Raw genomic sequence first — 113,873 nt, 5'->3', positions numbered from 1 at the left:
CGAGCCGCAGCGTCCCGGTGTCGAGGCGGCGCAGCCCGTCGAGCGCGCGGGCGGTGTCGGCGAGCCGGTCGAGGAGGCCGCGCGCGTGCGGCAGCAGGTACTCCCCGGCGGGGGTCGGGCGGACGCCGCGGGCGCCGCGCGCGAACAGTTCCACGCCGCAGACGTACTCCAGCGCCGCGATCTGCCGGGACACGGCGGACTGGGTGTAGCCCCCGGCGGCCGCGGCGGCGGTGAACGAGCCGAGGTCGGCGACGGCGACGAAGGTCCGCAGCAGGACGGGGTCGAGGGCTTCGGCGCGCACGTCCGAAGCATACGAGGGCCGCCCGATAGGCTCGCCGCATGCCGGACAGCCGCCCGTTCGTCAGCCTGGCGACCGACTTCGGCGCCGCCTACACGGCGATCTGCGCCGGGGTCGTCTACACGATCGCGCCGGCGGCGAACGTGCTGGTGCTCAGCGACGAGATCACCCCGTTCGGGGTCCGTGAGGGTGCGATGCTGCTTCGCCAGGCGCTCCCGTACCTTCCGGTCGGCGTCCACGTGGGGATCGTCGACCCGGGCGTCGGCACGGCGCGCCGCCCGGTCGCGATCGAGACGGGGCGCGGGGACGTGCTGGTCGGCCCGGACAACGGCCTGCTGGTCCCGGCCGCCGCGGAACTGGGCGGGATCGTCCGGGCGCACGCCCTGGAGAACCCCGCGTACCGGCTGCCCGCCGTGTCGGCCTCCTTCCACGGGCGCGACATCTTCTCCCCCGCCGCCGGGCACATCGCCGCCGGCGTCGGCGTGTCCGACCTCGGGTCCCCGGTCGGGCCGCTGCCGCTGGACGTCCCGTCCCCGGTGGTCGGCGACGGGGAGCTGACCGCCCCGGTGCTCTACACCGACCGGTTCGGGAGCCTGATCCTGGGCGCCGAGCCGGAGGACCTGACCGCCGCGTTCGGTCCCCTCCCGCACGGGACGCCGTTGGAGGTCGTGTGGACACTTCCGGCCCCCGGTTCCGCACGGGTCACGTTCGAGGAGACTTTCGGCGGCGTCGCCCCCGGCGAACCGCTTCTCTGGATCGACTCGTCCGGCCGGCTCGGCCTGGCGGTCAACCGGGGGTCGGCCGCCGAGGCGCTCGGCCTCGCGGGTGCGGAGACCGTCACGCTGCACCGCCTGTAGGAGACTGCTCACCGTGGAAGACCTCGATGTGGTGGCCTGGATCCAGGTGTCGGACGGGCGGATGCTGGCCGTCCGCTCGCGCGGCCGTGACCTCCTCTACCTCCCGGGCGGCAAGCGCGAGCCGGGCGAGGACGACTGGTCGGCCCTGTCGCGCGAGGTGCGGGAGGAACTGGAACTGGAGCTCGACCGGACGTCCTTCCGGGAGCTGGGCGTAGTCCGCGCGCCCGCCCATGACCAGCCCGACTTCGCCCACGTCCGCATGGCGTGCTTCACCGCCGCCTACCGGGGCGCGATGGCCCCGGCAGGGGAGGTGGACGAATACGTCTACATCGGCCGCGCGGAACGCCACCTCCTCGCCCCCGCCGCCCAGGCGGCGCTGGACCTCGCCGCCGAAAACGGTCTGCTGATCTGATCGGCAGGGACGTCCGGAACTTCGCTCCCGGAGTACCGGGCAGGCCGCCGGCTGAAATTCCATCCGGCATTAATTGGCCCTTTCGCCCCCCTCCCTCCTGTTTGTGCTGCTAGATCCACTAGGATGCCGCGGGCTAGTCAGAACTCACTTACGGGGGGACCGTAATGTCGGAGGTCCATCACTTCTCCTACGGGCTGGTCACGCCCGTGCCCGCCTACCTCATGTCGTTCATCGGCTCGCTCCTCGGCCTGCTGTGCACGACCCGCGCCCGGGCCTCCACCGGCCGCTCGCGCGCGTCCTGGCTGGCCCTCGCCGCGCTGGCCATCGGCGGCACCGGCATCTGGGTGATGCACTTCATCGCGATGCTCGGCTTCACCATCGAGGGCCACGAGATCCGCTACAACGTGCCGCTCACGCTGCTGAGCTGCGCGACCTCCATCGTGGTCGTCGCGATCGGGCTGTTCATCGTCGGCTTCGGCGGCCCCCGCGCGCCCGTGATCATCACCGGCGGCGTCATCATGGGCGCCGGCGTGGCGAGCATGCACTACACCGGCATGACCGCGATGAACATGTCCGGGCACATCGGCTACCGGCCCGCCGTCGTCGCGCTGTCGGTGCTGATCGCCCTGGTGGCGGCCACGGCGGCACTCTGGTTCAGCATCCGCGTCAAGGGCATGTGGGCGACCACCGGCGCCGCCGCGATCATGGGTGTCGCGGTGACCGGGATGCACTACACCGGCATGGCGGCCATGCAGATCACCATGCACGCGGGCATGCCCGAACCCACCGGCGCCCGTCCCGTCGACTTCCTGCTGCCGCTCATGGGCGGTGTCGGCGGCGTGTCGATCATCCTGCTGATCATCATCGCGATGGCGCCGAGCGAGGAGGAGATCCGGGTCGAGGCCGCGATGCAGGAACGCATCCGCTCGCGGCGGCAGGCGGAGGCCCGGAGCACGACGCCGCCGGCGGAGCCCGCGGTGCCTCCGCAGAGCCGGTCCGCGGGCGAGTGGTTCGACGGCGGTCCCGGCCGCTGACGCCGCCGATCGGCGCCGATCATCCTTACGTCCCTTAGACGGTCTCAGGGGCGTCCCCTACGCCCGAGGCGGTACGGGAGCAGGGAGGCCGTGAGCGGAGCGCCGTAGATCAGGTGTCTCTCAGCGGCCGATGCCCGGGCCCATGCCGTACACGCAGCATCATCGGCATGACGAACACGACGCAGACCCTCACCCGCCCCGAGTCCCCCGTCCACGCCGGCCCGCCGAAGCTGTCCCCGACGCAGCTGCGCGCCGCCCAGATCGAGACCCTCGAAAGCCCGCGCCTGAAGTACGGGCTGCCGGCCCGGATGCTGTTCAAGCAGATGGACCTCGTCTACGGCCGCGAAGGCACGTTCGTGAAGTTCGCGATGCTGGAGTTCATCGCCCGCGTCCCCTACCAGGCGTGGGAGCGGATGGGCTACTTCTCGCTGTCGCGGCACCGCCGCCGTTCCGCGCTCGCCAAGCGCGTGTACGAGCGGATCGTGGAGACCCGCGAGGAGCAGGACAACGAGCAGTGGCACCTGCTCATCCTCCAGGACCTCGTCCAGCGCGACGGGCTGAAGCAGTCCTTCGTGCTGCACCGGCTGGCGCCCTGGCTCGTGGCGTTCTTCTACTACCACGTGTCGTGGCTGCTGTTCCTGGTGCGGCCGGAGCTGAGCTACCGGCTCAACGCCGACTTCGAGGACCACGCCGAGCACGAGTACATGTCGTACGTGGCCGCGCACCCGGAGCTGGAGTACGTGCCCGCGCCCACGACGTACGCCGCCGAGTACGGCGAGTACGGCTCGGTCGCCGACCTGCTGCGCCAGATCGGGCACGACGAGCGGATCCACAAGCTCGACAGCCTGGTGAACATGCGGGCGCCCCGCTTCCAGGACGCGCCCGCCTCAAAGGTCGTCAGTTAATTGACTGCCGGAGCACAGCTGCCTAACGTCGGCCGCACCCTGCCCTGGAGAGCGAGGCCATCGTGACGAAGCTCGACCGTCCCGCCCTGCCGTCCGTCACCGTCCTGGACCAGCCGATCGAGATGCGCGACGGGACCGTCCTGCGCGCGGACGTGCACCGGCCGGCCGGCGACGGGCGGCACCGGACCGTCCTGGTCCGCAACCCGTACGGGGAGCCGGTGTTCCGCTCGGTGCCGGTGACGCCGTACCTGCGGGCCGGGATGGCGGTCGTGCTTCAGCACTGCCGGGGCAGGGGCGGCAGCGACGGCGAGTTCACGCCCTGGGCGGACGAGGGCCGCGACGGCGCCGACACCGTCGACTGGATCACCGCGCAGCCGTGGTCGAACGGCGAGGTCGCCGCCGCCGGCACCTCCTACCCGGCCGGATGCGCGCTCCAGCTCGCGTCCGAGCGGCCCGCGGCGCTGAAGGCCGTGGTCGCCACGATGACCCCGCACGACTTCTACGACGGGCTGAACTACCACGGAGGTGCGTTCGCGCTCGGTTCGGCGTTCTTCTGGGCCGCCACCCAAGGTCTCCTGGGGGCGCTGCACGACATGGCGGCCGGCGAGGACGCCGGGGCCCGCCTGGGCGCGCTGATGCGGGCACTGGCCGATCCGGGCGCCGCCATGTCGGCCGTCCCGCTGCGGGACGCGCCCGGTGTCGCGGACGCGTTCCCCTTCTGGCGCGACTGGGTCGACCACCCGGAACGCGATTCCTACTGGACGGCCGTGGCCGAGACCCTGCGCCACGACCGGATCGGCGTTCCCGTCCTGCACACCGCCGGATGGTTCGACGTCTTTCTGCGCGGAACCCTGGAGAACTACAGCCGCATCCCCGGCGGACGTCTCATCATCGGACCGTGGACGCACATGTCGCAGATGGCGGGCGTCGGCGAACTCCATTTCGGTCATGCCGCCTCCGCGCAGTCCGCGCTGCTGGAGCGTGCACAGCTGGAGTTCCTCAAGGGGAACACCGAAGGCCCCAAGGTCAGGTACTTCACGATGGGCGCCGACGTCTGGCGGGAGGCCGGGGCCTGGCCGCCGCCGGGCGCGGCCGACACCCGCTACTACCTGCACCCCGACGGTTCCCTGTCCCCCGACGTGCCCGACGGGGACGCGGCCCCCTCCCGGTTCGTGCACGACCCCGCCGACCCCGTCCCCACGCATGGCGGGCAACTGCTGCTGCACGACCCGGTCAACGTCGGCCCCCGCGATCAGCGGGCCGTCGAGGCGCGTCCCGACGTGCTCTGCTTCACCACGCCCGTCCTCGACCGGGACGTGGAGGTCACCGGCCCGGTCACGGCCGTCCTGCACGCCGCGACGTCCGCGACCGGCGCCGATTGGACGGCCAAGCTCGTCGACGTGTGGCCCGACGGCCGCGCGATGAACGTGCTGGACGGCATCGTCCGCTCTCCCGGCGGCCAGTCCCGGCACGAGATCGACCTGGTCGCCACCAGCCAGACGTTCAGGGCCGGGCACCGGATCAGGGTGCAGATCGCCTCGTCCAACTTCCCGCGCTTCGACCGGCACCCGGCGATGACCCGCGCCGAGCACACGGTCTTCCACGACGCCTCCCGCCCGTCCTGGATCACCCTCCCGGTCATCGGGAACCCGTCCACCTGAGCGCGGGGGTCAGGACGCGGCGAGCGCGATGCCGCTGCCGGCGCCCAGCGCCACGGAGAAGGCCGCGGCCACGACGGCGACCGCGGAGGCGCCGCGTGCCGGACGCGGCGGCGGGCCGTCCAGGCGTCCGAACATCGGGACGATCCACCGCAGGTAGTAGAAGACGCTCGCGACGGTGTTGACGGCGGCGACCACGGCGAGCCAGGCGTAACCGCCGTCGAGGGCGGCGCCGAACATCAGGACCTTCCCGACGAACACGGCGGTCGGCGGCGTCCCGATGAAGCCGAGCAGGCAGACGACCAGCGAGAGGCCCACGAGCGGCGAGCCGCGCAGGAGGCCGGTGTATCCCGCCAGGTCGTCGCGTCCGGTGGCGAGGACGACGGCGAACGCGCCCGCGTTCGTCACCGCGTACGCGGCGACGTAGAACAGCAGCGCGGGCTGCGCGAGATCAGTCCGTCCCGCCATGGCGACCGGGATCAGCAGGTAGCCCGCCTGGCTGACGGTCGAGTACGCCAGCAGCCGCCGGACGTTGTCCTGCCCGAACGCGGCGAGGTTGCCGAGCGTCATCGTGGCCGCGGCGATCACGGCGACGAGCGCGGGCCAGCCGGCGGCGTCCGGCGGGAGCGCGTCGGCGCCGATCCGGTAGAGGGCCGCGAAGGCGCCGATCTTGGGGACGGTCGTGACGAACGCGGCCACGGCCGGGGGCGCGCCCTCGGTCACGTCCGGGACCCAGAAGTGCCCGGGGACGGCGCCCGCCTTGAACAGCAGCCCGGCGAGCAGCGCGACGACGCCCGCCGCGACCGCCGCCCGCGGGGCGTCCGCGAGGCCCTCCCGCAGCACCGGGTACGCCGTGCCGCGCCCGACGCCGGACAGGAGCGTGACGCCGCCGAGCATCACGACGCCGAGCAGCGCGCCCATCAGGTAGTACTTCAGCGCGGCCTCGGTGCCGGGCGCGTCCTTGCCGAACCCGGCGAGCGCGTACGCGGGGATGCTCGCCAGCAGGTACGCGGCGACCAGGACGAGGAGGTCGGACGACGCGCCGAGCACCATCGTCCCGAGCGCCGAGAACATGATCAGGACGTAGTGCTCGCTCTCGCGCGGATGGCCGCGCATCCGCCCGGCGGCGAGGGCGATGACGAGCAGCGTCGAGCCGAGGACGGCGATCCGGGTGACGTGCGTGATCGGGTCGACGTCGAACGCGTCGAACGCCATCAGGTCGGGACGGGACGCGTCGACGCCGGCGACGGCCAGCCCGGCCACGAGCCCCGCCGCGCAGATCAACGCGACCCGCCACTGCCCCCGGCGGGGCAGGAACAGCCCGCTGACCAGGCCGAGCACGGCGGCGAGGAGGACGCACAGCTCGGGCGCGAGGTCGGCCGGGTTCTCGTTCATCACCGGCCCACCAGGCCGACGATCGCCGCCGACAGCGGCTCGATCGTGTCGAGCAGGGGGCGCGGCGCGACGCCGATGGCCAGCGACAGCGCCAGCAGCGGGACGAGCGCGCCGAGTTCTGGCCGCCGCACGTCCGTGACCTGGGAGGTCAGTGCGCCGGGCGGGCCGGTGACGACCTTGTGCAGGACGCGCAGGAACAGCCCGGCGGTGATGAGGATCCCGAGGACGGCGAGCGCACCGGCCACCGCCGTCGCCGTGGTGCCGCTGCCGATCGTCCCCGCGAAGATCTGGAACTCGGCGATGAACCCGGACAGGCCGGGCAGCCCCAGCGACGCGAACGCGGCGACCGCGATGAGGCCGGAGTAGACGGGCGCGGTGCGCGCGATGCCGCCGAACCGCCCGATGTCGTAGCTGCCCGCCCGGTCGTACAGGACCCCGCACAGCAGGAACAGCGCACCGGTCACCAGGCCGTGGCTGACCATCTGCGTGACCGCCCCCGTCACCGCGAGCCGCCGGGCGTCGGCGTCGCCGGCGGCGTATCCGGCGGCGCCAAGCGCCAGGACGATGTAGCCCATGTGGTTGACGGACGTGTACGCGACGAGCCGCTTGACGTTGTCCTGCGCGAGCGCGACGAGCGCCCCGTACAGGACGCTGACCAGCCCGACGATCAGCATGACGAGGGCGTAGCGGCGCCAGGCGTCCGGCAGCATCGGCATCGCGATGCGGACGAGCCCGTAGGTGCCCATCTTCAGCATGACCCCGGCGAGGATCGCCGACCCGGCGGCGGGCGCGTCGGTGTGCGCGGGCGGCAGCCAGGTGTGGAACGGGACGACCGGCGTTTTGATCCCCAGTCCGATCCCGACGGCCAGGAGCGTGAGCGCCGCCAGCCCCGGTGACCCCTCCAGCGGGGGCGTGCGGGTCAGTTCGACCATGTCGAACGTGTGGGGGTCGGCGCCCAGGTAGAGGCCGATGAACCCCAGCAGGAGGACCAGCGACCCCAGGAACGTGTAGAGGAAGAACTTCAGCGCCGACCGCGTCCTGTCGTCGTGCCCCCACACCAGGATCACGAAGTACATGCCGACGATCGACAGGTCGAAGAAGACGAAGAACAGCAGCAGGTCGAGGGAAGCGAACAGCCCGACGCAGACCGTCTCCAGGAACAGGAAGAGGGCCGCGAACGCCCGGACGCGGTCGGTGTGCCGCAGCGAGTACAGCGCGCACGCGGCGAACAGTACGGCCGTCAGGGTCAGAAGCGGCAGCGACAGCCCGTCCACGCCGACGTGGTAGCCGGCGCGGACGGACGGGATCCACCGCACGTTCGCCTCGAACGAGACCCCGCCGCCCGTGCCGTGCGCGATCCACATCGCCACGATCAGCGCCAGCTCGGCGACAGTGACGCCGATCCACGTCCACGGCACCGCGCGGCGCGGGACGGCCGGCAGCGCGAGCGCGGCCGCCAGCGGCAGGAAGATCACCAGTGTGAGCACGGATCACCCGGCCAGGACGGCGACGACGACGAGGACCACGAGCACCACGGCGGCCTGCGCGTAGTACGTGTGAAGCTGCCCGGTCTGCGGACGGCGGGCCAGCGCGGCGAGGCCCCGGGCGGCGCGTCCGACGACGGCGACCAGGCCGTCCACGCGGAACTCGACACGGCGTCCGGCCAGCCCGGCCGTCCACCGCCCGCCCCGCGCGACGCCCCGCACGGCGCCGTCCACGACCCGGTCGTCGAACCGGGCCAGCGCCCGCGCCAGCGCGAACACGGGATGCACCGTCCCGGCGACGACGGCCCGCTCCAGGTGGAGCCAGTTCACGGCCCAGGCCGGTTCCGGAACCCGCCGGACGGCCACGACGACCCCCACCGTGATCACCGCGAGGACCCCGGAGAGGACGGCTTCCCAGACATGGGGCCGCACTCCCGTCCGAAGACCCGCGACCCCGAGCACGCACGCGGCGGCGGCGAGCACGACCAGCGGAACCCGCTGCGGCCAAGGCACCCGCGCAACCGGGCCCTCGGCCGGACGCACCACCATGAGCAGCGCCTTCGCGGCATAGGCGGCCGAAAGCACGGAGGCGGCGAACCCCACGGCGAGAAGGCCCGCCGACCGGTCGCCGGCCACCGTCAGCACCTCGTCCTTCGTGACCCACAGAGACAGCGGCGGGACGCCCGCCAGCGCGAGCGCCCCTACCCCGAACGTGACCTTGACCAGCCGTCCCGTCCGCTGCGCGCTCAGCCATAGTCCCGCGCCCAGGAACAGCAGGCTCTTCACCGCGGCGTGCGCGACGAGATGCGCCGTCCCGGCGCCCACGGATCCGGCCCCGGCGCCAAGCACCATGAACCCGATCTGCGCACACGTCGATGCGGCGAGAACCTGCTTCAGCTCCCGTTGCGCGAGCGCGACCGCGCCCAGCACCAGCGCGGTCAGCGCACCCGCCCAGCACACCACCGTGTCGGCCCAGCCGGTGGCGTCGAGCAGGGGATGGAGGCGCATAAGCAGATAGGCGCCGGCGGCGACCATCGTCGCCGAGTGCAGCAGGGCCGACACCGGGGTCGGTCCCGCCATCGCCCGCGACAGCCAGAACGAGAACGGAAGCTGCGCCGACTTGCCCAGCGCCGACACCACGACACCGGCGGCGATCAGATCCCGCCAGGGCGCGCCGGCCTGCGCCAGCGCGTCGAACTCCAGCGAATGCGCCCCGGCGACCGCGAATCCCGCCGCCGCGTAGAGACCCATGTCGGCGGCCCGGGTGGTGAGGAACGCGACGTCCGCCGATTGCATCCGCTCGCTGTCCGACCACACGTAGCCGATGAGCGCGTACGACATCGCGCCCATGACCTCCCAGCCCATCAGCAGCAACAGGAGGTCGGTCGCGGTGACCGTGACCAGCATCGCCGCCGCGAACAGCAGCATCAGGACGTAGAACCGGGCGCCGTACCCTTCGCCCGCCGCGTACATGAGCACCGCGACCAGGACGGCGGCCAGGGTCGCGACGAGGACGGCGGACAGCCCGTCCACCGCCAGCCCGCCCGGCCACCCCGGCAACAGCGAGAAGCTCATCCCTTGAGATCACCCGCGTCATCGGTCAAGTCGACATCACGGGCCCTGAACAGCGCCGTGACGACGGCGAACCCCATCGCCATCTCCAGCGCCATCACGGTGATGGCGACGAGCACGAGGACCTGCCCGTCGGCGGAGCCCGGCGACACCCAGTACCAGAACCCGGCCCCGGCGACGACGATCCCGTTGATCATGAGTTCGAGGCCCATCATCAGCATCACGATCGACTGCTGCGACAGCGCGCCGAACAGCCCCACGCAGAACAGCGCTGCGGCGAGGAGAAGGAACGTCTCAAGCGTCATGACGCGCCGTCCCGGTCGTAGCGTCCCCGGTGCGCGGCCAGCACGACGGTCGCGATCATGGTGGCCAGGATGGCGATGCCGATCACCATCATGACCAGCATCTTCGACCCCATGATCGACTCGCCGAGCGCGAACGTCGGATCGCGGGGCGGGTTCCCCGCCCGCGCCGGCCACGGAACCGCGAAGATCCCCACGGCCAGGGCCGCGAACGCGGTGCCCGAGATGGCGAACGCGCCGCGCTCGTTGTGCAGCATCGTCATCGGCATCAGGCCCGCGGGATTCATCATGTACGCGACCATGAAGACGACCATCACCAGCATCTCCATGATCATCATCAGGATCACCAGCACGCCGAGGTAGTGCAGGCCGATCAGCAGCAGCTCCGCCCCGACGCACAGGAACGAGGCGAGCAGCGCGAACGTCGCCCGCGCCATCGAGCCGACGACGAACACCGCGACGCCGGACCCGACGGCGGCGAGGGCGAGCACCCAGAACGCGACGGCCTCCACGGTCCCCCTCCTCACACGACGACGAGCCCGACGACGAGCATCTGCAGCAGCGTGGCCGGGATCAGGACCGTCCACGCCACCGTCATGAACCGGTCCATCCGAAGCACCGGCAGCCGGTGCCGGGTCCACACCAGCAGGGCGAGCACCGCGGCGGTCTTCACCAGCGACCACGCCCACCCCGGCAGCAGCGGCCCCGACCCGCCCCCGAGGAACAGCGGGACGGCGACGGCCGCCGACACCGTGAGCAGCCCGTACCGTCCCGCCAGGAAGACGAGCCGGTCGGGCCCGGACAACTCCAGCGCCGCTCCCCCGGCGAGATCCCCGCCCAGGGGATGCCCGAACGGCCCCCAGAACGCCATCGCAAGGGCCGAGATCAGGTAGACGGCGAACGCGACCGGCATCCAGACCGCGAACCACAGTCCGTCCTGCGCCTCGCCGATGACCCGCAGGTCCAGCGAGTGCGCGGCCAGGGCCGCCGTGATGAGCGCGAACATGTGCGGCAGTTCGTACGCGAGGCCCTGCGCGATGAACCGGTACCCGCCGACCAGCGCGAACGCGGAGTTGACGCCCCAGCCGGCCAGCCACACCGACGCCCAGGCCACGACCTCCATCGCGTTGAACCAGACGAGGCCGACCGGCGCGTCGACGGCCACGTGTCCGCCGACCGGGACCACCAGGGCCGCGAGCGCCGCCGCGACCGGCAGCGAGATCACCCCGACCCCGGTCAGCAGCCGGTCGGCGCTCGCCGTGACGCGCCGCTGCATGGTCAGCAGCCGCGCCGCCTCGTGGAACGGCTCGGCGGGACGATGCCCGGCGAACGCCGCGTTCAGCGACGCCGCCGCCACCGCCACCGCACCGAGGACGAGCACCTCAACCACCGGCGGCCGTCCCGAGATCGGGGTCGAGGCTCGCCACGATCAGCCGCGCCTCGGCCAGCTCGGCCCCTTCGAGCAGCGACGGCAGCATCGCCAACGACTCGTCCCAAGGCTCACGCGGCCGCGTCGCCTTCCCGTCCAGAGCGGCCCCGATCTCCCGCAACCACCCGTCGAGACGGTGCTCCACATCGCCTCGCGTCATCCAGCGCAGGATCCGCGACCGTCCGACCCTCCGCGCGAACGGGGCGAACCTGCTCGCGAGCACATCGTCCGGGACCCCGCCCAGCGCCTCGTCCCTCAGCACGGCCGCGCGCTCGCCCGCCGCGTCCCAGCCCGCCACGCGGAGCAGCCGGGAGACGCTGTCGAGACGGGACGCCGCCCGCCGCCCCTCGTCCCAGAACGCGCCGTCCGCGGTGTCGACGGCGGTGACCTCCGCGGCCTGGACGACGTCGCCCTGCAACGTCAGGTCGACCCGTAATCCCGCAGGCCAGTTCGCCAGCACGGGGCCCAGCGGCACATGGAGGACGTCCAGCCGCAGCCCGTCCCGGTCGTCCCCCCGGTCGGCCATCCCGACGTCACCCAGGACCAACGCAGGCCGCGAGCCGCCGGCGACGCCCTCCAGGTCAGCCGATGCCCGAACGCGCGGCTCCGGCATGTCCCGCCACACGTTCTCGATGGCGTCCGCCAGCTCGGCCCCCGGCTTGCCGCAGACGACCATCATCCCCGTCTCCGCGGGCGAGAGCGCGGGACGCCATCCACGCGCACGCATCCCGGCCTCGGCCGCGAGCCGGTCGCGCGTCCCGTCCGCCGCCGACACCACGAACGGGCGGGGGGTCGCGAACCGCCTCAGGCCCACCGCAGCGCCCCTTCCCGCCACGCGTACAGGACGCCGACCAGGATCAACGCCAGGAAGAGGAACATCTCCACGACGGCCTTGACGCCCACGGACGCGACGACGAGCGCCCACGGATACATGAAGACCATCTCCATGTCGAAGGCGAGGAAGACCATCGAAACCGTGTACCAGCGCACGTGATACCGCGACAGCGCATGCTCGGCGGGACGCGCCCCGCCCAGGAACGGCCCGGCCTCGAACTCCCGGGGCGCCATCGCGAACGAGACCGCGTAGACACCGGCGATGATCGCCGCGACCAGCCCGATCACCGACGCGACGACGGCGTACGGCGGCATCGCCCCTCCCGGTACCGGCGATCTGGTCGATAGGTGTCTACCTGATCACCACCTCGGGAAACCTCGTCCACCGGCGTGCTCGCGAATCAGGACAATGACAACCACGAACCGGCCCCGTTCGAAGACGCGCGCTAGGCGCTCTGCCCGCCGGACTGCTCGTGCGCCGCGCCGCGCTCCTCGGCGTCGCGCCGCGGTGCTCGTCCGCCGTGCCCGCCGTGCTCACCGTCCCCGCCGTGCCGCTGCCGGTCGGCGGCCGCGGCGCCGAGGATCATCTCGTCCACGACCCAGCGGGCCTCCGGGGACAGGTCGACGAGGGCGCGCAGCACCTCGGGCCGGATGACGCCCTGCTCCACGTCCCGGCGCAGCGCCTTGAGCGTGAGGTCGTCGTCGATGGGGCCGGACTCGCTGGGGAAGCCGAAGAACCCGATCGGCACGCCGAAGAACGTGGCGAGTGCCGTGAGGGTCTTGAGCTGCGGGTTCTCCTGCCGTCCGGTGCGCAGCTTCCACACGGTGGTGGACGAGATGTCCGCACCGGTGGCGCGGGCGATGGCGCCGGCCGTCTCCACGTTGTTGCGCGGCGGCCCGGCGTCGGCCGGCCACAGGTTCCGGATCAGCCACTCGACCTTCTCGGCCAGCGTCGCCCCCGGCGACACCTCGTGCATGCGATCGCGCATCGTTCCCCTCCCGCCGACCTCAGTGACTTTAGTTGACCACCGCGGGGCTCGTCCGCCAATGACACACGCCCCTCCGAAAGTCGCGGGGCCTGCGACTTTGTGCTCTGCCGCACGTCCCGCCCGTCCGGTCGAATCGGAGACGACGGAAAGGGGCACGCACGTGACAGAGTTCGCCGCACGAGCCGAGGGCGTGTGCAAGACGTACGGGACGGGCGACGCCCGCGTGACCGCGCTGGACGACGTCACGGCCCGCATCCCCCGGGGGCGGTTCACGGCCGTGACGGGCCCGTCCGGCTCCGGCAAGTCGACGCTCATGCACGTGATGGCGGGGCTCGACTCCGCCGACGCCGGACGCGTCCACATCGGCGGCGCCGACCTCACCGGCCTGGACGACCGCGCCCTCACCCGGCTCCGCCGCAACCGCGTCGGCTTCGTGTTCCAGGCGTTCAACCTCGTCCCGACGCTGACCGCGCTGGAGAACGTCACGCTGCCCGCCGACATCGCCGGCCGCCGGCTCGACCCGGCCTGGCTGGACGAGGTGATCGGCGCCGTCGGCCTCGGCGACCGGCTCGCGCACCGCCCGTCCGAGCTGTCGGGCGGCCAGCAGCAGCGCGTGGCCTGCGCCCGCGCCCTCGCCGGACGCCCCGAGATCATCTTCGCGGACGAGCCGACCGGCAACCTCGACTCCCGCTCCGGCACCGAGATCCTCGCGTTCCTGCGCCGCTGCGTGGACGAGATGGGCCAGACGATCGTCATGGTCACCCACGACCCGGCCGCCGCCGCCCGCGCCGACGAGGTCATCACGCTCACCGACGGCCGCATCGTCGACCGCCGGAACCAGACGCCTCGTCCCTCTCAGGTCCTGGCCCCTCCTCCTCACCGGTGAACTTCGCCAAGAACCGTTGCAAAGGGTCTTTGTAACTTCTAGCGTGCTGGGCATGAAGGAACAGCCGCCGCCCCAGGCGATCACCGATCCGCAGCAGGTGCGGCAGCTCGCACACCCGCTCCGGCGGCGCATCGCCGAGATCATGCGGCGCGGTCCCGTCTCGTCCACGACCCTCGCCCGCGAGCTGGGGCAGAGCACCGGCTCGACGAGCTACCACCTGCGGCAGCTCGCCAAGTACGGATTCGTGGAGGAGGCGCCGGAGCTGGCTCGCGGCCGCGAGCGCTGGTGGCGGGCGGTGCCCGCCGACCGGCGCTTCCCCGTGTACAGCGAGCAGTCGCCGGAGATGCGCGACGCCGTGGAGGACGTGACCCGCATGGAACTCGCGAACGAACTGGACGCGCTCGCGCGCTTCCAGGAGAAACGTGACGAGATGGGCCCATGGGCGGACGCCCTGCTCTTCTCGTTCTCCACCGTCAAGCTGACGCCGGAGCAGGTGCGTCCCTTCTTCGAGGAGTACATCGCGCTCCTCTACCGCTACAAACACGACGACGACGCCCCGCCGCCGGACGCACGCACCTTCCACGCCAGGTTCCTGGCGTTCCCGGAGGTCTAGAGCCCGGGCCGCCGAGTTGCCGCTCGGCGGCCCGGACGGGTGGAAGCCCCGCATCACCACGCCGCGAAGGCGTGTTCGCACGCGACACGAAACCCCCACCGGAAAGGAGAGCACCTCATGCTGCTCTCACGCAAACGATCGCCCCGGCCCCTGAAGTGGGCGGTCCTCCTCGCCTGGATCGTGATCACAATCCTGGCCGTCCCGGCCGCGAGCCGCCTCCCGGACGTCGTCGAGGCCGAGTCGTCGGCCGAACTCCCCCGCGGCGCGCAGTCGACCCGGGTGGAGGAGCTGGCGCCCCGTTTCCCCGGCGGCGAACTCGCCCCGGGCATCATCGCCTACGTCCGTCCTTCGGGCATCACACCCGGCGACCGCGCGAAGGCCGAGGCCGACCGCCGCGCCCTCGCCCCGATCGCCGCCGGGACGATCGAGCCGCCGCGGCCGTCCCGCGACGGCAAGGCGCTCATGCTGAACGTCCCCCTCGCGGACGACGACACCCTCACCGACAAGGCCGGGAAACTCCGCGATACCTCCCGGGCAGGCGCACCACCCGGCCTGGAGGTCCGCCTGACCGGCCCAGCCGGTTCCGCACTCGACGTCGGCGACGCCTTCGAGAACCTCGAGAAGCCGGTCCTCGTCATCACGATCCTCGTCGTCACGGCCGTCCTTCTGCTCACCTATCGCAGCCCCGTCCTGTGGCTGCTGCCGATCGTGAACGCGGCGATCGGCCTCCGGGTCTCGGGCGCCGTCGTCTACCTCCTCGGCGAGCACGCCGGCCTCTATGTGGCGGACGGGATGTCCGCCATCCTGAACGCCCTGGTCTTCGGCATCTCGACCGACTACGCGCTGCTCCTGCTCGCCCGCTACCGCGAGGAACTGCGCCGCCACCCCGACCGCCACCACGCGATGGCGATCGCGCTCCGCCGCGCCGCCGCGCCCATCGTCGCGTCCGCCGCGACGGTGTCCCTCGGCCTCCTGTGCCTGCTCGCCGCCGACATGGGCTTCAACTACGCGCTCGGCCCGATCGGCGCCATCGGCGTCCTCGGCGGCCTGGTCGTCGTCATGTCCCTGCTGCCCGCACTCCTCGTCATCTCCGGACGCTGGATCTTCTGGCCCCGCATCCCCCGCTACGGCGACGCACCGCCCGCCCGCGGCGCCTGGGACCGCGTCGGCCACCGCATCGCCGCGCGTCCCCGCCTGATCTGGATCGGCGGCCTGGCCGTCCTCGGCGCGCTCTCGACCGCCGCCCTGGGCATCAACACGGGCCTGGACCGCGCCGACTTCCTCACCACCACGCCAAGTTCCACGATCGGCGAACGCCTCCTGGCCGAGCACTACCCGGGCGGCCAGGGACGCCCTCTCCAGGTCGTCACCGACCTGCGGGACACGGCCTCCGTGACCACCGCCCTCCGGAACTCCCCGGGAGTGGCCCGCGTCGGCGATCCCCTCCCCTCCACCGACGGGCGCCTGGCGAAACTCGACGTCGTCCTCACCGACCCACCCGACGGCGAAGCGGCCGAGGACACCGTCCGCGGCCTCCGCGAGACCGTCCCGGACGCCGCCTTCGGCGCGAGCACCGCCCTGGAGATCGACCTCGCCGACGCACAGTCCCACGACCGCCGCGTCGTGATCCCGCTGGTCCTCGGCGTCGTCCTCCTCATCCTGACGGCGCTCCTCCGCGCCCTGGTCGCCCCGCTCCTGGTGATCGCCACGGTCGCCGCGTCCTACTTCGCCGCCCTCGGCGCGTCCTGGCTGCTGTTCCGGTACGCCTTCGGCTTCCCCGCCGTCGACACCCAGGTCGCCCTCATGGGCTTCCTGTTCATGGTCGCGCTCGGCGTGGACTACAACCTGTTCCTCGTCTCCCGCGTCCGCGAAGAGGTCGGATGCAGCGACCACCGCACCGCCGTCCTGCGCGGCCTGGGCGTGACCGGCGGCGTCATCTCCAGCGCCGGCCTGGTCCTGGCCGCCACCTTCGGCACCCTCGGCGTCATGCCGGTCACGATGATGGTGCAGATCGGGGTCCTGGTGTCGGTCGGCGTCCTCATCGATACCTTCTTCGTCCGCTCCGTCATCGTCCCCGCCCTGGCCTTGGACGCCGGCGACCACTTCTGGTGGCCCGCACACCGCACCAAGGCCCCACCCGCGGCCCAAAGAAGCAGCGCATCAGTGACACGGGGATAGGCGAAGGCCGCCTTCTGCCGGGGAGACTCACGTCATATCCCGTTGAGGTCACAGATCGCCGAAGCGCTCAGTCTTATGTACGTGACCACCAGGAATGGAAGAGGAGCGGCGACTCAAAAGTCGCCGGGGATCGCCAGGAAATGGGGCTCGACCGGCGTCGTGCTGCTGAAGAGCGGGCTGGGCAGCGCCGACGACCGCAGCCTGATACGGCGGTACAGGTCCCGTGCCGACCACTGGACCTTCATGTTCGCGCAGATCACCGCCTACTCGTTCGCGGTGCTCCTGCTCACCGGCGTGTTCTTGACCTTCTACTTCGACCCGTCCATGGCCCGCGCCCCCTACGACGGGCCCTACCGCCCGCTCCAGGGCGTGCCAGTGTCACGTGCCTACGACTCGACGATGCAATTGTCGTTCGAGGTTCGCGGCGGACTGCTGATGCGCCAGATCCATCACTGGGCGGCGCTGATCTTCTGCGCGTCCATCGCGCTGCAATTGCTCCGGCTGTTCTTCACCGGCGGATTCCGCCGCCCGCGGCTGCTCAACTGGCTGATCTGGGTGGGCCTGTTCGTCCTCGGCATGGTCGCCTCACTGACCGGCACGATCCTGCCCGACGACATGCTCTCGGGCGGAAGCCTGCTGCTGACCAAGGGCGTCCTGGAGTCGATCCCGTTCGTCGGCACCCACCTGCAGCGACTGGTCTTCGACGGCGGCTTCCCCGGCGACGTCATCATCGAGCGGGTCTACTGGCTGCACATCCTCATCCTCCCCCTGATCATCGCCGGGGCCCTGGCACACCGCCGCCACCTGGTGAGCCGGCAGCACGGCCACACCCGCTTCACCCCCGGCACGGCCGCAACCCGCCTCGGCTCGCACCACATCACCCGCGCGCGGGCCGCGATCGTCGGCGCCCCCAAGCCCGCCGCGATCGCGATGTTCCTGTTCACCTGCGGGGTCCTCGTCCTGCTGGGCGGGTTCGTCCAGATCAACGCGATCTGGCAGTTCGGCCCGTTCGAACCCGGCGCGATCACCGCCGGTGCGGTCCCCGGCTGGTACATGGCCTTCCTGGACGGCGCCGTCCGGATCATGCCCGGCTGGGAACTCGACATCGCCGGGCACCCGCTCACCCTCGCCGTCCTGGTCCCCGCCGTCATCGTCCCGGGCGTCTTCTTCACCGCCCTGGCCCTGTGGCCGCTCGGCGAGGCGGTCATCACCGGTGACCGCGCCGAACACCACATCCTGGACCGCCCGCGCGACCGCCCCGCGCGCACCGCCGCCGGAGCCGCCGGGATGACCTTCTACGGGCTGCTGTGGCTCGCCGCCGCCAACGACCAGATCGCCCTCAACTTCCACCTCGACCTGTTCGCCGTCACCTGGTTCTTCCGCATCGCCGTCTTCGCCGGACCGATAACGGCGTTCATCCTCACCAACCGGATCTGCCATCACCTGACCCGGCAGGAACGCCGGGAGAAGGCACACGGCCGCGAGACCGGCCGGATCGTCATGGACGCGAAGGGCCGCTTCACCGAGGTCCACACCCGCCCCGACCACCCGGACAAGGCGACCAAAGAAGTAGCACATCGGTGACGCGGGGATGGCCGGAAGTCCGCCTTCCGCCAGATCAGCGGCTCCGGCCCCCGTGAACCGGGCGTCCGCCAGCATGAGGGGGACGCCCGGCTCACGAGAGGTCCACGCCCATGTATCTCAGTGACGACGACCCAGAATGGGACAGGCACAGCGGCGGCTCCGGCCACGCCGGCCTCGAATGGGCGAGCGGCGACGAGGACAGGGCGCTCGCCTACTGGGACGCGCTGGACGACAAAGCCCGCGCCGTCCTCCAGTACCTCTTCAGCCGTCGAGGGCATCAGATCCACAACGGCGAACTCGTGAGGGAGCTGGGCCTCGATCCCGAGGGAACCAAGAACCCGCCGAACGTCATATCGGGTGCCCTGAACCGAGTGGGCGAGGCGAACAGGGCGACGGGCCACCGCTACCCGTTCCGCTGGTGGGAAAGGGACGGCGGCGCCGACTACGCCGTCCGGACGAGCACCGCCGGCATCTTTGAGAGGGCGTTGTTCGCCGCGCAGACGCAGCAAGGACGAGGTGACGTGCTCGCCTTCAAGTTGTCCACCGACCAGATGCAGCCGTTCATCGGTCGCCTGGTGGACACCATGGACGACACGGACGTACGCATCGTGCTCGGCTCGGCGTGCACGACCGCCGCGAGAGCCGTCCAGCAGTTCGTGGCGGCCTTGCAACTCCCCTACAACGCCGCCGGCGGATGGCGGGAGTTCCTAGACCACCTCGGCGAGAGGCCCGCTTCGCTACGCGAATGCGTCGTCGTCACTGACGCGTGCCAGATGCTCAAGCACGAGGACGCCGACCTATGGCACGAGGCGGTCAAATCCCTGCACGGCGGCCCGCACCACCTCGGCGGCGGCTGGTCCACTCTCGTCCTGGCCGACGACGCGTTCGCATGGGACACGTGGGTCTTCAACGCCACCGACATCCGCCCTCGCCCCTGACACGCGGAGGGACGGTAAGGGGGCGTCCCTCCGCGTCGACCTCACGGGTTGAGTACAGCGAAGACGACCTTGCCGACGCCGCCGGCCAGCGGCCGCGCACCCCAGCATCGGGTGAACTGCTCCACGACGAACAGGCCCCGGCCCGACTCGCCGTTGATGTCCGCGCTCTCGATGCGCGGCATGGCGCAAGTGGAGTCCTGAACCTCCACCCACACCGCGCCATCGCCGGTGCGTCCGATGCGGAAGATCACCTCGTCGTCGGCGGTGGTCGCGTACCGGATCGCGTTGGTGACCAGCTCGCTCGCGATCAGGCACGGGATGAAGTCGTCCACGTCCCAGCCGCCCATCACGAGCCGCACGAACTGCCGCACCTCCGCTACGGCCTTGAGATCCCGCTTGACCGTCATCTCCCCATGCACCGCCTCGCCCACCAGCTTCTCCTCACCTTGTGTGGCGTACAGCACACATTGAGCCACCATTCGGGACTACGGTGGGTTTACCTGGCACAACTGGTGGTGACTGGGAAGCCACTGCCGAAGCCTGGTAATTGCCCCCCAAGAGGCAGGAGCCATGCCCCCAAAGCGCCAACGCCCCCGAGAGGCCCCCGCCCTCGTTGCCTTCGGACGCCAGATGCGCCGGATGCGGGAAGCCAAGGAGGTCAAGCAGGAGACCATCGCCCATCTGACGAAAATGAGCGGTGCACAGGTCAGCCGTATCGAGACCGGGAAGAGGCGTGCTTCACGATCCTTCGTGCAGATCGTGGACGATCACCTGGAGGCAGGGGGCACCCTCCTCACCCTGTGGGAGGACCTGAACAAGGACGGCCGTCCAGTGCCGATCTGGTTCGACTGGCCAGAGATCGAGGCCGACGCGGTGATGCTGATCACCTGGCAGCATTCCGTCATTCCCGGACTAGCCCAGACCCCGGCATACGCGCTCGCGATCCTGCAGAACAACCAGGCCGCTGCGAACGCTCGGATCGATCGTCAGGCCATCCTCACCAAGGCCCCCGAGGACGACGAGGCATCCGTACCCACGTACGTGATGCTGATCAACGAATACGTGCTCCGGAACCCGGTAGGCACCGCCGACACCATGAGGGAGCAACTCGAGCACCTCATCAAGATGAGCATGTTGCCCAATGTCACGGTTCAAGTAGTGTTGGGAAGTGGCGAGCATGACGGCAACATGGGTGCGTTCGTGGTCGCGACGATGGACGATCGAAGCGAGGTCGCGTACATCGAGACGGCCGTAAGCCCGATCACAACGGACGACCCCGCGGACTTGTCCGTCCTGGCGAAGACCCTGGTCGTCCTCCGCTCGCAGGCTCTTACGGAGCAGATGTCGCGCGAGTTCATTGGAAAGGTGGTCCAAGAGAAATGGACCTGAGGAACGCCAAGTGGCGCAAGAGCACCCACAGTGGCTCAAATGGCGGGGACTGCGTCGAACTGGCGAGACTCCCGGACGCTGTGGCCGTGCGGGATAGCAAGGACCCGGATGGGCCCGTCCTCCTGGTAACGGGCGCGACGCTCCGTGCGGCCGTCCGGGCGGCGGACTCCGCAAACGTCTGAGCCCCTCTCCGCCCGATCCACTCTGCCCTCTGCCCCTCACGGCCGAGGGAGAGGAGGCTTACTGCCGTCCGGCGGGCAACCGGCCAACGCGCCCACACCACACGGCCCCAACACACACCCAGCCCTGCGACACCCTCACCATGCCCCCTCAAGGCATCGCATCGGGGACGACCGGAGCAACTCCGTCCCCTGCCCATCCTCGCGCACCACTCAGGTCCGGCGGGACGGTGCCTACCAGCGCCACCACCCCACCTGCATGGGACCGATCTGACGCCGGTGATCGGGACGGACGGCGTCGGCGAGGCCGCCGGATGCGTTAGCCGGGCAGCCACTTGACGCCTGTGCCGTAGGCCCGCCACTCGTCGTTGCGACGGCGGGCGGAGAACAGCCGCTCGGAGCCCGCCGAGTAGATCGACACCGCGAGCACCGCGTCGCACCCGCGCTCCCGCGCGCCGCGCTGGAGGTTCCGAAGCGCCTGCGCCTCGTCCTGCGCCGGGTCACCCCACACGAGACCCATCTCGTCGAAGGGCCGCCGGCTCGTGCAAAGCGTGGAGAGCGTCACCTGCGCGGCCCACGCGTCCTCCTGGGTCTGAGCCATCGCACCCAGCCGCCGTTTCCCCCGAATGCCCATGGGACCGATGGTGCCAGTCGTTCGCGTCATCGAACACTCCGGACCGGCTGGGCCGGGACAGCGGCGAACGCGGCGATCGACCCGAGCAAGCACAGTCGAGCATTAACGGTACGCGACCATCCGATTACCGATAGCTTACTCGCCATGCCTACGTGTGAACACGAGCTGCCACTGGAGATGGTCCGCAACCGGCCGCAGCTCGTCCCGACGATCCTGCGGACCGTCTTCGGACTGGACCTGCCCGACGACGGGCTGGCCACGCTGACCTCCGAGTCCTACGCCGAACTGAACCCCGCCGAGCTGCGCTGCGACGCCACCGTCCTGCTGGACGACCCCGAGAAGCCCACCCACGGCGTCGTCGTGGAATCACAGCTCCGTTTCAAACCGGACAAACTATTCAGCTGGCCCGCTTACCTGGCCCTGCTGCGGCACCGCCGCAAATGCGACGTGACCCTCCTGGTCTTCTGCCGCGACCAGGCCGGCGCACGAGCCTGCGGCGCCCCGATCGACATGGGGCACCCCAGATGGGTCCTCGAACCCTTGACCGTCCACCCCGGGATGCTCCCGCCGATCACCGACCCCGACCAGGCCCGCCGACTCCCCGAACTCGCCATCCTCAGCACCCCCGCCCACGCCGAGGGGCCCCACGCCGAAGCCGTCCTGACCAGCGTGTCCGCCGCCCTAGAAGAGGTCCGCGAGCAGGGCCGTGACACCGGCGCGCTATACCATGACTTCCTGACGACGCAACTATCTGAAGCCGCCCGCAAGTTTCTGGAGGACACCGTGGCCATCAAGAACTACGAGTGGCAGTCAGACTTCGCCAAGACCCACCGCGCGGAGGGCCGCGCCGAAGGCGAAGTCAGGGGCGAGGCCAAGTCGTTGCTTCTCTTCCTGCGGGCCCGGGGCATCGACGTCCCCGACGACATCCGCGAGCGCATCACGGGCTGCACCGACACCGACCAGCTCGAACGCTGGGTCCAGCGCGCCGCCGTCATCGACAGCGCCGACCAGCTCCTCGACTGATCCTTCCGGCTCCCACTACCCCCTGGAGTCCTTCAAGGCGATCACGCTTCGTCAAGCACTGGGCCACGCGGCGGGCCTGGGCGAGCGCTCCCGGTCGGGCTGGACGGACACGGGAGCGGCGTCCCCGACTCGGTCGGCAAACTGCCGCTTCGCGGCTCCGGTCCGCCGTTGCCCGGCTTCACCGTCGAGATCACGGGACTCGCCACCGCCGGGGCCGTGTCGGTACTGTGGGCGCCCGGACGCGGGGACGGCGAAGCCCTGCCGCAGTGCCATGGACGTCAGTCCAGTGGGTGCTTCTGTCCGGCGCCGGCGGTGTTTCGCCGGAGGCGGCGATGAGCACGGCGGAACCTTCCACGTTCCTACGCTGAGCTGACGAAAGGAGCCGCGAAGGTGGTCGACCCCAGTCCCAAGCCGCGGCTGCGGGCACCGGAGCGGAGAGCTCTGATCATGGCGGCGGCGTTGAAGATCTTCGCCGAGAAGGGCTATCACGGTGTTTCGCTCGGTGAGATCGCCGCGGCCGCCGGGGTGGCGCGGACCGTGCTGTACGACCACTTTCCCTCCAAGCGGGTGCTGCTTCTGGCGGTCATGCAGGCAGAGAACGCGGCACTGGTCGAGCATGTGGGGTCCCGCATCACCGGAGCAGGGTCCGCCGAGGACCGGATGCGCTCCACGATCGACGCCTACTTCAGCTTCGCCCAGAGCCGCCCGGATGCCCGGCGCCTGCTGTTCGACCGGACCGACGAGAACGATGCGGAGATCCGCATCGTCCGGGAGGGCATCCGCGAGTCGCGCACACACGCGGTGACGGCCCTGCTGGCCGAGGACATCCGTGCGGTGGGCGTGACGCCGGGCGACCCGATCGCCGACGCGATGGTCGAGCTGATCATCAGCGGTCTCGACGGCGTCGCGCACTGGTGGGAGGACCAGCCCGACATGCCCAGGGCGACACTGGTCGAGGGAGCGATGCGCCTCCTGTGGGCGGGCCTCGGCAGCGGACGCTGAAGCAGGCGGGCCCGCGGGGTCAGCCCGAGGCCCAGCCACCGGTTCTCCTCGAGTTCGATCGGTTGCCGAGGCCGCGCGGTCGACACTGTCCGCCGCGGTCGCGGACCGTCTGATCGGGCAGGGGAAGCGATGCGCGCAGGTTCTCCCCCAGGCCGAGGTCACCGACCGTGTCCCCGCGCACCAACCGCAGCTGCGTGGCGAACAGATCCAGTCCGGCCAGCCGTTCGGTGACGAAGTGGCCGCTGTGCAGGCGCGGATCGATGCCGGTCAAGTAGAAGCGCCTGGTGGGCGTCAGCAGAAACGTCATCGTGCCCACGCCGCGGTAGGCGACCGCATCGGCTAAGCGCAGGGCCGCGTCGAGCAGCAGGAAGCGTGTGGAGGCGGGCAGTCCGCCGGCAGGTGCCAGCCATCCGGTTCTGTGCGTGCGGCGTGGGAACGGCTGCCGCTCCCACAGGTGCGCGACCTGCCGTCCGTCACCCGCGATCTGGACCTCCACGCGTCTGGCCCGCTCCACGAACTCCTCGATGTACACCTCCGTACTCGCCGGATGTGAGCCCGTTCCGGTCAGCCGGGCATGGATCCGCTCCAGATCGGCGTGGCCTGTGACCACGTGTCCGCCCTGTGGACCGCGGCTGGAGACCGGGCGGATCAGCGCCGCCCGTCCGCGAAGAGCGGCCAGGAACTCTTCGGCATCGTCCCAGGAGACGGGGCCCGACGGGCCGGGCGCGACCGGTACGCCCACCGCGTCGGCCAGGTGCCGGACGAGACCGCGATCATTGATGATCTTCAGAACGCCCGCGGGAGGCCCGATCACCGTCAGCCCGTGACGAGCGCAGCGGCGGGCGAACCCCGCGTCCAGGCTGAGCGCGCCTCGTCCCGGATGAACGAGGCCGGCATTCGCCCGCGCGGCCGCCCACAGGATTCGTTCGGCGGCGACATGCCGGTGGTTTCGCGGTCCGGCTTCGTGCCGCTCGACGCGACGTGCGTCTGGCGGACGTTCTTCGAAGAGCTCTCGCAGGGCGAACGGATGCCACCCTAGATCGGCGGCGGCCTGCGCTATGCGGATGGCGGTCTTGCCCTGGTCGGCGATCAGCAGCGTGCGGCTCATGACGACCTGCCCGTAGTCGATCTGGTTCGTGACCCGGCTCGTCGGCACGGAGGCGCGTCCGGCCGGGTGCTGCGGCTCGTGTGCGACCGTCACTCCAGCGGGTGCGGGCGATAGCGTTCGCCGCGCGTCTTGGCTCCGATGATCCTCATCGCCGTCAGCAGGGTCCATCGGTTGACGCGGCGCGGCAGCGGACGGAGCATCACGCGGATCGTCGTCGCCATCCGGTCGAACCGACGCTGCTCACCGGCGGACCATTCGATCCCGAACCGGTCCCTGACCGGCTCGGGAAGGCAGCCGATCGCGACGAGCGTGCCGAACGGCCGCAGGATCGGCCGGTTCATGCGGATGACGAACGCCGGCACGAACGGCACCGCGCCCACGCCCTCGGTGCGGGCGATCTGGATGCATCGTGCCGCGGGGGGCGTCAACTCCAGACGTTCGGCGCAGAAGGCCGCGAACGCGTCCTGGAACGAGCCGTAGTCGGGTGGTACCGGACGCGTCGTCACGCCGTAACGTTCGTACCAGGTGACAGTTTCGCGGTAGAGCCGCTCAAGGTCGGCCGGAGCCAGCATGCCGGGCGGGAAGAACAGCTCCGCGGTACGGAACATGTGCCAGGTGAAGGTGGCATGGGCCCACCAGAAGGTTTCGGGATCGAGGGCGTGGAATCTGTGGCCCGCCGAGTCCACGCCCTTGATGTTCAGATGCAGGTCGCGGATGCGGCGCGCTCGGTCCGCCCCGTCCGGCTCGAAGATGGTGGCCCAGATCTGCGGAACGGACCGCCAGATCCGGCCGAACGGGTCGTCGAAGAAGCCCGACTCCTCGGCGACGGCCGTCCCGAGCGGCGGATACATGAGCTGCAGCAGTCCGGTGGCGCCGCCCGGCACGGCGGCGCGCAGGTCGCCGGCGATCCGCCAGAGCAGCGACTCGGGGCCCAGCGGCATGCCGCCGGGCGAGGGGGCACCGGGCAGACCGGCGAAGGCTTCAGGTGTCGTCATCGACCTCCTCCTCCCCATTTCGCCCCGCAACAATGACACAAGAATGTCGCAAGCGTCCAGACCCGGGGTGACGGCATAATGACCGCCGTGAGCTTCCCGACCCCACCTGGCCTCGTCGAGCGCCTGCCTCCGCCACCGGACGAGAAGGTCCGGCCGTTCCTGGAAGCCGCCGCCACCTGCCTGACGCGGTACGGCCTGTCTCGTTGCTCGATGGCCGACATCGCCCGGGAGATGGGCGTGTCGCGCAGCACCGTCTACCGGCAGCTCGGTTCGGTCGAGAATGCCGCCTGGCTCCTTGCGTCGCGAGACCTGCACGCCTTCTACGACACGCTTCCGCAGATGTTCGCCGGCGCCCACGGCCCCGAGGTGATCCTCCGGCCGCTCGCCGCGCTGGTTCGCCAGGCGTGGTCCAACCCGGTACTGACCAAGGTCCTGCAGGACGAACCCGACTTCGTCGGCCGTGCGTTCACCTCCCACGCCGACGCCATGCTCGACCAGGGTGCGCGGATGCTGGCCCCGCTCTACGAGGCCCTGATGGACGCCGGCAGCATCCGCCGCCAGGACCCCCACGCTCTCGCGCACTGGATTCTGCGGGTCTTCGTGATGCTCACCATCGCGCCGCCCCCCACCGACCTCGACCGGCTCCTGGAGGACATGCTGCTCCCGGCTCTCACTCCCCGACCGGCATCAGAGCAGTCATGAGCCCTCACACGTCCGACACCACGCGCCGGACGGCCGGGCGCCGCCCCCGGCAGGGCATCGGCTGCGCCCAGAACATCCACCGCGCCTGCCCGGGCACGTCAAGGCCCAGGGCGCTCACCGTGGCTAGTCGGTGAGGAATTCCCTGTAGGAGATCTCGCCGTCGGCGTTCTTGTCGGCGGTGGCGATGTAGGCGTCGATCTCCTCGACGGAGCGAGGGTCGCCGGACGCGGCGAATGCGGCGATGAGTTCGTCCCGGCTGAGGTAGCCGGAGCCGTCGGTGTCGAGCGAGCGGAACTCGGCCATGTGGTCAGTGTGGGGGTTCTCATGCTTACCCATGGATTGGCTTCCAATCGTCGGTTTCTCGACAGGGTAGAGGGGGCTCTCAGCGATGCCGCAAGGCAGCCGGGCAGACGTTCCACCGCTCCCGTGCAGGGAAGGCACGAAACGTACCGCCACCGCGAGCGTGTGAGGCCCTCGGACGCGACCCATGGTCTGACGTCGAGGTCAGTGGCGATGAGCCTCTTCGAGGGACGCTCCGGCCAGGCGTGCCGCGACGATGTCGGCGAACTTGGGGCAGTCGAAGACGTCCTCGTGCGGGCAGTCCAAGGAATGGGCGATGGCGATCCGCGCCGCCTGCGCCTGGGCTATCCGCTGATCGAGTTCGGCGAGTTTGCGTTGGGCCAGCACCCGCCAACCGCCGGCCGCCGACGAACCGGAGTCGAGAAGCGCCTTGAGATCGCGCAGGGTGAAACCGACGTCACGCAAGCACAAGATCACGCCGACCTGCTCGACCGCCGACGGTGGATAACGCCGCTGGCCGGAGACTCGGGCCGGGGCCGGGAGCAGGCCGAGCTCCTCCCAGTAGCGCAGGGCGGAAGTGGCGACACCGGTACGGCTCGCCACTTCACCGATCGTCAACCGCTCGTCCGCCATCTTGACTTCAAGCCTACTTGAAGCCGTTCCCTGGCGACCGTGAGGAAATCAGCCGCGGAGTTCAAGCGAAATGCGATCACCAGACTGGTGCGCCAGTTCGGCCACCCCCGGGGCATCCCGGGACGGGTTGCCGGACAGGTCATGGCTCACCGCCGATCCAACCGGCAGCGCAACCGCTGGGCTGCGTCGCTGCTGAACGTCGGGCCCACCGACCGGGTGCTCGAGATCGGCTTCGGCCCCGGCATCGCCATCGCCGAACTCGCCCGCCAGGCCGGCCGGGTGTACGGCATCGACCACTCCAAGCTCATGATGCGGCAGGCCGCCCGGCGCAACGCCGCCGCCGTTCGCGCCGACCGCGTCCGCCTCATGCACACCTCCGTGGACGACCTTCCGAGCTTCGACCACCCACTCGACGCCATCCTCGCAGTCAATTCCGTGGGGTTCTGGCCTGACCCGGTAGGACGACTACGCCAACTCCGCCGCGCCCTACGCCCAGGAGGGCGAATTGCCCTCGCCTCCCAGCCCCGCTGCCCCGGCGTCACCACGACCGGAGCGGCCGAACAACTCCATTATCTGCTCACCCAGGCAGGCTTCACTCACATCCAGGTCGAAACCATGGACCTCACCCCAGCCGTCGTCTGCGTCCTCGCCACAAACCCGACCGACGGACAGCCCTGACGAGCCGACAAGCGTCGCGAAGAGGCGCCCGCCGAAACGGAGAATGCATGAGTGACCCGTCCCAGAATCCGCGTCGCCGCCTACGTGATCAGGAATCTCGCTGTACCTGAACTCCTGGTCTTCGACCACGTGGGCATGCCGGAGGCCGGCACCCAGATCCCCGCAGGCGGCGTCCATCCCGACGAGGAGCTTGAGCAAGCCGTCCTACGGGAGGTCGCCGAAGAAACCGGCCTGCTCACCGCCGCGGTGGTCCGCCGACTCATCGTGGAGAACAAGCCCCACCCCCACACCCGCCAGCCGCGCAGAACCACCTATTTCCATCTCCAGGCACCTGCAACTACGCCCACTACGTGGAACCACACCGTGCACGGCGACGGAGCCGACAAGGGCCTGACGTTCACCTGCCGCTTCTCGCCCCTACCCCTCCAGCACCCGCTCGCAGACAACCAGGACGCCTGGCTGACCCACATCAACCCACCCTGGCCGCCCCCGCCATAACCTCACCGGCCCTGACACCCTGGACGATTCGCGCCCCATGTCCATCGAGCCGTCCCAAGGCCGCACACCAACCCCCGGGGAAGCCACCATCATTCTCCGGACGCCCGCTCCCCCAGCTGCGCTTCCTGCTTTTCCCGTACCCAGCGCTGCGCGAGTTCGGTGGCCTCCTGGACGTACTCCTCCACCAACTCGCCGTCGGCGGATTCCTCTTCCGTCAGGAACACGTCGAACAACACGAACGTCTGAGCGGTTATCAGGTGCTGAACGCCGCGGACATCCTCGATGGCCTGGGGATAATCGCCCTTTTGGAGACTCTGATCTCCGAGGCCGGCACGGATGGCGTTCTCAGCTATACGCGGACTGAAATCTGAATCATCGTTCTCCCGGAATTCAATCCGCAGTCTCGCAACGTATTGCACGATCTGGTGGATCGTATACGCCCGCCCGAACTTCCGGCGTACCGCGATGGTGAAGGCAGCGTAGAACATTTGCATGTAACCGGCCGCAGCCTCGTCCGTCGCCATCTTCTCTTTGTGTAACCGCTCCCAGGCCTCGGGCCCCTCCTTCAGGAGGAGACGCAACGCCGCAACATGATCGTCCCCGATCTCCACGGCCGACCAGGCGATCACTGAAGCGACTCCACTGTCAGCCCCCTTACCTTGGCCATGAACGCATCCAGTTCGGATTCACTGAAGTCCTCGTCCGCGACCATGATCGCCACCAGGAGACTCTTCGTTCTGAACCCCACATTATCGTCTACGGCTTTGTATGCGTCCAGCGGAAGCTTGCCGAGAACGAAATTGATCGCAATCTCCGCCACCTCGGGATCGATGATGTCAACGGCGTCTGCCGTTCTGCCGCGCGCCTCAGCGACGAACTCAATGATCTCATCGTCGCCGGCGGGCTTCCCGTCCCGGATGAAGCGTCGCCTCGTGATCTCGAAGAACGCCGCCGATATCACCGCCGCATAACCCACGTTCAGCTCCTCGGAGCTCAACTGGCTCAGCAGCCTTCGATTCTCTTCAAAACGGCCGGAAAAGAGAGCGTGCAGCGCGGACAGTTGCTTATCAATGGTCACCATCATCTCCCCTTCTATGTTCCTTGATCTTCTCGCCTATGACATCTTTTGCTTTCAGCGCCATCATGGCGACAACCGCAGCCCCGACCAGGGCGCTGGCGCCCTTCACATCTGATTGCGGCCCATCATGGAACCGATCCCCACGATTGCTGACGTCCTGGCCGCTGATTGGCCTGCCGGCCGGTGGCGGTTTTTCCAGGGCCTTGATCATATTGGATACCACGTTATCCAGGTGCTTCTCCGCGTCGTCCGGGTTATCGCGAGCGGCGCGCAGAATCCGATTCATCCGATCGCCGTCTTCCGGGTCGGGTTCGGATAGGTCCTGGTTCTCGTTGACCGGGTCGAGTCGGCCGCTGTGGTACACCCACCGGTCGGTGCCGGAAGGGCCGAGTTCTTCGCCGTCCGGCAACCGGATCCGGTAGATGACCGGATCATCCTCATCTGTCCCCTGGGATTCGGCTTGGTCTTCGATATTCCTACCAGGGTCGCCGGTGTCGTCGCCCGGACCGTCCTGGAATTCTTCCGGTCCTTCCTCGGCGGGTTCGGGCGCATCCTGGTCGGTGGGTGGACCGGTGTCGTCTGTTTCGCGGCCGATGTCTGGGGCCGCCTCGTCGGCGGCTTCGGGTGGGTCGGGTTCGGAGTCCCCGGTCTCGTCGGCGGGCCCCTCCTGGGCTGGGGTGTCCCATTGCGGGGGCTGTGCGGCACCATCGTCCGTCCGGTCGGACGCCTCCAAGCCGGCCGCGTACTCCTTCTGCAACTCGATCGCGCGGGCGATCGATTCGGCCCGGGGCCGTCCTACCGTGTTCGGATCGTCATTGGGCTCCCGCCCGACCTCGGATCGCGGCTTCTCCGCCTCCGGTGCGTCGGTCTGTTCCTCGGCGGGGCGGGACCTGTCCCGGTCCTTCGCCTCGGGAGCGGGACGTTCCTCGCCCTGCGACTCGCCCGCAGGCTCGGTCTTCTCGGCGGACGGCTTGACGTCGCGCTGCTCGCCGCCGCTACCGGACTCCGCGGCCGCGCGGGCGGCGGCGTAGCTCTCCCGACGGGACGGCTGGCCCGGCGAACCCGGATTGTCCGGCGGCGGCGTGTAGGGCTTGTCGGGCTTGTCCGCGGTCTCCACCTTGGTGTCAGTCCCGCTGGGATGGTCGGCGCCCACCATCAGCCCTTCCGCCGGACGGAACCGAGCCGATTCCCGTCGAACCGGCCCGGCGAGGTTCAGACGCCACCCAGAACGCGCGGGGTCAACTCCCGGATGCGCCGCCCGTCAATGAAAGCGCGCACGGCCGGGAATTGCACCCCCGCCCGCGAAACGGCACCGGCCGGCCGAACGAATCCGCAACATTTGTCTCAGAGGTCCGCCCATTCGTCGCCGACCTTCGTTGTTCGCAGATGATGAGCTTGACCGGAAGCGAGTATCCCCCGGATACGTGATTCTGGCCGTCGGCGAGGCTTGGCGGCGCGCACACCGGCACAAACACCCCATACGGAACGTGGCCCTTCCTGCCTCAGACTTCACGGCCGCCCACGACTTCAGGGGCAGAGCCGACGCACGGCTGCGGATCCCACGTTCAGTGCGCTCGGCCGGGGGAAGACGGCTCAGCCCTCCGTGGTGACGCGGGGCAGGTGTGTTGGCTCCAGACCCCACAGGCGCGGTTCGTGCACCTCGATGGCCGCCTAACGGATCGCCGTAGCGGCGGCACGGGTGGCTACCGTCTTGGCCGCTGGTTTCCCCTGCCCGACGGCCCAAAGTATGGCCAAGGTACTCGCGCGCACCATAGAGTGCATCGTCCTTTGTGGTCCCGCTTTTCCGGGACAGGCTAAGTAGGAGCGACCGGTGGATCCCGCGCGTATCGATGACCCCAGCGAAAACGTACTCCGAGTCAATTACCGGGACCCTGCGCAATGGCTCGGTACGCTGCTCTTGCTCGTGATAGTCGGCAGTCCGTTCCTCCTGGGAGCGTCCTTCGCCCTTGACGTCCGCACGATCGTCTGGCTGATCGGGCTGGTCCTGGCCGTGGTGAGCGGGGCGGTCATCGAACTGCGCTCGGCGCGTGGCCTGACGCTCGACGCGGACGGAATCACCTGGCACCGGGTCGAGCTGTTCATTCCCTGGTCCCGGGTGACTGAGGTGGACGTCGACACCAACGTCAAAGGCAAGGGCAAGCCTTACCTGGTCGTGCGGACCACCGAGCCGGCCGAAGCGCTCCGGGGCCAGCGGGGAATCGCGAAGTTCATCATCAAGGGGACCACCCGGCTGTACGGCGGGCCGATCGCCGTGAAGGCCCATTTTCTAACGGTCCCAGCCGAGTCTGTCATCGCCGCCGCAGCCGACCGGATGCAGCAGGACACCAGGCCTGACGACCACGCTCGGCAGGCCGAGCGCGTCCGCGCCCGCAAGGTGGCCGACTTCTGGGCGTACGCAGGGTTCGCCGGGTACGTCGCCTGGCTGGCCGCGCTCGTGCTCCCCACACTCATCTGAAGCCCGAAGCGCAGCACCTACGCAACGGTGGAGACGGTCTTCAGCACCGTCTTTGACCGGTGAGACCGGCGCGGCCGGCAACCATGGCCTTGCTCAGCGACGGGCGGCCGAGTGGATCCGCGGCTGGCCCCGCCCCTCCGCTCCACGAGTGGGGAACTGGCCTGATCAGCCCGTAGGCCGTGGGCTCTCCACCCGCCTTCGCCGACCGACGTTCGCAGTCGCCCCTTCGGTGTGCAGGTGGCGACGACGGGGCTCGACAAAATAGGTAGACCGGTCTATTTTTCTTTCATGGTCAAAGAGCCCGACACTCTGGTCGCCGGTGCGACCGGCCTCATCGGCCGGTGGCTGGTGGCGGAACTGCTCGCCCGGGGACGTTCCGTCGCCGTGACCGTCCGGGGCGGGCCCGGCCGCGGTGACGAACTGCGCGCCTGGCTGCGGGAACACGGTCTCGACGACCGGGCGCTCACGGTCGTCGCGGGGGACATCGCCCAGCCGGGGCTCGGGCTCGCCGTGGCCGACCGGGAACGCCTGGATTCCGTTCGGGACGTCTTCAACGCCGCCGCCGTGTACCGCTTCGGCCTGGGTCGCGAAGAGGCCCGACGCAGCAACGTCGAGGGCGCCCTGAACGTCCTGCGCTGGGCCGGGGCGCGACCGGGCCTCCGCCGCCTCGTGCACATATCGGGCTATCGCGTCGCCGCCGCGGACCCCGTCGCCCATCCCGCGCCCGACGGCGTGCTGGACGAGCTGTACCGGCGCCACGGCGCGTACGAGGCGTCCAAGCGCGAGGGCGACGCGGCGGTACGGGCCCTCGCCGCGGACGAGGGCGTCCCCCTGACGGTCGTCAATCCCGCCGCCGTGATCGGGCATTCGGTCACCGGCGAGGCCGGGCAGTACATCGGGCTGGCCGACATCGTCGCGAAACTGTGGGCGGGAAGGCTTCCCGCACTCGCGGGCACCCGGCGCACGTTCATCCCCGTCGTCACCGTCGATCATCTCGCCCGCTTCCTCGCCGCCGTGCCCGGGCACGACGACGGGGCCTACCGCGCTCATTGGGTCCTCGATGACGCCACCCCGGAACTGCCCGATCTGATCGCGTTCCTCGCGAGGCACTTCGGCGTCCGCGCACCGCACCTGCTGCTGCCCGCCGGTCTCGTCCGGCGGCTGCCCCGCGCGCTCAGCGGCGTCGATCCCGAGACGCTGACGTTCCTGTCCGAGGACCGCTACGACACCTCGTCGGCCGACGCGCTCGCCGAGGCCGCCGGGCTGCGCCACCCGCCCGTCCTGGACGCGCTGCGCCACTGGGCCGACCGGCTCGTCGCGGAACGTTTCGGAAGCGGACGGCCGACGCTGCCGGGTGGCTTCCACTCCGTCGCCGGGACCCGCGCCTACCTCGCCGGTGACCGCGTCTCCCCGGCGTTCGTCCTGTTCCACGGCCTGCCGCTGGACGCCGAAGCCTGGCAGGACGTGCTGCCCGAGCTGGACGGCACCGCCCTCATCGCGGACCTGCCGGGTCTCGGACGCTCCGCCCGTCCGGCCGGCGGCACCGCCGGCTGGCTCACCGAACTGCTCGCTCCCGTCCGGACCCGCCCCGTCCTCGTCGCGCACTCCGCCGGCGCCGCGCAGGCGCTGCGCCATGCCCATGCCCATCCCGGCCGGGTGGCCGGTCTCGTCCTCGTCTCGCCCTACTTCCTCCAGCCGCGCCCCGCGCGGCACCTGCGCTCACCCTGGCTCGTCGGCGGCTTCCTCCGGACGGCCTCGCCCGGCCGGCTCGGGCGGGCGCTGCTCGGCCCCGGAAGCCCCGTCCCGCCGGCCCTGGACGACGCCGCCGCCCAGCTCCGCCGCCCCGGTGTCGCACGGCGCACCGGGTTGTGGCTCAACCGGGCGCATCGTCCCGCCGAGCGCGCCGAACTGCGGGCGCTGGCGGCCACGTGCCCGGTGCCCGTCCACATCGTGATCGGCGAACTCGACCCGCTCGCCGACGACACCCTCGACGTCCCCGCGACCGTCGTCGCCGGAGCCGGTCACCACCTGCAGCTGACCCATCCACGAGAGGTGGCCGCCGCCGCGCGTGTCCTGCGGCGCGCGGTCGCCTGATCCACCCGCCGCAGACGGCTGGTCAGTCTCCGTGGCGGGAGAAGACCCTGGTGTAAGGAATCTGGTGCTCGCGCAGCAACCCGTAGATGTCGGCAGTGGGTCCTGTGGGGAGCAGGTCCAGAACGTCGTCGCCGGGTCCGCCGCCCAAGGCGGTCAGGAGGCGGGCCACGTCGGGGGCTTCGATCCTGTGCACCCATTCGTACTCGGTGATGCCGCTTCCGTAGAAGTCGCTGACGCCTTTACCGAGGTCATGGCCCTTAAGCGTGACGTTGCCCGCGGTGTCTCGGGCGGCGGTCAGGTGCCGCCGGCCGCTCTCGTCGGACACGCTGCGGACAGTGACGCGCCGCGCGACGGATTCGTCCATGCCCGCAGTCTTCCATTCCCCAAGACCTGGACAGTTGTCTGATCGGCTGTCTATATTGCGGTGGCGGTACACCTTTGGAGGGACCCTGATGCCCAGCCGGTACGCACGCCTGAGCCGCGACCAGCTCACCACGCTGGTCCCGGAGCTGTTGCTCATCGGTCACCTCATCGACCGGGCGGGGATGCCGTTCTGCCTGGAGGCCTGGGGCCAGGACCAGATGACGCAGATCGCGATCGAGGAGTGGGCCGGCGCCAGTCCCATCTACACGCGGCGGATGCAGAAGGCCCTCGGGTTCGAGGGGGACGACGTGCCCACGATCTTCAAGGGCATGCAGCTGGACATCGGCGCGCCGCCGCAGTTCATGGACTTCCGCTACAGCTTGACCGACCCGTGGCACGGGGCCTTCCACCTGGATCACTGCGGAGCGCTGCTGGACGTCGAGCCGATGGGGCCGGGCATGGTCAAGAACATGTGCCACGACATCGAGGACCCCACGTTCGACGCCACCGCCGTGGCCACCAACCCGAAGGCGCAGATGCGGCCGATCCACCGCCCACCGCGCGATCCGGCCGGCAAGCACCCGCACTGCGCCTGGACGGTGGAGATCAACCCGGACTCACCCGGCGTCGAGGCCATCCCGGCCTTGGCGGTCAACGAGCGATCGCACGCCGCCTCGCTCGACCTCGACGACATCGATCCCACCCAGGACGGGCTGAGCGACTACAGCGGCCCCCTGGTGGACGACCTCGATTTCGGGGCCTTCTCCCATTCGGCGCTGGTCCGCATGGCCGACGAGGTGGTCCTGCAGCAGCATCTGCTGAATCTCTCGTTCCAGCTGGCCGTACGGCAACGTGCCGCGGGAGACGACCAGGTGTTCCACCGGGTCGCGCTGCGGCAGCTCATCGGGCACGCCGGGGTGGCCGCCGAACGCCTGCACCGGGCGCTCGGCCTGTCGGACTCCCCCGAGGACGCTGCCCAGGTCATCGAACTGCACCCGTTGATGAACCCGGCGCCGTACGTCGGCCTCGGCCGGGACGGAGAATCGATCACGGTGTCGTCGTCGCCGGCGCACCGGGACGGCGGCTGGCTGCCCCTCTGCACGCCCGAAGAACCCGATGCACTGCGGGCCATCGTCCGTGCGGTGAACCCCTATCTGGACGTCGAGATGACCGGCACCGCCACCGACTGGACGGCGCGGGTCGTCCTGACCGACACCGCCGCCCCGGAGGCCGGCGAGGTCGCCGTCACGAAGATCAGCAAGGGCGCCGCGTTCCGGTTCGAGCCCCGCAGGTCCCTGCCGATCTTCGTGAAGTGACCGGACGCCGGTCCGGCGGCACCGAGGTCAGGCGACCTTCGCGTTCTCCCGCGCGGCGAGGAACCCGCCGAGTTCGGCCTGCTGCTCGGCGTCGAAGGCGTTCTTGGGGAGGAACGCAGCGATCTGCCTGTTGATGAAGAACAGCCAGAACTCCGGCGTCGTCTCGACCCGGCTGAACATGGACCACTTCATCATGGTGGTGGACTGATCGGTGCGGGTCTCGTACCCCTCGCCGGTCACGCGCACCGTCGTGGGCACGCAGAGGTAGGTGAGCTGCCGCCTGGCGAGCCGGCGGATCGCCCAGGTCGCCGCCATCGGGGCCGCGACCGCCGCGACGAGCATGCCCACGCTGATGATCACGGCGTCGGCCAGGAAGCACACCGCCCCGGCGACGACCAGGACGGCCGGCAGTACCAGGTAGACGGTTCTGAGCTGCCGCTTCAGCCCCCGATGAAGCGCTCGCGCCACCTCATCGGGACTGACCTCGTATTGGATTGTGATGTCCACCCTGCCGCCTTCGTCCGATGCGGTGGACATCCTCCACCGAACGCGCCGACCACGGCAACCGCCTTGATCGCGGGACGGGACACGGCCCCGGCATCCGGTCGGAGCGCGGCCCGGCGTCCGGTCGGGCGACGCCGTAGGACGGCGTGGCTGTGTGCTCGCACAGTAGTTCGGCGTCCGCCCGAGAAAGCGGGCATAGAGATGTTGACAACGGACAAAGCAGCGGTGACACTCACTGAACATAGCGGCATTCAGGGCGGTACCTAATGTGATAAATGATGTTAGCGCAAACACTGGAGGTGGCCTGGTAAGAGATACGCCGCCCTGTTAGCAGCACTTGTCACCCACCCCCTTGAACGCCCATGGCGTCGCTGTATGCGGCCCCGCGCCGATGGCGCGGCGAGGCCGTGTCCGCGTCCAGGCGTGAATGCATGCAGTTCACCACCCCCGCCGATACCTCGCACTTGGACAACTCACCGCCCCAGTCGGTCTCTGCGCGCCGTTGCGAGAGCGGGCCTTGCCGGCTCATTGCGGTGAGTCAGTCCTTTCACCCCAGCCGGTCCCCACACTTCACTTCGCCGGGAAGAAACGTGTTAGCGCAAACATCAGAGAGTGGTCAGAGAGAAAGGATCTGCCGATGACGATGACCATGTGGAATCCGCGGAGAACGCGCCGGAGATGGCGCGCGGCATGGGCGCTGATCGCCGTGATGAGCCTCGTCTGGGCGGCCGGGGCCGTCGCCGTCCCGCGGCCGGCCTCGGCGGCGACGGTGGACACCGGCGCCTGGTACGTGCTGGTCAACCGGCACAGCGGGAAGGCGCTGGACGTCTACGACCTCGCCACGAACGACGGCGCCCGGATCACGCAGTGGACGCGCAACGACGGCGCCTGGCAGCAGTGGCGGTTCGTGGACTCCGGCGGCGGCTACTACCGGCTTCTCTCCCGCCACAGCGGCAAGGTCCTGGACGTCTACGGCTTCTCCACCGAAGACCGGGCCGCCATCGTGCAGTGGGCCGACCACAACGGCGTCAACCAGCAGTTCCGGCTCGCCGATTCGGACGGCGGCCATGTGCGTCTGATCAACCGCAACAGCGGCAAGGCCGTGGACGTCCTGGACTACTCCACCGCCGACGGGGCCCAGATCGTCCAGTACACCGACCTGGGCGGCGCCAACCAGCAATGGCGGCTGGTCAAGGTCGACGACGATTCGGGTACGCCGCCCGCCTCGTACCCGAACCCGGGAGTCGTCACCGGTGACATCGGCGTCCACGACCCGTCCGTGGTCAAGCGGCCCGACGGCAGTTACCTGACGGCGTACACCGGCCCCGGCATCCCCCTGAAGACCTCCACCGACCGGACGGCCTTCCGCAACGTCGGGGCGGCGTTCCCGAACGGAACCCCCTGGACGAGTCCCTACACTCCCGGGAATCCCGACCTCTGGGCACCGGACGTCTCCCACCACAATGGCCAGTACTACCTGTACTACTCGGCGTCGACGTTCGGCTCCAACCACTCCGCGATCTTCCTGGCCACCAGCCCCAGCGGCGCCTCGGGGACGTGGACCCACCGCGGAATGGTGATCGACTCCCAGACGTCCGGCGACTTCAACGCGATCGACCCGAACCTGATCGTCGACGACCAGGGGCGCTGGTGGCTCAGCTTCGGTTCCTTCTGGTCCGGAATCAAGCTCGTGCAGCTCGACCCGGCGACCGGCCTGCGGAGCGACGGCACGATGCGCTCCATCGCCGGCCGGGGCGGCGGCGCGATCGAGGCGCCGTACATGTTCAAGCACGGGGCGTACTACTACCTGTACGTGTCGTTCGACCTGTGCTGCCGCGGAGCGTCGAGCACCTACCGCGTGATGGTGGGCCGGTCGACCAGCCCCACCGGCCCGTTCCTGGACCGCAACGGCGTTCCCATGACGAACGGCGGCGGAACCGAAGTCCTCGCAGGCCACGGCGGCATTCACGGGCCCGGCCACCAGGCGGTCCTCGCCGACGCCGACGGGGACGTCCTCGTCTACCACTACTACGCCGACAACGGAGCCTCGTTGCTCGGCATCAACTACCTCGGCTACGACGCGGCCGGCTGGCCCTACGTCTACTAGGAGGCTCCGATGTCCGGCACCTACCGGCAGGGCATGGCGGCGAGACGGGCCTGGGCGCTCGCCGTCGCCATGATCGTCACGCTGGCGCTGTCCGCCGCCGTCGGCACCGACCGGGCCGAGGCGGCGCCCGGCCCGTCCTTCACCAACCCCGTCGTGCCCGCACCGAACAGCGCCGACCCGACGCTGGTCCACCACAACGGTCACTACTACTACGTCGCGACCACGTGGTCGCCCCAGGTGGTGATGCGCAGGTCGCCGACGATCGCCGGGCTGCGCAGCGCACCGGAGCAGGTCGTCGTGAACACCGGCGGGGACACGATGTGGGCGCCGCACCTGGAGCTCATCGACGACCGCTGGTACCTGTACTACTCGGTGGAGCAGAGCGGCGGGCCGCGCCGCACCCACGTGGCGCAGAGCGCCGGGACCGACCCGCTCGGCCCGTACACCGACCGCGGAATCATCAACCTGATGCCGAACAACGGGTGGGCGATCGACGCGGCCCCGCTGAGGCTCAACGGCAACCTGTACATGACGTTCTCGGCATTCGCGCCGGACGGGCTCCAGTCTCTCTACATCGCGCCGATGTCCAACCCGTGGACCGCGAGCGCGTTCGGCACGCGGATCTCCGCACCGACGCTGCCATGGGAACGGCAGGGCGGAGCGGTCAACGAGGGATCGTTCCCGTTGCAACGCAACGGCCGCACCTTCCTCACCTACTCGGCCAGCCATTGCAACACTCCCGACTACAAGCTCGGCATGCTGGAGTACCGCGGCGGAGACCCCCTGTCGGCGGGGTCCTGGTCCAAGTCCTCCGGCCCGATCTTCCAGCGCAACGACGCGGCCGGGGTCTACGGACCGGGGCACCACTCGTTCTTCACCTCACCGGACGGCACCGAGACGTGGATCGCCTACCACGCCAACTCCTCGCCGTCGCAGGGCTGCGGCACGACCCGCACGACCCGGGTGCAGAAGATCTCGTGGAACGCCGACGGCACGCCGAACCTGGGCGTCCCGGTGTCGACGTCCACGGTCCTGCCGGGTCCGTCCGGTGAGTCCGCGACCACGGTGCGGATTCGCAACCGGCACAGCGACCTCTGCCTGGACGACTACGAATGGGCGACCACACCGGGCGCGGAAGTGCGGCAGTGGACGTGCAACGGCGCCGCCGTCCAGGACTGGTACCTCACCCCGGCCGCCGACGGCTACTACCAGATCAGCAACCGCCATTCCGGCCTGTGCCTGGACGACCGCGACTGGGCGACCGAGCCCGGCTCACCGGTCCAGCAGTGGACGTGCAACGGCCTGGCCGTCCAGCAGTGGCGCATGACGGCGGTGGGAGACGGCTACTCCACGCTGACCAACAGGCACAGCGGCCTGTGCCTGGACAACTACAACTTCGGCACAGAACCCGGTTCCGAAGTGCGGCAGTGGACCTGCCTCAACAACGCCGCCCAGCAATGGCGTATCGGCTGACCAGGACGTCTCACGTCCCGTGATCGCCCACCCCGCCGGTTCGGCCGGGCGCACCCGCCCGGCCGAACCGGCGCCTCACCTCATCACCGATCGTCCCTTCTCCCCCGAATCCAGCGAGAGCCCATCGGGAGTGACCGGCCGCACGACGTGTTCAGGCCGCCGGTTCATGTGCGGAGGTCGCCGGCTCGTGTGTGGAAGCGGAGCGGGCTCGCCTGCGGGTGCCGACCAGCCGCTGCAAGGCGATGAAGGCGAACAGGAGGACGCTGATGGCGATGCGCGTCCACCACGAGCTGAGCGTGCCCTCGAAGGTCAGCATGGTCTTGATGACGGCCAGGACGAGGACGCCGAGCAGGGTGCCGAACACGTACCCGGAGCCGCCGGTCAGCACGGTGCCGCCGATGACGACGGCGGCGATGGCGTCGAGTTCCATGCCGACGGCGTGCAGACCGTCGCCGGACAGGGTGTAGAAGGCGAACAGGACGCCGCCGAGTGCCGAGCAGAACCCGCTGATGGCGTACACCTGGATCTTCGTGCGGGCGACGGGCAGCCCCATGAGCAGCGCGGACTGCTCTCCGCCGCCGATGGCGTAGACGTTGCGGCCGGTACGCGTCCAGTGCAGGACGTACACGGCGACCGCGAAGACGACCAGGGCGATGACCGCCCCGGCGGAGACGCGGACGCCGCCGGGCACGGTGATCCGGTTGAGCGCGACGCCGTCGAAGAAGCCGTTCTCGATGGAGATCTGCTTCTCGCTGATGGTGAAGCAGAGGCCGCGGGCCAGGAACATCCCGGCGAGCGTGGCGATGAACGGCTGGATCTCGAAGACGTGGATGACGTAGCCCATGGCGGCGCCGAACACCGTCCCGACGAGCAGGACGACCACGATCACCAGCGGGCCGGGGACGCCGAGCTTGGACGTGCCGACCGCGCACAGCATGCCCGACAGGGCGACGACCGACCCGACCGAAAGGTCGATGCCGCCGCTCAGGATGACGAACGTCATGCCGATGGCGACGACCAGGAGGAACGCGTTGTCGATGAACAGGTCGGCGAAGACCTGCGCGGTGCCGAAGTTCTCGTACCGCAGCGCCCCGGTCACGAACGCCAGGACGAACAGGCCGAGCGTGACGAGGACCGGGACGTGCCGGCGGTGTACCGCGGGCAGGGCGAGCGCGGTGGTCATGCGGGGATCTCCACTTTCTTGTCCGCGGGGGGCGGGTCCGTGGGCGGTGGAACGGGGCCGCCGGGACGGCGGCGGGCGACCTTGGCGCGGAACGCCGGGGACTGGAGCAGGCACACGATGGTGACGACGACGGCCTCGAACACCAGCGTGGTGCGCGGCGGGATCCCGGCGGTGTAGATCGTCGTGTCCAGCGTCTGGATGATGAGCGCGCCGACGACGGTGCCCGCGATGGAGAACCGTCCCCCGGTGAGGGCCGTCCCGCCGAGCACCACGGCGAGGATGGCGTCCAGCTCGATCCACAGGCCGGCGTTGTTGCCGTCGGCCGCGGACACGTCCGAGGCGATCATCCACCCGGCGACCCCGGCGCACATCCCGCAGAACACGTAGCCGAGCACGATCAGCCCGGACGCGCGGATGCCGACGAGCCGGGACGCCTCGGCGTTGCCGCCGACCGACTCCAGCAGCATCCCGAGCGCGGTCCTGCGGGCGAGCACGGCCGCGGCGGCCACGGCGGCGGCCACGATGAGGACCGCGACGGGCACCCCCAGCAGATGGCCGCCGCCGATCGAGGAGAAGCCCGAGTCCTGGTCGATCGTGATGATCTGCCCGCCGGTGATCAGCTGGGCGATGCCGCGTCCGCCGACCATGAGGATGAGCGTCGCGATGATCGGCTGGATCTTCAGCCGGGTGACCAGGAGGCCGTTCCAGAGCCCGAGCGCCAGGCACAGCGCGAGGCTCACTGCGAGCGCGACGGTCAGCCCGTGCCCCTCGCTGATCAGGTAGCAGGCCATCGCGCCGCTGATCGCCACCACCGAGCCGACCGACAGGTCGATGCCGCCGGTCGCGATGACCATGGTCATGCCGAGCGACACCATGATCAGCGGGGCGCCGAACCGCAGGATGTCGACCAGGCTTCCGTACAGGTGCCCCTGCCGGACCTTGACGGTGAGGAAGTCCGGTGTGAAGGCCGCGTTGACCAGCAGCAGCAGGACGAGCACCGCGACCGGCCAGAACAGCCGGTGCCTCGTCAGGTGCGCCAGGTTCGCGCGGTTCATGACGCTCATGACGCTCCGTTCGCGATCGTCTCGAGGAGCCGCTCGGGGGTGAGCGACCCGTCGTTGGCGAGTTCGGCGACGAGCGTGCGGTCCCGCAGCACCTCCACCTTGTGCGAGAGGCGCAGCACCTCCTCCAGCTCGGCGGAGATGAACAGCACGCCCATGCCGTCGTCGGCGAGGGACACGACGAGCTTCTGGATCTCGGTCTTCGCGCCGACGTCGATGCCGCGGGTCGGCTCGTCCAGGATCAGCAGCCGGGGCCGGGTGATGAGCCAGCGCGCGAGCAGCACCTTCTGCTGGTTGCCGCCGCTGAGGTTGCGGACCGGCGTACCGGGGGACGGCGGCTGGATCCGCAGCGTCCCGATGTACTCGGCGACCAGCTCGTCCCGGCGTTTCGGCGGCAGCGGCCTCGTCCAGCCGCGGGCCGCCTGGAGGGCCAGGACGATGTTCTCCGCGACGGTCAGGTCCATGACCAGGCCGTCGCCCTTGCGGTCCTCGGGGCAGAACGCGATGCCGCGGTCGATCGCGGCGCGCGGCGTCCGCAGCGCGACCGTCTCCTCCCCCACCCGGACGCGCCCGGTGTCGGCGGCCTCCGCGCCGAACACGAGCCGCGCCAGCTCGGAGCGTCCCGACCCGAGCAGCCCGGCCAGGCCGACGACCTCCCCCTCGTGGATCTCCAGATCGACCGGTGTGATCGCGCCGGTCCGCCCGGCGCGTTCCAGGGCGAGCAGGCGCTTCCCGCGCGTGATGGCGGGCGCGGCCTCTTCGAGCTCCTCCAGGTCGCGCAGCTCCTGGCCGGTCATCCGGGAGACCAGGTCGAACCGGCCCAGGTCGCCGATCGGGTACTCCCCGACCAGCCCGCCGTTGCGTAGGACGGTGACCCGGTCGCAGATCTCGTAGATCTGGTCGAGGAAGTGCGAGACGAACAGGATCGCGACGCCGTCCTCGCGGAGCCGCCGCATCACCGCGAACAGCCGCTCCACCTCGCCGCGGTCGAGGCTGGACGTCGGCTCGTCCAGGATCAGGACCTTGGCGTCCAGGTCGACGGCCCGCACGATCGCGACGAGCTGCTGGACGGCGAGGGACTGCGTGCCGAGCGGCGCGGCCACGTCGACGTCCAGGTCGAGCCGGGCCAGCAGCTCGGCGGACCTGCGCCGGATCCACGGCCAGTCGATCCGGCCGAATCTGCGCGGCTCGCGGCCGATGAAGATGTTCTCCGCCACCGACAGGTTGGGGCAGAGGTTGACCTCCTGGTAGACGGTGCTGATGCCGAGCCGCTGGGCGTGCGTCGGGTCGTGGACCCGCAGTTCCTCGCCGTCCAGCACCATGCGGCCCCCGTCCGCCTGGTGGACGCCGGTGAGGACCTTGATCAGCGTGGACTTCCCGGCGCCGTTCTCGCCCATGAGGGCGTGGATCTCGCCCGGGAACAGCCGGAAGGCCACGTCGTCGAGCGCACGCACCCCCGGGAATTGCTTGGAGATTCCGGTGACCTCCAGGACGGGCTCAGCCACGATTCCCTCCCTGTCCTTCTGGCTTCGTCGGCTTCCTGGCTTCGGCCCCGACGGCTCCCGCCGCGTCCACGGCACACGGGCGGACGCGGCGGGAGCCCAGGGGGTCAGTACTTCCGGGTCGGGAGGGCCTTCTTGGCGGCCTCCTGGTCGAAGACCGTCTCCTCGGTGATGATGCGCCGCTCGACGGGCTCGTCCGCGTTCACCTTCTTGACGATCTCCATGAGCTGTCCGCCGAGGAGCGGGTTGCACTCCACGATGAAGTTGATCTTGCCGTCGGCCAGGGCCTGCATCCCGTCCTTGACGGCGTCCACCGTGATGATCTTGATGTCCTCGCCCGGCTTGAGCCCGGCCTCCTCGATCGCCTGGATCGCGCCGAGGCCCATGTCGTCGTTGTGCGCGTACAGGACGTCGATGTCCTTGTGGGCCTTCAGCAGGGCCTGCATGACCTCCTTGCCCTTGGCGCGGGTGAACTCCCCGGACTGGGAGGCGATCACCTTGAGGTTCGGGTTGGCCTTGATAACCTCCTCGAAGCCCTTCTTGCGGTCGATCGCCGGCGCCGCGCCGACGGTGCCCTCCAACTGGACGATGTTCACCGGCCCCTTGGCGTCCTTGGACTCGTCGACCAGCCACTGGCCGGCCTTCTTGCCCTCTTCGACGAAGTCCGAGCCGAGGAAGGTCACGTACATGGACGGGTCGGAGTCCACCGCGCGGTCGGTGAGCACGACCGGGATGCCGGCCGCCTTCGCCTCCTTGAGGACCGCGTCCCAGCCGGTGACGACGACCGGCGAGAACGCGATGACGTCGACCTTCTGCTTGATGAAGGAGCGGATCGCCGCGATCTGGTTCTCCTGCTTCTGCTGGGCGTCGGCGAACTTGAGGTCGATCCCGGCGGCCTTGGCCTCCTCCTTGATCGACTTGGTGTTCGCCGTCCGCCAGCCGCTCTCGGCGCCGACCTGGGAGAAGCCCAGGGTGATCGAGCCGGAACCGGAACCGGAGCCGGAGTCGCCGCAGGCGGTCAGGGCGGTCAGGGCGAGCGCCGTGCTCGCGGCCGCGGCGAGGATTCTTCGCAACATCGGGGGTTTCTCCTTCGAGGGACGGCGGGTCTGTTAGCGCTAACATTCCCGGACAGGGGGATACAGGACGATGGGGGACGACAGGGATCAGGCGCGGCGGGCCGCGGTGCTTTCGCGGACGATGAGTTCGGGGCCGACGACACGCCGGCCGTGGGCGCCGCCCGCGTCCGGGCGGCCGATGCGGTCCATCAGCAGGGTGAACGCGTGCCGCCCGACCTCGCCGAAGTTCTGCCGGACGGTGGTCAGGGGCGGAGAGAAGTACGGGGACTCGGGGACGTTGTCGAAGCCGACGACGCTGACGTCCTGGGGTATCCGGCGGCCCGCCTCACGCAGCGCGCGCAGCAGGCCGAGGGCCATGGCGTCGTTCGCGGCGAACACCGCGGTGACGGACGGGTCACGAGCGATCATCCTGCCCAGGTCGTAGCCGGAGCGGGCGGACCAGTCCCCCACCAGCGAGTCGGGTTCCCGGCACCGCCCGGCCGCCAGGGCCGCACGCCAGCCGGCCGCCCGGCCGCCCGCGTCCACCCAGTCGGCCGGACCGGACAGATGCCACACCGTCTCGTGCCCCATGTCGAGGAGATGACGCGTGGCCCGGACCGCCCCGACATGCTGATCGACCGCCGCCAGCGGGAAGGGCAGTTCCTCGGCCGCGCCGACCACCACGATCGGCAGGTCCGGGGGGAGGTCGCGCAGCCCCTCGGCCGCCGACACGTGCGGCGCCACGATGATGATGCCGTCGACCGCCTGACCGCGCAGCCGGTCCACGGCCTCGCCGATCGACCGGCGGTTCAGTGCGCTCAGGCTGACGATGCTGATCAGGTAGTCGTGCTCGCGCGCCGCCCGCTCGATGCCGTACACCGTGGAGGCCGGACCGTAGAGCGTCGTGTCGAAGCTGACGACGCCCAGCACGCCCGACCGTCCCGTCACCAGGACCCGCGCGGCCACATTCGGCCGGTAGTCCAGCGCTCGGACCGCGGCGAGCACCCGGGCGCGGGTGGACGCGCGCACCTTCCCCGGCGAGTTGAGGACGCGGGAGACGGTCATGGCCGAGACGCCGGCCAGCGCGGCCACGTCCTCCATCAGGACACGGCGCCCCTCGGCCGGGCCCCGATCGGCCGGACGCCGGCCCGTCGACTCGCCCATCGTGGCCTCCAGGTGCCGAACACGCTTGCAGGAATGTTTGCGATAACGCGTTCGGCTGTCAATACCCCAGGGCCCGAATCATGCGTCAGATCATCGACAGAGCAGGGAATCAGCCCGGCATCACCCGTCCTGAAGATCCGCCGCCGGACGGGCATTGACGAGACATACCGATAGCGCTAACACAGGTCAGGGCGTGAGAATGGCGCGGCCGCGGACACGTCCGGCGTCGAGGGCGTCGATGGCGGACTGGAAGTCGTCCAGGGCGTACTTCTCGGTGTGCAGGGTGACCGAGCCGCGGGCCGCGAGGGCCATCAGGTCGCACAGGTCGTTGTAGGAGCCGACGAGGTTCCCGACGATGTTGATCTCGGCGGAGATGATGTCGATCGTGGGGACGTCGATGTTCTCGCCGTATCCGACCACGTGGTAGTCCCCCGCCTCACGCAGCATGCGCACGCCCTCGGCGGTCGTGCCGCCCTCGCCGACGAAGTCGACGACCACTTCTGCGCCGCCGCCGGTGAGGTCGAGGATCTTGCCGACGTGCTCGCCGTCCGCGACGATCCCGTGGTCGGCGCCGATCGAGGACGCGAGCTTCACCGCGTCCGGGTCGCGGTCGACCACGATCAGCTCGGCGGCGCTGATCGCCTTCAGCACCTGGACGCCGATGTGCCCGAGCCCGCCGGACCCGATGATCACGCACCTGTCGCGCGGCGTCAGCCGGCGCGCCGCCTTCGCCGCGGCGTGGTACGCGGTGAGACCGGCGTCCGCGTAGGCCGCGACGTCGGCGGGCTCCAGCGACGCGTCGAGCTTCACCACGCTGCGCGCGGACGTCCTGAGGTAGTCGGCGTACCCGCCGTCGGCGTCGATCCCCGGGAACCGGCTGTTCTCGCAGTGCACGTCGTCCCCGGACCGGCAGGCGCGGCACAGCCCGCAGGTGACCAGCGGGTGCACGATCACCTTGTCGCCCTCGGCGACGTTCGTGACCGCGGAGCCGACGGCGTGCACCCATCCGGCGTTCTCGTGCCCGATCGTGTACGGCAGCTCCACCCCGGACTTCTCCGCCCACTGCCCCTCAAGGATGTGCAGGTCGGTCCGGCACACCCCGGCGCCGCCGATCTTCACGACCACGTCGAGCGGACCTTCGGGTTCGGGGACGGGCACGTCCTCCATCCGCAGGTTCTCGTGGTACCCGACGACCCGCACGGCTCGCATCGAACTCATCAGAAGCGCTCCTCGAGGTAGACCGCGTACGCCAGACCACGGCCGGCGCCATCGCACCCGCGTGCATACCCGTCACGGTCGCCGCTGACCGTCACCACCCACCCGATGCGCCCGATTTGGGTGGCCTGTTCGGGACGTTCCGGTTCCGCGCGGAGGAGCCCGCCCCCAAGATGGATGTCCCGATCAGTTCGTTCAGGGAGGCCCCGTGGATGACGACGCGGCGATGGGCAGAATCGACAAGAGCGTGCCGCATTCGGCGCGGATCTGGAACTACTGGCTCGGCGGCAAGGACAACTACCCGGTCGATCGCGCCGCCGGCGACCAGTACCGGGAGACGTTCCCGGGCGTGGTCGACGTCGCCCGCGCGTCCCGGCTGTTCCTCACCCGGTCCGTCCGGTACCTGGCGGCCGAGGCGGGCATCCGCCAGTTCCTCGACGTGGGGACGGGCTTGCCCACGGTCGACAACACGCACGAGGTCGCCCAGCGCGTCGCACCGGACGCCCGCGTCGTCTACGTCGACAACGACCCGCTGGTGCTCGTCCATGCGCGGGCGCTGCTGACCAGCACGCCGGAAGGCCACACCGACTACATCGAGGCCGACCTCCACGACCCGGGCCACATCCTGGACGTCGCCGCCAAGACCCTGGACTTCACGCGTCCCGTCGGGCTCATCCTGAGCGGAATCATGGGCCATGTCCCGGACGGTGACGAGGCCCGGTCGATCGTCCGGGCGCTGCTGGACCCGCTGCCGTCCGGCAGCCACCTCTCTCTCAACGACGGCACGAGCGTCGTCGCCGGCGAGGCGGTCGAGGACGCCCAGAAGGACTACAACGAGGGTGGCTCGGTGCCGTACCAGCTGCGTTCCCCGGAGGAGATCGGCCATTTCTTCGACGGTCTCGAACTCGTCGAGCCCGGCCTGGTCTCCTGCCCGCTGTGGCGCCCGGAGTCGGCCGCGCTCGGCGCCGCGGCCCCCGTCGACGCCTTCGGCGCCGTGGGCCGCAAACCCTGACGGGACATAAAGAGCCGCAGATCACTCGATCTGCGGCCGATGTACCCCCGAGCGGATTCGAACCGCCGTTACCGCCTTGAGAGGGCGGCGTCCTAGGCCACTAGACGACGGGGGCCGGACTGTGCACCCGAGCGATCTTCCCCTCGGGCCCGACCCACCCTACCGGACACCACCCCCCACCTCGAACCGTTTTCCATCCGGCCGACGCCGGCCCAGACCGACCGCCAAGCCAATGCAGCTGCTTGGACGTCGCACATGAAGGTCAGCCCCAGCCACCGATGGACAGGCCCGGACTCTGACGTCAGATGAGGGTCCCGCACGATGGCGGATGAACCGGTCCGACTTCGGCGAAACCGATCACGATTCTTGGACGATGCACAGTAAAGGTCCTGCGCGTACGCCCCAGCCCAAGTGAGGGCGAAGCCCGAACACCGGGGGTTCCAGGGGGTCGCCCCCCTGGAAAGACACCACGGGAGGGCGAAGTCGAGCAAAGCTCGACGAGCAGCCCGATCCCCGAGTACCCCCGAGCGGATTCGAACCGCCGTTACCGCCTTGAGAGGGCGGCGTCCTAGGCCACTAGACGACGGGGGCGTGTGTCCACGGAAAGTGGACGCAGCTGGGGTACCAGGACTCGAACCTAGACTAAGTGAACCAGAATCACTCGTGCTGCCGATTACACCATACCCCAGTGAGGTACGGGCTTCCGTGCCGTTTCCGGCTGGTCGCTCGCGCCTCGATGAGAATACAGGACCGCGGGACTTCGACCAAAACGATTGGCGCGGGAGGTCAGGCGGGAGACCCGATGTGGCGTCGTCCCCAGTCGACGAGGGGGCGCAGGCGCCGCCATGACACGCGGACCCGGGTCACCACCTCGGGGGTCATCATCCACGGGTCGGCGGGCCAGCCTTCGTGGGCGTAGAGGCTGCGGTGCCGCAGGAGGTCCAGGCGGGGGTGGTCCGGTGGCGTGCCCCGGGGGCGGGTCTTGAGCCGCTCTCCCGCGATCTCCATCCCGGCGGACCGCAGATCGTCCACGATGGCCTGGAGTTCCTCGCCGGGCGTGTCGGAGCCTACGGCGGCGCGGTAGCGGCTGAGCTGCTCGGGTGTGGGCGCGTACATGCCGCCGGCGGCCATGAGGCCGTCCGCGTCTATCTGGATGTAGAAGCCCTCACTCGTGTGGCCGCCCTGATGTGTCTTGTAGGGCGACTTGTCCTTGCTGAACCGGAGGTCGCGGAACGGGCGGAAGAGCTTGACCGCGCCGAACTCCTCCTCGAGTTCGGCGCACAGCTCGGTCATCGGTTCGCGCACATGGCGTTCGTAGGTCTCCTTGTGGGCCGTCCAGTAGGACTTGCTGTTGTCGGCCTGCAAGCCCTCATAGAACTCGAACGCCTCGTCGGTGAAGCCGCCGAACGCCATGGCTCCCCCTCAGTCGCGGGCGATGACCCGGTTGGTCAGGCTGCCGACGCCGTCGACGGTGACGGTCACCTCGTCCCCGATCTCCAGCGGGCCGACGCCGGCCGGGGTGCCGGTGAGGATGACGTCGCCGGGCAGCAGCGTCATGACCTGGCTGACGTACTCGACGAGGGCCGGGACGTCGTGCAGCAGCAGGGACGTGCGGGCGTCCTGCCGGACCTCCCCGTTGACGGTGGTGGAGATCGCCAGGTCGGCGGGGTCGGCCTCGGTCTCGATCCACGGGCCGATCGGGCAGAACGTGTCGAAGCCCTTGGCGCGCGTCCACTGCCCGTCCTTGGCCTGCAGGTCGCGGGCCGTGACGTCGTTGGCGCAGGTGTAGCCGAGGATGACGTCGGCGGCGCGGGACGCCGGGACCTCGCGGCACATCCGGCCGATGACGACGGCGAGCTCGCCTTCGAAGTCGACCCGCTCCGACAGCTTCTGCGGGTACGTGATCGCCTCCCCGGGGCCGATCACGGCGGTGGACGGCTTGGAGAACATCATCGGCTCGGCCGGGGCCTCGCCGCCCATCTCCTCCGCGTGGGCCGCGTAGTTCTTGCCGATCGCGATGACCTTGCTGGGCAGGATCGGCGCGAGCAGCCGGACGTCGGCGAGCGGGAGACGGTGTCCGGTGAAGGTCAGATCACCGAACGGGTGGGCCGCGATGGCGGCGACGGTGTTCTCCTCCACCACACCGAAGGACATGCCGTCGTCGGTGGAGAACCTGGCGATACGCATGGGCGAGAGCCTAGTACGCCGTTCAGAAGCCGCATGCCCTGCCGTTGAGCTTGCACCCCTTCGGGGTGGTCGTGATGCCCGCCGCGCCGAACTGGACGTCCCACGTGCCTCCCGGCGGAATCGCGGGCGCGTCCTCGAGGTTCTCGAGCTCGACCTTCTCGCCGCCCTTGACGAGCCGGGCGCCCCAGATGTTCTTCACGTCCGCGCCGGGGGTGGTGAAGGTCAGCCGCCACGTCTTCATCGGCTTGTCGGTGCGGTTCGTGATGATCATGCGGCCTTCGAAGTACCCCTCGTCCTGCTGGACGAGCTGGTAGGTGATGCCCTTGCCCTGCATCACCGGCCCGATCGGCACGGTGGGCGCCGCCGCGGGCGGCTGCCCGGGCTGCTGCCCGGGCGGCCCGCCCGACGGTCCGCCGGACGGCGGTGCGGCCGGCGCCCCGCTCGCCGTCGGGGCCGGTTCGCCGCCCTCGGTCGCGGGGGCGGACGCCGCCGGAGACGGGCTCGTCGCGGTCTTCCCCTCCCCGCCGCCACCGGCCGTGTACAGCAGCGTCACGACCCCGGCGGCCGCGAGGAGCACCACCCCCAGGACCAGCGCGATCAGCAGCAGCGGACGCCCCACGCGGGACGCCCCGGACGGACCGGACGGACCGGACGGCATGACCGGCGCGACCGGCGGCACTCCCCCGGACGGCGAGGCGGCGGCCGGCATCGCCGGGGTCGGCATCTCGTGCGGCGGCGGCACCGTGCCCTGCGGCGGCCCGGGCATCGCGTAGGCGAACGCCGGGCCCGCCCCGCCGGGGTTCGTCGATTCGCCCTCGGCGGCGAACTGCTCCGTCCACGGCCCCTCCTCGGGCGCGGGCGCGTACTGGCCTGCGGCCGGCGCCTGTTCCTGCGGCACCGCCTGCTCCGCCGCCGGAGCGTTCTCGGGCGCCGTGGCCTGTTCGGGGACGGACGCCTGCCCGTACACCGGTGCCGGCATCTCGAACACGGCCGCCTCCGGCGGGGCGGAAGGCGTGCGCGGGACGGGCACGTCGGCGGCGGTGACCGGCGCCTCCGCAATGCCGGCCGAGCCGTCGGTGAGGGTGACCGGGGGCTCGACGACGGTCACGGGAGCCTCATCGCCGACGTCGCCGTCCGGCGGCTCCTGGAAGGTCACGTCCGCCTCACGCAGCGGCGGGTCCTGGAAGGTCGCGTCCAGGTCGTCCTCGGGGTCGTCCTGCGGCAGATCGTCCTCGGGGTCGTCCACCGGAACGTCGGAGAACGTCACGTCCGCGCCGTCCTTCGGGACGTCCTGGAGCGTCGCGCCGGAGCCGAAGAGGCCGCCCACGGGTTCGTCGACGAAGGTCGCCTCGGGCCCCGGCACGGCGGCTTCGGGCTCCGCGGCCTTGCCCGGTACGCGGAACTCGGCGGTCGTCTTGTGGTCCGGGGGAACGTACCCGGGCTCCTCGCCGCTCAACTCGTCACCTTCCACTTCGTCGATCTCATGGAGTCCGACGACGGGCGGGGCGGTTCGGTTCACACCGAACCCGGAGGCGCCGCAAAGCGGTCAGCCGGCGGGGGCCGGCTCCAGTCCGCGGCGGGCCGCCTGCCGCAGCTGCCGGTTGAGCATGTCGGTGATGAGCTCGATGGCGTCCGGGGTGGTGGCGTCCTGGGCGCCGCTGAGCCAGCGGGTGGCCTCGGCCAGCAGGTCCTCGGCCGAGTCGGCGGCGGAATCCGCGTCCGCCATCAGCCCCAGCACGGCGCCGAGGCGCAGCGCCGCGTCGGCGCGGCCGGATTCGGCGGCCCGCCGGTACCAGCCCGCGGCCTGCTCCAGGTCGCCTTCACGTTCGTACATCTCCCCCAGGCCGAAGGCCACGTCCGCCCACGTCCCGTCCGTCGGACGCCCAAGGTCCTCGGGGCTCCAGGGTCGGACAGGCATGCGATCACTCCGGTAGGTTCGGTTCATTGAGAGACGGCACGCGGAAGGCTCACGCGTGCCGTGCCGAACCCATGGTGGACGCTTCACCCGAAATCCGCCACCGCTTTCGCCATGTTTGGCGAAATTTCTGCGTAGCCGTACCGATACCGCCGAAAAGACGCCCGTCCCGTTGAACGACCGGTTTCAGCCGACCGTGTAGCGGGCGAGCCGGTCCTCGAACCCGTCGTGCCCGGCGGTGAAGGGACGTGTCGCGGCCGGCGGCTCCTCGGCGGCGCCGTCCAGCAGGACGGGGACGGCGCGCGGATCGGGCAGCACGCCTCCGCCGAGCCGGACCGGGTCGCGCAGGGCCGTCCGCACTCCGGGTTCACCGGAGACGAAATCGCCGAGGACGAACCCTTCGGACTCGTTCCAGACGAGGGCCTGGAGCCCGAGGACGAAGGTCGCGTCCCGGGGGTTGGACGGGTCGAGCCATATCTTCGAGAGCGACACCCCGCGTGCCTGAAGCGCGTCGCCGACACGGGTGATGTATCCGCGGGTGGCTTCGACGAAGGGGTCCGGGTGAGGCAGGGGGCGGATGCGGCCGGTCACTGGATCATCCCTCTCTCTTTCGTCTCCTAGAAGTATGAGGGAAAAGATCCGTTATGTCCCGTTTCTGGGCGGAGAAATCTGGCTGAAGGCAGCACAAACAACCCCGTTGACCACATTCCTCCCTTCTCTCCCCTGGTCCACGGTGGTTCGCAAGATCGGGCGGCACGCGGAAGACGGCGCCGGCACGGGGGCGCCGTTGCCCCCGCGGGACGCCGTCAGTGCGCCGTGAAGACGGCGGCGTCCGGACGGAACCGCGGCCGCGGGCGAGGCGCCGAGGAGACCAGCCGGGGGACGACCACCACGGCGAAGCCCGCCGCCGAGCAGACCGCCGTCAGCGGCGCCGGCACGCCGACGCGGCGTCCCAGCTCGGCCGTGATGACCAGGAGCGCGATCCCGGTGACCACGTGCACGGCTCCGGGCCAGGGCTCACGCGGCTCGGGCGCCGGCGTCAGCACCAGCAGCGGATGGGCCCGTTCGCTGGGCTGCTCCCACCCGGCCCGCTCCCATGCGGTCCGCTCGTTCCACGCGGCGTGTTCCCACGCGGCCTGCCGTTCGATGCCGGCCACCGGGTACGGCGCACCCGGCACCGGGTCTGTCCGACTGTCTTCCACCTCGAACTCTCCTTAGGTCAGCGGCCCGCCCCGCGGCGACCAGAGATCATGTGCCAGGGCGGCCCGAGGGCGGCTCACCGGCCGTGCTCAACACGTTGACCAGCATCCCCGGGCGGCTGGACGCGCCCGTCGAGTTGTGGAGATCGGTGCCGACGATGCGACGGCCCATCAGGGCGACGTAGAGCGACAGGACCAGGAACAGGGTCGCGGGTCCGAGGACCCACAGGGCGACCATCATGATTGAACCCTCCTCCGACTGGTTCGCGATATCTCTTACATCCAGAAGTTCCGGCTGCTACCGTTGTCCGAGTTCTTCGCTGATTCACTTGTACCTACAAGTCTCTCACTCAAGGTGTTACCCTTTTTAGAGATTGCAAACACGTTGGGCGGGAACGACTTGTTCAGATCATGAAGTCCGGTTCGGCGCACGTCCCTCGTCCGGAGAGGTGCACCACCGGGCGGGACAGGCCTGGAAGGAGCGGATTCCGATGGCTCGCACGACGCCTCTCCGCTGGCGCGATATCGCCAATGACCTGCTCCGCCGCATCGAGTCCGGTGACCTGTCCCCCGGGGACGGCGCGGCCGTCCGGCGGCGCCTGCCCCCCGAGAAGGAGCTGGAGACGCACTACCACGCGTCCCGCAACACCGTCCGGGACGCCCTGTCCTGGCTGGGTCAGCAGGGATATGTCGTCTCCGAGCAGGGCAAGGGGACGTTCGTCGTCCACCGCCCGAACATCGTCCACGTCACTCTTTCCGCGGTCGAGCTGGGTCTCGCGCCGGGCAGGGGTTCGGGCGAGTGGTACAACCGCGACGCCTTCATCCCCGCCAACCGTGAAGTGACGCCGTCGGCGGTCAAGGTGGAGGTCCAGGAGGGCACCAAGGTCATCGCCCGCTACCTGCAGACCAACCCGGGCTCGGAGTTCATCTCCCGCCACCAGGAACTCTTCCTCGACGACCGGCCCTGGGCCCTGCAGACTTCGTTCTACCCGCTCGACTTCGCCACCGGCGGCGCGTCCCGGCTGCTCTACCCCCGCGACATCCCCGAGGGCGCGGTCGCCTACCTGGGCGAGACCCTCGGCTACAGCGAGGTCGGCTACCACGACGAGATCAAGGCCCGCGTCCCGGACGAGAACGAGAAGCGGTTCTTCAGCCTCGGCGACTCCGCCGCCGACGTCGTGTTCGAAACCGTCCGGACCGCCTACTCCCCCGACGGCAAGGCGTTCCGGCTCACCGTGACGGTCTGGCCCGCCGACCGCACACGGCTGCACTACAACGACGGGCAGGTCCCCGACGACGTCCTCAGGACGCCGGGCGTGGGCCCCACCGAGGACACTCCGCACGAATCCCCGCCGGCCGAAAGCGCCGGAAGCGGATAGATGGCCGCCGTCCGACTACGGCGGCCATCTCGCACCTATCCAACACACGCCCCCCTTCCCGACCGTTTGGGAGCCCGAGGCACTCCCATCACCGGCCAGGAGGCGGGGGCTCGGTTTTTCTCGGAGTTCAGGAGCACGTGGACACAGAGACCAGGGCCCGCCGACGCAGCCGGGCCCCCCGCACCAGCTACCGCATCCGCACCGCCCGGCCGGACGAACTCGACGACGTCCTCGGGCTCATCGACCACGCGGCCGCCTGGCTGCGGGCCGAGAAGAACACGACACAGTGGGCCACGCCTTGGCCCAGTCCGGACGACCGCCGCAAACGCGTCTACGAGGCCCTGCTGAACCGGGAGACGTGGCTCCTGTTCGACGGGGAGCGCCTGATCGGCACCGTCAGCATCAGGCTGATCGGCCACGAGGAACTCTGGACGGCCGAAGAGCGCGAGACCGAGGCCGTCTACCTCCATCGCCTCGTCATCCACCGAGACCACGCCGGCGACGGCCTGGGGGCCGAGCTGATCGACTGGGCCGGACGCAAGGGAGCGTCGCAGCAGCAGAAGGCCGAGCTGATCAGAATCGACGTCTGGACCGACAACACCGAACTCCACGCCTACTACCGCCGGCACGGGTTCAAGGACGTCGCCATCCGCACCACCAGCGACAGAACCCCGTCAGGCGCGCTGTTCGAGCGTCCCCTGACCTCTGCTTGGACCACAGTGTCCCGACGCATCACCGAACACGACCGGGACCGGCACATGTGACACATCCGGCCCGATCCAATGGCGCACCGAGAATGAGACCCCCATGGCAGACAGGATCCCGAAGTACACAGAGATCGCGCTGGACCTCCAGACCCAGATCAAGAACGGAACCCTCGCCATCGGTGATCGGCTACCGACGGAGAAGGAACTGGCCGACCGCTGGAACGTCTCCGCCAACACCATCAAGAAGGCCGTCAACGAGCTGCGCAAGCGCGGCCATGTGGAGACCGTCCCTCATAAGGGAAGCTTCGTCACCGAGCCGGTCCAGCCGTTCGTCATCACCCTGAACCACACGGACCTGGGCGAAGACGATGTACGCGGACGGGGATTCGGGGGCGGCGAAGGCAGGGCGTTCGCATCTGAAGCAGAACGCCAGCAGCACCGAGCACACTCCTCGGAACCAAAGGTGGAAGTCGAGGACGCGAAAGACCTGCAGATCAAGGCGCTGGGCATCCCACCGGACCAGCCAAAACCGCAGGTCGTCCGCCGATCCCAGCAGCGGTTCGTGGACGGCAAGCCGAACTCACTTCAGCATTCGTACTTCAGGCTGGAACTGGCGATCAAGGCGCAAGCCCTGCTCGAGGCGGCGGACATTGAGGAGGGCACCGTCGAGTACCTGTGCCGCCACGGCCACGTGCAGACCGGCTACGAGGACGAGTTCGACGCACGGCCGCCGATCGATGAAGAGCTGAGGTTCTTCGGCCTCTCCAAGGACGCGCTCGCCGTGATAGAGCACAGGCGCACCGCCTACGACCAGAACGGCGAGCCGTTCCGACTCACCGTCACCGTCTACAAGCCCGGCGCCAACAAAATCCGCTTCATCGCCGGCGAGGTCCCCGACGAAGTGTGGCAACGCGGTTCCTGACCCATCTCCGTCCATCACCCACGCACCACCCGGACCAGGAAATCGAGCCTGCGCACGGCTACATTGCGGACATGGCGCGACACGTCGCCGCCCAAGGCCTCCAGGTACGCGACACCTGGCTCGCCCCAGAGGGCCCCGTCGACGCGACGATCATCACCGGTGAGTTGTCGCTCGTGTGGGACGAGCGGACAGGTTGGAGGATCGGCATCTAATGTCCGATCGCCAGGGCGTGCGCTCTGTGCGGAATGATGCGCAGTAGGGCGTGGTCAGACGAAGCGGACGAGCATGAGGTCGCTTTCGGGGGTTTCTCGCCAGTAGACGGCGCCGGGTTCGCGGGACATGGTCTCGACCTCGGAGGCGATGATCAGGGCGCGGTTGATGCAGTCGGTCTTGTTGTAGCCGGTCAGCTCCTGGAGGCGCTGAAGGGCCTGGACCGCTTTGCCGGTCAGGTTGATCGTCACACGCTCGCTCTGCGGGACCGCCTCGGTGCGGTGGGCGGGGTCGTCGGCGTCCATGCCCCCGCCCGAGGTGTCGGCGGCTGCTCGAGAGTTCGTCATGAGCGCGTTCTCCAATCCGGGGCGCGGAACCCGGCCCACCAGCCGTCAGGCGCCAGGGGTGGGGTAACCGCCGGTCAGGCGACGATACAGCCTTCCGGCAGCAAACCCCTGCCCCCCACGTCCAGGGTGTACGTGTGAAGTTCCCCCTGATGTTGGCCTGAAACCTTCGGCGATCCTGGTTCGCATGAGCTTGCCATCAGGTTAGCTAACTATCGCCGTGTTTTATGCAGTAATTGTATGGTCTTCGTCTGCACTGCTGCGTATTCTCATGGTTGGGAGATATGGGGACACCGACGACCGCCGGGGAGGCGGCGTAAACTTCGCCGCACCTTCCCGGGGGAAGGAAGACTCCGTGAGCACTGACCGTTCCGCGGCGCGGCCGTCGTGGAGGCGCACGGCCTCGCACGGCGGCACCGGCCTCCTGAACGCGAAGGTGACGACCCCCGTGACGCTCCTCGCCGTGCTGCTGGGGTACGCGCTGGACGGCTCGCCGGGGGCCGTGATCACCGGTGGCCTGACGTTCCTGTCGTTTCCCGCGGTGACGATGACGAACGCGTTCGTCCAGTTCATGAGGGCCGGGACGCTCCAGGAGTCGCCCGGCCCCCCGGCCATCGCGGCGGCGGGAGTCCGGCCGGCCGCGCGCGTACCGGACGTCCGGTACGACGGGTCGACGTTCTGGGGGACGCTGACCCCGGACGAGCGGCAGGCGCTCGTCGCGCGGGCGCACCCGCACGAGTTCCGCAAAGAGGACGTGCTGTGCCGCGAGGGCGGGTCCGCCGCCGAGGTGATCGTGATCCTGTCCGGCTGGACCCGGGTGTGGGTCGAGGACGGCCCCGAGCAGCGGATCATCGCGTTTCGAGGGGCGGGCGAACTCGTCGGGGAACGGGCGGCGCTGATGGTCAAGGACCGGTCCGCCACCGTCACCGCCGAGGGCGACGTCCAAGCCCTGCGGGTCGAGGCCCGCGACTTCGCGGTGTTCCTGGACGAGAACCCGCGCGTGCGGGCCGTCCTGGAGCAGCAGGTCTACCGCCGGCAGACCGAGAAGCCCGCGCCGGGCGTCCTGCCCGACTGGTCCGGGGGCAACTGCACGGTGCTGATCACCGACATCACCGGGTTCAGCTCACCGTCGCGCACCGACGCCGACCGCCGGTACGTACTGGAGGCCATGTACCGGCTGCTGGACGAGGCGTTCGCCGCGTCCGGCCTGGCCCTGTCGGACTTCTACCAGGAGGACCGCGGCGACGGCGCGCTCATCGTCGTCCCGCCGACGACGCCGACCGAGGCCGTCGTCGACCCGATGCTCGCGCACCTGGCCGCGTCGCTGCGCCGCCACAACCGGCGCGCCGGCGAGGCCACCCGGATGCGGCTGCGGGCCGCGCTGCACGTGGGGCCCGTGCAGCGCGGACCGAAGGGCGTGTCCGGCATCTCGATCATCACGGCGCGGCGGATGGTGGACGCGCCCGCGGTGAAGAAGCGGGTCGCCGAGACCGGCGCCGACCTGGCGTTCGTCGCCTCCGACTTCGTCTTCGACACGGTGATCACGACCGCCCCCGGGTTCGTCGACCCCGGCCGCTACGCGCGGGTCCGGGTGCGGGTGAAGGAGACGTCGCTGTCGGCATGGCTCACGCTCGAAGGCGGGGAGTCCCGGCTCAGGGCCGTCTGAGGGCGGGTCAGGCGGCCACCACATCCTGGTAGTCGGGGTGCTTCTCGATCCACTTCTTGATGAACGGGCACACCGGGACCGCGGACAGGTTCCTGGCCCGGAGGTCGTCCAGGACGCCGCGCGCGAGCGAACCGCCCACTCCCCTGCCGCCGAACGCGGGGTCGACCTCGGTGTGGACGAGGGCGACCGTGCCCTCGCCCGGCTCGTACGCGACGAACCCGGCGAGTTCGCCGTCCAGCCTGATCTCGTAGCGGCTCTGCTCGGCGTTGTCGGTGATCTCAGTGCTCATGCCCCCGATAATGCCCGGCGGGCGCCGCGCATTCCCGATCAGGCCGCGTCGTAGCCCGCGCGGAGGAGGCAGTAGGTGACGGCCTCTTCCAGGGCCTGCCAGGACGCGGCGATGACGTTGTCCTCGACGCCTACCGTGCCCCACTCGCGTTCGCCGTCGCTGGACTCGATGAGCACCCGCGTCCGGGCGTCGGTGCCGTGGGCGCCCTCCAGGATGCGGACCTTGTAGTCGACGAGCTCCAGCCGCGCCAGCTCCGGGTAGAGGCGGCCGAGCGCGACGCGCAGCGCGTTGTCGAGGGCGTTGACGGGGCCGTTGCCCTCGCCCGTCGCGATGATCCGCTCGCCCTTGGCGTGCAGTTTGACGGTGGCCTCGCTGACCATGGAGCCGTCGGGACGGCGCTCCACGATCGACCGCCACGACTCGACCTCGAAGTGCCGCTGCCGGACGCCGGTCAGCTCCTCGCGCAGCAGCAGCTCGAAGGAGGCGTCGGCGGCCTCGAAGGTGTAGCCGGTGTTCTCCAGCTCCTTGACCTTGTCCACGACGGCCTTGGCCTTCTCGCCGGACAGGTCGTAGCCCAGCTCGCGGCCCTTCAGCTCGACCGAGGCGCGCCCGGCCATGCTGGAGACCAGCATCCGCATGTCGTTGCCGACGGCGGACGGGTCGATGTGCTGGTACAGGTCCGGGTCGATCTTGATGGCGGACGCGTGCAGGCCCGCCTTGTGGGCGAACGCCGACAGGCCCACGTACGGCTGCTGCGAGCCGGGCGCGACGTTGGTGACCTCCGAGACGGCGTGCGCGATGCGGGTCATCTCGCCGAGCTGGGCGTCGGTGACGAGGTTCATGCCGCGCTTGAGCTGGAGGTTCCCGATGACCGTGAACAGGTTGGCGTTGCCGCTGCGCTCGCCGTACCCGTTCGCGCAGCCCTGGACGTGGGTGGCGCCCGCCTTGACGGCCGCGAGGGAGTTGGCGACCGCGCAGCCCGAGTCGTCGTGGCAGTGGATGCCGGCCCGCACACCGGCGGAGACGACCTCGTGGACGACGTCGGCCAGCTCGTCCGGCAGCATGCCGCCGTTGGTGTCGCAGAGCGCGACGACGTCCGCGCCGGCCTCGGCGGCGGTGCGGACGGCCTCCAGCGCGTAGGCGCGGTTGGCCTTGTAGCCGTCGAAGAAGTGCTCGGCGTCCAGGAAGACTCGTTGGCCCTCCGCACGCAGGTGGGAGACCGTGTCGCGGATCATCGCGAGGTTCTCCTCCAGGGTGGTGCGGAGGGCCAGCTCGACATGCCTGTCGTGACTCTTGGCGACAAGGGTCACGACGGACGCGCCGGATTCGCGCAGCGCGGCCACCTGCGGGTCGTCGGCGGCCTTCACACCGGCCCGGCGGGTCGCGCCGAACGCGGTGAGCTGCGCGTGCCTCAGGTCGAGCTCTGTTCGAGCGCGCCTGAAGAACTCGGTGTCCTTGGGGTTGGCGCCGGGCCAGCCGCCCTCGATGAAGCCGACGCCCAGGTCGTCGAGGTGCCGTGCGATGGCCAGCTTGTCGGGCACGGAGAGGTTGAGCCCCTCCTGCTGCGAGCCGTCGCGCAGGGTGGTGTCGTAGACGTGGAATGCGTCGCCTTGCATGGTGTGGAACCCCCAAAGCGGGTGATCAGCGCCAGGGCACAAAAAAGACCCCTCACGGACGTGAGAGGTCTGCGCGCCGGCGTCGTCCTGTTAGCTGCTGCCGGCGCGCCAGCCGATAATCACGAGGCTGTGGCGCATGATGTCCATCAGTCTGCCACACGGTTCGCATGCTCGTGCCGCGCGTCTCGGATGCTGAGACGCCTTTGCCCCGGCGCGAAGGGCGCCGGGGCTGCGCGAACGTCCGGATCAGACGATTCCGTGGACCCAGCCGTAGGGGTCGGGGCGAGTCCCGTACTGGATGCCGACCAGCTCCTGGCGCAGCCGCATCGACAGCTCGCCGGGCTCGCCGTCACCGATCGTCCACTCGCGGTCGGCGCCCTTGACCCGGCCGACCGGACTGATGATCGCGGCGGTGCCGCAGCCGAACACCTCGGTGATCTCGCCGGACTCGCAGCCGGACTGCCACTCGTCGATGCTGATCTTGCCCTCCTCGGCGGGGACGCCGAGGTCGGGGGCCATTTTGAGCATGGAGTCGCGGGTGACGCCGGCGAGGAGCGTCCCGGTGAGGGCGGGGGTGAGGAGCCGTGCCCGCGCGCCGGAGCCGTAGACGAACATGAGGTTCATCGACCCGACCTCCTCGACCCAGCGGTGCTCCACCGCGTCGAGCCAGACGACCTGGTCGCAGCCCTGCTCGACGGCCTCGGCCTGGCCGGCGAACGAGGCCGCGTAGTTGCCGCCGAACTTGGCCTCGCCGGTGCCGCCGGGGGCCGCGCGGGTGTAGTCCTGCGACAGCCACACCGAGACGGGCTTGATCCCGCGCGGGTAGTACAGGCCGGACGGGGACGCGATCACCATGAAGAGGAACTCGTTCGCCGGGCTGTTGACGCCGAGCGCGCGGGTGGTGGCGAACATGAACGGCCGCAGGTAGAGGCTGTGCCCCTCGGCGTCGGGCACCCAGTCCTTGTCGGTGCGGACGAGCAGTTCGACGGCGTCGACGAACAGCTGCTCGGGGATCTCCGGCATCGCCATCCGGTGGGCGGAGCGGTTCATCCGGGCCGCGTTCATGTAGGGCCTGAAGGTGACGATCGACCCGTCCGGCTGCCGGTAGGCCTTGAGGCCCTCGAAGAGTTCCTGCGCGTAGTGGAACACCTGGCTGGCCGGGTCCATCGGGATCGGCCCGTACGGTTCGAGCCGCGCGTCGTGCCAGCCACGGTCCGCCGAATAGCGGATCGTGACCATGTGGTCGGTGAAATGGCGCCCGAAGCCGGGATCGGCCAGGACGCGCTCGCGTTCGGCGGCGGTCGCGGGCCGCTGGTTGCGCGTGATCTCGAAGTCCAGGGTGGTGCTCATCGCGGTTCGTCCTCTCGCGGATCGCCGGGGCGGCCCCATCGCCGCTTCGGCTTCCTTAGTCCCTATTGTCGTACTTCGTCTAGACCCACTCCCCAACGCACGCGGCGCATACGGAAAACCGGGCGCGCCGCGAGGGCACGCCCGGAGTTCCCTGTCCTGGCCAGAGAGGCGTGCCCCTAGCCGGATACTCGCTTGGCGATCGCGTCGCCGATCTGGGCGGTGGACCGTGCGCCGAGGGCGGCGCGCTCGGCCAGATCGTCGGACACGGCCTGCTCGACGCGGCGGGCGGCGGCGCCCGCGCCGACGTGGTCAAGCAGCATGGCGACGGACAGGATCGTGGCGGTGGGGTCGGCCTTGCCCTGCCCGGCGATGTCGGGGGCGCTGCCGTGCACCGGCTCGAACATCGACGGCGCGGTCCGGTCGGGGTTGACGTTGCCGGACGCGGCGAGGCCGATGCCGCCGGCGATCGCGGCGCCGATGTCGGTGATGATGTCGCCGAACAGGTTGTCGGTGACGACCACGTCGAACCGCTGCGGCTGGTTGACGAAGAACATCGTCGCCGCGTCGACGTGGCAGTAGTCGGTGGTGACCTGCGGGTACTCCTCGGCGACCCGCTTGAGGACGCGCTGGTAGAGGTCGCCCGCGAAGGTGAGCACATTGTCCTTGTGGACGAGCGTCAGCTTCCGGCGGGGCCGGGACGCGGCCACCTCGAAGGCGTACCGGACGACCCGCTCGACCCCGAAGGCGGTGTTGACGCTCTCCTGCGTGGCGACCTCGTGCGGGGTGCCCTTGCGCAGCACGCCCCCGACGCCGGTGTAGGGGCCTTCGGTGCCCTCCCGGACGACGACCATGTCGATGTCCTCGGTCGCCACGCCCGCCAGCGGAGTCTCGACGCCCGGGAACAGCTTCACCGGGCGCAGGTTGACGTAGTGGTCCAGCTCGAACCGGGTCCGCAGCAGCAGCCCGCGCTCCAGGACGCCGCTCGGCACACCCGGGTCGCCGACGGCGCCCAGCAGGATGACCTCCTGCTCGCGCAGCTCGTCCAGCACCGAGTCGGGCAGCGTCTCCCCCGTCCGGTGCCAGCGGGCCGCGCCCAGGTCGTAGGAGGTCTGCTCGAACGCGAGGTCACCGGACGGAGCGACCGCATCAAGGACCTTCAGTCCCTCGGCGACCACCTCGGGGCCGATCCCGTCACCCGGGATGACGGCCAGACGAATGCTGCGGGAAGCCATGCGCGCACTCTACTGCAAACGTCTCAGTGCTTGGGCTTTCATCTCAAATACCGGGACGATCGTCTCGGAGGCCGCAATCACCGCACATGCCGCCACCTGGGACGCGGTAGTACAGACAGCAATTGTGCCGGACGAACCCGTCCCGCCCGATAGACCCCGCCCCGGCCAGGGGTTCACGTGCGAGCAGGTCCCGGACGATGGCGCCCCGAGAGCCGGCCGGCCCGACGTTCAGGCTTCCGGCGAGCGCGGAGGCCGCGTTGCCCCACAGCAGCCCGTCCGCGAGGCCGGCGAAGGACAGGATCGCCTCGCTCAACGGCCGGAGTTGCCCGTCCACGACCATGGGATGGATGAGGCCGGCGGCCTCCGCGGCGTCCTCGACACGCCACCCACGCGGCTCACCGAGCCCCAGGGCGAGGGCCTCACCCGGCGCCCACCGCCACCGCAGCCCCGACAGGTCGGGCACGACCCCGCGCCCCGCCGCCGCCACGACCGGCGACCACACCCTCGAAGCGAGCCCTTGAAACAGAATCGACGCGGCGACCCGCAGTTCGTCCGTCCCCAGCCGCTCGCGGTACTCCTCCGCCACGGCGAGAAGCCGACCGCCGTCCACCTCGGGAAAGGGCCGCCAGGCCGCGCCCACCCCGGTAGCGATCTCGAAGTAGGGCCCGAGACGAGCAACGTCGTCAAGGACCTTCACAACCTCGGCCGGACGGGCTTCAAGCGCCATAGTGCCCAGTGTGCAGGCCCACGGACGCGCTGACGGAGGCAGGGACGAGCGAAGCGAGGCTCAGTCTGCTCTTCTGTCGAGGGCGGTCTGCAGGGCGCGGGCCGCTTCCTCCTGGGCGTCGTCGTCGGCGGGCGCGTTGTTCCAGGTCTCGTTCATGTCGCTCCGATCGCTGTGCTGGTGGCCAGAGGGCCGCCGGGAATCCGTGGTTCGCACGGTCCGGCGCGAAATCGGACTCACGGCCAGGCAGAACCTCCGCAGCGGGTGCCGGCCTGCCGAAGATCAGGCCCCGCTGCGGCAGCGAAGGATTACCACGTAACGCCGCATGACTACCTGCGAGATTACCCCGCGTCAGGTGGAGTGTCCCGACCCGTGGCGGAAAATCTCAATGGCTGAGACGAGTTCCGGGTGAAAAGCACCGCGGGCGGGCGGCCGGCGCGCTGCCGGACCGCCCGCCCGCGGTGACGGACGAGTCTCAGTTCTCCAGGTCGACGCGGCGGCCCATGTCGGCGCCGACCTCGCGGGTGATGGCGTCGACGAGCTGCGGCCCGATCGCCGAGTCGACGGTCAGCGCGATCAGCGCCCTGCCGCCCTTGGCGTCCCGGCCGACCTGCATGCCGGCGATGTTGACCTCTTCGTCGCCGAGGAGCTTGCCGACCCGGCCGACGATGCCGGGGCGGTCGACGTAGGAGAAGAACGCCATGTGCTCGGTCGGCACCAGCTCCATGTTGTAGCCGTTGATCTCGATGATCCGCTCGGCGTGCTTCGGGCCGGTGAGCGTGCCGGACACCGACACGACCGAGCCGTCGGCCATCGTGCCGCGCACCTGCACGACGTTGCGCCAGTCGGGGCTGTCCTCGCTGGTGGTGAGGGTGACCTCGACGCCGCGGTCGCGGGCCATCAGCGGCGCGTTGACGAACGTCACCGTCTCCTCGATCACGTCCACGAACACGCCCTTGAGCGCGGCCAGCTCCAGCACCTTGACGTCGTGCTCGGCGATCTCGCCGCGGACCACGACGTCCAGCCGGACCGGGACGCCGCCGGCGAGGGCGGTGAAGATGCGGCCGAGCTTCTCGGCGAGCGGCAGGCCGGGCTTGACGTCCTCGGCGACCGCGCCGCCCTGCACGTTGACCGCGTCCGGGACGAACTCGCCGGACAGCGCCAGCTTCACCGAGCGGGCGACCTGCGTGCCCGCCTTCTCCTGCGCCTCATGGGTGCTGGCGCCGAGGTGCGGGGTGACCACGACGCTGTCGTGGTGGAACAGCGGGCTCTCGGTGCACGGCTCGGTGCTGAACACGTCGATGCCGGCGCCGGCGACCCGGCCGTCCTTGAGGGCGAGTTCGAGGGCGGCCTCGTCCACGATCCCGCCGCGGGCGGCGTTGACGATCCGCACGGTCGGCTTGACCTGGTGCAGCTCGCGGTCGCCGATGAGGCCGAGGGTCTCGGCCGTCTTCGGCAGGTGGACGGTCATGAAGTCGCTCTCGCGGAGCAGCTCGTCAAGCGTGACGAGTCTCACGCCGAGCTGGGCGGCGCGGGCGGCCTGCACGTAGGGGTCGAACGCGATCACGTTCATGTCGAAGGCGGCGAGGCGCTGCGCGACCAGGACGCCGATGCGGCCGAGGCCGAGCACGCCGACGGTCTTGCCCTGCAGCTCCACGCCGGTGTACTTGGACCGCTTCCATTCGCCCTGCTTGAGCGCGCTGTGGCCCTGCGGAACGTTCCGCGCTGTCGCGAGCAGCAGCGCGATGGCGTGCTCGGCGGCGGTGACGATGTTGGACGTCGGCGCGTTGACGACCATGACGCCGGCTTTGGTGGCGGCCTCGACGTCGACGTTGTCGAGGCCGACGCCGGCGCGGGCGACGACGCGCAGCGCCTTGGCGTGCTGGAACACCTCGGCGGTGACCTTGGTGGCACTGCGCACGATGAGCGCGTCGACATCGGCGACGGCGGGCAGCAGCCGCTCGCGGTCGCCGCCGTCGACGTGGCGGACCTCGAAGTCGGCCTCCAGGACGGCGATGCCAGCCGGGGAGAGTTCTTCTGCGACGAGGACGACGGGCTTACTCAAGGAAACAGTCCTTCGAAAGTGGATGTTCGTGTGGTGTGTGCAGGTGAAGTCGCGAGTCACCTCGTCGTGCCCTCGCCCCCACGCGAGTGTATCTCCCGCCGGCGAGCGCGATTCGCGGCAGGGAGACACCCACCGGTAACTCCGGTTCGTCCCGCCCGCGTGCGGCCGTGCCCGCCTGCGCGCGGCCGTGTCCGGTCAGGCCGCGTTGGGTTCCGGCATCGCGGCCAGGACGGACGCGACCCGCTCGGCGTCGGCGACGTGGACGTGCGGGACGTCCACGAACACCCGCAGCGGCCCCGCCGGCAGCCCCAGCTCGTCGGCGACCCGCACCTGCACCTCGCGGAGCGGGATGTAGGCGAGGTAGCCGCGGTGAACGTTCTGCGACCGGAACATCGCCGTCATGATCAGCCGGTAGCCGCGGATGCGGAACGACAGCGCCGTCAGGCACGGCAGCCCGTCGGCCGGCTCGCCCGGGATCGTCAGCGAGATCCACGCGCTCGTCGTCCACGGCCTGGCCCGCAGCAGGTCCACCACCCAGCGGATCTGGTCGTTGCCCTGCAGGTCGTGCAGCCTCGGCCAGTACCGCCCGCGGACGGTGCTGCGGGTGCGCTCCTGGGCGCGCCGCACGAGCCGGGCCCGGTCGCCGTGCTCGTGCAGGATCGGGTCCTCCCAGCTCAGCGAGGCGACCTCGAACAGCACCGGCGGGCCCTCGATGATGGGCCCGGTGTCCTCCATGCCGGCCTCGCCGGCGGTCCAGACATGCCGCAGGACGCCGATCCACGCCTGCCCGCAGGTCTCCCAGCGCCGGACGTCCTTGTCCGCTCCCGCCGGCACGTCACGACTCCCCGCCATAATTCGTCCCATGACGGGCGACGCGGATCCGGGAATTACCTGCCGGGGGCATTGACACGCGGGGGATGAATTCCGCCTCCGCTCCGGCCCGTGACCTTCGTTCGTTCTTGAACAGCATCACACCACTCATGCACTCCGCCCCAACACCGCTCCGGCGGCGGTCACATGAGCGTTCGCGCAGGTTCCCCCGCGCCGGCCGCGGCCGTCACGGCTTTCTTCAAGTATCAGGCAAAGTGCGCCGAAAGGATAGGGTAATTTATCCGGACGGTACCTTCACCGGCATTCTGACGTGTGCCACGGCCGTTGGTCACTTTGGACCCTTGTCCAAAGGATCGTGATTATCCCTCACCTTGGGCGGGGGACGTCCCGGTGCAGCACGATGTACCCCTCTCGCCGGAAGACCGCGCGGTACCCCTCGGCCTCCAGTTCCGCCACCCGCCGCTTCTGGGCGGCCACGTCCGGGAACGGGAACTCGATCCGCCCGACGTAGGCGATGACCCAGGGCGCGCCGCGTGAATGCTCGTCCCACAGCAGGACGCGGGCACGGGTCGTCAGCGCCGGGCCGACGCCGTTGGCCGCCTCGACGAGCGCACCGTCCGGGATCTTCGCGGCCGCCGCGGCGGCCGCGCGGGCCCGGTCGTTCGGCCGCCACAGCGCGGGATCGGCCAGATGGCGGTACGCGAAGAACGGCACGCAGACGATCACCGCGGCCAGGACCGCCGCCATCGGCAGAATGGGCGGGAGCCGTTCCGCCGCCCGGATCCTGCCGCGCAGCCGCGCGGCGCCGTCCACCGCCGCCAGGACGAGCACGGCGATGATGAAGGCGTTGTAGTGGTAGTCGGGTTCCCACCAGTTGCCGAAACGGCTGTTGAGCATGCGTTCGGCCAGCATCGGCAGCGCGACTAGCGTCAGCGGCGACGCCAGCGGCAGCAGGAGCAGCGGCAGGACGAGCAGCGCCATCGTGAGGATCTTCTGCGGCGGGGTGCCGAGAACGGCCACGACGTCCCACGGATGGGTGAGCGCGTGGACGGCCGCGTGCGGCAGGTCGGGGCCGAGTGACCCGTACGCCCAGTAGTAGTCGTTGTCCCCGCCGAACGCCGTGATGAGGACCTGGGAGGAGATCCACGTCGCGACCAGCCCGACCACGACGTGGGCGAGCCCCGCGCGCCGGTCGCCGTGCTCGGCGCGGCGCGTGAGCAGGTACAGGCCGAACCCCGCGAGCAGCAGGCCCATGTCCTCTTTGACCAGCAGCAGGACGAACGCCGCGACCGCCGCCTGCCCTCGCCGCCCCGCGTCGTGCCGCTCGATCATCAGCGCCGACAGCAGCGGCACGAACGCGACCTCGTGGAAGTCGAACGCGAGCGCCTCGGCGATCGGCCACGACAGCGCGTAGGCGCCCCCGGCGCAGTACGCGGCGCCGGCACCGAGCCGCCGCTCGGTGAACCGCCAGATCGGCAGGATGCCGAGCGCGAGCAGGACGGCCTGCGCGAGCAGCAGGGTCACCGGCCCGTCGTGGATCCAGTAGAGCGGCGCCAGCAGGACGAGGATCGGCGAGAAGTGGTCGCCGAGGACGGAGAAGTCCGGCCCGAAGCCGTTGTGGACGCCCTTGACCATGGCGACGGGCAACTCGAACCGGCTGTACGAGCGGATCGCCTGGTCGAAGATGACGAGGTCGTAGCTGCCCGTCCGGAACGCGCGCAGCCGCATCAGCGAGTACGCCGCGTACAGCGCCGCGCTCGCCGCGACCATCGCCGCGAGCGCCGCCCGGCGGCGTGCGGACGGTCCCCGGCGGCCCGCCGGGACCTCGTCGACGGGGCCCTCGACCGCAACCGCCTCAGCCACGCGCCGGACGCTATCAGCCGCCCCCGGCGCGCAGAGCCCCGCATCGTGAGGAAGGCAGGTCGCCGTAACCGGACGGCTACACCGAGCAGGCGCCGATGGAGACACGCCATCGAGATTTCACTGTGAGCGATGACTCGGAGCCTTAACGTGATCGATGTCCCCGGCCGATCAGGAGAGAACGTGAGCTCGGACTGCACCATCAGCGTCCTGCGCGACGTCCTGCGCGTGTACGACCACCGCTACCTGAGCCTCGACCGGCTCCAGCGCGAGCGGCTCGTGGACGGCACCCGCCACGTCATAGGCGAGGAGGGGCTGAGCGAGGCGGCGCGCGCCGCCATGCCCGCCTCGGTCCGGCTCAGGGCGTTCTGCATCCAGCACGGCCTGCGCGAGGAGCTGGAGCGGCTGATCCGCGACGAGATCGAGGGCGCTCCGGCGGGCGCCGTCGTGGTCGGCGGCCGGATCTACGCCATGTACCCGTACCTGCGCGGCGTTCCCCGGCAGGACGCCGACATCACCACCGAGGTCGGCGTCGACCACCGGCTGGACGCGGTCGCCTGGCAGGGCAAGAAGATCCGGATCCGCGGCGTCGCGGCGCTCCAGCGCGTCGAGACGAACCGGACGGTCGTGGACGTCATCCTGCGGGAACGCACGTCCGGAAAGGAGCACGGTTTCCCCGCCGAGCCCCGGCCGGAGCGGCCCGGCGCGTTCGAGGCCGTCGCCGACCCGGTCGCGGTGGAACCGGGACGCTGGGACGTGCACGTCGCGACGACGGCGCTCGGGGTGACACGCGAGGCCCGCTTCGGCTCCGTGCGCGCCGAGGGGCTGAAGACCTCACCGCAGGGCCGTGCGACGGGCACGGGGAACGCCACGGTGTACTTCACCAGGGGCGGCCATCTGGCCCTGAATGTGACCGGCGAACCCGCCGACACCTCGTGGCGCACCAGGCTCCGCCACCGCTTCGGACGCTGAACCGCGGCGCGCCGGCCCCCGGGGAACCCGTTCCAGGGCCGGCACGCCGCGGATCAGCGGGAGACGCTAGTCGTTGAGCCAGCTCATCATCGGGCGCAGTTCGGCGCCCGTCTTCTCGATGGGGTGCTCGGCGAGCTCCTCGCGGTACTGGCCGAACTGCTTCTGGCCGCCCTCGAACTCGTCCACCAGCTCCTTGGCGTACTGCCCGGACTGGATCTCGCCGAGGATCTTCTTCATCGCGGCCTTGGTCTCCGGCGTGATCACGCGCGGGCCGCGGCTGTAGCCGCCGTACTCGGCGTTGTCGGACACCGACCAGTACATCTTCGAGATGCCGCCCTCGTAGATCAGGTCGATGATCAGCTTCAGCTCGTGCAGGACCTCGAAGTAGGCGACCTCCGGCTGGTAGCCGGCCTCGGTCAGCACCTCGAACCCGGTCTTGATCAGCTCGGAGACGCCGCCGCACAGCACCGTCTGCTCGCCGAACAGGTCGGTCTCGGTCTCCTCGGTGAAGGTGGTCTTGATGCCGCCCGCGCGCAGGCCGCCGATCGCCTTGGCGTAGGACAGGGCCAGCGGCCAGGCGCCGCCGGTCGGGTCCTTCTCCACCGCCACGATCACCGGGACGCCGCGGCCGGCGACGAACTGGCGGCGGACGAGGTGGCCCGGGCCCTTCGGCGCGACCATCGCCACGTCCACGCCCTCCGGGGGCTGGACGAGGTCGTAGCGGATGCTGAAGCCGTGCCCGAAGAACAGCGCGTCGCCCTCGACGAGGGCGGGCTTGATGTCCTTCTCGAAGATCTCCCGGTGGTGGTGGTCGGGGGCCAGCAGCATGATGAGGTCGGCCTCCTCGGCCGCCTCCGCCGGGGTGACGACGCGCAGGCCCTCGGCCTCCGCCTTCTCCCTGCTGGCCGACCCCTCGCGGAGCCCGACCCGCACGTCGACGCCGGAGTCGCGCAGGGAGAGCGCGTGCGCGTGCCCCTGGCTGCCGTAACCGATGATCGCGACGTGCCGGCCCTGGATGACGCTCAGGTCGGCGGCGTCGTCGTAGAACATCTCAGCCACAGTGCTATTGCCTTTCGTTGATGTGGTTGTGTCACGCGCTCAGGCGTGCAGTTCCGGTGCGGCACGCGGGTTCAGGCACTGCGCTCGATCGCCCGCAGCGAGCGGTCGGTGATGGACCGGGCGCCGCGGCCGATGGCCACCATGCCCGACTGCACCAGTTCCTTGATGCCGAACGGCTCCAGGACCTTGATGAACGCGTCCAGCTTGTCGCGGTTCCCGGTGGCCTCGATCGTGACGGCGTCCGGCGCGACGTCCACCACCTTCGCACGGAACAGCTGGACGGTCTCCAGGACCTGCGAGCGCGTCTCGGCGTCGGCGCGCACCTTGACCAGCACGAGTTCGCGCTGGACGGACGCCGAGGAGTCCAGCTCGACGATCTTCAGGACGTTGATCAGCTTGTTGAGCTGCTTGGTGACCTGTTCGAGGGGAAGGTCGGCGACGTTCACCACGATCGTCATCCGGGAGATCTCCGGGTGCTCGGTCACGCCGACCGCGAGGGACTCGATGTTGAAGCCGCGCCGGGAGAACAGCGCCGCGACCCGGGCCAGGATGCCGGGCTTGTTCTCCACCAGCACCGACAGGGTGTGCAGGCTCATCGTGGTCAGTCTCCGTTCTCCCACTCGGGCGCCATGTCCCGCGCGATCTTGATGTCGTCGTTGGTGGTGCCGGCCGCGACCATCGGCCAGACCATGGCGTCCTTGTGCACGATGAAGTCGATCACGACGGGGGCGTCGTTGATCTCCATTGCCTTGGCGATGACGTCGTCGACGTCCTCGGCCTTCTCACAGCGCAGGCCGACACAACCGTACGCCTCGGCGAGCTTCACGAAGTCGGGGATGCGCTTGGCCGCGTGCAGATTCGTGTTGGAGTACCGCTCGTTGTAGAACAGCGTCTGCCACTGCCGGACCATGCCGAGGTTCCCGTTGTTGATCACGGCGATCTTGACGGGGATGCCCTCGATCGCGCAGGTCGCGAGCTCCTGGTTGGTCATCTGGAAGCAGCCGTCGCCGTCGATCGCCCAGACCGCCGTGTCGGGCGCGCCGACCTTGGCGCCCATCGCCGCCGGGACGGCGTAACCCATCGTCCCCGCGCCGCCGGAGTTCAGGAACGCGCCGGGGCGCTCGTACTTGATGAACTGCGCGGTCCACATCTGGTGCTGGCCGACGCCCGCGACGTAGTACGCCTCCGGCCCGGCGAGCTTCCCGATGCGCTCGATGACGTACTGCGGGGACAGCGACCCGTCGTCGGGGACGTCGTAGCCCAGCGGGTACGTGTCGCGCCACGCGTCGAGCTGCCGCCACCAGTCGGTGTAGTCGCCCTTGTGCCCCGCCTCGTGCTCGTTCTGGACGGCGACGATGAGGTCGGCGATGACCTCGCGGGCGTCCCCGACGATCGGGACGTCGGCGTGCCGGTTCTTGGAGATCTCCGCCGGGTCGATGTCGGCGTGCACGATCTTGGCGTCCGGCGCGAACCCGTCCAGCTTCCCGGTGACGCGGTCGTCGAACCGGGCGCCGAGGGTGATCAGCAGGTCGGACCGCTGCAGCGCGCCGACCGCGCCGACGCCGCCGTGCATGCCCGGCATGCCCATGTGCAGCGGGTGGCTGTCGGGCAGCGCGCCCTTGGCCATCAGGGTGGCGACGACGGGCGCGCCGGTCAGCTCGGCGAGCACCTTCAGCTCGGCGGACGCGTTCGCCTTGAGGACGCCGCCGCCGACGTACAGCACCGGGCGCTTGGCCTGGACGATCAGCCGCGCCGCCTCCCGGACCTGCTTGGAGTGCGGCCGGGTGACCGGCCGGTATCCGGGCAGCTGGAGCGCGACGGGCCATTCGAAGTCGACGGTGGCCTGCAGGGCGTCCTTGGCGATGTCGACGAGGACCGGTCCAGGACGGCCGGTGCCGGCGATGTGGAAGGCCTCGGCGATCGTCCGGCCGATGTCGGCGGCCTTGGTCACCAGGAAGTTGTGCTTGGTGATCGGCATCGTGATGCCGGCGATGTCGGCCTCCTGGAAGCCGTCCGTCCCGATGAGGGAGGACGCCACCTGGCCGGTGATGGCCACGATCGGCACCGAGTCCATGTAGGCGTCGGAGATCGCCGTGACGAGGTTGGTCGCGCCCGGCCCGCTGGTGGCCATGCACACGCCCACCTTGCCGGTCACCATCGCGTAGCCCTGGGCCGCGTGCCCGGCGCCCTGCTCGTGCCGGACGAGGATGTGGCGCAGCTTCGCGGAGTCGAAGAGCGGGTCGTAGGCCGGGAGGATCGCGCCGCCCGGGATGCCGAACACCGTGTCGACGCCGACGTTCTCCAGGGCGCGGACAAGCGCCTGGGCTCCCGTCATCTGTTCGGTCGTCATGATCTGCGTTTCCTTGGGGAGTGGGTGAATGTTCTCATCCCGCTTGTCGCCGGAGGCCGTCACCCGGTGCCGGTGGCCGAGGATGAAACAGTGTTCAGTTGGGGTCTCCGGGCAACAAAAAACCCCCGCCGCCGTGAGGCGGTCGAGGGGAGGCGCGCAGGACGAGAAGCTCGGTCAGCCTGCGCGCCGACCAAGTACTACGAGGATGGTGATGGTGCTCTGCACGAGCCCACTTTCGCCGATGTCGGGCCCCCGGTCAAATCCGTGGACGCTTTGTCTCAAATGTCGAGACAGCCGTGTCGCCGGCCGGCGCTCCCGGACGGGGCGGCTCAGCCCGGAAGGGGCAGCGGGACGTCACCGGACTGGTCGTGCGCCTCCAGGTTCGTCCGCACCAGCGACTCGACCCGCCCGGCCGCCATCGGGCGCGCCACCAGGAACCCCTGGCCGCGCGGGCAGCCCATCTCGCGCAGCAGCTCCAGCTGCTCGGGCCGCTCGATGCCCTCCGCCACCACGGTCAGCCCGAGGTCGCTGCCGAGCCGCACGATCGTCCGGGTGAGCAGCGTCAGCGTTTCGTCCGAGCCGAGGCCCGCCACGAACGACGGGTCGATCTTGATGATGTCGACCGGGAGCTGCCCGAGGTAGGCGAGCGAGGCGTACCCGGTGCCGAAGTCGTCGATCGCGAGCCGGACGCCGAGGTCGCGCAGCTCCGACAGGCGCTCCACGTTCTGGCCCGCGTCCTCGACGAGGACCTCCTCGCGCACCTCCAGCGTGAGCGCCTGCGGCGGGAGCCCGGTCTCCTCCAGCGCCGCCGCGACCGACTCCACGAACCGGGGCGCGCCGATCTGCCGGGCGGTGAAGTTCACCGACAGGCCGACGTCCCAGGAGTCCCCGCGCCACCGGGCGACCTCGCGGCACGCCTCCCGCAGCACCCAGTCGCCGAGCGGGACCATCAGGCCCGACTCCTCCGCCGGGCCGATGAACTCCTCCGGCGGCACCGACTCGCCGCCCCGCCACCAGCGCAGCAGCGCCTCCACGCCGGTCACCCGGGACGTCGCGAGGTCCACCACCGGCTGGAACTCGATCGCGAACTCCTCCTCGGCCAGCGCCTGCTGGAGGTCGCTGCCGAGCTCCAGCCGCCGGACGACGTCGGCGTGCATGTGCGGCGCGTACACCTCGACGCGCCCGCCGCCGAGCTCCTTCGCGCGGGCCATCGCCAGGTCGCCGTTGCGCAGCAGGTCCGCGGCGGTGCGGCGGAGCCGGCGTTCCGCCTCGGAGCCGTTGCCGCCGGAGGCGCCCGCGGGCTGCTCCTCGTCCCCGGCGAACGCTATGCCGACACTCGCCGTCAGCACGATGTGCTTGTTGCCGACCTGATAAGGGTCGGCCGAAAGCGCCCGCAGGAGCCGTCCGGCGAGCTCGACTGTGGCGCGCGTCTCACCGTCGTCCGGCGGGAGCTGGACCAGGACGGCGAACTCGTCGCCGCCCCAGCGGGCCACCGTGTCGTCCGACTGGACGTTGGCGCGCAGCCTCCGGGCGGCCTGCGCCAGCACCTGGTCGCCGGCCGCGTGCCCGTCGGAGTCGTTGACCGCGGTGAAGCCGTCGAGGTCGACGAACACGACCGCGACCTCGCCGCCGGACGGCTGCCGCGACAGCACCTCCCGGGTACGCTCCTCGAAGTAGGACCGGTTGGGCAGGCCCGTCAGGCCGTCGTGGAAGGTCAGGTGCGCGACCTGCCGCTGCAGCGCCGCCTGCTCGCTGAGGTCCCGCGTGGTGACGAGCAGCCGCGCGGGGGCGCCGTCGGAGCCGCTGTAGCGCGAGATCGTCGACTCGGTCGGCAGCCACGTCCCGTCCGCCGCCCGGATCCGGCACGACACGCGCAGCGCCTCGTCGACCGCCTCGTCGTCCAGGACCCCGAGGAACACCTCCTGGACGCGCGGCAGGTCCTCCGGGTGGACGATCTCGTGCAGCGGGCGCCCGAGCAGTTCCTCGGGCTCGTAGTGGTACGTCCGCAGGGCTCCGGCGCTGGCGTACTGGACGACGGCGTCCAGGTCGCAGATGAGGACCGCGTCGTTGATGCTCTCCGACAGGGCCCGGAAGTGCTCCTCGCCGGTGTCCACGGCCCGGCGCAGCTCGTCGTTCTCCCGCAGCAGGCCCGCCAGCCGCGCGATCAGCACCAGCGCCGCCGAGCCCGCCGCGATCGAGATGCCGGGTTCGAGGCCGTTGCGCCCGGTGAGCGAGTGGCCCGCGATGAACAGGGCGGCCGCGGCGGCGATCGCGGCGGGCGCGATGCCCGGCCCGATCATCCGGCCGCACTCCTCGCCGGACCGCGCGGTCCCGTCCGGCTCGCCCGCGTCCTCGGGTATGTCGTCGACGGGCGGTTCGGCGGCGGGGCCCGTCCACGGCACCAGCAGCAGGAGCAGCAGCCCGGCGAGGCGCAGGATGTCGGACGGGTCGTCGGACGGCCGGCCGCCGTCCAGCCGGACGAACGTCGTCACGATGTCGGCGACCGCGATGGCCGTCAGCGCGCCGTACCCCATCCAGGCGAGCCGGCGATGCCCGCGCGCGGCGCCGAGGACGAACGGCAGCGCGCCGCAGACGAACACGACGCCGATCAGCGGGTACAGCAGTTCCAGCAGGAACTCCGTCGGGGACTCCCCCGACCTGTGGTAGAGCGTGCCGAACAGCGCGACCCAGCCGAGCACGAACAGCGCGCAGGCGCAGACATAGGTGTCGGCCGCGTACCGCAGCCACGTCCCCGCTTCGCGGGGCAGCCGGATCGGCGCGACCAGCCCGACCACCAGCGCGACCAGGGCGAAAAGGTAGAACAGGTCCGGTACCGACAGCGACAGGGCGCTGCGGCCCCGCCCGTCGGACAGGGCGCCGCCGAGGGCGCCGAGGAACCAGGACGCGGCGGCGATGCCGTACCACCGCCAGGAGGCGCGCCAGAGCCCGCCCCGGGCCGCGTCCGCCGGCCCGCCGTCCGGACGCCGCGCCGACAGCAGCAGGGAGATCGCGGCGGCGCCCGCGGCGCCCGCCTCGGCCCAGGCGATGAAGGCGCTCCCGCCCCAGCCGAGCAGCGAACCGGTGGCGTACAGGACGCCGACGACCGCGGCCATGGCGACCGGCAGCGCACGCGGCGGAACCCGCCTGGCGTATTCGCCGCTCATCGCGCCGTGTCCCTTCCTGCCCCGGTGGAGCGTTCGGTCCCTGCCGACGCAGCACCGCGCCAGGGGAGAATCCGGGTTCACGACCCTCACCGCACGGATAACGGTCGGAAGGTCCTGAATCGTGCCCCGCGCAGGGGTCGGCGCGGGCCGGTGGCGAATACGTCGGCTTCGCCTGCCGGAGATCAGCGACGTCGCTGCACTGCGGGATCACCGTGTCGCTCAATGTACGTTCGGTAGGTCACGGAGCGATTGAGGCTGAGCGTCCTCCCGGCGACAAACGACCTTGTCGAAGAACGATTTGGGACGTCCGAAAGCTGATCGTCCCCGATGCGGCGCCATTTCCGGCAACACGCTGAGTGACCTCGTTCGGACGCAGGTATCGCACTGTGACGGGAATGATCCTCACCCGGTTGGAACGGCGGGCCGCTCGAATCCGTACTACCTACGGGAGGCGTACATGCGAAGGCACACGATCGTCCTGACCTCGGCCGCGGTGGCCCTGGCGGCCTGCTCGTCCCCGTCCGGCGGCGGGGACGGGGACGGCGGCGCGCACACGCCGCCCCCGCTGACGGCCGCCAGCCCGACAGGGACGGGCGGCGGTTCCGGCGAACCCGGCGAACCACGCGCGGTCGCCACCGACCTGGAGGTCCCGTGGGCGGTGGCGTTCCTGCCGGGCGGCGACGCCCTCGTGACCGAACGCGACAGTAGCCGCCTTGTGCGCGTCACCCCGTCCGGCGGCAAGACGACCGTCGCCACGGTGCCCGGTGTGGAGCCCGGCGGCGAAGGCGGCCTGATGGGCGTCGCGGTCTCCCCGAACCACTCCAGCGACAAGCTCATCTACCTGTACTTCACGGCCGCATCCGACAACCGCGTCGTCCGCGCGACCTACGACGGCGGCGACCTCGGCACCCTCGACCCCATCGTCACCGGCATCCCGAAGGGCGGCAACCACAACGGCGGCCGCATCAAGTTCGGCCCCGACAAGATGCTCTACATCACCACCGGCGAGACCGGCGACACCGGCCTGTCCCAGGACAAGGACTCCCTCGGCGGCAAGATCCTCCGCGTCACCCCCGACGGGGAACCCGCCCCCGACAACCCCTTCGGCAACCGCGTCTGGACGTACGGCCACCGCAACGTCCAGGGCCTCGCATGGGACGACAAGGGCCGCCTCTACGCCACCGAGTTCGGGCAGAACCAATTCGACGAGATCAACCTCATCGAGAAGGGCAAGAACTACGGCTGGCCCGAGGTCGAGGGCATGGGCGACCGTGAAGGTTTCACCGACCCCCTCCTCACCTGGACGACCGACGAGGCGTCCCCGTCCGGCCTCGCCTACGCGAACGGCTCCCTCTGGGCCGCCGCCCTCCGCGGCCAGCGCCTGTGGCAGGTCCCCCTCGACGACGGCAAGGCGGGGCGGCCCACCGCCCACTACAACTCCGACTACGGCCGTCTCCGCGCCGTCGTCCAGGCGCCCGGCGGCTCCCTCTGGTTCACCACCAGCAACGAGGACGGCCGAGGCGACCCCGCGCCCGACGACGACCGAATCCTCACCGTCTCCCCGAGTTGAGCTGGCGGCCCAGCGGGGCGGCGCACTCGTCGGAGAACCGGCGAACCTCCCGGCCGGCATGCACGGTGAAGAGGCGATCAGCCGGCCGGGAGCGAGACCCGGCCGGCTGCGCAGGAGACCTGGCCGCCCTATCGGCGGTCGCGGCATCAGGAGGCGCCGAGCTTCTCCAGGATGAGTTCGCGGGCGCGGCCGGCGTCGGCCTGGCCGCGGGTGGCCTTCATGACGGCGCCGACGAGGGCGCCGGCCGCGGCGACCTTCCCGGCGCGGATCTTGTCGGCCACGTCGGCGTTGTCGGCGATGACCTGCTCGATCACGGACGCGAGTTCGCCGTCGTCGCTGACGACCTTCAGGCCCCGGGCGGCGACGACCTCGTCCGGGGTGCCCTCACCGGCGAGGACGCCCTCGAACACCTTGCGGGCCAGCTTGTCGTTCAGCTCCCCCGCCGTGATCATCGCCTGGACGCGGGCGACCTGCTCGGGCGTGATGGGCAGGTCGGCGAGCTCGACGCCCTGTTCGGTGGCGCGGCGGGACAGCTCGTTCATCCACCACTTGCGGGCGGCGCCGGCGTCGGAGCCGCGCGCGATCGTGGCCTCGATGAGGTCGACGGCACCGGCGTTGACGACGTCCCGCAGCTCCAGGTCGGACAGGCCCCACTCCTTCTGGATGCGGCGGCGGCGCGCGGCCGGAAGCTCCGGCAGCGACGCGCGCACCTCCTCGACCCACTCCCGGGACGGCGCCATCGGCACCAGGTCGGGCTCGGGGAAGTAGCGGTAGTCCTGCGCCTCCTCCTTGCTGCGGCCGCTGGTGGTGCGGCCGGTGTCCTCGTGGAAGTGGCGGGTCTCCTGCACGATGCGCCCGCCGTCCGACAGCACGCCCGCCTGCCGTTCGATCTCCGACCGGACGGACCGCTCCACCGAACGCAGCGAGTTGACGTTCTTGGTCTCCGTGCGGGTGCCCCACTCCGTCGCGCCCCGCGGCATGAGCGAGACGTTGACGTCGCAGCGCATCGACCCCTGCTCCATGCGCACGTCCGACACGTCCAGCGACCGGACCAGCTCGCGCAGCTCCGTCGCGTACGCGCGGGCCACGAGCGGAGCCTTGTCGCCCGTCGCGACGATCGGCCTGGTGACGATCTCGACGAGCGGGATCCCGGCCCGGTTGTAGTCGACCAGCGAGAACTCGGCGCCGTGGATGCGGCCGGTCGTGCCGCCCACGTGCAGCGACTTGCCGGTGTCCTCCTCCATGTGGACGCGCTCGATCTCGACCCGGTACGTCTCGCCCTCGACCTCGACGTCCAGGTACCCGTTGACGCACAGCGGCTCGTCGTACTGGGAGATCTGGAAGTTCTTCGGCATGTCCGGATAGAAGTAGTTCTTCCGGGCGAACCTGCACCACTCCACGATGTCGCAGTTCAGCGCGAGCCCGATCTTGATGATGCCCTCGATCGCGGCGTGGTTGGTGACCGGCAGCGCACCGGGCAGCCCCAGGCACACCGGGCAGACCTGCGTGTTCGGCTCGGCGCCGAACCCGGTCGGGCAGCCGCAGAACATCTTCGACGCGGTGCCCAGCTCGATGTGGGTCTCGATCCCGAGCACCGGCTCGAACCTGGCGAGCGCCTCGTCGTAGTCCATCAGCGTCGGAGTGGTCACTTCGCCTCCACCAGTTCCGGGGCCTGCGCCAGCAGCGGGCCGCCCCAGCGGTCTTCGAGGGCCCGCTCGACGGCGGCGCCGACGCGGTAGACGCGGTCGTCGCCGAGGACGGGGGCCATGATCTGCAGGCCGACCGGCAGGCCGTCCGCCAGCCCGCACGGCACCGAGATCGCGGCGTTGCCGGTGAGGTTGGCCGGGATCGTGCACAGGTCGGCCAGGTACATCGCGACCGGGTCGTCGGCGCGCTCGCCGATCGGGAACGCGGTCGTCGGGGTCGTCGGCGACACCAGCACGTCCACCTGCTCGAACGCGGCCTCGAAGTCGCGCTTGATCAGCGTCCGGACCTGCTGCGCCTTGCCGTAGTAGGCGTCGTAGTAGCCCGACGAGAGCGCGTAGGTGCCGAGCATGATGCGCCGCTTGACCTCCGGCCCGAAGCCCTCGGCCCGGGTCAGCGCCATGACCTCCTCGGCGCTGCGGCTGCCGTCGTCCCCGATGCGCAGGCCGTAGCGCATCGCGTCGAAGCGCGCCAGGTTGGACGAGCACTCCGACGGCGCGATCAGGTAGTAGGCGGGCAGCGCGTACGTGAAGTGCGGGCAGGAGACCTCGACGACCTTCGCGCCGAGCGATTCCAGCAGCTCGACCGTCTCGTCGAAGCGCGCGGTGACGCCCGGCTGGTAGCCCTCGCCCGCGAACTCCTTGACGACGCCGACGCGCAGCCCGTTCACGTCGGCGCGGCGCGCGGCCTCCACGACCGGCGGGACGGCCTCCGACACCGACGTCGAGTCCATCGGGTCATGGCCGCTGAACGCCTCGTGCAGCAGCGCCGCGTCCAGCACGCTGCGGGCGAACGGTCCCGGCGTGTCGAGCGACGACGCGAACGCGATCACGCCGTACCGGGAAGAACCCCCGTACGTGGGCTTCATGCCGACGAGGCCGGTGACCGCCGCGGGCTGCCTGATCGACCCGCCCGTGTCGGTCCCCGTCGACAGCGGCGCCTCGTAGGCGGCCACCGCCGCGGACGAACCACCCGACGAACCACCGGGGATCCGCTCCAGATCCCACGGGTTGCGCGAGGTGAAGTAGGCGCTGTTCTCCGTGGACGAGCCCATCGCGAACTCGTCCATGTTCGTCTTGCCCAGGATCACCAGCCCGGCCTCGCGCAGCCGCGCCGTCACCGTCGCGTCGTACGGCGGCCGCCACCCCTCAAGGATCTTGGACCCGGCCGTGGTCGGCATGTCCGTGGTGGTGAACACGTCCTTGTGCGCGATGGGGACGCCGGCCAGCGGGCCGAGCCTCTCCCCCGCCGCGCGCCGCTCGTCCACCTTCCGGGCCTGCGCCAGCGTCGCCTCACGGTCGACGTGCAGGAACGCCTTGACCTGGCCGTCCACTGCGGCGATGCGGTCCAGATGCGCCTCGGCGACCTCGACGGCGGAGGCCTCCCCGGCGGCGAGCAGCTCCCCGAGCTCCGTCGCCCCCTTCTTGACCAGGTCCATCAGGCCTCCTCGTCCAGGATCCGGGGGACGCGGAAGCGCTGCCCCTCGGTGGCCGGCGCACCGGCCAGGGCCTGCTCGGGCGTGAGGCACGGCCGTACCTCGTCGGCCCGGTAGACGTTGGTCAGCGGCAGCGCGTGCGAGGTGGGCGGAATGTCCTCCGCGGCGACCTCCTGCACCCGCGCCACAGCGGAGATGATCTGGTCGAGCTGGGCGGCGAGATGATCGAGCTCGTCATCGCCGAGCGCCAGCCGGGACAGCCGGGCGAGATGCGAAACCTCGTCACGGGTGATGGCGGACATGTAAGAAACCGTTCCTGCGGACCGATGGGATTCGCCGCCCATCCTATGTTTTTTGCAGTGCCCTTGGCGTCGGGCCTGGCGGCCCTCCTTCGGCGGGCACTGCGGTGCGATCGCTGCATCGCTCCGGCTCGCCCTGGGGGCTCGCTGCGCGATCAGGTTTCTCGCAGGCTCGAAACCTGCCTTCGGACGCGATCGCGACGGTTTTGGTTGCTGCGTGGTTGCGGCGGTGGCCGGGGTGGTCTCGCATGGGGCCTGCGGCGTGGCGGTGCGTGGAAATATCGCGAAATATGCGTGGATTGTTTAGTTTCGGCGGGGCGGGAACGGTCTCGTCGTCCACCTCGGACGACGAGAGGAGACCGCCGTGACCATCGGCGGCAGCATCGCTCTGATCATCGTCGGCGCGATCCTGGCCTACGCGGTCAGCTACGAGATCAGCGGCATCGACATCCGGCTGGTCGGCGTGATCCTGATGATCGGCGGCCTGATCGGCCTGGTCATCGGCATCGTCCGGATCGTCTCGGCCCGCCGCGCCGTCGGGCGCCGCCCACCGCCCGCGGTCCGCGAGGAGCGCTACTACGAGGACGACTACCGCCGCCCGTACTGATCGCGCTCAGTCCCGCCGCGGCTGAGCCCCGCTACTACGAGGGCCCGTACTGCTGCGGCACCGCGCCTGGCCTTCAGGGCCCGACGCCAAGGGCGCTGCGATTGGCACTGCGAAGCCAATTGGTGGCGGTGTCGGCGTCCATGGGGCGGCCGAAGTGCCAGCCTTGGGCGGCGTCGCAGCCCATTTCGCGGAGGGTCTGGGCCGTGGCGGGGTCTTCGACGCCTTCGGCGACGGAGCGCAGGCCCAGGGTGCGGACCAGGTCGACGATGGAGCGGACGATGACGGCGTCGTCGGCGGAATCGGTGAGGCGTCCGACGAACGAGGCGTCGATCTTGATTTCTTCGACGGGGAGCCGTTTGAGGCGGACGAGGGAGGAGTAGCCGGTGCCGAAGTCGTCGAGGCTGAGCGGGATGCCGAGGTCGGCGAGGGCGCTGACGGTGTCGGAGGCGTAGGCGGGCTCGTTCATCAGTATCCGCTCGGTGATCTCGAGCTGGAGGGCGGCGGCGGGCAGGCCGCGAGCGAGCAGGCCCTCCTCGATCGTTTCGGTGAGACCGGTGTCGAGGAGGTCGCGTCCCGAGGCGTTGACGGCGACCTGGACGGTGAGGTCCTCGCGCCACCAGGCGGCGGCCTGCGTGAGCGCGGCCTCGACGACGTGGTGGGTGATGGAGCGCATGAGGTAGGTCTGCTCGGCGATGGGCAGGAACGCGTCGGGTTCGAGGATGCCCTTGTCGGGGTGGCGCCAGCGCAGGAGGGCCTCCATGCCGACGAGCTGGCCGTCCCGCAGGGAGATCTTCGGCTGGTAGAACAGCTCCAGTTCGGAGCGGTCGATGGCGCGGCGCAGGTCGCCGAGCATGCTGAGGCGGGCCGGGGAGTTGCGGTCCTTGGCGGGCGAGTAGATCTCGACGCCGGTGCGGGCCTCCTTGGCGTTGTACATGGCGACGTCGGCGCGCTGGAGGAGCAGTTCGAAGTCGGGCGCGTGGTCGGGGAACAGCGCGATGCCGACGCTGGCCTCAAGGTCGAAGGACATGCCGTCGAGGCGGACGGGTTCGCTGAGGGCGGCGCGGAGCCGGGCGGCGACCTCGCGGGCGGCGGCCTCGTCGCGGACGGACGGCAGCAGCACCGCGAACTCGTCGCCGCCGAGCCGCGCGACGAGGTCGCCGGGGCGGACGCTGTGGGTCAGGCGGTGCGCGACGAGCTGGAGGAGGCGGTCGCCGGTGGGGTGCCCGAGGGTGTCGTTGACCTCTTTGAAGCGGTCGAGGTCGAGCAGGAACAGCCCGGCGCGGTGGCTCGGGGGGTCGTTTCTGCGGCGGCGGGACCGGCCGCCGATCCCGGGGGCGCGGGGGCCGCGCTTCTCGGCGCCGCGTGCTTCGGTGAGGGCCTCTTCGGTCCGGACGATGAGGAGTTTGCGGTTCGGGAGGCCGGTGAGCCCGTCGTGGAGGGCCTGGTGTTCGCGCCGGACGGAGACGGAGGCGTTCAGGTACACGGCGATGAACGGCAGGACGATGAGGGGCACGAACACGGCGGACCTGTCCATCGCGACGACCATCAGCGGGGCGAGGCCGAGCAGCGCCAGGTGGACGAGGACCTGGTAGCCGAGGTCGAAGCGGAGCGCCTTGAGGAGCGAGACCCGTTCGTGGAGGGCGACGGCCGACCCGACGAGCGTGTCGTTGCAGACGAAGTAGACGGCGCCGGCGAGCGCTATCGCGGGCAGGTCGCCGCCGTCGGGGACCCACAGGTCCGTGGGGGTGGCGAGGTTGCCGAACATGGCGAGGACGAGCTGGGCGGCGGCGAGGCTGAGGGTGTACTGCGCGGCGTTGAAGGCGATGCGGTGCGGGCTGCGGCCGCGGAAGATCCCGCAGGTGATGACGGCGATGGCCTGGAGGGCGGCGGCGATCGGGAGGCCTGCGTACAGCAGGGCCGCGAACGCGAAGGTGGTGGAGGTGGTGGCGCCGTTGTTCTCGGTGGAGCCGGGGGTGATGATCGGCCGCAGCTCGCCGAAGATGATGAAGCAGCCGAGGATCCAGAACACCGGCGTGCCGGCGAGCGCGTCCAGGTCGGCGCCGCTCAGCCCGGAGAACGCGGTGACGCAGACGGCGACGCCGAGCAGGATCACGACGACGAAGTAGATCCACAACGGGGACCCACGGCGCGGTGCCGTGTTCCGCGTGTTGTTCGGGTCCTTCATCACATCCTCGGGGGGTTCGGGGGGCCGTTCCCCCGGCACCGGACGTCCCCGACCTCGGGGGACGCCCCCCGGGTGTTACGTCCGGAGATTCAGGTGTAGGTCGTGATGAGAGGGAGGGTACGGCCTTCGCTCAACTTCGCGAAACCGAATGGGCACGTTGCGTTATGCCCGTTCCGCCCCGACCACTCACCGTTGGGTAGTTGGAGTGTACCCCTGAGTAACGCAAACCTGGTGGAAGCCCCCCGAATACACCGGGTTAATCCTCGGCGCTCACCGTCACGTCCTTGGCCGCATCCGGCCCTTCGGCCAGCAGGACGCGGAATCCTTCCTCCTGCAAGACCGGTACGCCCAGCTTGACGGCTTTGTCGTACTTGGACCCCGGACTGTCGCCCGCGACCACGAAGCCCGTCTTCTTCGACACCGACCCGGACACCTTGCCGCCGAGCCGCTGCACCGCCTCGGTCGCCGAGTCGCGGCTGAACCCCTCCAGCGACCCGGTGATCACCACGGTGACGCCCTCCAGCGGACGCGGGCCCGCCGCGCCCTCGTCCTCCATCCGGACGCCCGCGGCCCGCCACTTCTCGACGATCTCGCGGTGCCATTCGATCGCGAACCACTTCTTGATCGACACCGCGATCGTCGGCCCGACGCCGTCGACGGCCGCCAGGTCCTCCTCCGAGGCGTTCGCGATCGCGTCCATCGAGCGCATCTCCCGGGCCAGGTCGCGTGCGGCCGACGGCCCCACATGCCGGATCGACAGCGCCACCAGCACCCGCCACAGCGGCTGCTTCTTCGCTTTCTCCAGCTCGTCGAAGAGGATCTCGACGGTCTTCTTCGGCTCGCCCTCCTTGTTGGCGAAGAACGACACGACCTTGGGCTCGCCGGTCTTCGGGTCGGTCTTGGACGTGCCCGTCCGCTGGTCGAGGACGAGGCTCCGGATCGGAAGGAGCCGGTCGACGGTCAGGTGGAACAGGTCGCCCTCGTTCTTCACCGGCGGCTCGGACGGCTCCAGGGGCTGCGTGAGCGCCGTCGCCCCCACGTAGCCGAGCGCCTCGATGTCGAGCGCGTTGCGGCTCGCCACGAAGTACAGCCGCTCGCGCAGCTGCCCGGGGCAGTACTGCGCGTTGGGGCACCGGATGTCGGCGTCGCCCTCCTTCTCGTACGCCAGCTCGGTGCCGCACTCGGGGCAGTGCGCGGGCATCTCGAACTCGCGTTCCGACCCGTCCCGCAGGGCGGTCACCGGAGCGACGATCTCCGGGATGACGTCGCCCGCCTTGCGCAGGACGACCGTGTCGCCGATCAGCACGCCCTTGCGCTTCACCTCGCCCGCGTTGTGCAGCGTGGCCCGCTCGACGGTCGACCCGGCGACCTTGACCGGCTCCATCACGCCGTAGGGGGTGACGCGCCCGGTCCGGCCCACGCCGACCTTGATGTCGAGGAGCCTGGTGTTGACCTCCTCCGGCGGGTACTTCCAGGCGATCGCCCAGCGCGGCGCCCGGCTCGTCGACCCGAGGCGCCGCTGCAGCGAGAACTGGTCGACCTTGACGACCACCCCGTCGATCTCGTAGGCAGTGCCGTGCCGGTTCTCGCCGTACTCGGCGATGTACTCGCGGACGGCGTCCATCCCGCCGAGGACCTTGTAGCGGTCGCTGACCGGCAGGCCCCAGCCGCGCATCAGCTCGTACGACCCGGACTGGCTCTCCGGCTGAGTCCCGCCGCGCCACGCGCCGTACCCGTGGACGAGCATGCCGAGCGGCCGCTGCGCCGTGACCCGCGGGTCCTTCTGCCGCAGCGACCCGGCCGCCGCGTTGCGCGGGTTGGCGAACGGGTCCTTGCCGGCCTCCACCTGCGCGGCGTTGACCTGCTCGAACCCCTCGACGGGGAGGAAGACCTCGCCGCGGACCTCCAGCACGTCCGGCCAGCCCTCGCCCTCCAGCCGGTGCGGGACGTCGGCGATGGTGCGGACGTTGTTGGTGACGTCCTCGCCGGTGCGCCCGTCGCCGCGGGTGACGCCGCGCACCAGGCGCCCGTTCTCGTACGTCAGCGCGATGGCCAGCCCGTCGATCTTCAACTCGCACAGGTACCCGGCGACCGTGCCGACCTCCTTGACGACGCGCTCGTCCCACGCCACCAGCTCGTCGGCGCTCATCGCGTTGTCGAGGCTCTGCATCCGCTCGAGGTGCCGGACGGTCGCGAAGTCGGTGATGATCGGCGCGCCGACCCGCTGCGTCGGCGAGTCGGGCGTGACCAGCTCCGGATGCCGCTCCTCCAGCTCGTGCAGCTCCCGCATCCGCCGGTCGTACTCGGCGTCGGTGAGGGTCGGCTGGTCGAGAACGTAGTAGCGGTAGTTGGCCTCGTCGATCTCCTGGCTCAGCTCCAGGTGCCGCTGCCGCGCCTCTCCGGGAACGCCGTCGCTCATGGTCATGCCCCCATTGTCGCCGTCACGTCCGACAATACGAGGCCCGCCGCGCCCGGGTCAGTCCGCCGCCTCGTACAGCATGCGGGCCGCGGTCCGGCAGCGCTGCAGAGCCGCGCGGACGTGGCGCGGGGACGCCCCGGCCATCCCGCACGCCGGAGTGATCACGACCTGTTCCGCCAGTTGGGCGGGCGGGAATCCGAGGCGCCGCCACAGGTCCCGCACCGGCTCGGCGGTCGCCCGGAGGGCGGGCAGGACGGTGTCGGCGGCGGGCACCGCGCCGAGGAAAAGGCCGGTCCCGGCGTCGATCGTCTCGCCGATCGCGTCGTCGTCGTGTTTCGGAACGAGGTTCAGATCGACCGAGACCGCCTTCGCGCCCGCCCCGCGGAGCAGGGCGTACGGGACGTTCCGGGCACAGCAGTGGACGACGGGGTAGGCGGCGTCCCCCGCGCAGGCGGTCTCGATCACCTTCCCGAGCGTGTCCTCCGCCACGGGCTCCTCGATCGCGCGCAGCCGCGAGAACCCGCTGGCGGTCGGGACCGTCCCGGCGAGCGCCGCGGGCAGGCCCGGCTCGTCCAGCTGGAGCAGGATCCGCGCGGCGGGCAGCCGGCGCCGGACGTCCGCGACGTGCGCGGCGACGCCCTCGGCCAGCGAGGCGGCCAGGTCGCGGACGGCGCCCGGATCCTTGAGCGCCTTGTCGCCGTGCCGCAGCTCGATCGCGGCGGCCAGCGTCCACGGCCCGCACACCTGGATCTTGAACGGACCGTCGTGACCGCCCGCGACCTCCTCCAGGACGTCCAGGTCGCGGGCCATGTGGTCGTGGGAGCGGACCGTGTCCCGTCCCGGACGGTCGGAGATCCGCCAGCCGGACGGCTCCACGCGCACCGGCATCTCGACCAGCAGCCCGGCCGTCCGGCCGATCATGTCGGCGCCGGGACCGCGCGCGGGCAGCTCGGGCAGATGCGGCAGCTCGGGCAGTTCGCCGAGGACGATCCGCAGCGCCTCCGCCGGGTCGCCCCCCGGATACGAGCCGACCCCCGTCGCCGTCCCGGCCTGCCACGGATAACTCGTCGTCACACCCGGAACCCTATCGGCGCGGTGATCACAGAAGTTCCGCGAGCCGGTCCAGGTAGCGGAGCGTGTCGTCCTCGGGGAGGGTCTTCAGGTTGAACAGGACCTCGTCCACACCGGCGGCCTCCAGCTCGGCGACGGCCTCGGCGCTGCGCGGCACCCCGAACATCGTCACCGGGAGGCGGCGCCCGGCCCGCTCCCGCAGTTCGGCGATCTGCGCCGCGAGCGCGTCGGTGCCGCGCCCGTAGATCGGCATCCAGCCGTCGCCGAACTCGACGACCCGGTCGAACGTCGTCGGCCCGGACCCGCCGATCAGGATGGGCGGGTGCGGGTCCTGGACGGGCTTCGGGTAGGAGAACACCGGGTCGAAGTCGACGAACTCGCCGTGGAACTCGGCCTCGTCCTTCGTCCACAGCTCCTTGACGGCCAGGACGCGCTCGCGCAGCAGCCGCACCCGGGTCTTCGGATCGGTGCCGTGGTTGCGCATCTCCTCCCGGTTCCAGCCCGCGCCGACGCCGAGCACGGCCCGTCCGCCCGAGATCAGGTCGAGGGAGGCGATCTCCTTCGCCAGCAGGATCGGGTCCCGCTGGACGATCAGGGCGATGCCCGTGCCGACCCGCAGCCGCTCGGTCGCGGTCGCGGCGGCGGTCAGCGCGACGAGCGGGTCGAGCGTCCGGTAGTAGTGCCGAGGCAGCTCGTCCCCGCCCGGCCACGGCGACTCCCGCTTCACCGGGATGTGCGTGTGCTCGGCCAGGTACAGCGACGCGACCCCGCGCTCCTCCAGCGCCCGGCCCAGCACGGCCGGCGCGATCCCGTCATCGGTCACGAACGTCGAAACACCGAACTCCACGGCACGCCTCCCACGAATCGCCTACGCGACCATAAGCCACGCGCGTCCGGCCTGATTCCCCGGGCCCGGTCAGGCCGGGACGCGGGCGGTGTCGGCGATCGTGGAGGACGCGAGGACGCGGTCGCCGTCGTACAGGACGGCCGCCTGGCCCGGTGCCACGCCGCGGGCGGGATTCGCCAGGCGGATGCGCAGCTCATCGCCGTCCTGCTCCGCCGTGCAGCCGTACACCTCGCCGTGCGCGCGGAGCTGCACGTCGCAGTCGAACGGGCCGCTGCGGGGCTCGCTCAGCCACACCGGACGCTCGCCGGTGATCTCGTGGACGTCCAGCGACTCGCGCGGCCCCACCGTCACCGTGTTCGTCACCGGGGAGATGTCCAGGACGTAGCGGGGACGCCCGTCGGGCGCGGGGGTGCCGATGCGCAGGCCCTTGCGCTGGCCGATCGTGTAGGCGTAGGCGCCCTCGTGCTCGCCGACCTCGTTGCCGTCGGCGTCGACGATCGGGCCGGGCGCCGAACCGAGCCGCTCGGCCAGGAAGCCCCGCGTGTCGCCGTCCGCGATGAAGCAGATGTCGTGGCTGTCGGGCTTGTCGGCCACCTGGAGGCCGCGCCGCTCCGCCTCCCGCCGGATGTCGGGCTTGGACGTGTCGCCCAGCGGGAACAGGGCGTGCGTGAGCTGCTCGGGCGTGCAGACGGCCAGGACGTACGACTGGTCCTTGCCCTCGTCGACGCCGCGCCGCAGGACGCCGCCGTCCAGCCGCGCGTAGTGGCCGGTGCAGACGGCGTCGAAGCCGAGCGCCATCGCGCGGTCCAGCAGCGCCGCGAACTTGATCTTCTCGTTGCAGCGCAGGCACGGGTTCGGGGTGCGGCCGGCGGCGTACTCGCTGACGAAGTCCTCCACGACGTCCTTGTGGAAGCGTTCGGCGAGGTCCCATACGTAGAACGGGATGCCGATCACGTCGGCGGCGCGGCGGGCGTCCCTGGAGTCCTCCAGGGTGCAGCAGCCGCGCGCCCCCGTACGGTACGACTGGGGGTTGCTGGACAGGGCCATATGGACGCCGGTGACGTCGTGCCCGGCCTCGGCGGCGCGGGCGGCCGCCACGGCGGAGTCGACGCCGCCGGACATGGCGGCGAGTATGCGCAAAGTCATGGTCCTTCGAGGGTACGCGGCGTGGCCCGGTCCCCCGTTGTCATTTCCGCGTACGATTGGGGCCGCTATGGGAATCTTCCGTCGTCCGCGCGAGACGTCACCGGTGACGCCGCCCGCGATCAGCGAGTTCTGGGAGTGGTGGGCGCAGGCCCGCCCGACGATCGAGGCGTCGCTGGCCGCCGGGCCCGAGCAGCCCGAGCCGGAGACGCCCGGCGAGGGCCTGTCCGCGGAGGCGATCGAGGAGCTGTCCCGCCGCGTCCACAAGATCCACGCCGGCCTGCAGTGGGAGATCGGCGGCACCGACGACCGGTCGCCGTCCCTCACCGTGACCGGCGGCGGCGACCCCGAACTGCGCGGGCTGACCGAGCGCTGGGCGCGGTCCGCCCCGTCCGGGGCGGCGGCGGGCGGGTGGAGCTTCCATCCCGCGCGCCAGGCCGACCCGGAGATGCTCGCGCAGGACCTCATCCTCGGCGACCACGAGTTCGACCTGGAGTACGTCCGGCTGGGCATGCGCGCCGACGCCGACCGGGCCAGGGTGCACATCGCCGCCTACCACCCCGACTTCCTGTTCGTCTCCGAGGAGCAGCAGCTTCAGGTGGCGCTGAACGTCCTGCACTGGGCCCTCGGGGAGGACGACGTCGCCCGCTGGATCGGCGAGGTCGCCATCGCCACGGAGGCGCCGATCGACTCGCTGCCGCCGTCGATGCTGGCCGCGGTCGTCGAGCAGATCGCCGAGCCGTTCACCGAGCCCGCCTGGCTGACCGGCGAGGGCCGCACCCCCCGCGGCCACCCGGCCCGTCTCGGCGCCCGGTTCCCGCTGCACCGGCAGGACTATCCGCTCTGCGACCTGCACGTGGCGATCACCGTCCCGTACGCCAACAGCAACCCCGACCGCCTTCCCGTCGAGCCGTCGTCGGGCGCGCTGCGCGCCTTCGAGAAGAAGCTCACCAAGCTCGGCAACCGCGCCGTCCTCGCCGTCCGCGAGACCGGCGACGGCCTCCGCGTCTTCCACTTGTACGCCGACCCCGACTCCGGCGTCATCTCCGAGCTCGACCAGCTCGCCGCCGGCTGGCCGGAGGGCAAGGCGAAGGTCGCCTCGACCAACGACCCGGGCTGGCGCGCCCTCGCCCCCTACCAGCCCTGATCAAGGCACCTCAAGTCACCTGAACGGCGACGACCTCAGCCGATGCCCCAGCCACGCAGCGACCTGAACCGTCGCGATCGCGTCCGAATGCAGGTTTCGAGCCTGCGAGAAACCTGATCGCGCAGCGAGCCGCAAGGCGAGCCGGAGCGATGCAGCGACCGCACCGCAGTTCCCGCCGAAGGAGGGCCCTCCAGGGCCTGACGCCAAGGGCACTGCAATCAAAACCTCCCGGCGCGGCGGGCGCGTTCCACGATGGGGCCGATGGCGTCGGCGAGGGCCTTCACGTCGGCCTCGGTGGAGGTGTGGCCGAGGGTGAAGCGCAGGGAGCCGCGGGCGCGTTCCGCGGTGGTGCCCATCGCCAGCAGGACGTGGCTGGGCTGGGAGACGCCGGCGGAGCACGCGGAGCCGGTGGAGCAGGCGATGCCGCGCGCGTCCAGCAGCATGAGCAGGGCGTCGCCCTCGCAGCCGGGGAAGGTGAAGTGCGCGTTGCCGGGGAGGCGGTCGTCGGGGTCGCCGTTCAGGATCGCGTCGGGCACGGCGGCGCGGACGGCGCCGATCAGCTGGTCGCGCAGTTCGGTGAGGCGGCGCGCCTCGGCGTCGCGGTGCGCGACGGTGGCGCGGACGGCGGCGGCGAACCCGGCGATGGCGGGCGTGTCGAGCGTCCCGGACCGGACGTCGCGTTCCTGGCCGCCGCCGTGCAGCAGCGGCACCGGGTCGAGGAAGACGGGCTCTTTCGGCTTGGCGAGCAGCAGCGCGCCGACGCCGAGGGGGCCGCCGAGCTTGTGGCCGGTGAGGGTGAGCGCCTGCGCGCCGCTCGCGCCGAACGCCACGGGCAGCGTCGCGGCGGCCTGGACGGCGTCGGTGTGCAGCGGGACGCCGTGCTCGCGTGCGGCGGCGGCGAGTTCGGCGACGGGCTGGACGGTGCCGACCTCGTTGTTGGCCCACATCACGGTCGCCAGCGCCACGTCGTCTCCGGAGCCGAGCGCCTCGCGCAGCGCCTCCGGGCGGACGCGGCCCCGCTCGTCCACGGGGACCCAGTCGACGCGGGCGCCCTCGTGGTCGGCGAGCCACTGGACGGCGTCCATGACGGCATGGTGCTCGACGGCGCCGGCGAGGACGCGGGTGCGGGCGGGGTCTGCGGCGCGGCGGGCCCAGTACAGGCCCTTGACGGCGAGGTTGTCGGCCTCGGTGCCGCCGGAGGTGAACACGACCTCGCTCGGCCGGGCGTCGAAACCCTCGGCGATGATCTCGCGGGACTCCTCGACGACGCGGCGGGAGCGCCGCCCCACCGCGTGCAGCGAGGACGGGTTCCCGAGCTCGCGCAGCTCCGCCGTCATCGCCTCGATGGCCTCGGGCAGCATCGGGGTCGTCGCTGCATGGTCGAGGTAGGTCACCACGGGGTCAACAGTATCCACGCCGCACCTGTTCCCCTCCGGTGCCCGTGCCGTTGCGGGAATGGCGGGGACGGACCGCCGGTTACGATCTATACCGTCCAGCCGGTACAGTAAAATCACCATGACGAAGGAAGCCCTCTTGAACGCCGCCGAGACCGTCCTCTCCGAGGAGGGGACGCAGGCGCTGACGCTCACCGCGGTCGCGGACCGCGCGGGCGTCAGCAAGGGAGGGCTGCTCTACCACTTCCCCACCAAGGACGCGCTCGTCCGCGCGATGGTGGCGCGGGTCATCGAGGAGTTCGACGACCTGATCGCCTCCTACGACGACGGCACGCCCGGCTCCTACACCAGGGCCTACGTCCAGGCCACGTTCGAGATCCTGACCGGCGAGGCCCGCGCCTACCGGCGCTGGTCGGCCATCACGGCCGCCGCGGCGGACCCGGAGCAGGCCGAGCCGCTGAACGAGGCGATGCGGCGCTGGCACGGCCGCGCCCCCGCGGACGACCCCGACCCCGGCACCGCGACGATCGTCCGGCTGGCGGCCGAGGGCCTCTGGGAAGTGGTGAGCCATGATCCCGGGCTGTACGACGCGGACCAGCTCGAAGCGCTGAGGCAGCGGCTCCTGGACCTGCTGGAGCGATGAACCCGGGCGCCCCGCGCCCCGCCGAACCACCTGAGCGATCCGGGCCCGAGGGCCTGGAGCGTTCCATGACGTCCGTCACACCACGACGCCCGCCGCCACGACGTTTGCCACCACGGGGCCGCGCCCCGCCGAGCCTAGAAAGAGGTGAATCATGCTGTTCCGCGCCCGTTCGGGGACGTTCCTGACCTTCGCACTGGCGGGCCTGCTGACCGGAGTGTGGGTGGCGCGCCTGCCCGCGCTGGCCGCCAAGTTCGGGACGACCGAGGGCGAGATCGGCATCGTCGTCCTCGTCTGGGGGCTCGGCGCGGTCGCGGCCATGCAGGCGCTGCGCGGCGTGATGTCCCGCGCCGGCAGCCGGGCCGTCCTGCGGGCCGCGCTGCCGCTGACCTCGCTGTCCTTCGCGGCGGTCGCGCTCGCCCCTTCCTACGGCATGCTGCTCGCCGCCGTCGTGCTGTTCGGGATGACGTTCGGGATCACCGACATCGCGATGAACGCGCAGGGCAGCGTCGTCGAGCAGGCGTACCGCCGGCCCGTCATGAGCGGCATGCACGCCGGCTGGTGCGTCGGCGCGATGAGCGGCGGCGTGTTCGGCGTCGTCACGGCCGCGGCCGGGTTCGGGTTCACCACCACCGTGCTGACCGCCGCGCTGCTGTCGCTGCCCGCAGGCCTCGCGCTCGGCCGCACCTACCTGCCCGACCCGGCCCGCCCGCGGGCGCGCGCCGCGTCCGGGACGGGACGCAGGGCGCGCCGCCTCCCGCCCGCCGTGTACCTGATCGGCGTCCTCGCGTTCATCGCGTTCATGACGGAGGGCTCGATCGCCGACTGGAGCGGCCTGCTCCTGTACGACGAGATGGGCGCCACCGAGGCGGTGGCGGCGGCCGGCTACCCCGTGTTCGAGCTGGCGATGCTGCTCGGGCGGCTCGTCGGCGACCGGGTCCGGGTGCGCGTCGGCACCCGGCGGCTGCTCACCGGCGCCGGGATCGGCACCGCGCTCGGCATGGGCGTCGTCGTGCTGGCGCCCGGCCCGGGCGTCGCGATCGCCGGGTTCTTCGTGACCGGGCTGATGGTCTGCACGGTCGTCCCGACGACGATCTCGCTGGCCGGGACCGCCGCCCCGGACCAGCCCGCCGCGGCCGTCGCGCAGGTCGGCGCGATGGGCTACGGCGGGCTCCTCCTCGGCCCGGTCGTGGTCGGTTTCCTGTCGGAGGCCACGTCCCTGCGGGTAGGGGTGGGCATGGTCGTCGTGCTGGCCCTGCTCATCGCCGCCGGTGCCCGTTTCGTCCCGCTCCGCACGAGCATGGACGTCGCCGCCCCGGCACCGTCCGCGGCGGTGCCCGTGGAGGCGGGCGACCCGAACGACACTCGGCCCGAGCCCGTCGCCGCCTGAGCGCCCCGGCCCGCCACTCGATCCGATATAACCCATCGGGACCATTTCTGTGATGGGGGCTGACGGATGGGCGAGTGGCGGGTTCCCGGGTACAGCGAGTTGCGGCCTCTCGGCGAGGGCGCGCAGGGACGCGTGGTGCTGGCGCGGCACGACGCCACCGGCCGCCCTGCGGCGATCAAGTACCTCGCGGACTCCCTGGCCGGGAACGAGGAGTTCCGCGGCCGGTTCCGCGCCGAGGCCGCCCTGCTGAGCCGGCTCCGCAACCCGTTCATCGCCGGCCTGTACGGGCTGGTCGAGACGCCGGACGGCGCCGCCATCGTGATGGAGGCCGTGGACGGGGCGTCCCTCAAGGCGGTCCTCGCCGAGCGGGGGCCGCTGGCACCCGAGGCGGCCCTGGCGCTGCTCAAGGGGTCGCTGCAGGGCCTCGCCGCCGCCCACGACCTCGGCGTCGTGCACCGCGACTACAAGCCCGCGAACGTGATCGTGCGCGGCGACGGGCTGAGCAAGCTCATCGACTTCGGCATCGCCGTCGACGCGGGCGCGTCGGGACGGTCGGGAACCCCCGTCTACATGGCGCCGGAGCAGTGGCGGGACGAGCCCGCGTCGCCCGCGACCGACGTGTACGCGGCGGCGTGCGTGTTCTTCGAGTGCGTGACGGGCCGCCGCCCCTTCTCCGCCGAGGACCAGGCCGGGCTGATGGGCCGCCATCTGACCGCGCCGATCCCGGTCGAGGACGTCCCGGAGCCGCTCCGGCCGCTGATCGTGCGCGGCCTGGCCAAGAACCCGTGGGACCGTCCGATGGGCGCCGCGGCGTTCGTCTCGGAGCTGGAGTCGGCCGCCTCCGCCGCGTACGGGCCCGACTGGGAGGGACGCGGCGTCCGGACGCTGGCGGGGGCCGCGGCCGCGCTGGCGATGCTGTTCCCGCTCACCGCGCTCGGCCTCGGCTCGGGCGGCGCGTCGGCGAGTGCCGCGGGAGCCGCGGGCGCGGCCGGGGGCGCGGGCGGCGGAGCCGCCGGGACGGGAGGCGCGGGGACGGCGGGAGCGGCGGGCAAGGGCGTCCTGGGGACGCTCGGCGCCAAGGGCACGGCGGCCGTCGCGGGCGGGGCGGCCGCCGTGGCCGTGGGCGGCGGCGCGGCGGCCTACGTGGCCGTCGCGGACGAGGCGCCCAAGCCGAAGCCGATCGTGGCCCGGCTGGCCGCGCTCAGCGAACCGCAGCGGGACATCGGCAACGGCGCGACGTTCCGGGCGCAGGGTCAGATCGTGCGCGTCACCGGCGGCGACGCCGCGCTCAACCGGAAGATCAACCAGGCGCTGCGGGCACCGCTCGAACAGCGGTGGGACAAGACGCGGACCGGCCTGGGGCGCATCGGCAGGGGCGCCTACACCGATGTCGTGAAGCCGGCGATACTCCTGCGCAACGACAGGCTGCTGTCGGTCTGGTACAGCGTCTCGCTGCGCGGTGACCGCGGGTCGGGCTGGGACCAGCCGCAGGCCGCGACCGTGGATCTGCGGACCGGCGCGTCCTACCGGCCGCTCGACCTGTTCCGCGACCCGGCCGAGCGGGCCCTCAAGCCGCTGGACGAGAAGATCAAGGCGACCCTGCCCGGCGGCGCCTACTGCGGACGCACCCAGACGCCCGGAATCGTGCTCCCCCGGGGCACCGACAACCCGTCCGCGTTCATCAAGTCCGGAGACGTCACCATGGCCCTCACCCCGAAGGGGCTCCAAGTGGCCTTCTACGAGTCGGTGCTGGGCTACGAGGCGGCGTGCGGGCTTCGGGGCACGGTCGTCCCTTATGCCGAGGTCGGCGAGATGCTCAAGCCGGAGCTGCTCAAGGCCGTCCCCTACCCGTCCCCAGAACGCTCCTGAGACGCGGCGAGCCCCGGCGGCGGGCCACTGGAGTTCCAGGGCCGCCGCCGGGGCTTCGGCGCGGAGGTCACTTGCGCTTGGTGATCTCCTCGGTGAGCTGCGGCGCGACCTGGAAGAGGTCGCCCACGATCCCGTAGTCGACGAGCTCGAAGATCGGCGCCTCGGGGTCCTTGTTGATCGCGATGATCGTCTTCGAGGTCTGCATGCCGGCCCGGTGCTGGATGGCGCCGGAGATGCCGACCGCGATGTACAGCTGCGGCGACACCGTCTTGCCGGTCTGCCCGACCTGGAACGAGTGCGGGTACCAGCCGGCGTCGGTCGCGGCGCGGGAGGCGCCGACGGCCGCGCCGAGCGAGTCGGCCAGGCCCTCGATGATCGAGAAGTTCTCGGCGCCGCCGACGCCGCGTCCGCCGGACACGACGATCGCGGCCTCCGTCAGGTCCGGGCGCTCGCCCTTCTCCTGGACGACCTTCTCCACGATCTTGGCGCCCTTGTCGGCGTCCGACAGCGCCACCTGGACCTGCTCCTCCGCCGGGGTGGCGGGGGACGCCTCGGGCGCCACCGAGTTCGGCCGGACGGCAATGATCGGCGTGCCGGTCTTCACCTTGGCGTGCGCGATGATGCCGCCGCCGAAGATGGAGTGCTCGGCGACGAAGCCGTCGGCGACGTCCACGACGTCGGTCAGCACGCCGGAGCCGGTCTTGACCGCGAGGCGGCCCGCGATCTCCTTGCCCTCGGCGGTCGCGGCGACCAGCACCGCGGCCGGGGACCCGGCGGCGACGAGCTGGGCCAGCAGCGCGGCCTTCGGGGCGACGACGTAGGAGGTCAGCTCCTCGTCGGCGGCCACGTAGACCTTGCCGGCGCCGTACTCGCCGAGCCGGTCCCTGGCATTCTCATAGCCCGGGCCGACCCATACCGCGGCGGCCTCGCCGAGCCGGTTCGCCAGCGTCAGCAGTTCGAGCGTGACCTTCTTGACCTCACCGTCGACGTGGTCGACGAGGACGAGAATCTCTGCCATTTTTCGCTAATCCCCTTCCCCGGTCAGACGAACTTCTTCGACGCGAGGAACTCGGCGATCTTCGCGCCGCCGTCGCCCTCGTCGGTGACGATCTCACCCTTGGCGCGCGGCGGCGCCTCGGCGAAGTCGACCACTTCGGTGGCGGCGTTCGCCAGGCCCACCTGGGACGCGTCGATGCCGGCGTCGCCCAGGCCGAGCGTCTCCACCGGCTTCTTCTTGGCCGCCATGATCCCCTTGAAGGAGGGGTAGCGCGGCTCGTTGATCTTCTCGACGACGCTGACGACCGCGGGCAGGCTCGCCTCGACCCGGTCGAAACCGTAGTCGGTCTGGCGCTGCGCCTTGATGGACGTCCCGTCGATCTCGACCTTGTTGGCGAGCGACACCTGCGCGACGCCGAGCCGCTCGGCGAGCATCGCGGCGAGGACGCCGGTGCGCGCGTCGGTGGACTCCGAGCCGAGCACCACCAGGTCGAACCCCGTGCGGCCGAGGGCCTGCTGGATGGCGTACGAGGTCTGCAGCGCGTCGGAGCCAGCGAGGCCCTCGTCCACGAGGTGCACGGCCTTGTCGGCGCCCATGGCCAGGGACTTGCGGATCGAGTCGGCGGCCTTGTCGGGACCCATGGTCAGGACGGTCACCTCGCCGCCGTGGGCCTCCTTGATGCGCAGCGCCTCTTCGATCGCGTACTCATCGAGTTCGTTGATGACACCGTCCGCCGCAGCGCGGTCGAGCGTGCTGTCATCGGACTTCAGCTTGCGCGGGCTCTCCGTATCGGGAACCTGCTTCACCAGGACGACGATGTTCATGGCCGGTGGCCGACCTCCCTGCACTCAGTTGGCCGCCGAGTTAAGCGGCGGAGGGGCGCCGCCCATGGCGGGTCGACGCGGACATGCTTTTTCGAAGTCACAGCCTGCCAAACACCCGAACGTGCTTCGGAGCCGGGTCCCTGATAGGGCCGTGCACCACAAATGTTACTTGCGAGTAGCATACTGGCAAGTCCCAGCTCGTGAGACCTTACCCACGTGGCCGCGGGATTCGCGGCATCCACCGCGTCCCGAATGCGGCGTGACGCACTTCACGTCTCAGAACCGGTTGACGGCGGTCTGCAGGCGGTCCATGGTGCCCTCCACCGAGCTCTGCAGCCCGTACATCGGCGAGAAACTCGGCGTGAGCGTCAGGGCCCCGACCACCGCGACCAGGGCCAGGCCGGCGAGGACGGTGCCCGCCGCCGCGATGTGCCGCGGCCGCCGCGCCGCCGACAGGAACATCCGCTCCAGCTGCCGCCGCGGGCCGCTGACGCCCGGCGCCGTCCACAGCACCGCCGCCCCCGCCCCGGCGCCGAACGCGGCGGCGCTGAGCGAGTCGATCTCCCCGCCCACCGCCGACACCGCGACGAGCCCGAGCGGGACGGCGACCGTGAACGCCGCCGCGTACGGGACGGTCAGCAGCGTCCGGCCGAACGCCCACGCCCAGCCCCGCGCCGTCGTGCCCGCCACCCGCAGCAGCGTCACCGCGCCCAGCGAGAGGACGAGCCCCGCGATCGGCGCGATGACCACCAGGGCGACCGCGATCACCACGACCATCGCCGCGAGCAGCCGGGCCCAGCCCCGCGCCACGGCCAGCCCATGGGCCCCGCCAGCCGTCCCCGGCGTCCCCGCCGCATCCGGTGACGCGGCTGCGGGCGTGGGTCCGGGCGCGGGCGCGGGTGCAGGTGCGGGCACGGCCTCGGAGGACAGAGGGGGGCCGGAACGGGTGGCCGGCGCGGACGGCAGCTCCAGCCGGGACGTCGCCTCCACCAGCTCGGCCACATCCGGGCGGGTACCGGCATCGAGGTCCGCGGCGGCCTCGACCAGCGGGCGCAGGTCGTCGGGCAGCGCGTCCAGGGGCGGCGAGCCGGGGTCGGCCGCGTGCGCGCCGGCGGCGGCGAACGCCACGGTCGCGGCCCACGACCGGACGTCGTCCGCCGCCGTGGCGCCGGCGGTCAGCCCGAAGTCGATGACGACGGGCGCGTCGTCCACGACCAGGATCGTCCCGGGCCCGAGTTCGCCGTGCACGAGGCCGGCCCGGTGGATGGCCGCGAGGGCCTTGGCCAGACCGAACGCCAGCCGGCGCAGCGCGTCACCCGGCACCGGGCCCTGCTCGGCGACCGTCTCCCCCAGCGGCCGCCCCGGAACGAACCGGGACACGACGTAAGGGGTGGGCGCGGCGGCGTCGCCGTCCAGGACGTCCACCACGTAGGGGCTGAGCACGTCGCGCATCCGCGCGATGTCGGGCGCCGCGCCCGGGGGGAGAAGCCTGATCGCCACGTCGCGCCCGTCGGGCCCGGCGGCACGATGGACGGCACCGTTCCCGGGCCCCAGCCGGGACAGCAGCCTGTAGGGGCCGATGTGCTCTTGGTGGCTCGTTTCGCCGCTCATAATGGGTCGCCACCCTACCGACCGGACCGTACCGGCCGTTGCCGCTACATGCCCGGTATGCCGGAGACGAGTTCGCGGACGTCGGCGCGCAGGCCCTCCAGGTCCTGGCTCATCCCGTCCAGCGGGGTGGTGTCGGGCGGCCCCTCCTGGGACATCACGACCAGCACCGCGGCGAAGACGCCCAGGATGAGGGCGCCGGCGAGCGCGGCCTCGGCGCGCGGCAGCAGCGCGCCCCAGATCCGGGCCAGCTGCCGCCGGGGCGCGCCGCTGCCCGGCGCGAGGCACAGCAGCCCGATCACCGCCATGGCGGAGTAGGCGATGGCCTTCGAGGCGGTCATGTCGGACTTGGCGAAGATCAGCACGCCGAGCAGGATCATCCCCGCCATGACGCTGAGCGACGTCCACAGGACCGTGGACATCACCGCGCCCGGCAGGTGCAGCGGCGTCCGGAACGCCGCCGCGACCGCGTCGCCCGAGCGCGGGCCCCGCCGCGTCTGGCGGCCCTCCATGCCCTTGGCGGCCTTGTCCGCCATCCGCAGGACGAGCACGCCGCCGATGGTGACCAAGAGTGCGAGCAGCGGCACGATGTTGGCGAACCCGAGCAGCGCCACCAGGACGATGAAGCTGAGCACCCGGTACCAGCCGTAGGGCTTGCGGCGGTCCTTGTCCCCGCGGGTCTCCGGGCCCCGAGCCGCGTCGGCGCGGCGCTGCGCGTCCTGTGCCCGCTGGTCGTACGGCCCCGGCCCCGGGCCGCGCTGAAGTGCGCCCTGTGGTGGCTGGTTCGGTGGTGGCTGGTTCGGCGGCGGCGCGTACTGCGGCGGGTATCCGCCCTGGGCGTAGGGGTCCTGCGGCGCGTAGCCGCGTCCTTGGAACTGCTCCCCCGCCTTGTAGGGGGCGGGGCCCGGCGGCGGGACGGGCGGTGGCGCCGCCGGCGGCAGCTGCCCCACGAAGTCGCTGGGTTGTGCCGGGGCCGGTGCGGGCGTCGGCGCCGACGCGGGCGCCGGGATCGCGGTCGAGCCCGGGGTGGTGGGACGCGCCGGGGCGTCCTGCGGCGGCGGAGCGGCCACCGGCATGGAGAACATCCGGGAGTGGTCGGGCGCGGGCTCCTCCACCGGCTGCGACGAGCCGGGCGAGTAGTGCTGGTCGACCCGGGTCTGGTCGGTGATGGTGGCTTCGATGTGGATCCGCCGGGTGAGCTGCACCAGGTTGACCGCGGTGGGACGCTCGGCCGGGTTCCGCGCCATCGCCGACCGCAGCACGGGCATCATCGCGTCGGGCACGCCGCCCAGGTCCGGCGTCCCCTGCATGATCTTGTAGAAGATCGACTCGAAGGTGCCGGAGCCGAACGGCGGGCGTCCCGTCGCGGCGTAGGCGACCGTGCCGGCCCAGGCGTGCACGTCCGACGGCGGGCCCGCGTCCTCACCCTCGATGATCTCCGGGGCCAGATAGCCCGGGGTGCCGATCACCATTCCGGTCGCGGTCAGCCGCGTGGCGTCCGCGGCCTGCGCGATGCCGAAGTCGATCACGACGGGCTCGCCGTCCACGAGCATCACGTTGCCGGGCTTCATGTCCCGGTGCACGATCCCCGCGCCGTGGATCGCCGACAGCGCCGACGCCAGCCCGACCCCGAGCCGCTGCAGCCCGGGCCCGTAGATCGGCCCGGCCTCCTCGACGATCTCCTCCAGCGTCCGGCCGGGCACGTACTGGGTCACGATGTAGGGCTGGTCGGCCGTCACGTCGGCGTCGAGGATCTCGGCGACGTGCGGGCTGTGCACCCGGCGCATCGAATCGACCTCGCGGGCCAGCCGGCGACGCGCCGTGGCGTCCCCCGCGACCGCGGGCCGCAGCACCTTGATGGCCACGTTGCGCCCTTCGGAGTCGGCGCCGAGGTAGACGACGCCCATGCCCCCTTCGCCGAGGGTCTGAAGAACGCTGTAGTGGCCGATTCGGTCCCCGGACGTGACAGCTCCCTTCATCGTTTCCGAAACCCTACCCTCGCCGATCCGGACGGGAAGATCCAATCGCGCATCAGGCGGCCGCCGCGCCGTCGCCCTTGACGGCCGCGCCGTCGCCGTCCGCGAGCGCCCCGGCGAACCAGCGCGCGGGCGGGCGCGCGGACGGGTCGCGCCGGAACGCCGCCCGCAGCAGCCCCGCCATCCGCTCCGGGACGCCGTCGAGATCGGCCTGGCCGCGCAGGATCCGGAAGCACACCCCGTGCAGCGAACCCCGCCCGAACGGCGGCCTGCCCGTCGCGGCGTATGCGACCGTCGCCGCCCACGAGAACACGTCCGACGCCGCGGTGGCGCGCTCCCCCTCGATCAGCTCCGGCGCCAGGTAGGCGGGCGTCCCCACGACCATCCCGCGCTTGGTGATCTGCTCGGCGCCGGACTCGTGCGCGATCCCGAAGTCGATCAGCGTCGGCCGGTCGCCCATCACGATCACGTTGCCGGGCGCGACGTCGCGGTGCAGCACGCCCGCGTCGTGGACGTCCCCCAGCGCGAGCGCCAGCCGCCGCGCGAACCGGACGAGCCGGTCGCGCCGCATCGGCCCGTACGCCGAGACGAGGTCGTTCAGCGGGCAGCCGGGCACGTACTCCATGGCCACGTGCGGCCGTTCGGCCGCGACCTCGCCGCCGAGCAGCCGCGCCACGTACGCGCTGCGGACCCGCGCCTGCGCCGACATCTCCCGCGCCAGCCGGCTGACGGCCTCCGGCTCCCCCGCCAGCTCCGGACTCAGCTCCTTCACCGCGACCTCCCGGCCGCGGGGATCCATCGCCAGGTACACCACCGCGGTGCTGCCCCGGCCGATCTCGTCCAGCAACCGATACCCGCCCAGTCGCCGATGTGTCCCCATGTCCCTTTTGACGCCAGAAAACGGCCTCGCGTTCCCTGTGTTCCGCCCACGGGACGACCCCCGGGAACTCCGGGAAGGGCTGAGAATCAGCCTTCGCGGGCGGCCCGGCGGGCCCGGCGCTCCTCGCGGCGGGTCTCGAACTTCGTGGCGGACGCGTCGAGCTGCGCCAGGAACTCGGAGAGCTCCTCGCGGGCCTTGTCGCCGTCGCCGGAAAGGTCGGTGCGGTCGAACACGTTCCACTTGCGCAGCACCGGGACGAGCACGTCATCGTGGTGCAGCCGCAGGTCGTAGATGCCGGCGTTGGCGATGACGACGGACTTGCGCATGAAGCCGTCGATGCTGTGGCCGGGCATGTGGAACGTCGTCACGACGTCGGTGATCGCCCGCATCGTCTCGTTCGGGGCGGCCTCCATCGCGGCGCCCATCAGGTTCCGGTAGAAGATCATGTGGAGGTTCTCGTCGGCGGCGATGCGGGTCATCATCTGCTCGCAGACGGGGTCGCCGGACGCCCTGCCGGTGTTGCGGTGCGAGACGCGGGTGGCGAGCTCCTGGAACGACACGTACGCCGTCCCGTGCAGGAACGAGTCGCCGTGGTCGGCCTCGTAGCCGGCCTCCATGTGGTGCATGCGCGCCCGCTCAAGCGCGATCGGGTCGACCGCGCGGGTCGCCATGAGGTAGTCGCGCAGGGCGATGCCGTGCCGGTTCTCCTCGGCCGTCCACCGGTCGACCCAGGTGCCCCAGGCGCCCTCGCGGCCGTACACGGTGGCGATGGCGCGGTGGTAGCCGGGGAGGTTGTCCTCGGTGAGCAGGTTGACGATGAGCGACTCGCGCGCCTCGACGCTCAGCTTCGACTGCTCCAGGGACCAGGGCTCGCCGCCCAGCGGCCCGTCGAAGTCGCGGCCCTCGCTCCAGGGGACGTACTGGTGCGGGAACCATTCCTTGGCCATCGACAGGTGCCGGTTCAGCTCCGTCTCGACCACCGGCTCGAGGTCGATCAGCAGGCCGGTCTGGAACTTATCTTCGGGGGTCACGGACATGCGGTTCCTTCGCTGGACGAGTGGTCTTGCCGGACGGTGCCGCCGCGCCCGCGGCACGAGTGGGCCGCCCAGCAGGCCGTTCACAACCTACTCAAGCGTAGGTTCGATCGTCGCCACTCGGCACGAGGTGCGTCAAGTCAGCGCCGCGACAATCAACCCGCGGCGAGTTTTGTAGATCCGAGCAAAAGCGGCGTGACCCCGCTCACCCGCCGCGGTCACCGCGTGTCGGCGGCCTGCTGCCACATGCGGTTCACCGCGGCCCTGAGCAGCGGCCTCGGGACCAGCTTCAGCGCCGGGAACGCCGCCTTGTACTGCATCCCGGGGATGCACAGCGCGCGGCCGGCCGACACCGCGTCCAGCCCTGCGCTCGCCACGTCGTCGCGCCGCAGCCACAGCAGGTTGGACGGGCCGTGCGCGCCGGGCGGCTCGTCCTCGGTGCGCGTGAACCCGGGGCACAGCGCCGTCACGTGGACGCCCTTGCCCGCGACCTCCGAGTGCAGGCTCTCGGAGAACGCCGCGACGTACGCCTTGGTCGCCCCGTACGTCGCGCTCCCGGGCGACGGGGCGAACCCCGCCATGGACGCGACGTTCAGCACCCCGCCCCGGCCGCGCTCGACCATCCCCGGCACGGCGGCGTGGGTGAGCCGCACGAGCCCGGTCACGTTGAGTTCGATCTGCGCGAGATGGTCGTCCAGCGGCAGCTCGGCGAACGCTCCAAAAGCGCCGTAACCGGCGTTGTTGACCAGCAGCTCGACCGGGTCGGCGCGCAGCCGCCCCTCGACCTCCGCACGCTGCCCGGGGTCGGTGAGGTCGGCCGCCACCACCTCCACGGCGACCCGGTACCGCTCGACGAGCTCGCGGGCCAGCCCGTCCAGCAGCTCGGCCCGGCGCGCCACGATCACCAGATCGGTGCCGCGGCCGGCCAGAAGGCGGGCGAAGCTCTCGCCGATGCCGCTGGACGCGCCCGTCACGAGCGCGGTTCGGTACGCGTGTCGCATGGCGGGGATGCTAGCGGCCGATCTCCACAACCCCGGGCAGCACACCCAAAAACACACGTAACGTTTCAGCCCCCAAGTTTCCGGCATCCCGCGGACGTCAGTCCTGGACGCGCGGGAGCGGGCCGTCAGCGGCCCGTGAACTTCGCCTTGCCGGGGCCCTCCTCCATGAAGCTCTTCATGCCGGCGGCCTGGTCCTCGGTGGCGAACAGGGCGGCGAACTGGGTGCGCTCGATCTCCAGGCCGGTGTCGAGGTCGACCTCAAGGCCCGCGTTGATGGCCTGCTTGGCGGCGCGCAGCGCGATCGCCGGGCCGCCGACGAAGCTCGCCGCCCACTCCTTCGCGGCCGTGTAGACGTCGGCGTCCGGGACGACCCGGTCGACGAGCCCCAGGGCGAGGGCCTCGGCGGCCGCGACGTGCCGCCCGGAGAAGATCAGGTCCTTGGCCTTGGACGGCCCGACCAGCCGCGACAGCCGCTGCGTGCCGCCCGCGCCGGGGATGATGCCGAGCTGGATCTCCGGCTGCCCCACCTTCGCGCCCTCGCCCGCGACCCGGAAGTCGGCGGTCAGCGCCACTTCGAGGCCGCCGCCCAGCGCGTACCCGGTGATCGCGGCGATGACCGGCTTCGGGATCCCGGCGAGCGCCTTGGCGAAGTCCTGCAGCAGCCGCGAGTGGCCCGCCGACATCTGCGCGTACGACATCGGGGCCATCTCCTTGATGTCCGCGCCGGCCGCGAACACCTTCTCCCCGCCGTACAGGACGACGGCGCCGACCGCCTCGTCCTGCGTCACCTCCCGGGCCGCGTCGATCAGGTCCCGCTGCATCTGGGCGTTCAGGGCGTTCATCTTCGGACGGTCCAGCCTGATCGTCGCGATCCCGTCCTCGACCTCGACCCGTACGAACTCGCCCACGGCGACCCTCCTGAAACTCGGCGGCGGAACGTGTCGAGCCTAACCAGGGGCCGTGCCCCGGTGACGGGCGGCGCCCCGAGTCACGGCTGTCATGCGCCGGGACGTCAGAGGTGGCTGATAACTTCGGTGACCATGCTCGTCGCCCACGCCACCTGGCATGGCGGTGCGCTCTGCCTCTGGGCCGAACGCACCGGCCCCCACGAGCCTTCACCGGACGTCCACCCCTTCGCGACCTGCGATTTCACCGGCACGTCCTATGAGCCGCTCGTCCGCACCGCGTTCCGCGTCGAGCTGGCGCTGTCGCTGCCGACGCTCGGCGGCCATCCGCTGCCGTCGGCGGAGCTGGGCCCCCAGCCGGTGCGGGACGAGCCCGAACTGCGGCCGTGGCAGGTCCCGGCGCTGGTCCTGGAGCCGTTCCCGGCGATGGCGCTGCTCCAGGCCGCCGAGCACGGCGCCGACGTGATCCCCGGCACCGACCTGCGCTTCCTGTGCATGATCGCCGACGAGGCCGTCCATCTCACCGGGCGCGGCCAGGTGCTGCCCGCGCTGCTGCGCGAGGACGGCGAGCTCGTGGCCCGCTGGCGTCCGGTGATCGACGATCCGGCCCGGTTCCGCGCGCTGGCCCGCGCCATGCCCGCCGCGTGCCGCGCCGCCGATGGCGGACGTCCCGCCGGCGCGGTGCTGCGCGAGGCGCTGTCCGGCCTGGTCGACACCGCCGTCCGGGGCGTGGTGCCGCATCCGCTGCTGGTGTCGCGCCGCAAGGTCCCCGACCGGCTGCCGCTGGCCGAACGCTGGGTGGCGGCGCTGACCGGGCCGTCCCCGCAGGTCGCCCGCGAGCCGCGCGACGACCCCGGCGATCTGATCGCCGAACTGGACGCGTGGGCCGCCGCCGCGCGCCGCCCGTCCGGCCCGCTGCGCGTCTGCTTCCGCCTCGCCGAGCCGGGCGCGGAGCAGTGGGACGTGGAGGACGAGGAACTCGCCGGCAAACCCGAGGACGACGACTCCTGGCGGGTCGAGTTCGCCCTTCAGGGCACCGACGACCCGAGCCTCTACGTGCCGGCGACCATGGTGTGGGCGGGTGAGGCGACGTCGATCCCGGACGCCGAGGAGACGCTCCTCGCCGGCCTCGGCCGCGCGCTGCGCCTGTTCCCCGACATGGCCCCTTCGCTGGACGGCCCCGCACCGGACGAGCTGGTCCTCGACACCGCCGGCGCGTTCCGTTTCCTCCGCCAGGCCGCCCCGATGCTGGCCGCGGCGGGCTTCGGCGTCCTGCTCCCCCAGTGGGCGGGCAAGGCGAAGCTCGGCATGAAGCTCACCACCCGCAGCGAAGACCCGGAGGCGTCCTCGGGGGCGGCCGCGGCGTCGGGCTTCGACATGAAGGCCATGGTCGACTTCCGCTGGGACCTGGCCATCGGCGACGACAGCATCGACGAGGCCGAACTGGAGGAGCTGGCCCGCCTGAAGACGCCGCTCGTCCGGCTGCGCGGCCAGTGGGTCGAGCTGGACGAACGGCAACTGGAAGCGGCCCTCGACTTCCTCCGCCAACCGCGCCGCGGCCGGATGACCGCCGCCGAGGCGATCCGCGCGGTCATCCACGCCGACGATGACGCCCTCCCCCTCACCGGGGTGGACGCGGGCGGCCCCCTCGGCGACCTCCTCTCCGGCGAGGCCGACCGCCGCCTCGCCCCGATGGGCACCCCCGATGAACTCGACGCGGAACTACGGCCCTACCAGGAACGCGGCCTCGCCTGGCTGACCTTCATGAACGGTTTGGGGCTAGGTGCCCTGCTTGCGGACGATATGGGGCTCGGGAAAACGATCTCCGTCCTGTCGCTGCTCATCCACGAAAGGGAGAACGGCGCCCGTCCCGACCCGACTCTGGCGATCCTGCCGATGTCGCTGGTGGGGAACTGGCAGCGGGAGGCGGGACGGTTCACGCCCAAGCTGCGCGTGTACGTCCATCACGGGACGGGGCGGCATCGCGGCGACGACCTCGCCCAGGCCGTCGCGGGCGCCGATCTGGTGCTGACGACCTACGGGACGGCCGCACGGGACGCGGAGACCCTCGCGCAGTCCGAGTGGGGGCGGATCGTCTGCGACGAGGCGCAGGCGCTCAAGAACAGCGGGACGCGGCAGGCCAGGGCCGTGCGGAGCATCCCGGCACGGACGCGGATCGCGCTCACCGGCACGCCGGTGGAGAACCATCTGACCGAACTGTGGTCGATCATGGAGTTCGCCAACCCGGGGCTGCTCGGCCCGCGCAGCGCGTTCCGGCAGCGGTTCGCCATACCGATCGAGCGGGAGGGCGACGAGCAGGCGGCCGTCGCGTTGAAGCGGGCGACGCAGCCGTTCATCCTCCGCCGCCTCAAGACCGACAAGTCGATCATCTCGGATCTGCCGGAGAAGCAGGAGATCAAGGTCTACTGCAACCTCACCACCGAGCAGGCATCGCTGTACCAGGCGACCGTGGACGACATGCTCCAGCAGATCGCCGAGGCGGAGGAGGCGAAGCGGCGCGGGCTCGTCCTGGCGACGATGGCCAAGCTGAAGCAGGTCTGCAACCATCCGGCGCAGCTGCTCAAGGACGGCTCCCGGCTCCCCGGCCGCTCCGGCAAGCTCGAACGCCTCGAAGAGATCTGCGCCGAGGTCCTGGAGCAGGGAGAGAAGGCCCTGGTCTTCACCCAGTACGCCGCCTTCGGCTCGATGCTCCAGCCCTACCTGGCCGCACGCCTGGAGCGCCCCGTGCTGTGGCTGCACGGCGGGACGTCCAAGCAAGGGCGGGACGACCTCGTCCAGCGGTTCCAGGAGGACGACGAGCCCGCGATCTTCCTGCTGTCCCTCAAGGCAGCCGGGACGGGCCTGACGCTGACCGCCGCCAACCATGTCGTCCATGTCGACCGCTGGTGGAACCCGGCCGTCGAGGACCAGGCCACCGACCGCGCGTTCCGCATCGGGCAGACCCGCAACGTCCAGGTCCGCAAGTTCATCTGCGTCGGGACGATGGAGGAGCGCGTCGACGAGATGATCGAGCGCAAGAAGGCCCTGGCCGAGTCGATCGTCGGCACCGGCGAGGACTGGCTCACCGAGCTCTCGGTCGCCGAGCTGCGCGACGTCCTGCGCCTGTCGCCGGAGGCGGTGAGCGACTGATGGACGAGGGCATCAAGGCCCGCACCAAACGCGGCTCGATCGGCTCGCAGTGGTGGTCCCGCCGCTTCATCGACCTCCTCGAATCGTTCGCCGACAAGGGCCGCCTGTCACGCGGCCGGACGTACGCGCGCAAGGGCATGGTGTTCGACCTGAGGGTCGCGCCGCACGAGGTGACCGCGAAAGTGCACGGCTCGGCACCGGACCCGTACGAGGTGGCCCTCGGCATCGAGGCGATCGGCGAGGCGGACTGGAGGGCCGTCGAGAAGGAACTGGCGTCCCGCGCGGTGTTCCGCGCCCGCCTGCTGGCCGGGGAGATGCCGCCGGAGATCGAATGGGTCTTCGCGGAGCTGGGCCTCGCGCTCTTCCCCGGGTCGGCGTCCGACCTGCACCTGATGTGCGACTGCCCCGACTGGGGCGACCCGTGCAAGCACGCCGCGGCCGTCCTGTACCTGCTGGCCGAGGCGTTCGACGACGACCCGTTCCTCATCCTCCAGTGGAACGGGCGAGGCAGGGACCAGCTCCTGGCGGCACTGCGACGCGGCACCGAGACCGAACCCGATCCTCTCGACATGGAGGACGAACCGCTCACGGCCGCCGGCTTCTGGACGCCGCCGTCGGGCATGGCCCATCTCCGCGACCGCCCGGCCGCACCTCCGGTCCCGCCCGGCTTTGTCCTCCAGGTGGCCACTCCCCCACCGGTCAAGATCCGCCGCCGTACCCTGCCCGACGTCCTCGCCCCGGTCTACCAGGCCCTCGCCGGCCAGGACGACGACGGCGATCAGTCCCGCTGACGTTCCGGTCGCACCAGCGGGCGAGGCGCTACGGCGTGTCCCGTAGATCGTCCGGGCGCTGACCGGGCCAGCCGGCGGGCGGCGGGGACGCGGTCTAGGCGGGGAGGCGGGCGCGGACGGTGAAGCCGCCCTCGGGGCGGGGGCCGGCGTCGAAGTCGCCGCCGAGCGCCTTGGCGCGGTCGCGCATGCCGCGGATGCCGCTGCCGTCCTGTGAGGCCCCGGCCGCGGCCGTGTCGCCGTCGTCGTCCACGTGGACGGTCACGTCGGAGCCGGCGTAGCTGATGCGGACGGCGGCGGTGGTGGCGTTGGAGTGGCGGGCCACGTTGGTGAGGGCCTCCTGGACGATGCGGTACGCGGCCAGGTCGGTCTCCGCGGGCAGGGTGCGGGGCTCGCCTTCGACCTCGGTCCGGACGGTGAGCCCGGCGGCGGCGATGCCGTCGGTCAGCTCGTCCAGCCGGGCCAGGCCCGGGGGCGGGGTGACGGGCGCGGCCTCGTCGACCTGCCGCAGGACGCCTAGGGTGGCGCGCATCTCGCGGAGGGTGTCCTTGCTGGCCTGCTTGATGGCGGTGAGGGCGTCCTCGGCGCGTTCCGGCTCGCGGCGCAGGCCGTGCAGCGCCGCAGTGGCCTGCACGTTGATCAGCGAGATGTTGTGGCCGAGGACGTCGTGCAGTTCGCGGGCGATGCGGAGCCGTTCCTCGATGGCGCGGCGCCGCGCCTCCAGCTCGCGGCCGCGTTCGGCGACGCGGGCGCGCTCCTCCGACTCCCGCAGGTAGGCGCGCCGGTTGCGGACGACGCCGCCGATCGCGATGACCGCGACGAACCATCCGACGAGCAGGAAGCCGGCCGCGTCCTCGATGTGGCTGGCGTCGCCGCGGTTGCCGTAGGCGGTCGCGGCCAGCGCGAGGCCCGCCAGGACGACGGCCGCCCCCAGGTGCCCTTCCGCCGCCGCCGTGTACAGGGCGATGGCGAACGTGACGATGAGCAGGCCGTCGGGCTCCGTCAGCGGGTAGTAGAGGCCGCACGCGACGAGCGTGACGGCCGCCACGGGGACGGGGTAGCGGCGGCGGAAGTACAGCGCCGAGCAGGCGATGACCAGCATGGTCCAGCCCCCGGCGGGCAGGAGGGCGCGGTCGTCCTTCTCCTCCGGCAGGACGCTGAGGGTCGACAGGAGCAGGCACCCCAGGACCAGGAGCACATCGGCGTGGCGGCCGCGCGGCGGCCATCGCAGGGCCCGCGCGACACCGCCGTCCCGCAGTCCCGATGTTCGCACCCGTCCATCCTGCCAGGGGCGAGACGGTCTAGCGCAGGTCGCCGTTCGTCATGCCCCGCGGGGCGGGCGGCAGCGCCACGAGGCCCATCTCCGCCCGGCCCGACAGCAGCGGATGCCTCGGCACGACCCGGACGCTGTACCCGAACGCGCCGCTGCGTCCCAGCGGGACCTCCCCGGCGTACCGGATGCGGCCGTCCTCCGCCGAGCCGCTCCGGTCCAGCTCCAGATGGGACGGGTCGATCAGCGCGTCGGAGTCGTCCACCCGGCCGTAGACGGCCTCCACGGCGACGTCGCCTGGGTCGAGGCCGCCGAGGTCGACGACGACCCGCACCGACAACCGCGCGCCGACCTGCGGGCTCTCCTCCCCGTTGGACTCGACATGCTCGACGGCGACGCCCGGCCACGCGTCCCGGACCCGCCTCTTCCACGCCGCCAGCGTCCGCGCCCCCGCGAACTTGTCGGCGACCATGAAGCGCTCGGACACGGCGGCGGGGATGTAGAGCTCCTCGACGTAGTCGCGCAGCATCCGGGACGCCAGCACCTTCGGGCCGAGGGTGACGATGGTGTGCTTGACCATCTCCAGCCATCGGCGCGGCAGCCCGGCCGAGTCACGGTCGTAGAAGGTGACCGAGACGTGGTCCTGGATCAGCTCGTACAGCGCGGCGGCCTCCAGCTCGTCGCGCCGGTCGGGTGCGGCGAGGCCGTCGGCGGACGGGATCGCCCAGCCGTTCTGGCCGTCGTACCACTCGTCCCACCAGCCGTCGCGGATCGACAGGTTCAGCGCGCCGTTCAGCGCCGCCTTCATCCCGGACGTGCCGCACGCCTCCAGCGGGCGCAGCGGGTTGTTCATCCACACGTCGCAGCCCTGCACCATGAGCTGCCCGAGCGCCATGTCGTAGTCGGGCAGGAACACGATCCGGTGCCGGACGTCCTCCTCACCGGCGAACCGCACGATGTCCTGGATCAGCCGCTTGCCACCCTCGTCGGCCGGGTGCGCCTTCCCCGCGATGACGATCTGCACGGGGCGGTCCGGGTGCAGCAGGATCGAGCGGAGCCGGTCCGGGTCGCTCATCATCAGCGTCAGCCGCTTGTAGGACGGGACGCGCCGCGCGAACCCGATCGTCAGGACGTCCGGGTCGAGGGCGTCGTCGATCCAGGAGATCTCGGCCTCGCTCGCGCCGCGCTGGCGCCACGACTCGCGGAGCCGGCGCCGCGCGTCCAGGACGAGCCGCCGCCGCAGCAGGCTCCGCATCCGCCAGATCTCGGCCTCGGAGACGGCGCGCACGCCCTCCCAGCCGCGCCCGGACTCCATCACCGACGGCAGCTCCCGGGCGGCCAGCTCCAGCACCTCGCGCGCCACCCACGTACCGGCGTGCACGCCGTTGGTGATCGACCCGACGGGGACCTCGGCGGTGTCGAAGCCGCCCCACAGCCCGCCGAACATCTCGCGGCTGACCTGCCCGTGCAGCTCGCTGACTCCGTTGACGCGCTGCGCCAGCCGCATCCCCATCACGGCCATGTTGAACACGGTCCGGTCGCCGCCGGGGTAGTCCTCGGCGCCGAGCGCGAGGACCCGGTCGACGGGGACCTGCTCCGTCTCGTTCACGCCGCCGAAGTACCGGCTGATCAGCTCGCGCGGGAACCTGTCGATGCCGGCCGGGACGGGCGTGTGCGTGGTGAACACCGTGCCCGCCCGGGTCGCCTCCAGCGCCTCGTCGAACGCCAGGCCGTCCTCCGACACCAGCTCGCGGATGCGTTCCAGGCCGAGGAACCCGGCGTGACCCTCGTTGGTGTGGAACACCTCGGGCGCCGGATGCCCGGTGATGCGGCAGTACGCGCGGATGGCGCGGACGCCGCCGATGCCGAGCAGCATCTCCTGCAGCAGCCGGTGGTCGCCGCCGCCCCCGTACAGCCGGTCGGTGACGTCCCGCGCGGCCTGGTCGTTCTCCTCGACGTCGGAGTCGAGGAGCAGCTGCGGGACGCGTCCGACGCGCGCGATCCACACCTGGGCCTGCAGGCCCCTGCCCTTCGGGAGGCCGATGACGACGCGGACCGGCGTCCCGTCCCGCTCGCGCAGCAGGGTGAGCGGGAGGCCGTTCGGGTCGATCGGCGGGTAGCGCTCCAGCTGCCAGCCGTCCGGCGACAGCGACTGCGAGAAGTAGCCGTGCCGGTACAGCAGCCCGACGCCGAGGATCGGGACGCCGAGGTCGCTCGCGGTCTTCAGGTGGTCGCCGGCCAGGATGCCGAGGCCGCCGGAGTACTGCGGCAGCGCGGCGGTGATGCCGTACTCGGGTGAGAAGTAGGCGATGCAGGCGGGGGCGTCGGCGTTCGAGCGCGACTGGTACCAGCGCGGCGCCGTCAGGTACTCGCGCAGGTCTTCGGCGGTGTCCTGCAGCCGGCGCAGGAACGGCCGGTCCTCCGCCAGCCGGGCCAGCCGCTCCGGCGCGACCTCGCCGAGCAGCCTGACCGGGTCGTGGTGGACGGCCTGCCACAGGGCCGGGTCCACGGCGCGGAACAGGTCGAGCGTCTCGTGGTGCCAGGACCAGCGCAGGTTGAGGACGAGCTCCTCAAGCTGGCGGAGCGGCCCGGGAAGGACGGTGCGTACCGTGAAACGTCGGATTGCCTTCACACAACGTCACGCTATGCGCTGTGCTCCGATGGTGCGACAGCCGGGGCGGGGAGCCGCGCCGCCCCGACCGTTCCGAGGGACGCCCTTGAAACTGCGCGATTCACCAGGTCACAGGGTTTCCGCGCCGCCAGCTCCCATGATCGGGGCCGGTTGGGCGGCACTCACCCGCGGTCGCCGGGGCGGGACGCAAAGTTATCGGAAACTACCGGACGGTAGCCGCCGGTTCGCGGGCATGGGATGTTTCGGAAGTCTCGCAGGGGTAGGGGATGGCTCATGCACGTCGAGTCCGGAACGTCCAGCACGACAGGCATTCCGAGGCTTGGCCGCATTCCGATTCTGGACGTGGCGCCGGTGGTGGGGTGCGGCCGGTGGCCGGCCAAGGCGGTGGCGGGTGAGACGGTCGAGGTGTCGGCGACGGTGTTCCGCGAGGGGCACGAGATGCTGGGCGCGGCGGTGGTGCTGCGGACGCCGGACGGCGAGGAGCTGCCGGGCCGGCGGATGAGCGAGGTCGGTCAGGGGCTGGACCGGTGGTCGGCTCGGGTGACGCCGACCGAGACGGGGTCGTGGTCGTTCCGGGTGGAGGCGTGGGGCGATCCGATTGCGCACTGGTGGCATGACGCGCAGATCAAGGTGCCGCGCGGCCAGGACGTCGAACTCATGCTCGCCGAAGGGTCGCTGCTGTTCGCCCGCGCCGCGGAGGCGGTCCCCAGCAAGGACCGGCCCACCGTGGACCGGCTGGCGAAGCTCCTCGGGGACGAGACCGTCCCGGTCCCCGACCGCATGGAGGCCGTGACCGACCCGGACGTCGAGGACGTGCTGGTGCGGTACCCGCTGCGTGATCTGCTGACCGTCAGCGACTGGTACCCGCTGGCCGTGCACCGGCAGCGGGCCCTGTACGGCGCCTGGTACGAGTTCTTCCCCCGCTCCGAAGGCGC

At 71.0% G+C, this 113,873-nt stretch carries 104 protein-coding genes and 3 tRNA genes (1 of these 107 running past the window's edge); 38 read left to right on the top strand and 69 right to left on the bottom strand.

Features of this window, described 5'->3' with window-relative positions; all coding sequences use genetic code 11:
- Positions 1–301: the start of a LysR substrate-binding domain-containing protein gene (locus tag AB0C35_RS31775; protein WP_358463961.1), read on the bottom strand. Its footprint begins 635 nt before the window's first position; only the first 301 of its 936 coding nucleotides appear in the window; it begins with the start codon at positions 299–301; the stop codon falls past the left edge of the window.
- Positions 302–339: 38 nt separating this feature from the next.
- Between AB0C35_RS31775 and AB0C35_RS31770 the strand changes: the two genes are divergently transcribed.
- From AB0C35_RS31770 to AB0C35_RS31750, 5 genes are all read left to right on the top strand, one after another.
- Positions 340–1,155, top strand: a complete 816-nt coding sequence (locus tag AB0C35_RS31770; RefSeq protein WP_358463958.1) for an SAM-dependent chlorinase/fluorinase — start codon at positions 340–342, stop codon at positions 1,153–1,155.
- A gap of 13 nt (positions 1,156–1,168) precedes the next feature.
- Positions 1,169–1,567, top strand: coding sequence for an NUDIX domain-containing protein (locus tag AB0C35_RS31765; RefSeq protein WP_358463955.1), 399 nt, complete (start codon positions 1,169–1,171; stop codon positions 1,565–1,567).
- Positions 1,568–1,731: 164 nt separating this feature from the next.
- A complete protein-coding gene (locus AB0C35_RS31760; RefSeq protein ID WP_358463952.1) occupies positions 1,732–2,601 on the top strand; it encodes an MHYT domain-containing protein in 870 nt (289 codons plus the stop codon).
- A 167-nt stretch (positions 2,602–2,768) separates the two neighbouring features.
- A complete protein-coding gene (locus AB0C35_RS31755) occupies positions 2,769–3,506 on the top strand; it encodes an alternative oxidase (RefSeq protein WP_358463949.1) in 738 nt (245 codons plus the stop codon).
- 62 nt (positions 3,507–3,568) lie between these two features.
- Entirely contained in the window at positions 3,569–5,167 is a 1,599-nt protein-coding gene (locus AB0C35_RS31750; protein ID WP_358463946.1) for a CocE/NonD family hydrolase, read from the top strand.
- Between the two features lie 9 nt (positions 5,168–5,176).
- On the opposite strand, the gene AB0C35_RS31745 is transcribed toward AB0C35_RS31750, so the two are convergent.
- The 9 genes from AB0C35_RS31745 to AB0C35_RS31705 form a co-directional block, all read right to left on the bottom strand.
- Positions 5,177–6,559: an NADH-quinone oxidoreductase subunit N gene (locus tag AB0C35_RS31745; RefSeq protein ID WP_358463943.1), complete on the bottom strand. Its 1,383-nt coding sequence runs from the start codon at positions 6,557–6,559 to the stop codon at positions 5,177–5,179.
- Complete coding sequence (locus tag AB0C35_RS31740; RefSeq protein ID WP_358463940.1) at positions 6,559–8,046, bottom strand: NADH-quinone oxidoreductase subunit M; 1,488 nt, start codon at positions 8,044–8,046, stop codon at positions 6,559–6,561. The genes AB0C35_RS31745 and AB0C35_RS31740 overlap by 1 nt, the downstream gene beginning before the upstream one ends.
- Before the next feature lie 3 nt (positions 8,047–8,049).
- Entirely contained in the window at positions 8,050–9,618 is a 1,569-nt protein-coding gene (locus tag AB0C35_RS31735) for a proton-conducting transporter membrane subunit (RefSeq protein WP_358463937.1), read from the bottom strand.
- Positions 9,615–9,920: an NADH-quinone oxidoreductase subunit NuoK gene (gene nuoK, locus AB0C35_RS31730; RefSeq protein WP_358463934.1), complete on the bottom strand. Its 306-nt coding sequence runs from the start codon at positions 9,918–9,920 to the stop codon at positions 9,615–9,617. Before nuoK ends, AB0C35_RS31735 begins: the two co-directional genes overlap by 4 nt.
- On the bottom strand, positions 9,917–10,429 hold the full coding sequence (locus AB0C35_RS31725; protein WP_358463931.1) for an NADH-quinone oxidoreductase subunit J: 513 nt from the start codon (positions 10,427–10,429) through the stop codon (positions 9,917–9,919). Before AB0C35_RS31725 ends, nuoK begins: the two co-directional genes overlap by 4 nt.
- An 11-nt stretch (positions 10,430–10,440) precedes the next feature.
- Positions 10,441–11,307, bottom strand: coding sequence for a complex I subunit 1 family protein (locus AB0C35_RS31720; RefSeq protein ID WP_358463928.1), 867 nt, complete (start codon positions 11,305–11,307; stop codon positions 10,441–10,443).
- The gene (locus tag AB0C35_RS31715) at positions 11,300–12,160 is read right to left on the bottom strand and encodes a hypothetical protein (protein WP_358463925.1); all 861 of its coding nucleotides are present in this window, start codon (positions 12,158–12,160) and stop codon (positions 11,300–11,302) included. The genes AB0C35_RS31720 and AB0C35_RS31715 overlap by 8 nt, the downstream gene beginning before the upstream one ends.
- Positions 12,151–12,495, bottom strand: coding sequence for an NADH-quinone oxidoreductase subunit A (locus AB0C35_RS31710; protein ID WP_358463922.1), 345 nt, complete (start codon positions 12,493–12,495; stop codon positions 12,151–12,153). The genes AB0C35_RS31715 and AB0C35_RS31710 overlap by 10 nt, the downstream gene beginning before the upstream one ends.
- Before the next feature lie 131 nt (positions 12,496–12,626).
- A complete protein-coding gene (locus AB0C35_RS31705; protein ID WP_358463919.1) occupies positions 12,627–13,169 on the bottom strand; it encodes a hypothetical protein in 543 nt (180 codons plus the stop codon).
- Positions 13,170–13,329: 160 nt separating this feature from the next.
- On the opposite strand from AB0C35_RS31705, the gene AB0C35_RS31700 reads away from it, so the two are divergent.
- The 5 genes from AB0C35_RS31700 (at position 13,330) to AB0C35_RS31680 (ending at position 19,368) form a co-directional block, all read left to right on the top strand.
- Positions 13,330–14,055: an ABC transporter ATP-binding protein gene (locus AB0C35_RS31700; protein WP_358463916.1), complete on the top strand. Its 726-nt coding sequence runs from the start codon at positions 13,330–13,332 to the stop codon at positions 14,053–14,055.
- Between the two features lie 52 nt (positions 14,056–14,107).
- Entirely contained in the window at positions 14,108–14,668 is a 561-nt protein-coding gene (locus AB0C35_RS31695; protein ID WP_358463913.1) for a winged helix-turn-helix domain-containing protein, read from the top strand.
- A gap of 117 nt (positions 14,669–14,785) precedes the next feature.
- Entirely contained in the window at positions 14,786–16,846 is a 2,061-nt protein-coding gene (locus tag AB0C35_RS31690; protein WP_358463910.1) for an MMPL family transporter, read from the top strand.
- A gap of 81 nt (positions 16,847–16,927) precedes the next feature.
- Complete coding sequence (locus tag AB0C35_RS31685; protein ID WP_358463907.1) at positions 16,928–18,430, top strand: cytochrome b N-terminal domain-containing protein; 1,503 nt, start codon at positions 16,928–16,930, stop codon at positions 18,428–18,430.
- Between the two features lie 110 nt (positions 18,431–18,540).
- Positions 18,541–19,368, top strand: a complete 828-nt coding sequence (locus tag AB0C35_RS31680; RefSeq protein WP_358463904.1) for a DUF6416 domain-containing protein — start codon at positions 18,541–18,543, stop codon at positions 19,366–19,368.
- 41 nt (positions 19,369–19,409) lie between these two features.
- Here AB0C35_RS31680 and AB0C35_RS31675 read toward each other — a convergent pair whose 3' ends face one another.
- Complete coding sequence (locus AB0C35_RS31675) at positions 19,410–19,847, bottom strand: ATP-binding protein (RefSeq protein WP_358463901.1); 438 nt, start codon at positions 19,845–19,847, stop codon at positions 19,410–19,412.
- Between the two features lie 91 nt (positions 19,848–19,938).
- Here AB0C35_RS31675 and AB0C35_RS31670 point away from each other — a divergent pair, with 91 nt between their 5' ends.
- Both AB0C35_RS31670 and AB0C35_RS31665 read left to right on the top strand, forming a co-directional pair.
- Entirely contained in the window at positions 19,939–20,757 is an 819-nt protein-coding gene (locus AB0C35_RS31670) for a helix-turn-helix transcriptional regulator (protein WP_358463898.1), read from the top strand.
- A complete protein-coding gene (locus AB0C35_RS31665; RefSeq protein ID WP_358463895.1) occupies positions 20,748–20,939 on the top strand; it encodes a DUF397 domain-containing protein in 192 nt (63 codons plus the stop codon). Before AB0C35_RS31670 ends, AB0C35_RS31665 begins: the two co-directional genes overlap by 10 nt.
- 316 nt (positions 20,940–21,255) lie before the next feature.
- Here the strand turns inward: AB0C35_RS31665 and AB0C35_RS31660 are convergent, their stop codons facing one another.
- On the bottom strand, positions 21,256–21,570 hold the full coding sequence (locus tag AB0C35_RS31660; RefSeq protein ID WP_358463892.1) for a hypothetical protein: 315 nt from the start codon (positions 21,568–21,570) through the stop codon (positions 21,256–21,258).
- Between the two features lie 144 nt (positions 21,571–21,714).
- On the opposite strand from AB0C35_RS31660, the gene AB0C35_RS31655 reads away from it, so the two are divergent.
- On the top strand, positions 21,715–22,593 hold the full coding sequence (locus tag AB0C35_RS31655) for a hypothetical protein (protein WP_358463889.1): 879 nt from the start codon (positions 21,715–21,717) through the stop codon (positions 22,591–22,593).
- A gap of 390 nt (positions 22,594–22,983) precedes the next feature.
- A complete protein-coding gene (locus AB0C35_RS31650) occupies positions 22,984–23,595 on the top strand; it encodes a TetR/AcrR family transcriptional regulator (protein ID WP_358463886.1) in 612 nt (203 codons plus the stop codon).
- A 19-nt stretch (positions 23,596–23,614) separates the two neighbouring features.
- On the opposite strand, the gene AB0C35_RS31645 is transcribed toward AB0C35_RS31650, so the two are convergent.
- Together AB0C35_RS31645 and AB0C35_RS31640 are read right to left on the bottom strand one after the other, a co-directional pair.
- On the bottom strand, positions 23,615–24,703 hold the full coding sequence (locus tag AB0C35_RS31645; RefSeq protein WP_358463883.1) for a biotin carboxylase N-terminal domain-containing protein: 1,089 nt from the start codon (positions 24,701–24,703) through the stop codon (positions 23,615–23,617).
- 89 nt (positions 24,704–24,792) lie between these two features.
- Positions 24,793–25,698, bottom strand: coding sequence for an oxygenase MpaB family protein (locus AB0C35_RS31640; RefSeq protein WP_358463880.1), 906 nt, complete (start codon positions 25,696–25,698; stop codon positions 24,793–24,795).
- A gap of 87 nt (positions 25,699–25,785) precedes the next feature.
- Here AB0C35_RS31640 and AB0C35_RS31635 point away from each other — a divergent pair, with 87 nt between their 5' ends.
- Complete coding sequence (locus AB0C35_RS31635) at positions 25,786–26,400, top strand: TetR/AcrR family transcriptional regulator (RefSeq protein ID WP_358463877.1); 615 nt, start codon at positions 25,786–25,788, stop codon at positions 26,398–26,400.
- A 123-nt stretch (positions 26,401–26,523) separates the two neighbouring features.
- Here AB0C35_RS31635 and AB0C35_RS31630 read toward each other — a convergent pair whose 3' ends face one another.
- Together AB0C35_RS31630 and AB0C35_RS31625 are read right to left on the bottom strand one after the other, a co-directional pair.
- A complete protein-coding gene (locus AB0C35_RS31630; RefSeq protein ID WP_358463874.1) occupies positions 26,524–26,736 on the bottom strand; it encodes an EF-hand domain-containing protein in 213 nt (70 codons plus the stop codon).
- Positions 26,737–26,904: 168 nt separating this feature from the next.
- Complete coding sequence (locus AB0C35_RS31625) at positions 26,905–27,333, bottom strand: MerR family transcriptional regulator (RefSeq protein ID WP_358463871.1); 429 nt, start codon at positions 27,331–27,333, stop codon at positions 26,905–26,907.
- Between the two features lie 141 nt (positions 27,334–27,474).
- Here AB0C35_RS31625 and AB0C35_RS31620 point away from each other — a divergent pair, with 141 nt between their 5' ends.
- Positions 27,475–28,011: a methyltransferase domain-containing protein gene (locus tag AB0C35_RS31620; RefSeq protein ID WP_358463868.1), complete on the top strand. Its 537-nt coding sequence runs from the start codon at positions 27,475–27,477 to the stop codon at positions 28,009–28,011.
- A 51-nt stretch (positions 28,012–28,062) separates the two neighbouring features.
- Positions 28,063–28,509, top strand: coding sequence for an NUDIX domain-containing protein (locus tag AB0C35_RS31615; RefSeq protein ID WP_358463865.1), 447 nt, complete (start codon positions 28,063–28,065; stop codon positions 28,507–28,509).
- A gap of 89 nt (positions 28,510–28,598) precedes the next feature.
- On the opposite strand, the gene AB0C35_RS31610 is transcribed toward AB0C35_RS31615, so the two are convergent.
- From AB0C35_RS31610 to AB0C35_RS31600, 3 genes are read right to left on the bottom strand one after another with little or no spacing between them, the layout of a single operon-like run.
- Positions 28,599–29,138: a hypothetical protein gene (locus tag AB0C35_RS31610; RefSeq protein WP_358463862.1), complete on the bottom strand. Its 540-nt coding sequence runs from the start codon at positions 29,136–29,138 to the stop codon at positions 28,599–28,601.
- Positions 29,135–29,593 (bottom strand): hypothetical protein, encoded by a 459-nt coding sequence (locus AB0C35_RS31605; RefSeq protein ID WP_358463860.1) that lies wholly within the window; start codon positions 29,591–29,593, stop codon positions 29,135–29,137. Before AB0C35_RS31605 ends, AB0C35_RS31610 begins: the two co-directional genes overlap by 4 nt.
- Positions 29,577–30,743, bottom strand: a complete 1,167-nt coding sequence (locus AB0C35_RS31600) for a hypothetical protein (RefSeq protein ID WP_358463857.1) — start codon at positions 30,741–30,743, stop codon at positions 29,577–29,579. Before AB0C35_RS31600 ends, AB0C35_RS31605 begins: the two co-directional genes overlap by 17 nt.
- A 675-nt stretch (positions 30,744–31,418) precedes the next feature.
- Here AB0C35_RS31600 and AB0C35_RS31595 point away from each other — a divergent pair.
- Both AB0C35_RS31595 and AB0C35_RS31590 read left to right on the top strand, forming a co-directional pair.
- Positions 31,419–32,063, top strand: a complete 645-nt coding sequence (locus AB0C35_RS31595) for a hypothetical protein (protein ID WP_358463854.1) — start codon at positions 31,419–31,421, stop codon at positions 32,061–32,063.
- Between the two features lie 288 nt (positions 32,064–32,351).
- Positions 32,352–34,157, top strand: coding sequence for an alpha/beta fold hydrolase (locus AB0C35_RS31590; RefSeq protein ID WP_358463852.1), 1,806 nt, complete (start codon positions 32,352–32,354; stop codon positions 34,155–34,157).
- Between the two features lie 22 nt (positions 34,158–34,179).
- On the opposite strand, the gene AB0C35_RS31585 is transcribed toward AB0C35_RS31590, so the two are convergent.
- Positions 34,180–34,521, bottom strand: a complete 342-nt coding sequence (locus tag AB0C35_RS31585; RefSeq protein ID WP_358463849.1) for a hypothetical protein — start codon at positions 34,519–34,521, stop codon at positions 34,180–34,182.
- A gap of 88 nt (positions 34,522–34,609) precedes the next feature.
- On the opposite strand from AB0C35_RS31585, the gene AB0C35_RS31580 reads away from it, so the two are divergent.
- Complete coding sequence (locus tag AB0C35_RS31580) at positions 34,610–35,836, top strand: hypothetical protein (RefSeq protein ID WP_358463846.1); 1,227 nt, start codon at positions 34,610–34,612, stop codon at positions 35,834–35,836.
- 27 nt (positions 35,837–35,863) lie between these two features.
- Here AB0C35_RS31580 and AB0C35_RS31575 read toward each other — a convergent pair whose 3' ends face one another.
- Positions 35,864–36,343, bottom strand: coding sequence for a YcxB family protein (locus tag AB0C35_RS31575; protein ID WP_358463843.1), 480 nt, complete (start codon positions 36,341–36,343; stop codon positions 35,864–35,866).
- A 634-nt stretch (positions 36,344–36,977) separates the two neighbouring features.
- Between AB0C35_RS31575 and AB0C35_RS31570 the strand changes: the two genes are divergently transcribed.
- Together AB0C35_RS31570 and AB0C35_RS31565 are read left to right on the top strand one after the other, a co-directional pair.
- Positions 36,978–38,447: a family 43 glycosylhydrolase gene (locus AB0C35_RS31570; RefSeq protein ID WP_358463840.1), complete on the top strand. Its 1,470-nt coding sequence runs from the start codon at positions 36,978–36,980 to the stop codon at positions 38,445–38,447.
- Between the two features lie 9 nt (positions 38,448–38,456).
- Positions 38,457–39,920: a family 43 glycosylhydrolase gene (locus AB0C35_RS31565; RefSeq protein ID WP_358463837.1), complete on the top strand. Its 1,464-nt coding sequence runs from the start codon at positions 38,457–38,459 to the stop codon at positions 39,918–39,920.
- Positions 39,921–40,071: 151 nt separating this feature from the next.
- On the opposite strand, the gene yjfF is transcribed toward AB0C35_RS31565, so the two are convergent.
- The 6 genes from yjfF to AB0C35_RS31535 form a co-directional block, all read right to left on the bottom strand.
- Positions 40,072–41,103, bottom strand: coding sequence for a galactofuranose ABC transporter, permease protein YjfF (gene yjfF, locus AB0C35_RS31560; protein WP_358463834.1), 1,032 nt, complete (start codon positions 41,101–41,103; stop codon positions 40,072–40,074).
- Entirely contained in the window at positions 41,100–42,167 is a 1,068-nt protein-coding gene (locus AB0C35_RS31555; protein WP_358463831.1) for an ABC transporter permease, read from the bottom strand. The genes yjfF and AB0C35_RS31555 overlap by 4 nt, the downstream gene beginning before the upstream one ends.
- Positions 42,164–43,669 (bottom strand): sugar ABC transporter ATP-binding protein, encoded by a 1,506-nt coding sequence (locus AB0C35_RS31550; RefSeq protein WP_358463828.1) that lies wholly within the window; start codon positions 43,667–43,669, stop codon positions 42,164–42,166. Before AB0C35_RS31550 ends, AB0C35_RS31555 begins: the two co-directional genes overlap by 4 nt.
- Before the next feature lie 104 nt (positions 43,670–43,773).
- On the bottom strand, positions 43,774–44,742 hold the full coding sequence (locus AB0C35_RS31545) for an ABC transporter substrate-binding protein (RefSeq protein ID WP_358463826.1): 969 nt from the start codon (positions 44,740–44,742) through the stop codon (positions 43,774–43,776).
- An 87-nt stretch (positions 44,743–44,829) separates the two neighbouring features.
- The gene (locus AB0C35_RS31540; protein ID WP_358463823.1) at positions 44,830–45,885 is read right to left on the bottom strand and encodes a LacI family DNA-binding transcriptional regulator; all 1,056 of its coding nucleotides are present in this window, start codon (positions 45,883–45,885) and stop codon (positions 44,830–44,832) included.
- A gap of 186 nt (positions 45,886–46,071) precedes the next feature.
- Positions 46,072–47,094, bottom strand: coding sequence for an NAD(P)-dependent alcohol dehydrogenase (locus AB0C35_RS31535; protein WP_358464029.1), 1,023 nt, complete (start codon positions 47,092–47,094; stop codon positions 46,072–46,074).
- Between the two features lie 232 nt (positions 47,095–47,326).
- On the opposite strand from AB0C35_RS31535, the gene AB0C35_RS31530 reads away from it, so the two are divergent.
- Positions 47,327–48,112, top strand: coding sequence for an SAM-dependent methyltransferase (locus tag AB0C35_RS31530; RefSeq protein ID WP_358464026.1), 786 nt, complete (start codon positions 47,327–47,329; stop codon positions 48,110–48,112).
- Between the two features lie 42 nt (positions 48,113–48,154).
- Here AB0C35_RS31530 and AB0C35_RS31525 read toward each other — a convergent pair.
- From AB0C35_RS31525 to AB0C35_RS31480, 10 genes are all read right to left on the bottom strand, one after another.
- Positions 48,155–48,227, bottom strand: a tRNA-Glu gene (locus AB0C35_RS31525).
- Between the two features lie 403 nt (positions 48,228–48,630).
- Positions 48,631–48,703, bottom strand: a tRNA-Glu gene (locus tag AB0C35_RS31520).
- A gap of 25 nt (positions 48,704–48,728) precedes the next feature.
- Positions 48,729–48,800: transfer RNA gene (locus tag AB0C35_RS31515), tRNA-Gln, on the bottom strand.
- Between the two features lie 98 nt (positions 48,801–48,898).
- Positions 48,899–49,525, bottom strand: coding sequence for a DUF2461 domain-containing protein (locus AB0C35_RS31510; protein ID WP_358463821.1), 627 nt, complete (start codon positions 49,523–49,525; stop codon positions 48,899–48,901).
- 9 nt (positions 49,526–49,534) lie between these two features.
- On the bottom strand, positions 49,535–50,299 hold the full coding sequence (locus AB0C35_RS31505; protein ID WP_358463818.1) for a fumarylacetoacetate hydrolase family protein: 765 nt from the start codon (positions 50,297–50,299) through the stop codon (positions 49,535–49,537).
- A gap of 22 nt (positions 50,300–50,321) precedes the next feature.
- Complete coding sequence (locus tag AB0C35_RS31500) at positions 50,322–51,770, bottom strand: cellulose binding domain-containing protein (protein ID WP_358463815.1); 1,449 nt, start codon at positions 51,768–51,770, stop codon at positions 50,322–50,324.
- Between the two features lie 75 nt (positions 51,771–51,845).
- Complete coding sequence (locus AB0C35_RS31495; protein ID WP_358463812.1) at positions 51,846–52,217, bottom strand: hypothetical protein; 372 nt, start codon at positions 52,215–52,217, stop codon at positions 51,846–51,848.
- Positions 52,218–52,400: 183 nt separating this feature from the next.
- Positions 52,401–52,805 carry a DUF6292 family protein gene (locus AB0C35_RS31490; protein WP_358463809.1) on the bottom strand — a complete coding sequence of 135 codons (405 nt, stop codon included), beginning with the start codon at positions 52,803–52,805 and terminating at the stop codon, positions 52,401–52,403.
- A 215-nt stretch (positions 52,806–53,020) separates the two neighbouring features.
- Positions 53,021–53,416, bottom strand: a complete 396-nt coding sequence (locus AB0C35_RS31485) for a hypothetical protein (protein WP_358463806.1) — start codon at positions 53,414–53,416, stop codon at positions 53,021–53,023.
- Between the two features lie 46 nt (positions 53,417–53,462).
- Positions 53,463–53,654, bottom strand: a complete 192-nt coding sequence (locus AB0C35_RS31480) for a hypothetical protein (RefSeq protein ID WP_358463803.1) — start codon at positions 53,652–53,654, stop codon at positions 53,463–53,465.
- Between the two features lie 250 nt (positions 53,655–53,904).
- Here AB0C35_RS31480 and AB0C35_RS31475 point away from each other — a divergent pair, with 250 nt between their 5' ends.
- The 4 genes from AB0C35_RS31475 to AB0C35_RS31460 all read left to right on the top strand — a co-directional run bounded on the left by AB0C35_RS31475 (position 53,905) and on the right by AB0C35_RS31460 (position 56,633).
- Complete coding sequence (locus tag AB0C35_RS31475) at positions 53,905–54,792, top strand: GntR family transcriptional regulator (RefSeq protein WP_358463800.1); 888 nt, start codon at positions 53,905–53,907, stop codon at positions 54,790–54,792.
- Positions 54,793–54,929: 137 nt separating this feature from the next.
- A complete protein-coding gene (locus tag AB0C35_RS31470; protein WP_358463797.1) occupies positions 54,930–55,556 on the top strand; it encodes a GNAT family N-acetyltransferase in 627 nt (208 codons plus the stop codon).
- A 43-nt stretch (positions 55,557–55,599) separates the two neighbouring features.
- Positions 55,600–56,421 (top strand): GntR family transcriptional regulator, encoded by an 822-nt coding sequence (locus tag AB0C35_RS31465; RefSeq protein WP_358463794.1) that lies wholly within the window; start codon positions 55,600–55,602, stop codon positions 56,419–56,421.
- A gap of 71 nt (positions 56,422–56,492) precedes the next feature.
- A complete protein-coding gene (locus AB0C35_RS31460) occupies positions 56,493–56,633 on the top strand; it encodes a hypothetical protein (RefSeq protein ID WP_358463791.1) in 141 nt (46 codons plus the stop codon).
- Positions 56,634–56,687: 54 nt separating this feature from the next.
- On the opposite strand, the gene AB0C35_RS31455 is transcribed toward AB0C35_RS31460, so the two are convergent.
- Entirely contained in the window at positions 56,688–56,978 is a 291-nt protein-coding gene (locus AB0C35_RS31455) for a hypothetical protein (RefSeq protein WP_358463788.1), read from the bottom strand.
- A gap of 352 nt (positions 56,979–57,330) precedes the next feature.
- Here AB0C35_RS31455 and AB0C35_RS31450 point away from each other — a divergent pair, with 352 nt between their 5' ends.
- The gene (locus tag AB0C35_RS31450) at positions 57,331–58,641 is read left to right on the top strand and encodes a cyclic nucleotide-binding domain-containing protein (protein ID WP_358463785.1); all 1,311 of its coding nucleotides are present in this window, start codon (positions 57,331–57,333) and stop codon (positions 58,639–58,641) included.
- Positions 58,642–58,648: 7 nt separating this feature from the next.
- Here the strand turns inward: AB0C35_RS31450 and AB0C35_RS31445 are convergent, their stop codons facing one another.
- The 8 genes from AB0C35_RS31445 to AB0C35_RS31410 form a co-directional block, all read right to left on the bottom strand.
- The gene (locus AB0C35_RS31445; protein WP_358463782.1) at positions 58,649–58,930 is read right to left on the bottom strand and encodes a GNAT family N-acetyltransferase; all 282 of its coding nucleotides are present in this window, start codon (positions 58,928–58,930) and stop codon (positions 58,649–58,651) included.
- 38 nt (positions 58,931–58,968) lie between these two features.
- On the bottom strand, positions 58,969–60,546 hold the full coding sequence (gene cimA / locus AB0C35_RS31440; protein ID WP_358463779.1) for a citramalate synthase: 1,578 nt from the start codon (positions 60,544–60,546) through the stop codon (positions 58,969–58,971).
- A gap of 246 nt (positions 60,547–60,792) precedes the next feature.
- Entirely contained in the window at positions 60,793–61,896 is a 1,104-nt protein-coding gene (locus AB0C35_RS31435; protein ID WP_358463776.1) for a branched-chain amino acid aminotransferase, read from the bottom strand.
- A gap of 176 nt (positions 61,897–62,072) precedes the next feature.
- Positions 62,073–63,128 (bottom strand): 3-isopropylmalate dehydrogenase, encoded by a 1,056-nt coding sequence (locus AB0C35_RS31430; protein WP_358463773.1) that lies wholly within the window; start codon positions 63,126–63,128, stop codon positions 62,073–62,075.
- Positions 63,129–63,171: 43 nt separating this feature from the next.
- A complete protein-coding gene (locus AB0C35_RS31425) occupies positions 63,172–63,855 on the bottom strand; it encodes a (2Fe-2S)-binding protein (protein ID WP_358463770.1) in 684 nt (227 codons plus the stop codon).
- Between the two features lie 472 nt (positions 63,856–64,327).
- The gene (serA, locus tag AB0C35_RS31420; protein ID WP_358463767.1) at positions 64,328–65,917 is read right to left on the bottom strand and encodes a phosphoglycerate dehydrogenase; all 1,590 of its coding nucleotides are present in this window, start codon (positions 65,915–65,917) and stop codon (positions 64,328–64,330) included.
- A 195-nt stretch (positions 65,918–66,112) separates the two neighbouring features.
- Positions 66,113–66,751 carry a hypothetical protein gene (locus AB0C35_RS31415; protein WP_358463765.1) on the bottom strand — a complete coding sequence of 213 codons (639 nt, stop codon included), beginning with the start codon at positions 66,749–66,751 and terminating at the stop codon, positions 66,113–66,115.
- Positions 66,752–67,114: 363 nt separating this feature from the next.
- Positions 67,115–68,611: a DUF2079 domain-containing protein gene (locus tag AB0C35_RS31410; protein ID WP_358463762.1), complete on the bottom strand. Its 1,497-nt coding sequence runs from the start codon at positions 68,609–68,611 to the stop codon at positions 67,115–67,117.
- Positions 68,612–68,791: 180 nt separating this feature from the next.
- On the opposite strand from AB0C35_RS31410, the gene AB0C35_RS31405 reads away from it, so the two are divergent.
- On the top strand, positions 68,792–69,580 hold the full coding sequence (locus AB0C35_RS31405) for a hypothetical protein (RefSeq protein ID WP_358463759.1): 789 nt from the start codon (positions 68,792–68,794) through the stop codon (positions 69,578–69,580).
- Positions 69,581–69,646: 66 nt separating this feature from the next.
- Here AB0C35_RS31405 and ilvC read toward each other — a convergent pair whose 3' ends face one another.
- The 4 genes from ilvC to AB0C35_RS31385 all read right to left on the bottom strand — a co-directional run bounded on the left by ilvC (position 69,647) and on the right by AB0C35_RS31385 (position 76,153).
- Entirely contained in the window at positions 69,647–70,630 is a 984-nt protein-coding gene (gene ilvC / locus AB0C35_RS31400) for a ketol-acid reductoisomerase (RefSeq protein WP_358463756.1), read from the bottom strand.
- An 80-nt stretch (positions 70,631–70,710) separates the two neighbouring features.
- A complete protein-coding gene (gene ilvN / locus AB0C35_RS31395) occupies positions 70,711–71,235 on the bottom strand; it encodes an acetolactate synthase small subunit (protein WP_358463753.1) in 525 nt (174 codons plus the stop codon).
- 5 nt (positions 71,236–71,240) lie between these two features.
- Complete coding sequence (locus tag AB0C35_RS31390; RefSeq protein ID WP_358463750.1) at positions 71,241–73,052, bottom strand: acetolactate synthase large subunit; 1,812 nt, start codon at positions 73,050–73,052, stop codon at positions 71,241–71,243.
- A gap of 266 nt (positions 73,053–73,318) precedes the next feature.
- On the bottom strand, positions 73,319–76,153 hold the full coding sequence (locus AB0C35_RS31385; protein WP_358463747.1) for an EAL domain-containing protein: 2,835 nt from the start codon (positions 76,151–76,153) through the stop codon (positions 73,319–73,321).
- Positions 76,154–76,610: 457 nt separating this feature from the next.
- Here AB0C35_RS31385 and AB0C35_RS31380 point away from each other — a divergent pair, with 457 nt between their 5' ends.
- Positions 76,611–77,723 carry a PQQ-dependent sugar dehydrogenase gene (locus tag AB0C35_RS31380; protein WP_358463744.1) on the top strand — a complete coding sequence of 371 codons (1,113 nt, stop codon included), beginning with the start codon at positions 76,611–76,613 and terminating at the stop codon, positions 77,721–77,723.
- Between the two features lie 146 nt (positions 77,724–77,869).
- On the opposite strand, the gene gatB is transcribed toward AB0C35_RS31380, so the two are convergent.
- From gatB to gatC, 3 genes are read right to left on the bottom strand one after another with little or no spacing between them, the layout of a single operon-like run.
- The gene (gene gatB, locus AB0C35_RS31375) at positions 77,870–79,354 is read right to left on the bottom strand and encodes an Asp-tRNA(Asn)/Glu-tRNA(Gln) amidotransferase subunit GatB (protein ID WP_358464023.1); all 1,485 of its coding nucleotides are present in this window, start codon (positions 79,352–79,354) and stop codon (positions 77,870–77,872) included.
- Between the two features lie 14 nt (positions 79,355–79,368).
- The gene (gatA, locus tag AB0C35_RS31370) at positions 79,369–80,865 is read right to left on the bottom strand and encodes an Asp-tRNA(Asn)/Glu-tRNA(Gln) amidotransferase subunit GatA (protein WP_358463741.1); all 1,497 of its coding nucleotides are present in this window, start codon (positions 80,863–80,865) and stop codon (positions 79,369–79,371) included.
- Positions 80,865–81,164: an Asp-tRNA(Asn)/Glu-tRNA(Gln) amidotransferase subunit GatC gene (gene gatC, locus AB0C35_RS31365; RefSeq protein ID WP_358463738.1), complete on the bottom strand. Its 300-nt coding sequence runs from the start codon at positions 81,162–81,164 to the stop codon at positions 80,865–80,867. Before gatC ends, gatA begins: the two co-directional genes overlap by 1 nt.
- Before the next feature lie 361 nt (positions 81,165–81,525).
- Between gatC and AB0C35_RS31360 the strand changes: the two genes are divergently transcribed.
- Positions 81,526–81,768 (top strand): DUF6458 family protein, encoded by a 243-nt coding sequence (locus AB0C35_RS31360; RefSeq protein WP_358463735.1) that lies wholly within the window; start codon positions 81,526–81,528, stop codon positions 81,766–81,768.
- A 73-nt stretch (positions 81,769–81,841) separates the two neighbouring features.
- Here the strand turns inward: AB0C35_RS31360 and AB0C35_RS31355 are convergent, their stop codons facing one another.
- The 5 genes from AB0C35_RS31355 to mnmA all read right to left on the bottom strand — a co-directional run bounded on the left by AB0C35_RS31355 (position 81,842) and on the right by mnmA (position 89,436).
- Entirely contained in the window at positions 81,842–83,953 is a 2,112-nt protein-coding gene (locus tag AB0C35_RS31355; RefSeq protein ID WP_358463732.1) for a bifunctional diguanylate cyclase/phosphodiesterase, read from the bottom strand.
- 256 nt (positions 83,954–84,209) lie between these two features.
- On the bottom strand, positions 84,210–86,378 hold the full coding sequence (ligA, locus tag AB0C35_RS31350; protein ID WP_358463729.1) for an NAD-dependent DNA ligase LigA: 2,169 nt from the start codon (positions 86,376–86,378) through the stop codon (positions 84,210–84,212).
- A gap of 51 nt (positions 86,379–86,429) precedes the next feature.
- Positions 86,430–87,446 carry a methionine synthase gene (locus AB0C35_RS31345; RefSeq protein ID WP_358463726.1) on the bottom strand — a complete coding sequence of 339 codons (1,017 nt, stop codon included), beginning with the start codon at positions 87,444–87,446 and terminating at the stop codon, positions 86,430–86,432.
- Between the two features lie 25 nt (positions 87,447–87,471).
- Positions 87,472–88,290, bottom strand: coding sequence for an LLM class F420-dependent oxidoreductase (locus AB0C35_RS31340; RefSeq protein ID WP_358463723.1), 819 nt, complete (start codon positions 88,288–88,290; stop codon positions 87,472–87,474).
- Between the two features lie 69 nt (positions 88,291–88,359).
- Positions 88,360–89,436: a tRNA 2-thiouridine(34) synthase MnmA gene (gene mnmA, locus AB0C35_RS31335; protein WP_358463720.1), complete on the bottom strand. Its 1,077-nt coding sequence runs from the start codon at positions 89,434–89,436 to the stop codon at positions 88,360–88,362.
- A gap of 67 nt (positions 89,437–89,503) precedes the next feature.
- Between mnmA and AB0C35_RS31330 the strand changes: the two genes are divergently transcribed.
- The gene (locus AB0C35_RS31330) at positions 89,504–90,580 is read left to right on the top strand and encodes a DUF695 domain-containing protein (protein WP_358463717.1); all 1,077 of its coding nucleotides are present in this window, start codon (positions 89,504–89,506) and stop codon (positions 90,578–90,580) included.
- Positions 90,581–90,798: 218 nt separating this feature from the next.
- On the opposite strand, the gene AB0C35_RS31325 is transcribed toward AB0C35_RS31330, so the two are convergent.
- The gene (locus tag AB0C35_RS31325) at positions 90,799–91,974 is read right to left on the bottom strand and encodes a cysteine desulfurase family protein (RefSeq protein ID WP_358464021.1); all 1,176 of its coding nucleotides are present in this window, start codon (positions 91,972–91,974) and stop codon (positions 90,799–90,801) included.
- A 121-nt stretch (positions 91,975–92,095) separates the two neighbouring features.
- Here AB0C35_RS31325 and AB0C35_RS31320 point away from each other — a divergent pair, with 121 nt between their 5' ends.
- From AB0C35_RS31320 to AB0C35_RS31310, 3 genes are all read left to right on the top strand, one after another.
- Complete coding sequence (locus tag AB0C35_RS31320) at positions 92,096–92,617, top strand: TetR/AcrR family transcriptional regulator (RefSeq protein WP_358463714.1); 522 nt, start codon at positions 92,096–92,098, stop codon at positions 92,615–92,617.
- A gap of 151 nt (positions 92,618–92,768) precedes the next feature.
- Complete coding sequence (locus tag AB0C35_RS31315; protein WP_358463711.1) at positions 92,769–94,004, top strand: MFS transporter; 1,236 nt, start codon at positions 92,769–92,771, stop codon at positions 94,002–94,004.
- Positions 94,005–94,070: 66 nt separating this feature from the next.
- The gene (locus tag AB0C35_RS31310; protein WP_358463708.1) at positions 94,071–95,873 is read left to right on the top strand and encodes a serine/threonine-protein kinase; all 1,803 of its coding nucleotides are present in this window, start codon (positions 94,071–94,073) and stop codon (positions 95,871–95,873) included.
- 67 nt (positions 95,874–95,940) lie between these two features.
- Here the strand turns inward: AB0C35_RS31310 and AB0C35_RS31305 are convergent, their stop codons facing one another.
- The 8 genes from AB0C35_RS31305 to AB0C35_RS31270 all read right to left on the bottom strand — a co-directional run bounded on the left by AB0C35_RS31305 (position 95,941) and on the right by AB0C35_RS31270 (position 105,101).
- On the bottom strand, positions 95,941–96,891 hold the full coding sequence (locus AB0C35_RS31305; protein ID WP_358463705.1) for an electron transfer flavoprotein subunit alpha/FixB family protein: 951 nt from the start codon (positions 96,889–96,891) through the stop codon (positions 95,941–95,943).
- Between the two features lie 23 nt (positions 96,892–96,914).
- Positions 96,915–97,694 carry an electron transfer flavoprotein subunit beta/FixA family protein gene (locus tag AB0C35_RS31300; RefSeq protein ID WP_358463703.1) on the bottom strand — a complete coding sequence of 260 codons (780 nt, stop codon included), beginning with the start codon at positions 97,692–97,694 and terminating at the stop codon, positions 96,915–96,917.
- 276 nt (positions 97,695–97,970) lie between these two features.
- Complete coding sequence (locus AB0C35_RS31295) at positions 97,971–99,305, bottom strand: hypothetical protein (RefSeq protein WP_358463701.1); 1,335 nt, start codon at positions 99,303–99,305, stop codon at positions 97,971–97,973.
- 44 nt (positions 99,306–99,349) lie between these two features.
- Positions 99,350–101,281, bottom strand: a complete 1,932-nt coding sequence (locus tag AB0C35_RS31290) for a serine/threonine-protein kinase (protein ID WP_358463698.1) — start codon at positions 101,279–101,281, stop codon at positions 99,350–99,352.
- 52 nt (positions 101,282–101,333) lie between these two features.
- Positions 101,334–102,125: a serine/threonine-protein kinase gene (locus AB0C35_RS31285; RefSeq protein WP_358463695.1), complete on the bottom strand. Its 792-nt coding sequence runs from the start codon at positions 102,123–102,125 to the stop codon at positions 101,334–101,336.
- Between the two features lie 119 nt (positions 102,126–102,244).
- Complete coding sequence (locus tag AB0C35_RS31280; RefSeq protein ID WP_358463692.1) at positions 102,245–103,195, bottom strand: acyl-ACP desaturase; 951 nt, start codon at positions 103,193–103,195, stop codon at positions 102,245–102,247.
- A gap of 215 nt (positions 103,196–103,410) precedes the next feature.
- A complete protein-coding gene (locus AB0C35_RS31275; protein WP_358463689.1) occupies positions 103,411–104,193 on the bottom strand; it encodes an SDR family oxidoreductase in 783 nt (260 codons plus the stop codon).
- Positions 104,194–104,318: 125 nt separating this feature from the next.
- Positions 104,319–105,101 (bottom strand): enoyl-CoA hydratase-related protein, encoded by a 783-nt coding sequence (locus AB0C35_RS31270; RefSeq protein WP_358463686.1) that lies wholly within the window; start codon positions 105,099–105,101, stop codon positions 104,319–104,321.
- Positions 105,102–105,233: 132 nt separating this feature from the next.
- Between AB0C35_RS31270 and AB0C35_RS31265 the strand changes: the two genes are divergently transcribed.
- Positions 105,234–108,248: a DEAD/DEAH box helicase gene (locus AB0C35_RS31265; protein WP_358464018.1), complete on the top strand. Its 3,015-nt coding sequence runs from the start codon at positions 105,234–105,236 to the stop codon at positions 108,246–108,248.
- Positions 108,248–109,039 carry an SWIM zinc finger family protein gene (locus tag AB0C35_RS31260; RefSeq protein WP_358463683.1) on the top strand — a complete coding sequence of 264 codons (792 nt, stop codon included), beginning with the start codon at positions 108,248–108,250 and terminating at the stop codon, positions 109,037–109,039. Before AB0C35_RS31265 ends, AB0C35_RS31260 begins: the two co-directional genes overlap by 1 nt.
- 94 nt (positions 109,040–109,133) lie before the next feature.
- Here AB0C35_RS31260 and AB0C35_RS31255 read toward each other — a convergent pair whose 3' ends face one another.
- Together AB0C35_RS31255 and glgP are read right to left on the bottom strand one after the other, a co-directional pair.
- Positions 109,134–110,309, bottom strand: a complete 1,176-nt coding sequence (locus tag AB0C35_RS31255; protein ID WP_358463680.1) for a sensor histidine kinase — start codon at positions 110,307–110,309, stop codon at positions 109,134–109,136.
- Positions 110,310–110,337: 28 nt separating this feature from the next.
- Positions 110,338–112,938 carry an alpha-glucan family phosphorylase gene (gene glgP / locus AB0C35_RS31250; protein WP_358463677.1) on the bottom strand — a complete coding sequence of 867 codons (2,601 nt, stop codon included), beginning with the start codon at positions 112,936–112,938 and terminating at the stop codon, positions 110,338–110,340.
- 342 nt (positions 112,939–113,280) lie between these two features.
- On the opposite strand from glgP, the gene AB0C35_RS31245 reads away from it, so the two are divergent.
- On the top strand, positions 113,281–113,873 hold a 593-nt coding region (locus tag AB0C35_RS31245; protein ID WP_358463674.1), incomplete at its 3' end, for a maltotransferase domain-containing protein.

It is taken from the genome of Spirillospora sp. NPDC048819 (assembly GCF_040650055.1).
Taxonomy (GTDB): domain Bacteria; phylum Actinomycetota; class Actinomycetes; order Streptosporangiales; family Streptosporangiaceae; genus Spirillospora.
The sequence above is the reverse complement of the archived record's forward strand: the minus strand, read 5'-3'. Positions and strand labels throughout refer to the sequence as shown.

Coding starts and splice junctions, on each gene's coding strand:
- AB0C35_RS31770 (WP_358463958.1), top strand. CDS start 340: ATGCCGGACAGCCGCCCGTTCGTCAGCCTGGCGACCGACTTCGGCGCC.
- AB0C35_RS31760 (WP_358463952.1), top strand. CDS start 1,732: ATGTCGGAGGTCCATCACTTCTCCTACGGGCTGGTCACGCCCGTGCCC.
- AB0C35_RS31755 (WP_358463949.1), top strand. CDS start 2,769: ATGACGAACACGACGCAGACCCTCACCCGCCCCGAGTCCCCCGTCCAC.
- AB0C35_RS31745 (WP_358463943.1), bottom strand. CDS start 6,559: ATGAACGAGAACCCGGCCGACCTCGCGCCCGAGCTGTGCGTCCTCCTC.
- AB0C35_RS31735 (WP_358463937.1), bottom strand. CDS start 9,618: ATGAGCTTCTCGCTGTTGCCGGGGTGGCCGGGCGGGCTGGCGGTGGAC.
- nuoK (WP_358463934.1), bottom strand. CDS start 9,920: ATGACGCTTGAGACGTTCCTTCTCCTCGCCGCAGCGCTGTTCTGCGTG.
- AB0C35_RS31710 (WP_358463922.1), bottom strand. CDS start 12,495: ATGCCGCCGTACGCCGTCGTCGCGTCGGTGATCGGGCTGGTCGCGGCG.
- AB0C35_RS31705 (WP_358463919.1), bottom strand. CDS start 13,169: ATGCGCGATCGCATGCACGAGGTGTCGCCGGGGGCGACGCTGGCCGAG.
- AB0C35_RS31695 (WP_358463913.1), top strand. CDS start 14,108: ATGAAGGAACAGCCGCCGCCCCAGGCGATCACCGATCCGCAGCAGGTG.
- AB0C35_RS31690 (WP_358463910.1), top strand. CDS start 14,786: ATGCTGCTCTCACGCAAACGATCGCCCCGGCCCCTGAAGTGGGCGGTC.
- AB0C35_RS31680 (WP_358463904.1), top strand. CDS start 18,541: ATGTATCTCAGTGACGACGACCCAGAATGGGACAGGCACAGCGGCGGC.
- AB0C35_RS31675 (WP_358463901.1), bottom strand. CDS start 19,847: ATGGTGGCTCAATGTGTGCTGTACGCCACACAAGGTGAGGAGAAGCTG.
- AB0C35_RS31670 (WP_358463898.1), top strand. CDS start 19,939: ATGCCCCCAAAGCGCCAACGCCCCCGAGAGGCCCCCGCCCTCGTTGCC.
- AB0C35_RS31665 (WP_358463895.1), top strand. CDS start 20,748: ATGGACCTGAGGAACGCCAAGTGGCGCAAGAGCACCCACAGTGGCTCA.
- AB0C35_RS31660 (WP_358463892.1), bottom strand. CDS start 21,570: ATGGGCATTCGGGGGAAACGGCGGCTGGGTGCGATGGCTCAGACCCAG.
- AB0C35_RS31655 (WP_358463889.1), top strand. CDS start 21,715: ATGCCTACGTGTGAACACGAGCTGCCACTGGAGATGGTCCGCAACCGG.
- AB0C35_RS31645 (WP_358463883.1), bottom strand. CDS start 24,703: ATGAGCCGCACGCTGCTGATCGCCGACCAGGGCAAGACCGCCATCCGC.
- AB0C35_RS31640 (WP_358463880.1), bottom strand. CDS start 25,698: ATGACGACACCTGAAGCCTTCGCCGGTCTGCCCGGTGCCCCCTCGCCC.
- AB0C35_RS31630 (WP_358463874.1), bottom strand. CDS start 26,736: ATGGGTAAGCATGAGAACCCCCACACTGACCACATGGCCGAGTTCCGC.
- AB0C35_RS31625 (WP_358463871.1), bottom strand. CDS start 27,333: ATGGCGGACGAGCGGTTGACGATCGGTGAAGTGGCGAGCCGTACCGGT.
- AB0C35_RS31620 (WP_358463868.1), top strand. CDS start 27,475: ATGGCTCACCGCCGATCCAACCGGCAGCGCAACCGCTGGGCTGCGTCG.
- AB0C35_RS31605 (WP_358463860.1), bottom strand. CDS start 29,593: ATGATGGTGACCATTGATAAGCAACTGTCCGCGCTGCACGCTCTCTTT.
- AB0C35_RS31600 (WP_358463857.1), bottom strand. CDS start 30,743: ATGGTGGGCGCCGACCATCCCAGCGGGACTGACACCAAGGTGGAGACC.
- AB0C35_RS31590 (WP_358463852.1), top strand. CDS start 32,352: ATGGTCAAAGAGCCCGACACTCTGGTCGCCGGTGCGACCGGCCTCATC.
- AB0C35_RS31585 (WP_358463849.1), bottom strand. CDS start 34,521: ATGGACGAATCCGTCGCGCGGCGCGTCACTGTCCGCAGCGTGTCCGAC.
- AB0C35_RS31580 (WP_358463846.1), top strand. CDS start 34,610: ATGCCCAGCCGGTACGCACGCCTGAGCCGCGACCAGCTCACCACGCTG.
- AB0C35_RS31570 (WP_358463840.1), top strand. CDS start 36,978: ATGACGATGACCATGTGGAATCCGCGGAGAACGCGCCGGAGATGGCGC.
- AB0C35_RS31565 (WP_358463837.1), top strand. CDS start 38,457: ATGTCCGGCACCTACCGGCAGGGCATGGCGGCGAGACGGGCCTGGGCG.
- yjfF (WP_358463834.1), bottom strand. CDS start 41,103: ATGACCACCGCGCTCGCCCTGCCCGCGGTACACCGCCGGCACGTCCCG.
- AB0C35_RS31555 (WP_358463831.1), bottom strand. CDS start 42,167: ATGAGCGTCATGAACCGCGCGAACCTGGCGCACCTGACGAGGCACCGG.
- AB0C35_RS31545 (WP_358463826.1), bottom strand. CDS start 44,742: ATGTTGCGAAGAATCCTCGCCGCGGCCGCGAGCACGGCGCTCGCCCTG.
- AB0C35_RS31540 (WP_358463823.1), bottom strand. CDS start 45,885: ATGGGCGAGTCGACGGGCCGGCGTCCGGCCGATCGGGGCCCGGCCGAG.
- AB0C35_RS31535 (WP_358464029.1), bottom strand. CDS start 47,094: ATGCGAGCCGTGCGGGTCGTCGGGTACCACGAGAACCTGCGGATGGAG.
- AB0C35_RS31530 (WP_358464026.1), top strand. CDS start 47,327: ATGGGCAGAATCGACAAGAGCGTGCCGCATTCGGCGCGGATCTGGAAC.
- AB0C35_RS31510 (WP_358463821.1), bottom strand. CDS start 49,525: ATGGCGTTCGGCGGCTTCACCGACGAGGCGTTCGAGTTCTATGAGGGC.
- AB0C35_RS31505 (WP_358463818.1), bottom strand. CDS start 50,299: ATGCGTATCGCCAGGTTCTCCACCGACGACGGCATGTCCTTCGGTGTG.
- AB0C35_RS31495 (WP_358463812.1), bottom strand. CDS start 52,217: ATGCCTGTCCGACCCTGGAGCCCCGAGGACCTTGGGCGTCCGACGGAC.
- AB0C35_RS31480 (WP_358463803.1), bottom strand. CDS start 53,654: ATGATGGTCGCCCTGTGGGTCCTCGGACCCGCGACCCTGTTCCTGGTC.
- AB0C35_RS31475 (WP_358463800.1), top strand. CDS start 53,905: ATGGCTCGCACGACGCCTCTCCGCTGGCGCGATATCGCCAATGACCTG.
- AB0C35_RS31465 (WP_358463794.1), top strand. CDS start 55,600: ATGGCAGACAGGATCCCGAAGTACACAGAGATCGCGCTGGACCTCCAG.
- AB0C35_RS31460 (WP_358463791.1), top strand. CDS start 56,493: ATGGCGCGACACGTCGCCGCCCAAGGCCTCCAGGTACGCGACACCTGG.
- AB0C35_RS31455 (WP_358463788.1), bottom strand. CDS start 56,978: ATGACGAACTCTCGAGCAGCCGCCGACACCTCGGGCGGGGGCATGGAC.
- AB0C35_RS31445 (WP_358463782.1), bottom strand. CDS start 58,930: ATGAGCACTGAGATCACCGACAACGCCGAGCAGAGCCGCTACGAGATC.
- cimA (WP_358463779.1), bottom strand. CDS start 60,546: ATGCAAGGCGACGCATTCCACGTCTACGACACCACCCTGCGCGACGGC.
- AB0C35_RS31435 (WP_358463776.1), bottom strand. CDS start 61,896: ATGAGCACCACCCTGGACTTCGAGATCACGCGCAACCAGCGGCCCGCG.
- AB0C35_RS31430 (WP_358463773.1), bottom strand. CDS start 63,128: ATGGCTTCCCGCAGCATTCGTCTGGCCGTCATCCCGGGTGACGGGATC.
- AB0C35_RS31425 (WP_358463770.1), bottom strand. CDS start 63,855: ATGGCGCTTGAAGCCCGTCCGGCCGAGGTTGTGAAGGTCCTTGACGAC.
- ilvC (WP_358463756.1), bottom strand. CDS start 70,630: ATGTTCTACGACGACGCCGCCGACCTGAGCGTCATCCAGGGCCGGCAC.
- ilvN (WP_358463753.1), bottom strand. CDS start 71,235: ATGAGCCTGCACACCCTGTCGGTGCTGGTGGAGAACAAGCCCGGCATC.
- AB0C35_RS31385 (WP_358463747.1), bottom strand. CDS start 76,153: ATGAGCGGCGAATACGCCAGGCGGGTTCCGCCGCGTGCGCTGCCGGTC.
- AB0C35_RS31380 (WP_358463744.1), top strand. CDS start 76,611: ATGCGAAGGCACACGATCGTCCTGACCTCGGCCGCGGTGGCCCTGGCG.
- gatB (WP_358464023.1), bottom strand. CDS start 79,354: ATGGACTACGACGAGGCGCTCGCCAGGTTCGAGCCGGTGCTCGGGATC.
- gatA (WP_358463741.1), bottom strand. CDS start 80,865: ATGGACCTGGTCAAGAAGGGGGCGACGGAGCTCGGGGAGCTGCTCGCC.
- gatC (WP_358463738.1), bottom strand. CDS start 81,164: ATGTCCGCCATCACCCGTGACGAGGTTTCGCATCTCGCCCGGCTGTCC.
- AB0C35_RS31355 (WP_358463732.1), bottom strand. CDS start 83,953: ATGAAGGACCCGAACAACACGCGGAACACGGCACCGCGCCGTGGGTCC.
- ligA (WP_358463729.1), bottom strand. CDS start 86,378: ATGACCATGAGCGACGGCGTTCCCGGAGAGGCGCGGCAGCGGCACCTG.
- mnmA (WP_358463720.1), bottom strand. CDS start 89,436: ATGACTTTGCGCATACTCGCCGCCATGTCCGGCGGCGTCGACTCCGCC.
- AB0C35_RS31330 (WP_358463717.1), top strand. CDS start 89,504: ATGGGAATCTTCCGTCGTCCGCGCGAGACGTCACCGGTGACGCCGCCC.
- AB0C35_RS31320 (WP_358463714.1), top strand. CDS start 92,096: ATGACGAAGGAAGCCCTCTTGAACGCCGCCGAGACCGTCCTCTCCGAG.
- AB0C35_RS31315 (WP_358463711.1), top strand. CDS start 92,769: ATGCTGTTCCGCGCCCGTTCGGGGACGTTCCTGACCTTCGCACTGGCG.
- AB0C35_RS31310 (WP_358463708.1), top strand. CDS start 94,071: ATGGGCGAGTGGCGGGTTCCCGGGTACAGCGAGTTGCGGCCTCTCGGC.
- AB0C35_RS31305 (WP_358463705.1), bottom strand. CDS start 96,891: ATGGCAGAGATTCTCGTCCTCGTCGACCACGTCGACGGTGAGGTCAAG.
- AB0C35_RS31300 (WP_358463703.1), bottom strand. CDS start 97,694: ATGAACATCGTCGTCCTGGTGAAGCAGGTTCCCGATACGGAGAGCCCG.
- AB0C35_RS31295 (WP_358463701.1), bottom strand. CDS start 99,305: ATGAGCGGCGAAACGAGCCACCAAGAGCACATCGGCCCCTACAGGCTG.
- AB0C35_RS31290 (WP_358463698.1), bottom strand. CDS start 101,281: ATGAAGGGAGCTGTCACGTCCGGGGACCGAATCGGCCACTACAGCGTT.
- AB0C35_RS31280 (WP_358463692.1), bottom strand. CDS start 103,195: ATGTCCGTGACCCCCGAAGATAAGTTCCAGACCGGCCTGCTGATCGAC.
- AB0C35_RS31275 (WP_358463689.1), bottom strand. CDS start 104,193: ATGCGACACGCGTACCGAACCGCGCTCGTGACGGGCGCGTCCAGCGGC.
- AB0C35_RS31265 (WP_358464018.1), top strand. CDS start 105,234: ATGCTCGTCGCCCACGCCACCTGGCATGGCGGTGCGCTCTGCCTCTGG.
- AB0C35_RS31260 (WP_358463683.1), top strand. CDS start 108,248: ATGGACGAGGGCATCAAGGCCCGCACCAAACGCGGCTCGATCGGCTCG.